Origin of the sequence: Bartonella alsatica, from assembly GCF_013388295.1 — a bacterium.
GTDB classification, from domain to species: Bacteria; Pseudomonadota; Alphaproteobacteria; order Rhizobiales; family Rhizobiaceae; genus Bartonella; species Bartonella alsatica.
Window position 1 is genome coordinate 115,344 of record NZ_CP058235.1, and the last position, 115,343, is coordinate 230,686.

Here is a 115,343-nt window from a genome sequence, read left to right on the forward strand (position 1 = left end):
AAATAGATCAAAACATATCTGATAGAGATTTTATTGGACAATTAAATACAGCTTTTGTTACGGATGGTTGGTTTTTTCACATTCCTGAAAATACAAAATTAAACATTCCCATTGAGTTACAAAATATTCAAATGGGTGGACAATCTCATATTTTTTCAGAGATAAAAATTGATAAAAATAGTCAGGCTACGTTTGTAGAACACCAGATTGGCAATGATAATGATACTTTTACCAGTGCTATATTTTCATTACATATTGCTTCTTATAGTGAGGTAACATGGATTCTTATTCGCAATCGTGGTTTTAATTCTACACAGTTCAGTCAATTTCGTGCTGTTCTTGGTCAAGGAGCAAAATTATCGCTTCATATAATTAACATAGGCAGTCAACTGAACCGTCAGGAAATTGATGTTGAGTTGCAGGGAGAAGAATCTAACTTTAAATTACGAGTCATAAATTTATTATCAGAACAAACGCATAGCGATCTTACGATGTCTGTTCGTCACGTTGAAGAAAAATCAACCTCAACCGAAATTATACGCAATGTAGTTACAGATAAGGCAGTGGGTGTTTTTCAAGGAATAATACATGTTGCTCAAAAAGCTCAAAAAACAGATGCGCGCATGGCCTGTAATAGTCTTATTCTTTCAGATGAAGCAGAATTTAATGCAAAGCCTGAACTAGAAATTTTTGCTGATGATGTCGCGTGTGGTCATGGTGCAACAATTGCCAACATTAATCATGATTATCTTTTTTATCTAATGGCGCGCGGTATCCCTTTTAAAACTGCTCGTGCACTTCTGATTAAAGGGTTTATCTCCGAATTTATTGAAGACATCAAGCAAGATGATATCCAAACTGTTTTGAAAAATATTATTGGCAAATGGTTAGAAAAAAATGTTTAAGGCAAAAAAATGGAAAGCGACGTACCAACATTGAATTATAATGTAGAAGAAATTCGCCGTGATTTTCCTATTTTACAATATAATATTTATGGCAAGCGATTGGCTTATCTTGACAGTGGGGCGTCTGCTCAAAAACCGCAATCGGTACTTGATGCAATGGATAATTTTTATCGATATCGCTATGCAAATGTCCATCGGGGAATACATTTTTTATCGAATGCAGCTACACAATCTTATGAAAATGCCCGTGAAACTGTTCGTATTTTTTTAAATGCCCAAACAGCGAGGGAAATTATTTTTACGAAAAGTGCAACGGAAGCTATTAATACCGTTGCTTATGGTTGGGGAATGTATAAATTGAATCAAGGTGATGAAATTGTTCTCACCATTATGGAGCATCACTCAAATATTATTCCTTGGCATTTTATTCGTGAACAGAAAGGTATTAAGCTTGTCTTTGTGCCGGTTGATGAGAATGGTATTTTACATATTGAAGATTTTCAAAGAGCTTTAAATGATAGAACAAAACTTGTTGCTATTACTCATATGTCTAATGTATTAGGAACTATACCTTCTATTAAAGAAATTATTACACTATCGCATCAAAATGCTATTCCTGTTCTTGTTGATGGTTCTCAAGGAGCAGTCCATTTAACAGTTGATGTACAAAATCTTGATTGTGACTGGTATGTTTTTACAGGTCATAAGCTTTATGGTCCTACAGGTATCGGCGTCCTTTATGGTAAGGAATATAGGCTAGAACAAATGCGTCCTTTTCAAGGGGGAGGGGAAATGATTGAGGATGTAACTGTTGACAATGTTTTTTATAATACTCCCCCCTATCGTTTTGAAGCGGGAACCCCTCCTATAGCTGAAGCTATTGGATTAGCAGCTGCTATTGATTACATGCAAAAAAAAGATAGAAATGCTATTCACGCACATGAAACAGCACTTTTATCCTACGCGCATGAAAGACTTGAAATGATCAAATCACTGCGTATTTACGGCTGTTCTCCTCATAAAGGTGCTATTATATCTTTTGAAATAAAAGGCATTCACGCACATGATATTGCTATGTTTATTGATCGACAAGGTGTTGCTATACGCGCCGGAACGCATTGTGCACAACCTTTATTACAACATTTCGGTTTAACATCCGCTTGTCGTGCATCATTCGCCATGTATAATAATCATGAAGATATTGATCAGTTAGTGGAAGCATTAGAAAAAGCAAGGACATTTTTTAATGGCTAAATCAATTGAGGTATTTAATTCTGCTGAAACTGCTAAAAGAAAAAGCGATAAAGAAAAATCTTGTGTATCAGCAATTCCAGCAGATGAAATCGAACGTATGACGAATGATATCATTGCTGCTCTAAAAACAGTTTATGATCCGGAAATCCCTGCTGATATTTATGAGCTAGGACTGATTTATCGTATTGATATTGAAGATGATCGTTCGGTAAAAATTGAAATGACGCTTACAGCGCCAGGATGTCCTGTTGCGGGTGAAATGCCAGGTTGGGTAGAAAATGCTGTAAGTGCAGTTGAAGGTGTTTTGCATGTTGAAGTGATCATGACATTTGATCCGCCATGGACATCTGATTGCATGTCAGAAGAAGCGCAAATTGCTGTTGGGTGGTACTAATACTGTAAAGGAATTTAGTTTACTCATGAATGAGCTTGATGGGTTATAATAAATAAAAAAATTACAACTTACCTGGACTGGAAAAAAGACGCCAAAAACTTGAGCCCCGGATTTTTATATTGCCAAGGTCTTGAAAAAATCTTATCACACTCTGTGTCAAGTATCTGCTTGCGCTATTTTTGAGATAAACTCTTTTTTGGAGAAAATTTTCTCACATTCAAAGTTCTTAAACAAGAATATAGAATATACAAGTAACAGGCAGTGCATTTTTCAACTCCTAAACCGAAACGATTAGTAGAGCAAATTTTAACTATTCCGTACCAATCTTGGTGTTCTTATACTAGATTGCTGGTTCTAGTACTGCCTATGCTATTGCTCATAAGATGGGACACAAGTGGATTATGATTGAACTTTGTGAACTGTTATACTCACATTATCCCTTGTTTGAAAAAAATGATCGATGGCACTGCATTCCGCTATTACCATCTTGTGTCTTCTCTATTGCAAAAAGATCCATGGGAACAATGAATTATTAGTCATGAATATAAAATTGCCATGCTTTCAGAAGCATGTACAACATAATTAGATACAAGGATTTAACTAAAACAGCTTATATTTATGTAACAATCAACACCATGACACATTAACAGCTACGTGTTATCAGTGATGAAATTGAAACTCATTGTACTTTTCTCATTTGTTGTGTAGCCTTTGTTGCAAAAGCAGAATAATTTTTTGAGAATTTAACACTTAATCAAAATACCCCGTGCTGTATTAGAAAAGTGTCAAAGAAGGAGGGATGAATACAATTTAAATATAGCAAATCTTGAACCAATAATTGTAGTAAAAGAATTTCCAAAAGATAAAGATATTATGCAAGAAAACTTAGGTTATTGAGATAAAGAGTAAAAAGCAGAGTTTTACATGAAATCACTGTTGAAAAAGAGGTTTCTACACTATTAGCGAAAATTGCTAATTACATTTTGTAAAATATATTTATTCATATTCCTTGAAAGCAGAAGCTTTTCTAATTTTATTTACTATTTTTTCAGAGCAATAAAAACTTAACATCAGAAAGTGAAATCTTTTAATTTGATTATCGAGAGTCTCTTACTTACATAGAGAATTGATAAAAACTTTGATTACTAATATATCAGAAATACGCTCTTTAACATTGTGTACAAAAATATCCAATAGGGCTTACTCTTCAATAATACCACAAGCTAAACGCACACCACCTCCACCAAGTGGTAATGGCTTATCTGATTGATTATCTCCTCCTAAATGGATTATTAACGAATGTCCTTGAATATCTGAAAGTTTTTTAATTCGCGGAGCAAGAATGCTCATTGTTGATTGCCCTTTATCATCGACATAAAGTGAAGGTAAATCACCTAAATGACCATTAATATTATAAGGTCCAAGGTGTTTATTAGTGTGGTTAGGATCATAGTGCCCACCTGCAGCACCACCAATTACACCGTCTTTCATATCACATGAAGGCTTTTCATGCACATGAAAACCATGCAAACCTCTTGGTAAAGTGGACAAATTTGGCGCAAAAATCAAACCATATGTGTTTTCTTCAATTCTAATTATACCAATAGGCTTTTTTATATTGTTCTTTTTTAGCTCATAAATCTTTACTTGTATAGATTTTGCGAATGCATTAAAATGGCAAGTAAAGAGCGCGAGAAAAGCTAAGAAGAAGAAAAAAATTTTATTCATAGAGCAGCCTTTTCTAATTGTTATTTTAAGTAATTTTTACTAACTTAAAATCTTAAATATAAAACATAAAAGCAATAATTGATGAAGGAATTTTATATTTTATGAGAAATCTATTTTTTCTTTGTATTTTGTAATATTCTCTTTAAAAATTAAACTTGAAGTAACTTATATACTTCTAAGTTGTTTAAAATGATCTCTCTCGTCTCTCAAAATAATACAGCCTTTATAGAATAACAATTATGTCTCATCTATATTTCTTCAAGAGGTACTTCTTAAAAAAAAAGTTTAAACTTAGCTAGAGTTAGAACTTTATCTATAATATGACACGAATCTTATAAAAATCAGCAAGTTATAATTTGCTGTTTATCTTTGTTTTACAAAAACATTTCGCTTCATGAACAAAGTTAAATGAAGTAAATTTTCTTTTCATTTAAAATTTATAAGAGACATAACTATCTTGGTGTATATAAATCTCCCATAAAAGCATAAAATATAGCGACCAAAATACCTATTATTGATCCTATCATTGCACCAATTACTATTCCGATGAAAAATGCTATACCTATACCCATTGTGATAATTGGTCCAAATCCTGGCAAAGCAATATAACCATAAGTCGCAAGAATCGCTGCAATTGCTCCCGATATCCCCCCATTTAGACCTGCAATAAGTGCTGGCTCTTTAATAAAATGGCAAATTTTTTTCAAAAAATTTCTCTCACCATCATTTGAAGCAATGTTGCTATAAGTTTTAAAATTAATCATACCTTTTTCTTTCATTGTGGATACTAACTGCCCCAGAATAATCGACTGATATGAAAAAATGGCACTCTCTAAATTTTACTAAAGCGCGCCAAATTCCTTTATCATCTAAACGCAATCGTTTAATATCCCTAAAACCATTACGCATGAGAAAATTTTTAATTTGTGAAGCAGTAAATGAGTTTTGCCCAGGTTTAGTAATGTCTTGGGTCAGAGCATATTTGGTATTTTGGCAATAGGGGGGATAGAAAGCTTCACTTATTGAATCAGTAACGATAAATGAGATACAGAGAGTCAGTATAAAAAAAGTAATAGATTTCAAAATCTCATGTAATCTCATTTTGTCACCATTTATTTAAACGATGTTTTTAAATAGTTATCTTGTATGTTAATTAACCTTTATATTGCTTACAGGTTCCAAAGATTATTTGATTTTCAATATTATACTTAATGAAGAAAACTTTTGAAACTTTATCTTGATGATAGGACATGTCTCCTTAACACCCCATACTTTGAATTTTACAAAAGATTTTTACACTCTCCAGTTGTGAAAAGAACTTTTTAGGATTAGTTTCCTTCAATCTGGCCGTATTAAACAGATTTTTGACGTGATTAAATAAATAAACTTTCTTGCAAAAAATGCCTATCTTGTTTTAATTTTATTCTTTTCTTAAAAGAGATAAAAAATGATATAAGAAATGAAACGATGCTTAAGTTTAAATATTTTATAAAAATATGAAAAGCAGAAATGTTTTTCTTACCAGCACTTGATATTTTTGTTGTTCAACGACTTATCCCAATCAGTATAATTTATTTTTCACATATCAATAGAGTTATTTAGGTAATTTGACTGGAAATATTTGCATAATTTCTTTAAAGCCGTAACCAGGATAAATTCCTTCTCGCATAAATAAATTACGTAATGGTAAGCAATGACGTAATAATCCAAAACCAATACTTCGTATAATATGAACAGGCAACATATTAGAAAGTAAAGAAAAGTTAAGCATATGAACAGATCCACTTCGGATCAATATATCAGGTTGGCGGCACTTATTATAACGTGTAATAATTATTTTAGAGTAAGAATCAGATATTTTGTTGGGTAAAATATCAATCAAAGTTTGAACATCACGAAATCCTAAATTCAATCCCTGTGCTCCAATAGGAGGAAAAACATGGGCTGCTTCACCCACTAAAATCGTTCGGTTAGCAGCAAAACGATAAGAAATAAGTCCTGAAAGAGGCCATGCTTGAATTGGCGTTTCTAATGTTAGTGCTCCAAGCATTGACTGCATCTGATCTTCGATTACTTTTGCAATTTCTTTTGCCTCCATATTTAATAATTCCTCCGCACGAGAAGGAGTAACAACCCATACAAGACTAGATCTTTTCCCTGGTAGTGGAACCTGTGTAAATGGTCCATGTTCTGTATGAAATTCAGTTGATGTATTTTGATGAGAAAAATCATGAGAAAAATTGAGAACAAGTGCTTTTTGTGGATAATTCCATTGTTTGGTAGCTATACCCGCTGCCGCTCGTGCTAAAGAATGGCGTCCATCAGCAGCAACAACAAAAGATGTTCGAATAACTCTACCATCTGCAAGAGTAATACATACATGGCTGTTTTTCTGATGAAAAGACTTTGCTAAAGAAATAAATCTTGTAATATTGGGCGTATGCATAATAGAATCGAGTAAAGCGTTATTCAGCTCTACATTAGGGATATTATAACCAAAAGCTTCTTCACCAATTTCAACGGAAGAAAAATTTATAGTAGGAGCACGCACTGTCCTAGAGGTGATATCTATGATTCTAATGTGAGATAAAGCCGCTGCATGTGTCTTAAGAATATCCCAAATTTTAAGTTTTTGAAGCGTATGCACTGCTGGCATCATAAGAGCGGTTGTTCGTAATTCATCTGCATGAACAGATGGACCGATCAGACAAACAGAATAGCCCTTATGCGCAAGACACAGTGCTGCTAACATACCGACTGGGCCAGCACCAATGACAGCAATATTTTTACACTCGTTTTTTTCAAATGTCACAACAACTTGAGCCTTTCACCATTTACTAAATATTTTAACATTTCTAAATCAACAATCTCTTTTTATTGTATAAAGTACTTCTAATATATTATGTAATAAGTAATGGGATATAAAAAAGTAACCTTTTTGTGATTTTTTTTGCGATAAATTCTATCATGGATAAAAAATAGCGTGTTAGTAAACGATGGAAAACTTTAAAGACGAGGATAAGAAAACTTGAAACACAGGCTAACAAAAAAAATCGAAACACATGCTGATCGCTTGCGTCACAAAAAAGTAACGATGCCACAAGCAAAGGCCTTTTCTGTCCATTTACTAACAGCTTCGGGTTCATTTTTGGCATTTCTTTCTCTTATATCAGCTTCCCAAAAAGAATGGACTGCTATGTTTTGTTGGCTTGGGCTTGCACTTCTCGTTGATGGTATAGATGGTCCAATTGCGCGCAAACTTGATGTTAAATACATACTTCCAACATGGTCAGGGGAGCTCTTGGATAACATTATTGATTATGTAACCTATGTCTTAATCCCAGCTTTTGCACTTTATCAAAGTGGTTTAATGAGTTCAGGATTGTCATTTTTATTAAGTGCTATCATTGTCATTTCATCAGCTATTTATTATGCAGATACTGGAATGAAAACTAAAGAAAATTTTTTTAAAGGATTTCCTGTAGTTTGGAATATGATGGTTTTTATGTTTTTTGTAGTAAGACCAGGAGAGTGGATCACTTTTACCATTATTGCTTTGTCGGCAATTATATCTTTTTTACCAATTTATTTCATTCATCCAGTAAGAGTTATCCGTTTGCGTAAGCTTAATTTTTCAATTTTTCTTTTATGGTGTTCCTTTGGTGTTATCGCATTTTTTTATCAACTAGATTCTCCAACTTGGGTTAAGATAGGAATTACAATCACAGGAATTTATATGTATTGTATTGGTGCTATCATGCAACTATTTCCTCAATTAGGGGTAAAAAATCTTAACAAAATAAAAAGATAGATATTTTAGAATGGGGATAAGATGCAAATTGATTTTGGGGCAGGTGATGAAATTTTTTTCACAAAAGAAGGGCGTGCTGGTATTATAAAGCTCACACGCCCTTCAGCATTAAACGCTCTTAATCAACGAATGGTTCTTGCTTTAAAAAAAGCTCTTAGTACATGGGAAAGAGATGATGATGTTTCTTGCGTCTTAGTTGAAGGTGAGGGGCGTGCTTTTTGCGCTGGTGGAGATGTTGTAGAAATTTACCACATGAGAAAAAAGTCCTCGTCTTACCAATATTTTAGAGATGAATACCGCCTAAATACTTATATAAAACGCTTTTCAAAGCCTTACATTTCTTTTTTAAACGGAATTTGGATGGGAGGAGGAGTAGGTATTTCTATATATGGCTCACATCGAATTGTTACAGAAAATACACTCTTTGCTATGCCAGAAAGCGCTATTGGATTTTTTCCAGATGTTGGCGCAAGCTTTTTTTTACCATCACTTCCCAATCACTTTGGCATCTATCTTGCATTGACTGGTGCCCATATAAAATGGGGAGATTGTTTAAACTTAAGGTTAGCCACACATGCTGTTCCTGAAATTGAATTAGAATGCATCAAAAAAGCTATTATTGAACAAGGAAATCCTGAATTAGCTTTAAACGAGCGAGCAATCATACAAGACTATGAAACAAGTCATGAAATACGCTGTATTATCAACACTTGTTTTGGTGTCCATACGCTAGAAGAATGTATTGAATTACTTCATAAAAAAAGCAATGAAGGTATTTTATTCGCCAAAGAATGTTATGATATGTTGCAGACACGTTCTCCAACAAGTTTAAAAGTTATCTGGAAGCAAATGAAACAAAATCAAAATTTAACTTTGGAAGATTGCGTGAAAATTGAAAATCGCATCGCACATCATATGATTAATTCACATGATTTCTACGAAGGTGTACGTGCAATGCTAATTGATAAGGACAAAACGCCGAAATGGCAACCAGACAAACTTTCAAATATAACAGATGAAATGATAGATGCTTACTTTCAACCAATTGCAAAAGAGTTATTATTTTGAAAACCAATCTTCAAAAACAGATTTCAAAAGTCAATTTAATTTATAACTGCTATTTGCGATTTTTAGCACTCATTTGCTTAGGTTTAAGTATTTTCTATTGGATACGTCTTGTTGGTATATTTCCAAACATTTTATGGCGTTTTGATCTTATGCCATGGCATTGGCAGTTTGCATCAGCCACATTGGCTATTATTTATCCTATCGCTTTAATTGGACTTTGGATGTATTCATTGTGGGGAATTGTTTTATGGTGCATCGCAGTACTTACTGAAACATTAATGACGTATTATTCCAATACTATTTCTATTGATCAACCATTTATACCATTATTTCATGGAATATTATTTTTAATCTTTATAATACTACAAATTATAAGGAATTATACAAAAGATTACTAGCTTATGCAACTTAGGTTTTCGGGCCAAAATAATTGGCCCGATTTTTAATTTTAAAGACCATAAATTTCTCTAAGAAAAAGCTACCCACCATAAATCCAAAGAACTATTAGCCTTTGATGAAAATATCCAAATTAATGCTGCTACAGTTCCCCACAACGCTGGTATTAACATATAAATTTACTCCTATACACTTTTACACTAACATTAATAAATTCCACTGTTATTTATAACTTCCAATGTTGAAAGTAGCCAAATTACTGCTGCTATAGTTCCCCAAAATGCTGCTGTCATATCAATTACCCCTTAATATTCATTAAAAGTTCCATAATATATATTATGCGATAATATGATAAAGGTCGTAAGATCGTAACGATATGGATCCTAATTTAGACACATTAATCATATATATGTCGCATATTCCTTTTTTTAAACAAAATTGTGTCAATAATTAGGCAAAACTGTTTTACATCAGCATTACAATGTTTTTACTTCTTACTTTAGAATGCCTCCCACACATAAAGCAGAAAATATTTGGTTCTTAAAATTGTGCATCTGTTTCAAAAATAAGTCCCTGATATGCAGGTTCAACATGTGGTGGAACGTAGTTTATAACCTTATTGTAATCAAGCGATCTGTCCATATGTGTAAGTATGGCTTTTTTGGGCTGCAAATATTTTATCCATTGTAATGCTTGATCAACAGAAAGATGACTTGGATGAGATTCAAATTGAAGAGCCTCAATAATTAAAATCTCCAAATTCATTAATTTGGGTAGTGTTTTTTCAGGAAATTTGCTAACGTCTGTACAGTAAGCAACATTACCAATACGAAAACCTAAAGAATGAATATTACCGTGATATTGTAAATGCGTATTGACGGTTATTGCTCCGCCCTGCCCCTGAACTATAAATTGACTATCTTCATTGATAAGATGGGCTTTTAAAATAGGTGAATAAGATGAACCTTTTGGTGTTTTAAAACAATATCCGAAAGCGTTTTTTAAATGCTTTAGTGTGAATGTATCTGCATAAATATCTATTAAACATTTTTGGGCAAGTGCATAACTACGTAAATCATCAATACCGTGTATATGATCTGCGTGAGAATGCGTATAAAGTGCAGCATCAAGATGGTTTACACAGACATCAATCATTTGTGATCTAAAATCTGGACCAGTATCAATCACGACTGTTGTTTTTTTTCCTGACGTATGAATGCGTTCAATTAACAAAGAACTTCTGTAGCGTTTATTTTTAGGGTTATTGGGATCACAAGCTCCCCAATCACCATTTGGGCGAGGAACCCCCGGAGAAGAACCACAGCCTAATATTGTGAATCGGTATCGATCAAACATACCTTTTGCCTTATTTCATTTTGCTAAATAAACGAAAAGCATTCTGCGTGGTTATTTGAGCTATCTCTTCAATACCTAAGCTAATTGTTTCAGCTAAAATAGCCGCTGTATAACATAAAAAAGATGGCTCATTTGTTTTTCCTCGATGAGGAACAGGAGCTAAAAATGGCGCATCTGTTTCCACCAATAAATACTCATGAGGCACAATTTTTGCTATTTCACGGATTTCAAGCGCATTTTTAAAAGTTAGAATACCTGAAAAAGAAATATAACCACCAAGTTCAATGGCAGCACGAGCGAGTTGCATCCCAGATGAATAACAATGAAGTACAAATGGAAAAGCACCTTCTTTTATTTGTTCACGTAATATTTTTTCCATATCCGAATCAGCATTGCGTGAATGTATGACAAGAGGAATTTGTGTTTCTCGAGAAGCTATGATATGTTCTTGAAAAACTTTTTTTTGCTCTTCTGAAAAAGAAGAATCATAATGATAATCAAGACCCACTTCTCCAAATGCAACAATTTTAGGATTCTTCGAGAGGTGAATAAGTTCTTCAGCTGTAATATTTTGTTCTTCATGTGCATAATTTGGATGCGTCCCAACAGAACAAAATACTTGATCATACATTTGCACAATTGCTAAAAGTTTATCCAACTGACGGACACGGGTTGAAATCGTTATCATACGTTTAACATCAGCATCTAAAGCACGTTGGATAAAACTATCCAAATCTTGTGAAAAATCTTCAAAATCAAGATGGCAATGTGTATCAATCAACATGGTGAGTCTCATCTTTCTTCAAGATATAACGGGGAAAGATTGGTTCTGGTGGCGGAAGATCAAGATCTTCTTGAATTTTTGAATGACTTATATGATATAATGACCGCTTATCTTCAGCAATCGCAAGGCTATTAAGAAGCTTAGCCGCTGACTGTGGTATGAAAGGCAAGAGCATGATTCCTATACGCCGCAAAATTTCTACAGTTATGTAAAGAACTGTAGAAAATCTTTCTGGATTATTGTTTCGTAAACTCCAAGGTTTTTCGCTAGCAAAATAACGATTAGTATCTGTCACGATTGAAAAAATAGCTGAAAGAGCTAAATGCAATCCGTAAGAAGACATGGCTTGGCGCACAAACTTAAGCGTTTGAAGAGATTGTTCCAAAAGCTGTTCATCTTGAACTAAAAAAGTCCCTGGTACAGGAACTTTCGCATTGCAATTTTTGGCAATCATGGACAAAGAGCGCTGTGCTAAATTACCAAGATCATTAGCAAGATCAGCATTAATACGTTTTAAAAAACCATCATGACTATAACTGCCATCTTGTCCAAATGGCACTTCACGAAGTAGAAAATAACGAAATTGATCAAGACCATAGTGATTGACCATTTCAAAAGGATCAACGACATTTCCAATGGATTTTGACATTTTTGCACCGTGATTGAGTAAAAAACCATGAGCAAAAATATGCTTAGGGAGTTCAATTCCAGCAGACATTAAAAATGCTGGCCAATAAACTGCGTGAAAACGAAGAATATCTTTACCAATGATATGAGTATTTGCAGGCCAAAAATCACGTTTTTTTGAATTTTCATCAAAAAAACCAATTGCTGATAAATAATTCGTAAGCGCATCAACCCAAACATACATAACGTGCTTTGGATTATTTGGAACAGTAGCTCCCCAATTAAAACTTGCCCGTGAAATAGAAATATCTTTTAAACCCGATTTGATAAAACTTATAACTTCGTTACATCGTTCACGTGGAGCAACAAAATCAGGGTTTTTCTCATAATGTTTAAGAAGAGCCTTTTCATAATTAGAAAGTCTAAAAAAATAACTTTCCTCCTCATTCCATTCGACTGGAGAGCCTAACTCTTTTTCCCGACGGATGTTATCTTCTCCAATTTCAGTATCTTTCTCTTCATAATATGCTTCCTGACGCACCGAATACCAACCAGTATAACGACCAAGATAAATATCACCATTAGCTTCCATTTTTTTCCAAATTTCCTGACAAGCTTCATAATGGCGCTTTTCTGTTGTACGGATGAAATCATCGTTAGAACAATTTAAGACTGCAAGCATTTTTTGAAACACTGCACTATTACGATCTGCAAGTTGCTTAGGTGTCATACCCAATGCTGCTGCTGTTTGTTGCATCTTTAAGCCGTGCTCATCCGTACCAGAGAGAAAGAATACATTTTTTCCGTCTAATCTTTGGAAACGGGCCAAAACATCGCTTACAATTGCACTATAGGCATGCCCAATATGTGGAGTACCATTAGGATAAAAAATCGGAGTAGTTATGTAATATGTGTCACGCATGTCATACTCATTGTGAAACGCAATAAAAGATACCTTGACATAACGTCTGTTAATCACATTGTCACGGAAAAAGCTCACTCTTGTGAATGATTTTATGAACTTTAAAAAACAAGTTAATAATGAATTGCTTCTTATCAAGATTAAATGCTTGTACTTCTTCTATCTCTTGATAAATGTGTTGCCACGCTTGTGCACATTTTTTTGAAAGAGCTAACTCCCCCCTTTCAACATGCATGATAGTTTTTTTTTGAATTTTATAAAGAAGTTCATCACAAAATTGTTGAAATTGGACAGCTGAAGAAAAAGACGAAAGTGTTTGTGCAAGAGTGTGTACAATAGCAGGATTACAAAAAGATTGCTCCAAAAGATTATCAATGGTTTTAACAATTTCAAAACCGCCATGGCAAATAAGTAAAGCAGCTTTTCGAGGACTTCCTTTGGATCTCTGAATAATCATTTCAATGGTTTTTTCATCAGGTAAATCCCGATTTAAAAAAATATGTGTAATGACTTTTTTCATCTCATCATCACGCAATGGACGCAAAGAAATACGTTGGCATCGTGAGCGAATTGTTGAGAGTAGTTTTCTTGAAGAGTGCGTGATAATAATGAACAAAGTCTTTGCAGGAGGTTCCTCAAGAATTTTAAGAATTGCATTAGCCGCACTTCTATTCATATCTTCCGCGGGATCAATAATAATAATACGCCATCCATTATCTTGCGATGTTTGGTTTAAAAAATGCATAACATCGCGGATGTCATCAATGAGTATACCTGTTTTGAACTTTTGTGTTTTTAAATCAAAGCGGCGTGAAATATGCAGAAGACCAGGATGACAGCCCTGCATAATTTTGCGCCATGTAATAGAATTATGTTCAGGTTGCAGAAAATTGCCCTTTTGAGAGCTTAAAATATTCCAAGCAAGATGAAATGCCAATGTGGCTTTTCCAATTCCATGCTCTCCTTCAAATAATAATGCATGAGGTAAATGCCTTTCCTTACGCATTTGCGTAAAAAAATGGCGAGCTTCCTTATGACCAAAGATCATATTATTTTGTGAAGGTGATAAAACTGTATCGATATCGTCATATTGGCGCAAAATATTTACATCATTCATGCAAACTATCCCAACAATACCTGATCACAAATATTTCTTATTTTTTCTGCAATAACCTCTATTGCATCTGTAGCATCAATCACTCGAAATCTATGAGGTTCCTGTTTTGCTAATTGCAAAAAAGCTCGGCGCCTTTGTTCTTGAATCTCTAAATCATCTTTTTCAAAATAATCAATCGTTTCTGCTTGCTTTCTTCGCATTTCCGCGCGTTTCATACCATATGTTGCTGATATATCTAATAAAAATGTTAGATGAGGCATTATCCCATTGAGAGCAATACATTCTAAAACGGTAAGAATAGAAGAACTCACAGTATCATTGAGTCCTTGATACACTCGAGTAGAATCAATAAAGCGATCACATAAAACGACTTTTCCTTTTTGCAATGCTGGTATAATAACTTCGCTGACGTGATCGGTACGTGCTGCTGTAAGCAAAGATGCTTCAATTAAAGAACCATACCGTTGTGCTTGGCCAGACAATAAAACATGACGGATTGCTTCTGCACCCGCCGTTCCTCCAGGTTCTCGTGTTATAACGATATCGTAACCTTTGCTAGAAAGATACTGAGCGAGCAAAGAAATTTGCGTTGTTTTTCCTGCTCCCTCTCCTCCCTCAAATGTAATAAAATAACCTGACACGTATGAACCTTAACCTTTATTAGCACTCATTAAAAATATTTCCGTAACCATCCAATTGTTATTTCATAGAATGCATTTTTTACTTTTGTAAAGAAGCTCCCTTCCTGAACATTTTTTCCAGCAAAAACCGGTTTTTCGAGAAGAACTTTTTTATCTTCTAAAATTTGAATAACACCAACCGATTGTCCTAAAATGATAGGTGCTTTCAATGGACCATGATATTTAATTTTTGCTTTAATATTCATTTTTTTTTCATTCGAAAGCATAAAGCTTATCGGCTCTTGAACAATAAGCGAAACAGAATTTTGCGTCCCACCATAAACAGAAGCACAACCAACAGTTTCTCCTTTTGTGAAAATCGTTTTAAGATCAAAAGCTGTCATCCCCCATTGAAGAATGTGCTCTACTTCTTTTGCTTTCCTCTTGCCATCTTTCAAACCATTTATCGCTAAAAAAAGACGCCTATGATTTTTATAGACAGACACAACCATTGAAAAACCTTCATCTTCACTGTAACCAAAACCAAATCCCTCTACACCAATTTTTTTAGAAATAAGAGGATTTTTGTTACGTTGAAAAATATTATTCCAAGTAAAATGAGGTTTGCGATAAAGCGTATAATAATCAGGATATTCACGAACAATGTGACGAGCTAATGTGACCATATCACGCAACGTCACCAACTGTCCCTCTTCAGGAAGCCCAGTCGCATTAACAAAATGACTATGTGATAGTCCGAGTATTTTTGCTCTCTGATTCATCAGTTTTGCAAAATCAGCCTCACTTCCCGATACACCTTCAGCAAGAATAATTGCAGCATCATTTCCATTGACAATAATTAAACCATGCAAAAGATCAGAAATACTAATTTCTGAATTTATTTTTGCAAACATAGTGGTTGTACCAGAGGGTGCTCCACCTTTGTGCCAAGCATTTTCACTTACTTTGAATTTTTGTGTACTGCTTAACAAGCCTTCTTTTAATTGATGAAATATAACTTCAGCTGTCATCAATTTTGTTAACGAAGCTGGAAAAAAGGTAATATCACTTTGTTTCTCAAAAAGTATTGTACCTGTATCATTATCTAGTAACAACAACTGTGAAGCAGAACTTTGAAAATTTTGCGCTCTCCCCCACTCATCCAATATTAATATCCAAAATAAAGTAAATAAAACCCTTAACGCCGTACGCATAGCTGCTTCTCCTCTTAAGAAAGAGCATAAAGAATCTTCTTATACAAGAAAAGATTTGTTTTGCTGTAAACTGAGAATCCCATCCCAAAATTAGAAAAGGTTTCTATTTTTTCTCAGTATCAACAAAATAAACCAACATGCTACACTCTCTTTTTAGTTTCACGCGTAAGGTTTATTTCTTAATTTTTTAAATGGAGGAGAGCATCATATTATTTCATAACAATCAATAGTTCCACTTTTTCTTTTAAAATGAAAAGCTTACTAGAATGAACAACTTTTAATCACCCGCAATTTGAAAATTCATTACAAAAAACAAACATTGCTTTCTCTTTAAACAGCTATAATTAGTTGAGTCTTATTTTTTGCTTAGCTTATTTACAAAAGCCACTTGATCAAATAACACTGGCTTACTAATTAAAATTGGACCATTTTCTGGCAATTTTACTGAAAGAATTTTATTGGAGTGTTTTTGGCTATTAGCACTAAATCTCTCTAGTGTGATATTTTCTTTCGGAATCCCCGTAAATGCTAACGAGGACGAAGCATCATTCCCTGATATGTAAGAAGCCATTAAATAAGCAGCATCATAATAGCCAACAGGTGCTTCAGAAACATACTCCACTTTAACATTTGTCACACCTGCATTTGCATAACCAAGTATTTGTGCAGCTTGCTTTGATAAATCAATGATTCTATCCTTCATAAAAGGACCGCGATCATTTACTCTAACAATGATAGAAGATCCATTTTTCAGATTAGTAACACGAGCATAACTAGGTAAAGGCATTGTAGGATGAGCAGCAGTTAAAAGGTTCATGTCATAGACCTCACCGTTTGCTGTTAAACGCCCATGAAAATCTGAACCATACCATGATGCTTCTCCAACACGTTTATAGGTTGGATCATTTTGGGGATAATACCACTTTCCTTTTATTTTGTATGGTTTACCAACAATAGCCCGTCCTTTTCTCTTTTCTTTTGATTGATTTTGCTCTCTTGAATTTTTTTTAGACAAAACAGTAGTCTTTACGTCATCGGCTTTATTATTATGAAAACTTTTTATTACAAAATGTGCTGTTTGGCTCGCACAGCAAGATACCAATAACTGAGCCATAACGACTACAGAAAGAAATTGAAATGTCGAATTAAGAATGGAAATAAACTTTTCTTTGCTATTTAAAAGCATTTATTAGCCCGCTCATTTCTAATTAATATTTATTTCTAATTGAGTATTTACTACAAAACCATATCGTATTTTTTCTAAGCGATAGGGAAGTTCACATTTCCGGATGATTCTCCTCGCGTACTTGTAGTATCTGAAATTTTATCATTTATCAAGAAATTAATATATTATTAATATTTTTTTGTTTTGCAAATGAAATGTAATTTTATAGACATAATAAATGAATTAAAAAAATTAAATAAATCAATATCCTTATAAAGAATATATTTTCATAATGTAAATTGAAACATGTAGAATGATTCTTAATAATAGTGATAAAGCATTTTAATTAATCTAGAAAACTTCCATAACCTAATGAGAAAAGCTAAGTATATACATCTATGCTTATAGGTCTCAGATCGGATTATCTGACCAGTTGATCTCCACACGCTTGATTGCCTCATTGTTGGAAAAACGAAACCGCTTCTCAACGGGGGCATTCTCTCGCAATGGGTTCCATGTCACCCATAACTCTGCCCGCCATCCCTCTCCCTCTTCTCTCAAAGTCGGTATAAGCCTTTGCCAAGCTGTTTCCGTCACTGGCTCTGCCTCATCAACCCAACAAAGCAAAATCCGCCCCATGGATTTGATACTTGCAATATTCCGGTCAAGTCCAGAAAACTGAAAGGCTATACGACCATCTATCGACTTAATCGACGACTCCCCAACCTTGTAATAGTCCTTTAAAAAGTCATGCGCTTCAATGGCGCGTTATTAAGCATATCATAAGCATCATTTTTATCAGGATTTTCAAGAGCTTTAGCATCATTACAAGCATCACTGTAGGAAATATCTTTACACAAAAACCAAATATCTGATTCTACACACTGTGAGACGCATGCAATTCTTTAGCAAATAAATTCTCAATTTCGCGCGTCTCGTAGATGCAATAGATAATGTCTTTGCACATCTCAAACAGTGGTTCTCAAAAAATTATTAGCGAACGTTAGAGGAAATAGATGAACTTTATAGAGGTATATTGGAAAATCTTATTTTCGAACTTTTGTTAACGTTCCCGAATCTTTAAAAAAAATACGGAGAATCAATACGTTATACATGGATAAAATTGAATGGTGATCCCGACAGGATTCGAACCTGTGACCCACGGCTTAGAAGGCCGTTGCTCTATCCAGCTGAGCTACGGGACCAACTGGTTATTCTCTCAATTCAAAATGGCATCCTTAAACTTAATGCGTCCAAGATTGCTGCCTATCACTGCGAAAATTATCAGAATAAGAAACAACACGCCGAATCGATCTATGTATTTTCTCAACACGATAAGGAATAGCATTCTTACATACAAACGCAATTGCCTCTTCTTTACTATTAAATTGGATTTTTATCTGACTATTCATATCAGAAGTCGATGTATATCCCATAAGAGGCTCAAGCATTTTTGCCTGCAACGGCTCATATTCCAAAACCCAAAAACCAGTATTCCTTCTACCTGACTGCATAGCCGTCTTTGCAGGACTATAAATACGAGCGATCATGGTTATTGCCCTTCAAACTATCACAACACTTGAATGATAATTGTTTACCACACACACCAATTTGGCCATTTCAACACATAAAATCAAGCATGGTCGGAGCGATAGGATTCGAACCTACGACCCCCTGATCCCAAATCAGGTGCGCTACCAGGCTGCGCTACGCTCCGCTATTTACAATTATTTATGCACATTCCCTAAAATTTTCACAACGGAAGTGCAAGAGAAAAACACGTTTTTCTAAAAATTTTGTTGTATTTCTTTACAAGAAAGAACTTTTTAAAATTTTTTCTGCTAAGTAACATATATTCATTGACAGAAATAAAAAAATGACATCCATAAAAGAAAGAATCCAATCCACATCAACAAATAACCGGCTTCTCCATAAAAGCTTTATAACTTTCATATTACTTCGGAAAAATTTTCATGATATCAGAAACATTTAACGGCTAAATTCTAATATACTAATTAAGCATCACGAAAAATTCCCAATATATAAAACTACAACATCTTGATTTTGTTCACACGAAACCCAAAACGAATTATAAGCAAAACTGAGTACCTCCTTCTATCACTTTATTTATCTGACCATTTTCTCAATTCTACCCTCTCCTGACAATATCAATTTTCTTAAATCATAAAACTTTCGTTAGAGAAAAAAAGAAAGCTTCTTTCGCCCCTAAACTTATTTTTAATGCTTGATATACTCACACGAACTGTAGAAAAAACGCAATATTATAAATTAGAAATTTTAAAATCATTCTTACAATGTATCAGACATATTTAAAAGAAAATCGCTATTATGTTAAAGAAAAAAATAAAAATACATTGTCTTTTTCATTCCCAACAGATCCATAAAAAATGGAAAGCGTAAATAGAATAGCATTTCGCTCTGTACACTACCATAGCAGTAAAAGAAGAGCACTTTTTTCCATTAAGTAAAATGCAACGTGCTCAGAAACAGTGTTTACTAAATTTTCATATTAAGGACTTCACTAATGACAGAGCGCGTTATTTTGCTCTTTCTTTGTAACGCCAACTGATCAACAGAATCAATAACGTGTCTCAATGAAAATAAAGAACGCTCACAACGGCTTACAAGATAGTAAACAGTATCCGGATGAACAATAATTTGCTTATCAGAAAAAAGTTTGAAAGCAACAGCTGTTAATAACGCATCATCAGGCTGATTAATTGCAACCAACATAACTGAATTAAGGCGACTTTTTAAATCACTTAACTTTAAATTCCACGCTGATGGTACTGCACGGGCAGTTATCAACAAAGTAGCTTGGCATGTATCAAGATTTGCTTGCTTAACACTATTAATTAAGTGAAAAAGCCCCGTCTCACTAATTTCACCAGCATCAATATCTTCAATTAAAAACGGCCTTCCTGAAGCAGCCATTGCAACAGCTTGATCAATTTCATTGCGATGAAAACTCAAAGCATGAGATTTTTGTGCCCACACACTAGAAAAGTGTGTTTTTCCAGATCCTTCTTTTCCAACCAAAACTGCAATAGGTAAGATCCAGTTTGGCCACTGATCAATAAGCTGAAAAGCCATACGATTGCTTTCTGTCACCACTATATCATCTAATTGGAAAACCGAATTATAAGAAAAATTTAAGGACAATTGCGTTTCACACCTACTCATCTAGCAACTCCGAATTTTCACTTCGCGAATACATCTGAGAATTAAGATAAGTATGAAGAGCAAAACGAACCAAAACAGCAACAGCCGCAGCTGCAGGAATAGCAACAAGCATACCAGTAAAACCAAAGAGTGAAGAAAAAGCAAAAAGTGCAAACATCAACCACACTGGATGTAGCCCTACTGATGACCCCACAAGTTTTGGTTGAAGAATGTAGCTTTCAATAAATTGACCAATTAAAAAGAGAATCATAACAAGGATGATACACCCCCAATTATTGGGGTAGAACTGGACCCATGCAACACCAACAGAGAGTACAAAGCCACTTATTGTGCCAATATAAGGAACAAAGCTAATAAGGCCAATAAACATACCAATCAAAAGCCCAAAATTGAGTCCGGTAATAGTCAGACCAATAGCATAATATCCTCCCAATATTAAACAAACTGTTCCTTGTCCACGAACAAAACCAGCAATAGCTCTATCCATTTCATGAAAAATACTGCGAACAGTTTCAAGATGATCGCGCGGTATCAACGAATCAATTGCTGCAACCATACGAGGCCAATCCAATAACATGTAAAATGTTACTACAGGTGCCACGACAAATAGACTGACAATATTAACGATAGATTTCCCTGACTTTAAAAGTGAATTCAAGAGAGATGTAATAAAGTCAGAACTTTTTCCTAAAAGCCCTTTAATATTACTCTGTAATTCATTTGGATCACTTCCAAAATAACGCCTCACCCAATCAAAATCATGCTCAACGAAAAAATTTTGAATACGATTAATATAAATGGGTAAACCATCACTCACAAATTGCTGTATTTGCCAACTAACGATGGGAATCAAAATAATTAAAGCAGCAACAAAAATAACAACAATAAACAAAGTAATAAGGATAGTGCCCAAAACACGACGAATTCCAAATTTTTCAAGCAATTGAACAATAGGATTAAGAAAATAAGCCAATACAATCCCTGCTACAAAAGGAAGTAAAATAGATCCAAAAACAAACATAAAAAGAATGAAAAAAACCAAGGTACCAAGCCAGAAAAAAATTTGTTTCTTCATATCATTTGGTAACGGTACTTGAGTGTAAGCTGGTACATAAGTCTTATAACAATCATGAGATCTATTCTCACGCATTTTTTTCTTCATAAGCTGCCAAGAAGATTGTCCGTGATTATCTGATATCTTGTTCATAAAATACCCTAAAAAACTCTTCAAAAAGATTATAAACTTCTTCAAGATTATAAACTTCTTCAACATAGCTCACAAGTAAAGTTGCTTATTTTTTCAAAATGATAAATACCAATCTCTCTTGCAGAGATAACTCTATCATGGCATTGCATAATATCAAAACTTGATTTACCATAAGAAAGGTTCCAATGAGCAAGCAAAACATCATACATGATAAATCTAAGTGTGGCCTTACCTATGCAAAAGCCGGTGTAAATATCGATACAGGTAACGCTATTGTAAAAAAAATTAAACCCTTCATACGCTCAACAAAACGAGCCGGAGCAGATGCTGAAATTGGTGGATTCGGTGGTCTCTTTGATTTAAAAGCAGCAGGCTTCACAGATCCCATTCTTGTAGCAGCCAATGATGGTGTGGGAACAAAATTAAAAATTGCAATAGAAGTAGGTACCCATAATACTGTGGGGATTGATCTCGTAGCCATGTGTGTTAATGATTTACTCGTACAAGGTGCTGAACCTCTCTTTTTTCTCGATTATTTTGCAACTGGTAAGCTTGATCTTGAACAAGGTGTTGCAATTGTTTCTGGTATTGCAGAAGGATGTAAACAAGCTGGTGCTGCTCTTATTGGAGGAGAAACTGCAGAAATGCCAGGTATGTATGCAGAAGGAGATTATGATTTAGCAGGGTTTGCTGTAGGAGCGTGCGAACGCAGTGCTTTACTCCCTTCAAAAGACCTGACAGAAGGCGACATCATTTTAGGTCTTAGCTCATCTGGCATCCATTCCAACGGCTTTTCTCTTGTAAGACGAATCATTCAACAGAGTAATCTAAAATGGAAAGATCCCGCTCCTTTTAATCCTCAAATGAGTCTTGGCACAGCATTGCTTACACCAACACGTATTTATGTAAAATCACTCCTCCCTGTCATACGAAATTATAAAGAAGTCAAAGCTCTTGCTCATATTACAGGTGGAGGATTTCCTGAAAATATTCCACGAATACTTCCATCTTCTCTCTGCGCTGAAATTAATCTTTCTGTCATTCCTGTTCCTTCTGTCTGTTCATGGATTGCACAACAGGGTAAGATAGAAGAAGAAGAAATGTTACGGACATTTAATTGTGGCATTGGCATGATTGTTATCGTAGCCCAACACGCAGTTGAAAAAATTACACAAATACTTGAAATACAGGGAGAAACAGTTACCTCACTTGGCATTTTAACAAAACACCAAGATAAAAGAATACTCTATAAAGGAGTACTTAACTTATGAAAAAACAAATCGTTGTTTTTATTTCTGGCAATGGCTCCAATATGATCGCTCTTGCCAAAGCCAGCAAACAAAAGGAATACCCTGCTAAAATCGTAGCAGTTATTTGTGATAATCCTCATGCTTCTGGCATTGAAAAAGCACGTAACAATAACCTGCCTATTCATGTTATTGATCGCAAAAATTATCCAACGAAAGAAGCACATGAAGAATCTATTTTAATGGTTTTAGCTCAATATCAACCGGATTTTCTCTGCTTTGCTGGATATATGCGTCTCATTTCACCATTTTTCATAAAACATTATGAAGGACGAATTTTAAATATTCATCCTTCTCTTTTACCTTCATTTAAAGGTTTAAATACGCATGAACGAGTTTTACAAGCAGGCGTTAAAATCACTGGTTGTACTGTTCATCTTGTTACAGAAGATATAGACGCAGGAAAGATTCTCGCTCAAGCAGCCGTTCCAGTCTTTGCAAACGATACTGCTGAAAGCTTAGCACAAAGAGTTCTTAAAGTAGAACATAAACTTTATCCTGAATCTTTAAAGGCCTTTATTGAAGGGAAAAACAAAATAGTAGATACCCACCAAGAACTTTTATCATTTTAAGTATGCTCATCAGAATTTTCTAACATTACACTTAAAATTTTCCTTCAACTCTTGTATTTTGAACTCTACAAAATTTTAATATTATAGAATCTATTATCTTCACGAATATTTTTATACGAAAATAAAACATCTCTTTTAATTTTTAAACGGTAAACTCCCAAATTACTTTTATTTATTTAGTTCATTGATTTTGCACATTATTATGGTTATGTCCATTTTCCAAAATACTCTAAATTTTTGTCTAAAGAATCTTAAAAAATAATTTTTTGTTTTTCTATTGTGCAAGCGTTTCTTTAACTGTTAAAGTTAATTGTTTGAGTGTAAATGGTTTAGATAAAAAACCAAAAACAGCATCTTCTGGTAGATTTTTAGCAAATGCATCTCTTGCGTATCCAGAAACAAAAAGAAATTTGATATCAGGGTAGTTTTTACGTACTTCCTTAAGCAAAGTTGGTCCATCCATTTCTGGCATCACAACATCGGAAACAATAATATCAATATCTCCCTTATTTTTTTCAAGAACAGTAAGTGCTTCTACTCCACTTGCAGCCTCTAAAACAGTATATCCTCTCATTTGAAGCGCTCTTACCCCACCCATTCGAACAGCATCTTCATCTTCAACCAACAAAACAATCGCAGATCCTGTTAAATCTGTATTTTTTTCTTGCTCTTCACCTTTTTCAATCTTCGAGAAAATTTCTCCGTTATTATTATAAGGAATATATCGAGGAAGAAAAATATGGAATGTCGCTCCTTCATTCTCTCTACTTTCACAATAAATATAGCCACCTGTCTGCTTTATAATTCCATAAACCATTGATAAACCAAGCCCGGTTCCTTTTCCAACTTCTTTTGTTGTAAAAAATGGTTCAAACATTTTTTCTTGTATAGCAGATGATATACCAGTTCCTGTATCTGAAATAGTTAATTGCACATACTCACCAATTCCAAAACCCACATGATCAAATTCAGCACTTTGTTGTTTTGTAATATTATTTGTTACAATCGTAACAACACCTCCGTCCGGCATAGCGTCACGTGCATTAATAACCAAATTTATAATCACACGCTGGAAAGATGCTTGATCGACTTCAACGCTCCACAAATCTCTTCCATGAATAATTTTTAATTGAATATTATTGCCTAAAAGGGGTAAAATAAGATTGCGGATATCGGTTAAAAATTCTGTAAAATCAACTTCTTCAGGCCGAAGTGTTTGCTTTCTAGAAAAAGCCAATAATTGCTGTACAAGTGCAGCTGCACGATTAGCATTATTCTTGATATTGATAAGGTCAGCATGTGCAGGGTCAGAACTACGGTGCGTATTTAAAAGAAGATCACACGACATCAAAATTGCCGTTAAAACGTTATTAAAATCATGAGCAATACCACCAGCCAATTGTCCAACGGCCTGCATTTTCTGACTTTGTATCATTTTATCTTCAAGCATTTTTTGTTCTGTTATTTCTATAACAGATATAATGATAACATCATGTAAGAGATCATCATAATAAGACTTTATAGGCATAACATGGAGACGCAAATGACGCTCTTCATTATTTTCTAAAACGGTTTCTATTGGTACTGTGTAATTTTTATTTGTTGTAATTTTCTGAAATGCACGCTCTAACTGTGCATGATCACGATGAGATATAACATCATAAATATTAAAAGTTTTCCCTATACATCCCGTGAGTAACGAAAAGGCCTTATTCATATGAACCCATTGTCCTTTCCGATCCACCACTGCTATTGCAAATGGACTCGCATCAAAATACTCTACTAAAGCACTGGGTAATTTTAATTGACCATTGTTCTCTCGCTGTTGTATTTGCTGTGGGATTATAACAATACGATAAATAGCTTCATCCTCTAAGAGAGAAGAAGCACACATAAAACAATTCAATATTTTCTTAACATCAGTCTCTGAATTTAAATATAACGAAAACCTATAAGGTAAAGGGTAACCTGAACTTTGATATTTGTTATTTTGCAAACAAATATCACTCCATGTGCTATTGGCTTGAATGCTATTAAATAGTCTATCAAAATTATATTGGCCAACAGTAAAGTTTGCTAAGTCGATTGAAAACCAATCAGCAAAAACTGCATTTGCATAAAGAATAGTTCCTTGTGTATTAACAGATAAAAAACCAACAGGAGCTTGATCTAAGTGATTGATAGCTTCTTGAAGATTCAAGAAAAAAACTTCACGATACTTCTGCAAATGCGAAATATCGGTAATACGCCAAAATAAAAGCTTTTTTCCCCGCTTTGTAATCGGTTGAACAGAAAAATTATACCAAACAGTTTTTTTTTGTGTAGAATGAGCAAAAATCGACTCTTCAATTCTTAATTCTTCTTGTGCAGAAAGATGATTACATCCTGCAGCTTTTAAGCGATACGCCAGTGCACCAGCACCTGGAAGATCAGCAATAACCACATAACAAGAAGTCTCAGGCTTATAGGTAAGAATTTTTTGATAATTTTGATTAGAATAATAAACAAAACCGGACAAATCAGAAACTATAATTACATCATCGCTACTATTAAAGATGCTAAGATCAAAATCATCCTGCAACTGCACCGTATTATATCTTAAAATCCCTATCCCTATCAGAACAAGTGCAGCCCCCCCTATAACCGCTAAAGCTAAAAAAGAAACACTCCCAGCCTTTTGCATATAACTCTGCGGATAAAAAAAATTTACAATACCTACAATAAACAGAAAAATAATAATAAAAACAATACTAAAAATCATGGCCCCCCAGTGGACAGAAATAGACGATGTTCTCTCAATATTTTCAAAACCTTTATCCATCTCTCTTTGCCTCAATTATAGCCATCTCTTATACAAAAAATTACCTTCATAATCGTTGTTATGAAGTATACAGCATGATAATATCTAGCCAATGAAAATCACTCAATATTAAAAAAACCATGTTTCACATTATTAAGTGAACCTTTTAAAATATGTTTACAAACTTATAATATAGATGGGAGGAGAACCATGCACGTCTGGTTATCAAGACAAGTAAATACATCTGCGGCAAACATAATTACAAGCCTTGTGCTTTTCATAATAATAATCACAACTATTGCTGTAATTATCATGTTTTTACGCCGTTTAAACACAAGAGGATTCAAAACTAACAGAAAAAAACGTCCACAACGCCTAACCATATGTGATACAATTGCTATCGATCGTACACGACGCCTTCTTCTGATAAGTCGTGATGATACAGAACACCTAATTCTTATTGGTGGATTAACAGATGTTGTTATAGAATCGGATATTAACGGTAAACACATCACACAAAAAAACGCTGTTAAACAAAAGCAAAATACACAGACAATATCCACAATAACAAAGAAGAACTCAAACCCCAATCTTACAGAAAAAATACCTTTTTCCGTAAGCGAAATAGAGCATTCCCAGGATAATATCTCGAAGCCTTTTATGAATCAATATTTGGAGGATTCAGCAATCACTGCTGAAATTGAAGGAAGGCAAGAACCATCCTTATTTATCCCTGTACAAAAAAAATAAAATAACCAACTTTTCAACTCTAATAGTGAGTATTTCATTCGTTTATTACAACAAGCGATTTCAATCATCACGATAAACTTTTTCTCGTCGTTCATGGCGTTCCTGTGCCTCCAACGATAAAACTGCGATTGGTCGAGCCTCAAGACGTTTTATACTAATAGGTTCGCCAGTTTCCTCACAAAAACCGTAAGTTCCATTATCAATGCGCTCCAAAGCAGCATCTATTTTCGAAATGAGTTTTCTTTGACGATCACGAGCACGTAATTCAATTGTACGATCAGTTTCGCAAGATGCTCTATCAGTTAAATCGGGCTGACCAGCATTCTCTTCCTGTAAGTTTTCCAAAGTTTCACGGGCTTCTCTTAATATATCATTTTTCCAAGAAACCAATTTAGCACGAAAATATGCCTTTTGCCGCTCATTCATAAAAGGCTCATCTTCACTAGGGCGATATTGATCATCAATCTTTTCGCTCATGCTATAAAATCTCCACATATGGTATGTGCGGACTATATATTGGGGAACATCAATCAACACAAGTGTAAAATGCTTTTTTATATCTACCTACAAATGTATTTAAAGCTACAGTTTAGAGCTTCACTATTTTTGCGCAGTATGAACTTTCTTGACATAACTACTCGTCAGCCTTCTCCTTTCTCTCTTTTCCAGTGATACCTAGAAACCTATAAAAAGGAAATGCAACTATTCAGTGTCATGTGGAATAATCTTACTCAGTAATTGGACTAAGCCTCAAACGTATCAACAACAAATCATCACAATATACAAAAAGTAAAAATCTCTATAGGGTTAGAGTCTAATATCTACGATTCAAACATATCAAAACGTCTTTTTCTTAATTACGATTGATAGTGATAACTTCACCAAACAAAACACAATGGGTTGCATGTTCATGCTAACAATTCAAACGACAATAAAAAGATACTAAAGCATCTAAAAGACTAGGTGCACCAATCAGAAAAATTCCCCATTGTGCTATTAAAACATTCATTGTGTATAACACCGCAACACCTGAAAAAATGTGTATAACACCGCAACACCTGAAAAAATATCTGCTAATGAACGGCGTTTTCCCACTAAACTATTAACACAAAAATTTCCATTTTCTACAAATAATTGATTCCCAAGATTATGCCGCATGAGACAAACAAGAAGGATTGAGGGAATCATCAGATAAAGAACAACACGCTGAAACTGTCACCCCACGCCTTCCCTTAAGCTCATCGTCGCTACAATATGTACATATTCTATAAAATGACTCATAGCATCTCGGTATTTTTGCGGAGAAACAGTAATATTATGTTGAAGTTTAGATATTAAATACGTTGTATGATTTAACATATCTTTCACTTATACAGCTTTAAAATTTCAAATAAGTTTTCCATAAAAAGATTTATGGCATGTATTTTTCTTTACGTCATAACACAAAAGATATTTTAGTATACAAAACGACGTGATAAAAACAGCCAATCAAGGAGATCTTAATGCCCCATTCTTATCTTATTTCACCTTCTCTTTTGGCTTCTGATGTCTCCAAACTTGGCCAAGAAGTATTGGATGTTATTGATGCCGGTGCAGATTGGCTTCATCTTGATATCATGGATGGCCACTTTGTTCCTAATATCACTTTTGGCCCTGATATCATCAAGGCTCTCCGCCCATTAACCAAAGCAACATTTGACGTTCATTTAATGATCACACCAGTAGATCTCTATCTTGAAGCTTTTGCAAAGGCTGGTTCAGATATTATAACCATTCATGCCGAAGCAAGTCCTCATCTTCATCGTTCACTACAAACAATCAAAGCAATGGGGAAAAAAGCAGGAATTGCACTCAATCCAAGCACACCAGAACATGTACTTGAGTATTTGCTTGATCAATTAGATCTTATCCTTATCATGACGGTCGATCCTGGTTTTGGTGGGCAAAACTTTATTCCAGAAATGAAAGATAAAATCAAACGGGTTAAAAGCATGATTGCGAACAGGCCTATTGATCTTGAAGTTGATGGCGGTATCACTACTAATACAATTGGGATAGCTGCGAAAGCTGGTGCAAATGTATTTGTCGCAGGTTCTGCAATTTATAAAGATGGAAACAAAGAGCTTTACAAAACACGTATGAATGCACTGCGCCAAGCCGCAACTCTCTCATAATAAGGAAAAAATTATGATAACACGTTATTCTCGTTCTGAAATGGTAACAATTTGGTCACCAAAAACGAAATATCGTATTTGGTTTGAAATTGAAGCACATGCCTGTAATGCACTAGCTGAATTGGGGATTATTCCAAAAGAAGCAGCAAAACATATTTGGGAAAAGGGAAAAACAGCCGAATTTGATATCAATCGCATTAATGAAATTGAGGCAATTACCAAACATGACGTTATAGCATTTCTAACACACTTAGCGGAATTTATTGGACCAGAAGCACGTTTTATCCACCAAGGCATGACATCATCAGATGTCCTAGATACAACGCTTAATATTCAATTGATGCGTGCTAGTGATATTTTGCTAAAAGATATAGATCAACTTCTTGAAGCATTAAAAACACGTGCTTTTGAACATAAAGAGACGATCACTATTGGACGAAGTCATGGCATTCATGCTGAACCAACAACATTTGGAGTCAAATTGGCCTTTGCATACGCTGAGTTTTCCCGTTGTCGCAAACGCCTTCTTGCAGCACGCGAGGAAATTTCTACTTGCGCTATTTCAGGTGCCGTAGGCACTTTTGCAAATATCGACCCATATGTTGAAGAATATGTAGCAAAAGCAATGGGGCTGCGTCCTGAGCCGGTTTCTACCCAAGTAATACCACGCGACCGTCACGCTATGTTCTTTGCAACGCTTGGTGTTATTGCTTCATCTATTGAAAGGTTAGCTACAGAAATACGCCATCTACAACGAACAGAAGTCCTTGAAGCAGAAGAACATTTCTCACCTGGGCAAAAAGGCTCGTCCGCCATGCCCCATAAGCGTAATCCAGTTTTAACCGAAAATTTAACTGGGCTAGCGCGTATGGTACGTGCATTCGTAATACCTGCCATGGAAAATGTAGCACTTTGGCATGAACGTGATATTTCTCATTCATCTGTTGAGCGTTATATTGGCCCAGATGCTACCATTACGCTTGATTTTGCTCTTACTCGACTCACATACGTCATTGAAAATTTAATTGTTTATCCAGAAAATATGCAAAAAAATCTCAATAAATTCCGAGGGCTTGTTCATTCACAACGAGTGCTTTTAGCACTCACACAAGCTGGAATAAGTCGTGAAGAGTCTTATCGAATTGTACAACGAAATGCGATGAAAGTTTGGGAACAAGGAAAAGATTTTTTAGAAGAATTGCTCAACGACAAAGATGTTACAAAAACTTTAAGTGAATTGGAACTTCGGGAAAAATTTGATCTCTCTTATCACACCAAACATATAAATACGATTTTTAAACGCGTTTTTGAAAAATGATAAAAATTAACATACATTCATACAAGAGCACAAAGAGATTGTCTTTTGCCTATGAGACAAAACCTTTCATAATGAAGGAAACAATTCATGAAAGCAAATGAACTCGATATTCTTATTGTTCCTGGCTACAAAGGATCTTGCCCTGATCATTGGCAAACACGATGGGAAAAAAAATTGTCTACAGCCCGCCGCGTTCAGCAATCCCATTGGTCAAAACCTGTTTGTGAAGAATGGGTTAATGAGGTTAAAATCGCCATTGCACAAGCTCAAAAACCCGTTGTAATTATTGCCCACTCATTAGGAGTTCCCACAGCTATTCATGCAACGCTACAAAATGCAGAAAAAGTTTGTGGTGCCTTTTTTGTTTCTCCTCCAGATGTAACCAATGAAAAAATACGCCCTAAACATTTAATGACATTTGGCCCCTATCATTGTAAAAAATTATCCTTCCCTTCCGTCGTGATAGCTAGCCGCAATGATGAATTTTGTCAATTTTCAGTAGCAAAAAATCTTGCTAATGATTGGGGAGCACTCTTTGTTGATGCAGGCCAATCTGGTCACATTAATGCAGAATCTGGGCATGGACCTTGGCCTGAAGGACTTATGATTCTTTCTCATTTTCTTGCAAAAATTTAATTCAAGAAAGATAATAATCTGCGCTTTATCTATATCTATATAGTTCCACTCTTTTTGAGTCAGAGCACAAATAACAAAAATTGTAAGAAATATTATAGTAATCATTGAGAAATTTTACCAATTAAGATAGTATTACCTATCAGTGCTATTTAAAACTTCTCAAATCAATAGAGAACCACAATGAATCGTCGCCACCGTATTTATGAAGGCAAGGCTAAAATTTTATATGAAGGTCCTGAACCGGGAACCTATATTCAATTTTTTAAAGACGATACAACTGCTTTTAATGCAAAAAAGCATGAAATCATTGACGGAAAAGGGGTTTTAAATAATCGTATTTCAGAACATATCTTTAGCCTTCTTAGCCGTTTGGGTATCCCAACCCATTTTATCAAGCGCATAAATATGCGTGAACAACTCATTAAAGCCGTTGAGATTATTCCATTGGAGGTTGTTGTTCGTAACGTTGCCGCGGGCTCTCTTTCTAAGCGTTTAGGATTAGAAGAAGGAACTGCCCTTTCCCAGCCTATCATTGAATTTTACTATAAAAATGATTCTCTTGATGACCCAATAGTCACTGAAGAACACATCACTGCCTTTGGATGGGCTGTTCCCCAAGAAATAGAAGACATTATGCAACTTTCGATTCGCATTAATGATTTTCTTTCTGGGCTTTTTGCAGGTGTTAACATCCAACTTATTGATTTCAAAATGGAATTCGGTCGCTTGTGGGAAGATGAAACAATGCGCATTGTTCTTGCGGATGAAATCTCGCCTGATTCTGCCCGATTATGGGATATGCAAACACAAGAAAAAATGGATAAAGATCGCTTTCGGCGTGATATGGGAGGACTTATTAACGCGTATCAGGAAGTTGCTAAACGTCTTGGTATCATCAATGAAAATGAACCCCCACGTCCAAGTGGTCCAGTTTTAGTAAAATAAATAATTAGGTGACGTCATATCACCCTCCTTCATATTGGTCAGTGCACTTCTTCAAAGATAGGGATTCTATTAACAGGAAATAAGAAATGAAAGCACGTGTTACAGTTACTTTAAAAAACAGCGTTCTTGATCCGCAAGGGGAAGCAATTACCGATGCTTTAAAAAATTTAGCTTTCAAAGGTATTCACTCTCTTCGCCAAGGAAAAGTTTTTGATATTGTGCTCGATGATCAATCTTCTGAAACTGCAAAGCAAAAACTTGAACAGATGTGTGAAGAATTACTGGCAAATCCCGTTATTGAAAATTATACTATAGAACTTCTTTAAGTGAGTCTCTTCATGAAAAGTGCTATCATTCAATTACCTGGACTGAATCGCGATCGGGATATGGTTGCAGCACTACATTATATAACAGGAACTGAGCCATTAAAAATTTGGCAAACAGAATCAACAATTCCAGATGTAGATATCATTGTTATTCCTGGTGGTTTTTCTTATGGGGATTACCTAAGATGTGGTGCTATTGGCGCACGAACACCAGTTTTGCAAGCTGTTCGTGAAAAAGCACAAAAAGGTGTTACAGTAATTGGCATATGCAATGGATTTCAAATTTTGTTGGAAGCTGGTTTATTGCCTGGTGCTTTAATGCGTAATGCTTCATTAAAATTTGTTTGTCGTGAAGTAAAGCTTGAAGTAGTAAACACCAATACAAAATTTTCTCGATATTATTACAAAGGACAAATCATTCGTTGTCCTGTAGCACATCACGATGGAAATTACTTTGTCAATAGCGAAACACTAAAACAAATGGAAGACAATGAGCAAATTGTTTTTCGCTACGCAGAAAATACAAACCCTAACGGTTCGATAAATGATATTGCCGGTATCATCAATAAAGCCGGTAATATTCTTGGTATGATGCCTCATCCTGAAAATTTCATTGAACCTGCACATGGTGGTACTGATGGCCGTTTACTTTTCCAAAGCGCTTTAGAATTGGCAAATGGATGATAAGCAAGAAAATTTTATGTTACGTAGTTATTTTTAAAGTTAAAAATTTGTATCTTCCTAAGCTACGAATTTACTAATCAATGTTTTACGGACACAATGGAGTGCACTTTTCTAAACATACAAAGACTTATTCAAAAGGCGTTTATGGTCCTTGAATATACTAAACAAATAAACAGCATTTTAGTTAATGGTTTATGAACTTCTACCTTATCAAACAATGTAACCAATTATGATCTAAGTTGCTAGATTTAAAACAATAAAAATGCTACATCTTGATTAATTTTACGGATAAAGTACTTATGAATCCTTGCAATAACATCGCCATTACACCAGAATTAATTGCTCAACACGGTCTAAAACATGAAGAATATCAACATATCCTAACTTTAATTGGGAGAGAGCCAACATTTACTGAGTTAGGAATTTTTTCTGCAATGTGGAACGAACATTGTTCCTATAAATCATCTAAAAAGTGGCTTAAAACTCTTCCAACAGAAGGAAAATATGTCATTCAAGGACCTGGTGAAAATGCTGGAGTTATTGATATTGGTGAAGGACAATGTGTTGTTTTCAAAATGGAAAGCCATAACCATCCTTCTTATATTGAACCTTATCAAGGTGCAGCAACAGGTGTAGGAGGTATTTTGCGTGATGTCTTCACAATGGGCGCTCGCCCTATTGCAGCTATGAATGCATTGCGATTTGGATCTCCTAATCATCCCCGAACACGCCATCTTGTTTCTGGTGTTGTTTCTGGCATCGGTGGCTATAGTAATGCTTTTGGCGTTCCAACCGTTGGTGGAGAAGTAAATTTTGACGAGCGTTATAATGGCAATATCCTTGTTAACGCGTTTGTTGCTGGTATTGCAAAGATAGATTCTCTTTTTTACTCTAAAGCACAAGGAATAGGTCTTCCTGTTGTTTACCTTGGTGCCAAAACAGGACGTGATGGAGTTGGTGGAGCGACAATGGCTTCCGCAGAATTTGATGATTCAATCAGTGAAAAACGTCCAACTGTTCAAGTGGGTGATCCTTTTACAGAAAAATGCCTTCTTGAAGCTTGCTTAGAACTCATGGAGCTAGGAGCTGTCGTTGCCATTCAAGATATGGGTGCAGCAGGTTTAACGTCTTCTGCAGTTGAAATGGGAGCAAAGGGAGATTTAGGAATAAAGCTTAATCTTGATAAAGTTCCCGTTCGTGAAGAAAACATGACAGCCTATGAAATGATGCTCTCTGAAAGCCAAGAACGCATGCTTATGATACTTAAACCAGAGCTAGAAAAACAAGCAGCGGCTATTTTTCATAAATGGGGACTTCATTTTTCCATTATTGGAAAAACAACTGATGATTTACGTTTCCGTGTATTCCATCAAGAAGAAGAAGTCGTTAACCTTCCCATCAAAGCACTCGGTAATGAATCACCTGTTTATGATCGCCCTTGGATAGCCCCTGTAAAAAAGCCTGCCCTTAAAGTAGAAGAAGTCAAAAAAGTAAAAAATCTCGATGATGCACTCCTTACATTATTGAATTCTGCTGATCAAAGTTCACGACGATGGGTCTACGAACAATATGATACACTTATTCAAGGAAATACTCTTGTACGTCCTGGGAGCGATGCAGGAGTTATTCGTATAAGCAATAATGACAAACGCGCCCTTGCCTTTTCTTCTGATGTAACACCTCGTTATTGTGAAGCTGATCCTTATGAAGGAGGAAAACAAGCCGTCGCAGAATGTTGGCGAAATATCAGCACAACCGGCGCAACACCACTAGCAGCTACAGATAATCTCAATTTTGGTAATCCCGAAAAACCTGAAATTATGGGACAATTGGTATATGCCATTAAAGGTATAGGTGAAGCTTGTAGAGTCCTTGACTTCCCTATCGTTTCAGGCAATGTCTCTCTTTATAATGAAACCAATGGAGAAGCAATTCTCCCTACACCAACAATCGCCGGTGTAGGACTTCTTGACGACTGGTCTAAAATGATAACAATCAGTGGTATGCAAAATGGAGATAGTATTGTTTTAGTTGGCGCTTGTGGTTCTCATTTAGGACAATCAATCTACGCACGTAATATTTTGAATATTCATACAGGTGCACCACCTCATGTAGATTTACAACTTGAAAAAAAGCATGGACAATTTGTTAGAGAAGTTATTCAGCGGGGTTTTGTTAATGCTGCTCATGATATCTCTGACGGGGGATTAGCCATTGCACTTGCAGAAATGGTAATAAAAGCAGGTAAAGGAGTTAAAGCTAAACTAAGCAACAAATTACCACATCATGCAGAGCTTTTTGGAGAAGATCAAGGACGTTATCTTTTAGCCATCAAACCTCAAGCTCTCAATAATCTTAAAGAATTTGCACAAGTAAGTGTAGTTTCTTTAATAGAGATTGGTATAGTTGCAGGTAACGCTCTCAATATAGATGGGATTTTAACACTTTCAGTAGATAAACTTACACATGCCTATGAAAGTTGGTTTCCGCAATTTATGGGTGAAAAATAAAAAATTATTTGTTTCTCTTGAACTATGCAATTCTTAAAAAATAGATAAATAGAGGAGGATAACCATGGCAATGAGTGCTTATGCAATCGAAACACTTATTCGTGAAAGCATTCCCGATGCAACTGTGATAATTCATGATCTCGCTGGTGATGGTGAACACTACGCTGCAGAAGTTACTTCCGAAAGTTTTCGTGGTAAAAACCGTGTCCAGCAACATAAAATGGTCTATGATGCTCTTAAAGGAAATATGGGAAATGCCCTTCATGCTTTAATGTTGCAAACAAATATTCCAAAATAATATAAAATTTCTTCTTGCATTTATTCACTTAATACGATTAGAAAATAGTGCAAATATAATGCACTTATAAAAATCTGCCATATCAAGGAATAAAGATGACAACTGTTCGTGATTTTATTGACAACGAAATTAAAAAAAATGATGTCGTTTTATTCATGAAAGGAACACCCGATGCTCCACAATGCGGATTTTCAGGACAGGTTGTTCAAATCCTTAACTATTTAGGATTAGAGTATAAAGGGATAAATATCTTAACTTCTGATGAATTGCGTCAAGAAATTAAAGACTATTCGAATTGGCCAACAATTCCTCAACTCTATATCAAAGGTGAGTTTATTGGTGGCTGTGATATTGTGAAAGAGATGTTTCAAAACAACGAATTGCAAGAACTTCTAAAAGAGAAAAATATTCCCTGCAATAAATCATAGGTATCTTTCATTTTATTTGGACTCTTATAGAGTTGTGTTCAGTCGAAATTTTTATTTCAAGGATGCCATATGTTATATTCAATCGACGAACAGACGCATAGTGATGTGATAAGAAAGAAAATTGGCTATAAAGAATTTGTTATTCTTATTGGTACACTCATGGCCATCAATTCTATAGCTGTCGACATTATGCTCCCCGCTATGCCAGATATTTTGAACAGCTTACATATAATCAGTGAAAATGATCAGCATTATATCATTTCTGGTTATCTTATGAGCTATGGTATCACACAAATATTTTTTGGTCCAATAAGTGATCGTTATGGACGTCGTAAACTTATTCTCATCGGTCTTGCATTTTATTCATTTGCAGCAATTGGTTGTGCCTTTGTAACCAATTTTTCTCTATTGCTCATTTTACGTATCTTGCAAGGCATAGGAGGTGCTGCTATGCGCGTCCTTACAATTTCTGTTGTACGCGATCTTTATAGTGGTCGAAAAATGGCAGAAGTAATGTCTATCGTCATGATGGTTTTTCTTATTGCACCAATGATTGGACCAGCAACAGGACAGCTCATTTTATTATTTGGAAACTGGCAAATTATTTTTATATTCATGGCTATCATTGGTTTTAGTCTGATGATATGGATTCAACTGCGCTTGCCTGAAACTCTTTATGCACAACGCTCGCTTTCCTTTTCTTCAATTAAACATAACTTACGGATTTTTGTAACTAATCGCATAACACTTTGCTACACACTGGCAACTTCCATTATTTTAGGCTGTATTTTTACCGCCGTTAATACATCACAACAAACATATGAAGGAATTTATAACCTGGGATTCTGGTTTCCAATTGCGTTTGCCATCGGTGCAGCTTTTCAGGCTCTATCATCATACTTTAATTCTCGATTGGTTGGGCGCCTCGGAATGCGACGTATCGCACATACTATGCTTATACTATTTTGCACCACTTCAGGCATCTGGTTTGTTGGTTCCGTCTTAACAGGTGGTATTATCCCTTTTCCTTTTTATATGCTATTGTTTTGTATACTGATGTTTGCCTGTGGCGGAATTATGGCAAATTTTAATACACTTGCGCTTGAATCAGTAGGAAAAATAGCCGGAACAGCCTCTTCTGTATCTGGATTCCTCCAAACATCTGTCGGAACAGGACTTAGTTTTTTTATTGCTCAACAATTTAATGAAACGACTCTCCCCAATTCAACAGGATTTTTCTTTCTTAGCCTTATCGCCATACTTCTTGTCTTATGGGCTGAACGCGGGCACCTTTTTAGACAAAAAAATAGCAATCCACATGAATGAACACTGCTATCAAAAAAATTAATCACAATCTCTTATGATAATAAACCCACACATTTACGCTTTCATAATTTAAAAAATATAATATAAACTAATTGATGAATTTTCCTGATTTTGGAAAGCCTTTTGGGACCAAACATCCACTTCCGGCACGCATTCCTATCCACTCAACAAGTTCGTTAGCTTGACGATTAAAGCAACGTTCAGCTGTATCTTGCCAACTTAAACCTTCTGATAAATTAAAAGTTTTGGCATCAATAACACCTCCCTCCTTGTAACGTTGCAAACGAACACCTTTACCGCGACTCATTTCTGGTATTTGTTCAATAGCAAAAATGAGCATTTTACGGTTTTCACCAACCACTGCAATATGATCACCTTTTACCGGAACACAAAGCTTTACTTTATCAGGAAATTTCACATTCATCACTTGCTTGCCTTTTCGTGTATTAGCGATCACTTCAGCTGCAGATACAATAAAACCATTTCCATAAGACGAAATTAAGAGAAGTTTTTCTTGTGCATTATACACAAAAGCTGTCATAATATCATGCTCATCATCGATATCTACTAAAATACGAATAGGTTCACCATGCCCCCGTCCTCCAGGTAAACTACTTGTAGCAATAGTAAAAAACTTTCCGCCCGTACTTATCAGCACAATTTTATCAGTAGTAAAGGCAGGAAATGCTAATTTCAAACAATCTCCTTCTTTGAAAGAAAGCGTATTGTAATCACTCAAATGTCCCTTCAAAGCACGCACCCACCCCTTTTCAGAAATAACAATCGTAACCGGTTCTTTTTCGATCATTGCTTGATGAATATCATCAATATTATGCTTTGGTGCTTCTTCAAATGTTGTACGCCTTTTCCCTAAAAGAGTATCAGGTCCAAAAGTTTTACGAACTTTTATGATTTCTTCTGAAATTATTTTCCACTGTTTTGTACGAGATGCCAACAAATTCTGCAGTTTTTCTTTTTCAGCTTTCAATGTTTCAAATTCTTTACGAATTTGAAATTCTTCAAGCTTACGCAAAGAACGCAAACGCATATTAAGAATAGCTTCAGCTTGATTTTCTGTTAATTCAAAACACTCAATGAGTTCTTTTTTCGGTTCATCCTCTTCACGAATAATCTGGATAACCTCATCAAGATTCAAATATGAGATAAGATAACCATGAAGTATTTCTAAACGGCAATCAATTTCATTAAGCCGATAATTAGAGCGGCGAAGAAGAACTTCTTGACGATGGTCAAGCCATTGTTGCAAACTTTCGCGCAAAGAAAGAACATTCGGTACTTTTCCTGAAGATAAAACATTAAGATTTAGAGGAAATCTTACTTCAAAATCAGTCAATTTAAAAAGAGACTCCATAAGAATCTTAGAATCAACTGTACGATTTTTAGGAACAAGCACAATACGAATATCTTCTGCTGATTCATCACGAATATCCTCAAGCATTGGTAACCGTCGTGCAAGCAGTAATTCTGCTGTTTTTTCAATAAGGCGTGACTTTTGAACTTGATAAGGAATTTCAGTAACAACAATCACATAAGAACCACGGCTACCAGATTCTTGATGCCAACGTGAACGCAATCGAAAAAATCCACGCCCAACACGATAAGATTCCTCAATACTCTTTTTAGGTTCAACCAAAATACCACCTGTAGGAAAATCCGGCCCAAGTACTAATTGGCTTAATTCTTCATCATTTACATCGGGATGTGCAATCAAATGAAGTGCCGCATCACAAAGTTCAGCAACATTATGAGGGGGAATAGATGTTGCCATACCAACAGCAATACCTGATGAACCATTTGCTAAAAGATTAGGAAAAGCACCCGGTAAAACAACCGGCTCTTCATCTTCCTCATTATAGGTTAAACGAAAATCAATAGCATTTTCATTAATCCCCTCAAGTAGCAACGCAGCCACTTCAGTCATACGCGCTTCTGTATACCGCATAGCAGCAGCATTATCACCATCAATATTCCCAAAATTGCCTTGTCCATCAACCAATGGATAACGAACAGCAAAACTCTGAGCCAAACGCACTAATGCATCATAAATAGATGCATCACCATGCGGATGAAATTTTCCCATGACGTCCCCGACAATCCGCGCGCATTTCGCATAAGAATGCCCTGGATTAAGTTTAAGTAAACGCATAGCATGAATAATACGCCGATGCACAGGTTTCAAGCCATCACGTACATCAGGTAACGCGCGGTGCGTAATAGTAGAAAGTGCATAAGACAAATAACGCTCTTGTAAAGCAGAACGTAATTCTATTGATTCAATATGTTCTTTATCAAAAGGTAAATTCATTTTATCATACATAGCATTAGGATATCAATTCCCCATATAATGAGCAATTATTTCATAAGATTTCTTCGGTATAATCCTTTATAAGTCGACTTATTTTTATTTAAAATCGACTATATAAAAATAAAAGTCGTGATAAAACATGAATAAAAAATTACATCAATTAGAAAAATTTATATACATGCTTTAATCTTCATTTGATCCCTATATAGGAATACTTAATACATTAAACTAAAGTTTTTTTCTGAAAATCTAACAATAAAAAATCTCTCTAACATTATAGCTATTTAATACGCATAAAAATAATATCTAGCTTATTAATGAACTCTATGAAAACTCTCAAAATAATGCAATATTTAACAATACTACATTATTCTTAAAATAATCAGCTACAAGCTCTTTACAGTGTTAAAGAATGTAAATGAAGCATACATCTAAGCTTTTTATAAACAACATATACACTGCTGTAATTTTAAAAGTATTAAAACTTTATTATAAGCAAATTAAAGTGCCCCCCCAAATCAAGTTACTAACTATTTTTTGTAGCAGAAGTAATTCGTATCCCTAAATCACGTAATTGTGTAGAAGAAACCTCAGAGGGGGCACTCATCAAAAGATCAAGTGCTTGCTGATTCATAGGAAATAAAGCAACCTCACGTAAATTTTTGACACCTTGCAAAAGCATAATAATACGGTCAATACCAGCCGCCATACCACCATGCGGTGGAGCTCCATAATGAAATGCACGATAAAGAGCACCAAAACGATCTTCCACCACCTCTTTAGAAAGACCAACAAGATTAAAAACTTTAAGCATCATTTCCGGTGAATGATTACGAATTCCACCTGATGCAATCTCATAACCATTGCAAACCAGGTCATACTGAAACGCTTTAAGAGTGAGAGGATCTTGAAACTCAAGAGCATTTTCGCCCCCCTGAGGCATAGAAAATGGATTATGTGCAAAATCAAGCTTTTTTTCATCTTCATTCCATTCAAAAAATGGAAAATCGACAATCCATGCCAAAGAAAAACACTCCCGATTGACAAGATCTAATTCTTCTCCTACGCGTGTACGCGCTGCTCCAGCAAAAGACGCAAATTTCTTTGGATCTCCTGCTACAAAAAAGCAAGCATCACCACTTCCAAGTCCAAGCTGCGTACGGAGAGCTTCAGTCCTTTTCTCGCCAATATTTTTGGCGATAGGACCAGCACCTTCAAACTTTCCTTTCTCTTCACGCCAGAAAATATAACCGAGTCCTGGTTGTCCCTCACCTTGTGCCCACCCATTCATACGATCACAAAAAGCACGGCTTCCACCCGTTTTAGCTGGAATAGCCCATACTTGTGCATTTTCATCATTCGCTAAAATATGAGCAAAAACTTTAAAACCAGAATCATAAAAATGCTGAGAAACATCTTCGATAATGATCGGATTACGTAAATCAGGCTTATCCGAACCGTATTTTCTTATTGCTTCATCATAAGAAATACGAGGAAAGTTTTGTGTTACAGGCTTTCCATTTGCAAACTCTTCAAAAAGAGAACGTATAATAGGTTCCATTGTTACAAAAACATCTTCCTGTTCAACAAAACTCATTTCAATATCTAATTGATAAAATTCTCCTGGAAGACGATCTGCTCTGGGATCTTCATCTCTAAAACATGGAGCAATTTGAAAATAACGATCAAAGCCTGACATCATCAATAACTGCTTGTATTGCTGAGGCGCTTGTGGCAACGCGTAAAACTTTCCCTGATGAATACGACTTGGAACCAAAAAATCGCGTGCCCCTTCCGGTGACGAAGCAGTCAAAAGTGGTGTTGTAAATTCTGTAAAACCATTATCTTGCATTGACCGTCTGATAGCAGCAATAATTTCGGTACGACGCATTATATTTTTGTGCATAGTTTCGCGACGTAAATCAAGAAAACGATACTTTAAACGAATATCTTCTGGATAATCAGGTTCACCAAAAATGGGTAAAGGAAGTTCCGCAGACTTTGAAAGAATTTCCACTTCTTTCGCAAAAATTTCAATCTCGCCTGTTGGAAGAGATGTATTAATAACTTCTTCAGAACGTGCACAAACCTCCCCATCTACACGAATAACCCATTCAGAACGTACTTTTTCTATAATTTTAAAAGCTGGCGAAGCAGGATCAACAACAATCTGTGTGATTCCAAAATGATCGCGTAAATCCACAAAAAGAATTCCACCATGATCACGAACACGATGAACCCATCCTGAAAGACGAACTTTTATTCCTACATCACATTTACGAAGAGCAGCGCAATTATGACTGCGATAACGGTGCATAGCTTTTGCCTTTGATATAATATTTCACATGCGCTACAAACGCTTTTTAACAACCATTTGTCAAGATATGAGAATAAAGACTCAAAAAAAAAATCAATAAAAGACAAATTTAATTTATCTAGCTATAATAAAATAATGATGAATCTTATTACACAAACAATAGATCTTGAAATCGCACTTGCCACTCTACGTACCTCAGATTTTGTAACAGTTGATACTGAATTTATCCGTGAGACAACTTTTTGGCCGCAGCTGTGCTTAATTCAGCTTGCATCACCAGATGCTACAGTTCTGATTGATCCAATGTCACAAGATATTGATTTGAAATCATTTTTTGATCTCATGGTCGATGAAAAAATTGTCAAAGTTTTTCACGCTGCACGTCAAGACATTGAAATAATTTATCACCTTGGAGGTATTATTCCTACCCCTCTCTTTGATACACAAATAGCAGGATCAATCTGCGGATTTGGTGATTCCATCTCCTATGACCAAATTGTACAACGTTGCACGGGCCATCAACTTGATAAATCATCTCGTTTTACAGACTGGAGCTGCCGCCCTCTTTCTGAAAAACAGCTGCTCTACGCATTGGCAGATGTAACCTATTTAAGAGATGTTTACCTTTTATTAAAAAAACAACTAGAAAAAAACAAACGCATCCACTGGATGGATGATGAAATAGCAATCCTTTTAGCCCCTAAAACCTATGATATGCCAGAAGATGAGGCGTGGAAAAAGGTAAAAGGAAAAGTTAAAAAACTGCGAGAACTTGCTGTATTACAAAAAATAGCAGCTTGGCGTGAACGTAAAGCACGAAAATATAATATTCCACGTCGTCACATCATGAAAGATGAATGCCTTATCGAAATCGCAATCCAACAACCAAAAGATGAATCTGCCCTAAAACGTTTGCGCAGTTTGAACAAAAACTGGGATAAATTCTCAATCGCGCAAACATTAATCAAAGCTATAAACGAGGGCTTAGAAGTTGATCTTGAAACTTTACCACCTTTTCCTAAACATAATCCCTTTAATGAAACAACAACCGCCGTTATCGATCTTCTCAAAGCGTTATTAAAGTTTGTCGCAAAGGAGAACAACATTGCACCTAAAATTATTGCAACTTCCAATGACTTAGAAAAAATCGCAAATGGATGTATAAAGAAAAATATTCCCGCTATGAATGGTTGGCGCTATGAAATATTTGGGCAAAAGGCCGAGCAACTTCTAAAAGGCCAAATAGGATTTTATTTTGACAATGGAAAAATAAGCATCAAACAGTTCTAACTTATAAAAAAGTTTTAATCATTTGCATGCTAAAATTGTCGCAACAAAAATCTTCAAAAAGAGATTATTTGCCTCATTGAGTATAAAAGCGAATAGAAAATCAAAAAAGAAAAATTCTGTAACTCCATCTTGTTAAGTCAATTTTATTGAAAAAAATGTAGGAAAACTCTGGAAATATTTTAAAAATTTTCATTCTGAAAACATCTGCTATATTGTCTATATTTCCTAGATTAATTGGTATGTGTTTTATTGCAAAGACAAATATGCTAAAAAAACATACTACAATTTTAAAACTTAAATTTGATCAATGCTGATTAAAATGAAGACTTAATCTTAGCAGTGCCAATCAAATACGAAACTTCTATATCAAGAGAAATTTAATAACAGAAAACTTAAAATTTAAAAATATAATAGAAAAAATTTTTCTATTAATAATAGTGATTTTATTTGCAAAAATGACAGCTTAGGCGAAAAGAAAAATACGAAAGCATTATAAAAGTATAGTGTCTCACATCACCAAATTATGAAAATGAATGGTGTATCGAAAATGCAATCCAACCATCAAAAGATGAATCTGCACAATAACAAAATCACGCAATAATAGAACAATGAATTCCCTTAATTTAATAGAAAAAATCAGAAAATTTCAAAAGAAAGAGGTTGTTTTATTATTTTTGATAATTTCTTCAACCGATTGAGAGGGCGCTCTCCTAATAAACCAGCGTAACGCTCCGGAATGTACAAGACCACATGATTTGTTTTTTTATGCCAGGATAAATGGGGTAAAATGCCAGCAGTAGAAGCGCTAAAAAGATAAGCAATATGCATAGTTTCACCAAGAATGCGTGCTTTCTCAATTATATTTTTGGTTGCTAATTGAAAAATAGGAAGAGATTCATTATCAATCAGTAAACCTGTATTGCGAAAAAAAACAGCAAGTGCAGCATAAATACGCCCTTCGTGAGAAATTCCAGGATAAGATCCCAGCGCTATTTGATTGGCCGCTTCATTACCTCTATAATCTGGATGTATGCGCCAACCAATATCCGCAAGAAGACAGGCAGCCTTGCGATAACGGCATTCATCTTCAGTTTCTGAAATTCCAAAAACTTCAAAGGCATTGGTCGTAAAATCAATGAGCTCTTCTGCTTGTTTTGGTGAACGTGCCTGTAAAATAGCCACTTCCGTGCATGCAGTAATTAAAGGGTCTGAAACACGAACCGCTTGCGGTAATCGTGAATAAAGAAAGCCTTCACGAATACCAGCTCCAGAAAAAATTATTTTTTCAAAACCCATACACCGAATAAGTCCAATAAGAATGATCGCCCCATAAGACAAAAGTTGACGACGATTTTTTGAAACAGTTATAATTCCTCCTATATTATCAATACAACCACTTACAATAAAACGCAAAAAATCTTCCATTTCAACCGCATCAACTTCATAGCCATGCATAACAGGTAGCCTATAATGTTTGGTGGCCATATGAAGTTTTGCCAAATTACGCCATGTTCCTCCTACTGCATAAAAACAACGTGTCATGCTTTTACGAACAACAGTAGATTTATCAAACTGCTCATGAACAATTCTGGCAGCAACAGTAATATCATTATTGGACATGTACTGTAGGCATAAACTACCTAATGGTAGAGTTACTCCCTCACCCACATCAGAATTATCAATATCAATAAGTTCGAGACTTCCTCCACCAAGATCTCCAGAAATACCCTTTGGTTTATAAAAAGTAGAAATAACCCCATATGCTGAATAAACAGCCTCTTCACTTCCTGAAAGAAGATATATTTTATTTTGCAAAATATTCTCAGCATTCTGAATAAATTCTGATCCATTTTTCGCTTCTCGTGCTGCTGCTGTTGCTAGTGTGTAGATCTCCTCTACTCCAATCTGTCGACAAAGCGCATGAAAACGTTTCAGTGTTTGCAACGCCATATTCATTGATTTTTCTTCTAAAAATCCAGTTTTTGCAACACCTCGACCCAAACCACAGAGAACTTTTTCATTAAATAAAACTGTTGGAGAACGAACAAGGCCTTCATAAATAACAAGCCGAACAGAATTTGAGCCGATATCAATAACAGCAATAGGCTTACACCCTTTTAGCCGACCCTGAGCATTTATATATGTCATCGGATTTCAATCTTTATGCACTTCGGCTTTCTGCTGATATAACGCCACCAAATGCGAAGCAGAAAACTCAAAAGATTTTTTCCACCCCGCAGAACCTGTATTGACCATAAAATACTCTTGCGCATTAAACGGACTCTCACCTTTTTGCGGTATTATACGTCTTGATTTCCCATTATTGAGTATATCAAAGCTTTGTTGATTATCAATAATATTAGCTAACATAATTTGTAAAAGAATCTGTTTACAAACGGTTTTATTAAAAACTGGGACCAATATTTCAATACGGTAATCCAGATTACGAGGCATCATATCAGCAGACCCTAAATAAACAAGTGCATTCTCATTCGGCAAGTATTCACCATTTCCAAAACAAAAAACGCGACTATGTTCAAGAAAACGCCCTACAATTGACTTTACACGAATATTATCTGAAATTCCCGGAATACCAGGACGCAAACAACATATGCCACGCACTACCAAATCGATCTGTACACCTGCTTGACTAGCACGATATAAAGCATCAATAATTTCAGGATCAACCAATGCATTGACTTTCATCCAAATAGCAGCAAACCGTCCCTGTTGCGCATTAGTAATTTCTTCTTCAATATGCTTAAGAATACGACTGCGTAATGTTAAGGGCGAAAAAGCAATCTTCATTGCTTCATTTGGGCGTTTATATTGAGCAATATAATTGAACAATAATGCAACATCACGAGCAATATCATCATCAGTAGTAAAAAAAGAAAGATCAGTATAAACCTTGGCATTAATGGGATGATAATTCCCCGTCCCAAGATGAACGTAAGAGCAAAGACGTTCCTTTTCACGCCTTACAATAAGTGACATCTTAGCATGTGTTTTTAATGCAATAAAACCAAAAAAAACGTGTACACCTGCACGTTCAAGATCACGTGCCCAACGAATATTTGCTTCCTCATCAAAACGTGCTTTAAGTTCTATCAAAGCCGTTACCGTTTTCCCCTGTTGAGCAGCTTTAATCAAAGCACTGACAATTGGACTATCATTCGATGTACGATAAAGAGTTTGTTTGATTTCCACAACATCCGGATCGCTAGCAGCTTGATATAAAAATCGTACTACAACATCAAATGATTCATAAGGATGATGAATCACGATATCATTTTTACGAATAGCCGCAAAGCAATCACCCTTATGCTCACGAATACATTCAGGAAAACGAGGATTATAAGGAATAAATTTTAGGTCATTACGTGGAATAGAAATAATCTCCGATACCATATTAAGCGCCAAAAACCCATCAAGAACGCTGATACAATTATCAGGAACAGAAAGGCCTTTCATTATAAATTGGCGTAAATTTTCCGGCATTTTTGCATCAAATTCAATTCGAATAACTTGCCCGCGACGGCGCCTTTTAAGAGCAGTTTCAAAAAAATGGACAAGATCTTCAGCCTCTTCTTCTACTTCAATATCACTATCACGAATTATCCTAAATATACCAATTCCATCGACCTTAAAACCAGGAAATATATAATTCATGAAAAGGCTAATAACGTCTTCAGATGCAATAAAACGAAAATTATTACCTTCTCTAGGAAGAAGAATAAAACGCCTTAATGCCATTGGAATAGGTAATAACACTATGCTAAAACATTGAGTAGCACACTGGAACAATTGGAGAGCAAATGAAAGGCCTAAATTAGGTATAAACGGAAAAGAATGAGCAAAATCAACAGACAAAGGTTTTAAAACGGGAAGAATCGTATCAAGAAAATATTTTTCGAGCCATGACTTTTCAATTTCTGAAAGCCCATCAGAACAAATAATCTCAATATCATTCTGTTTTAATTGGTAACGTAAAACACTCAATTCTCGTAATTGATTAGCCTGCAAATATGAAATCTCATCTAACACAAAATCAAGTTGCTCCTGCGGTGTACTCCCATCTGCACTACACGTTGTAACCCCAGCACGAATTTGAGCAGCAAGGCCAGCAACACGAACCATAAGAAATTCATCAAGATTAGCTGCTGAAATAGAAAGAAATTGTAACCGTTCTAATAAGGGATGCCTTGGATTAGTAGCTTCCATCAATACACGAGTATTAAATTGTAACCATGAAAATTCTCTATTAATAAATCGCTTCGGATTTTTCATTGTTATATCTGATATAGAAATCTGATTTTCTATCCTTTGTTCCATATACTCTAGTTAAACTTCCTTTATACTTTTTAAGATCCTTATGGATAAATATCTTATAAAACACTTTACGATATATTACCGCTTAATAAACTATTTTTCTCATGTTATTTACATTGAATATTTCAAAACAATTAAAATTACTACTATGCGCAAAACGCTAAAAAACAGAATGGCTAGCCCATTAACATAAAAGATAGTTAGTTTGTCTTAAAAAGCTCCTTGCATTATCATAAGCTTTATTACAAACTAATGCATAAGAAATAAAGAAACCCTACCATATCTGATTAGACAATTTATCCGGAGCTTAACACAATGGCTGATCACAATATCCCCCATTTCCAAAATGACCTTGGATATAAAATAATCGAAATTGGTGTAAAAGAATTCATGTGTATAGGTGCTACACAACCATTCGATCACCCCCATATTTTTATTGACATGGGATCCGCTGACGAAAAAATTTGCCCTTATTGTTCAACACTTTACCGCTATATCTCCTCCCTATCGTACAATCAAACAAACCCACCAGGATGTTTATATCATTCAAACAACTTATTATAATGCGTTTTCTGCTTTTTCAATATGAAGGAACTCATGAACCAATCGCCAATTATTGTTGGAGGTGGGATTGCAGGTTTAAGTACTGCTTTGGCTCTCGCCCATAAAGGAATAGCAAGTACTATTATTGAAAAGTGTAAACAGCTTGATGTTGTAGGCGCTGGTATTCAGCTTACTCCAAATGCAACTTGTATTCTTGCTCGTTGGGGAATTCTTAATAAACTTACCGAAATAGGAACAACACCACGTTTTCTTGAATTAAGAGATGGGGTATCTTTAAAAACGCGACTCCATGTTGATCTTATTAATTTATCGGAAAAAAACTGGAAATTCCCTTATATTACGATTCATCGTGCCGCCTTACAAAAAGTTTTATACAACGCTGTTATTGAAAATCCTTTTATCAAATATAAATCAGGTGAATTTGTATCGTCTACCCAAATGGCATCTCGCAGCATTTATATAAAAACAATAAAAACAGATGCATCAAATAAAATACAACAACATCAGTTTTATTCAACCCCGCTTCTTATCGGATGTGATGGAGTTTGGTCTACATTACGGCAATCAGCTCCTTTTCATGAAAGAGCAGATTTTAGTGGTTTTATTGCTTGGCGTGCAACAATAAAATTTGAAAATTTTCCTAAAGGTTTTTGTTGCTTATTACAAAATGGAAAGACAATCACAGCATGGATGGGGCCTCAAAATCATCTTGTTGTCTATCCTATTCAATCATCAGCAAAAGTATTTAATTTTGTAGCCATCACTCGCAAAGAAAAAGCACAAGAAGCGTGGAGACACAAAGGAAATAAAGAAAATTTAAAATCTCTTTTTAAAGATTGGAACACGCAAATTCTCAAAATTTTTGACTATATCGATGAGTGGAACTATTGGCCACTCTTTTATATGAAACAGAATCGTTTTTTAGGCTTAGAAAGACAAGTATTTGTTGGTGATAGTGCACACGCCTCCCTCCCTTTTGCAGCACAAGGTGCTGCTATGGCAATAGAAGATGCCGCCACATTGGCAGAAACGCTCTCTCGTCAAGACTTTTCATTAACAAAAGCTCTTTCGCTTTATGAAAAAATACGCACTCCCCGAATTAGAGCAGTAAAAAAACGTGGAGATTTTAATAGAATAGTTTATCATGCAACTGGTCCTATAGCAACTGCACGGAATCTCATCATGAAAACTCGTACACCAGAGAATATCATATCCAGCCTTAATTGGCTTTATATATATGATGCTATGAACCTCATAAAAAATATACGATAAAAGCTTATTAAATTTTCCTCAATGACTTTGGATACGTAATAGATGTTTTATTGAATTTATAACGTTACGAATCTGGCATAATTTAATATAACTAAAAGCAAGAACTCTCAAAATTTACAATCCAACCCAAAGCAAAATCTTACTATCAATAAAGTAAAAACATGACAGGCCGTCGCTTTACAATTCTTAATTTAAGTCAATTCCACATCGATAACTCCCTGAATTGATTTCATAGCACTCGCTACACGTGAATTAACTTTATATCGCTTTGGAAGCGCAATTTCTACCTCTCGTAAATTATCCTCTTGAATAAGAATAAGTCCTACTTCCCCATTCCCATTCGGAACTAAATTTTCCTCAATTTGCGGAAGCATATCAACTGTCTTTATAAATAAGCGCATCATTTTATGATTCTGTAACGCCTCTTTTTCCAAAGATTGAAGCGTTTCAAGTCGTAAACTAATCCCCTCAGAGCGATTTTCAGCATTAACTGTAATGATAAAAGACTTTCCAAGTTCTAGCTTCTCTTCATAATTCGAAAGCGCCTCAGAAAAGAGAACTGTCTCATATTGCCCACTTGTATCAGAAAAATGAATAATCCCCATTTTTTTACCAGATTTTGTTTTGCGTACTTGTTTTGCCACAACAGTTCCAGCAAGCCTAGCAGCAGTTGCTCCTCCTTTAACGGCATAGGCAAAATTAACCCAAGTTTGTACACGTTTTTTAGCAAGAATAGCTTGATACTCATCTAAAGGATGCGCAGAAAAGTAAAAACCTATTGCTTGAAATTCTCGATAAAGTTTTTCATCAGGTAACCAAGACGAAGTTTGCGATAAAATCAAAGGTTCTTTTACTCCCCCAGTCATCGAAAATATATCAATCTGTCCACTAGAATTGTTTTCGAGAATACGAAGGGCACGCGCATGAAGAGTTCCAAGATTCGCCAATAAAACCTCACGTGCAATATTAAAACAATCAAAGGCCCCAGCACAAATCAAACTTTCCATCGCACGCTTATTAACAATACGGGGATCAATACGCGCGCAAAAATCTTCAATATCCTTAAAAAGTTTATTTCCACGACAAGCAACAATATGATCAACAACCGCTTCCCCTACACCTTTAATGGCAGCAAGAGAATAATAAATACAGTTATCACCAACCTCAAAAACACGATGTGATGTCTGCACACAAGGAGCAATAACTTTAATACTTAACCTTAATGCTTCACGCCGAAAATCGTTTAACTTATCCGTATTTGTCATATCATACGTCATTGAAGCGGCTAGAAATTCAACTGGATGATGTGCTTTCATATAAGCTGTTTGGTAAGAAACAATTGCATAAGCAGCAGCGTGTGATTTATTAAAGCCATAATCTGCAAATTTTGCTAAAAGATCAAAAATAATATCAGCTTGATCTTTATCAACACCGCCAGCAACGGCTCCATTCACAAAACGCGTACGCTGTTCTTGCATTTCTTTGTGAATCTTTTTCCCCATAGCACGACGTAATAAATCTGCTTCCCCAAGCGAATAACCAGCAAGCACCTGAGCAATCTGCATCACTTGCTCCTGATAAACAATAACACCTTGTGTTTCTTTAATCAGATGATCTATTTTAGGATGAATAGAGGCAATTTCCTCTTCCCCGTGTTTTCGTGCGTTATAGGTTGGAATATTTTCCATTGGTCCAGGGCGATAAAGTGCAACAAGAGCAATAATATCTTCAATACGATCAGGCCTCATTCCAATCAATGCCTTACGCATGCCAGAACTTTCAACTTGAAACACACCAACCGTTTCACCACGTGCCATCATAGCATAGGTCGCTTCATCATTTAGAGGAATATTCGATAAATCTATTTTGATCCCCTTTCGTGCAACGAAATCTACGGCCATTTTTAAAACAGTAAGCGTTTTTAACCCAAGAAAATCAAATTTTACTAGCCCAGCCTGTTCAACATATTTCATGTTAAATTGTGTAACAGGCATATCGGAACGAGGATCACGATACATCGGAACGAGTTCTGAAAGCGGCCGATCACCGATAACAATCCCTGCTGCATGGGTTGATGCATGACGATACAGCCCTTCCAACTGCAGTGCTATATCTAATGTGCGTCCAACGACAGGATCTTTTTTCTTTTCTTCTTCAAATTTAGGTTCTTCTTTGATAGCATCAGCCAGTTCAACCTGACTCCCAGGTGTAGCAGGAACTAATTTTGTAAGATAATCCACCTGCCGATAAGGCACTTCTAAAACACGCCCAACATCACGTAACACCGCACGTGCTTGTAATTTACCAAACGTAATAATTTGAGCTACTTGATCACGGCCATATTTTTTCTGAACATAATGAATAACTTCTTCACGTCGCTCTTGACAAAAATCAATATCAAAATCCGGCATAGAAACACGATCTGGATTAAGAAAACGTTCAAAGAGAAGAGAAAAACGCAATGGATCAACATCGGTAATAGTCAATGCATAAGCAACGAGCGAACCAGCCCCAGAACCACGCCCTGGTCCAACAGGAATATCATTAGATTTCGCCCATTTTATAAAATCTGAAACGATAAGAAAATAGCCAGAAAATTGCATGCGCGTAATAACGGAAATCTCATAATCAAGCCGTTGTTCATAATCTGCAACTGTATATCCTTCAGCCACTCCAATTGTTTCAAGCCGCATTTTTAAACCAGCTTTAGCTTGATTTAATAATTCACTATCTTCTACTTCTAGAGTAAAGTTTGAAGCAACAGATTGCTCTATAAAACGAGGCAAAATTGGTTTTCGAATCGGTGTAGCAGCGTGACAACGCAATGCAATTTCAACACTGTTTTCCAGAGCTTCTGGAAGATCAGAAAATAGTGCAACCATTTCATCTTGTGACTTCAAATAATGATCTGGTGTCACACGTTTACGCTCTGGATTAGAAACAATTTGTCCTTCCGCAACCGCCATCAATGCATCATGAGCTTCATACCCTTCCCTATTTAGAAAAAAAGCTTCATTGGTTGCAACCAGAGGTATTTCATGTGCATACGCCAACTCAATAAGCGCAGCTTCTACTTTCTGATCAAAAGAACCATGCCGTTGTAATTCCACATATAGACGATCACCAAAAATTTTTTTTAAATAAATTAAACGTTCAACAGAACGTTTTTTTTTTCCTTCTGCCAAAGAAAAATTAATAGGACCTCCCTTACCGCCCGTTAAAGCGATTATTCCTTCACTGTGTGACAACAACCAATCGACTTTGATATGGGGAGGATCAGTATCACACTTATCAAGATAAGCACGACTCACAAGACGAACCAAATGAGCATAACCGATCTCGCTAGCAGCTAACAAAACAAGAGAGCAGAAATCAGAAGAGTAGCGCCACTTAGCAAAATGCGGATTATCATTTTCATCACCAAAATCAACCGTGAGCTGACAACCAATAATAGGCTGTATCCCATGAGAAAAACAATATTGCGAAAATTCTAAAGCACCAAATAAATTATTTGTATCCGTAATAGCAATCGCTGGAGTACGATCTGAAACCGCATATTGAATAATTTGCGGGATTTTCAAAGCCCCTTCTAAAAGTGAGTAAGCAGAGTGTACCCTCAGGTGAATAAAGCGAGGAAGAGAATTTTTCTCATCTCGTATTTTATTTTTATCTTCTGCCACTCTTACAATTTCCTACTACAAAATAAATATAAAATCGCAACCTTTATCCGTCTTCTAATACTCACTTATCTCACTCTTAGATCTATAAATTTACCATCTCAGCATATTAACAAGACATTTCGATTTTATTGCTATTTATAAAAGACTTTCATCAAGAAAATATCTCTATTCACAGCAAATAGACACACAAAAACAAAAAGGAGAAAATCATATTGCTAGTATTACCACTCTTTCTTACACTATTTTTTTATGCATTCTTCAAATATTGACCTTTCTACTTAAAACTCAACATTAAATAAAACAGCTTCCTTTTATATGATTTATCCCCCAAAAGCTTTTTGAAAGCACTAGAAAAAACAATAAGATCAGGCTAAATTTCCTTATGCTTTTAAACCTTATTCATCCTCTTTTTGCCTCTGTTCGCACTCTCCAAGGAATAAGCCCCCCAATATGTGCCTTACTAGCCAAAGTCTTAAACATTAATCCCACGCAACGTGAACCAACTCTTATCGACCTTCTTCAATTAATGCCCCATTCCGTGATAGATCGTAGAATATGTCCAAGCATTGCTTTTGCTCAAGAAGGTATCACTAATACTCTTGAAATTATCATCGATCAGCACCAGCCACCGCCAATTGGTCGGAGTCGATCACCTTATCGAGTTATTGCTCATGATCAAACAGGAAAAATAAATTTAGTCTTTTTCCATGCTCATTGTTCTTGGCTAAAAAAACAACTACCAGAAGGAAGAAAAGTTGTTGTATCAGGAAAAGTTGAGCGATTTAATGGACAACTTTCAATGGTACATCCTGATCATATCGTATCAATAGAGCAATCAAAACAGATACCCCTAATCGAACCTGTCTATCCCTCTACTGCTGGACTATCAGCAAAAATGCTAAGATGTGCAATACAAAACGCCCTTGAATATATTCCTCTCTTGCCAGAATGGATTGAGGAAAATGTTAAAAAACAGCAAAACTTTCCTTCTTTTTCTACTGCTTTGCGCCGCATCCATACACCCATAAATCCCAATGATCTAAACTTAAAGAGTGCTGCACGCAAACGTCTTGCCTATGATGAATTGCTCGCTTGTCAATTAGCTCTTGGTCTGGTGCGTTTGAAAACCAAATCTCTTTCTGGAACCTCTCGCCCGACAACAGGAACGTATACTAAAAAATTACTAAAAGCTTTACCTTTTCAACTTACAAGTGGACAAACAAAAGCAATACAAGATATTGCCAATGATCTCGCTTCACCTGAACCCATGTTAAGGCTGCTTCAAGGTGATGTAGGAGCAGGAAAAACCATTGTTGCACTTATGGCAATGATGCAGATTGCTGAAAATTCAGGACAATCCGCTTTAATGGCGCCAACGGAAGTTCTTGCCCGACAACATTTTGCAACAATTGCACCTCTTGCTGAAAAGATCGGATTACAAACAGCTCTTTTAACGGGACGAGAAAAAGGAAAATTACGTACAAATATCTTGAATGATATTTCATCAGGACAAGTTACTATTATCATCGGAACTCACGCTCTCATACAAGAGAATGTAGCTTATAATAATCTTGCTTTAGCCATTATCGATGAACAACATCGTTTTGGTGTGCACCAGCGTCTTGCTCTTACAACAAAAGGTCATAAACCTGATATGCTGGTAATGACTGCCACTCCGATTCCACGCACATTAGTCTTAACAGCTTTTGGTGACATGGATGTTTCCCAAATTACTGAAAAACCAATTGGACGACAACCTATTACAACAGCAACACTTCCTTTGAAACGAATGAATGAACTTATAGAACGAATTGCGATTGCTTTAAAAAAAGGAGAAAAACTCTATTGGATTTGCCCTTTAGTGGAAGAATCGACAGCTCTTGAACTCACTTCAATTGAAAATCGCTTTGCTATTCTCCATGAAAGATTTGGAACGCATGTTGGCATGATACACGGAAAAATGTCTACAGCTGAAAAAGAAGCAGCCATGGCATCTTTTAAATGTGGGAATATAAGTATTTTAGTTGCAACCACAGTTATCGAAGTCGGAGTAGATGTTCCAGATGCTTCGATCATTGTCATCGAACATGCGGAACATTTTGGTCTTTCACAACTGCACCAATTGCGTGGACGCGTTGGGCGGGGAAATAAGAAATCCTCCTGTATTTTACTATATAAAGATCCATTGACACATATGGCAGAAAAACGTCTTAATATTATACGCAGTACAGAAGACGGCTTTAAAATTGCTGAAGAAGACTGGCGTTTACGAGGAGAAGGAGAGCTTTTAGGAACGAGACAATCTGGTATGCCTGAGTTCCACATAGCAAACCTTGCAGTCCATAGTGATCTTTTATCTATGGCAAGGAGAGATGCACGTTTATTTTTGCAACGAGATGCTGATTTTTCTTCAGAACAAGGACAAGCTTTACGCTTACTACTTGTTCTTTTCGGACGCGAAGAGGCTACTCGCCTATTACGAGCGGGCTAAAATGGTAAAAAAGTAAAAGCGCCACCTATCTGTTTCAAATGCTTTTTTTATAGTTTACATTCTCGGCATCACCGGACTAATGGAAAATCCTTTTGCACATCCATTCTTATACCCATAAAGTAACACAAACCAATATCATTATTATATTGCCTTATCCACAAATGTTAAGCTGCTTTTGCATTAAAACAGTTCATCATATACAAGAGCACTTTCTCATTTTCTCCTTCTGTTTCAGAATCAGAGAAACATTCGTTTTCCTTGTCAAAAACGAGAACGAATGTGTGGATAGAAAACCGTTTTAAGAATGGCAAAAACGTTCTTATGAACCTATTCAACATGAAAAATAATAAGCTATTACTACAAATTAATTTTTTGTACACTTAATATTTTTCAAAACCTCTAAAGATACAAAATTCACTTTTATTCAACAGTAACTGATTTTGCTAAATTACGGGGTTGATCAACATCTGTTCCTAATAAAACAGCTGTATAATAAGCAATTAACTGAATAGGCAAAGCATAAATAATAGGCGCAACAAATTCTGGAATATCGGGCAAAACAATAGTTGATAAAGTATCAAGACAAGTAACTTTTTCACCTCTTTTATCTGTTATCAAAATAACACGACCATTTCGTGCTGCCACTTCTTGCATGTTAGAAAAAGTCTTTTCAAACCACCTATCATAAGGTGCTACAACAATAACTGGGATTGTCTCATCCACCAGCGCAATTGGCCCATGTTTCAATTCTCCTGCCGCATAACCTTCAGCATGAATATAAGAAAGCTCCTTCAGTTTAAGCGCACCCTCTAGAGCAATCGGATAAGAAGTCCCACGTCCAAGATAAAGAACACCTTTTGCGTTCATTAAATAACGAGAAATACACTCAATTTTCCTCTCTAGCTTTAGAACCTCGCTTAAAATCCTTGGAATTTCTGCCAATTGCCTAATAAACTGATTCTCTTCTTTCTCTGAAAGAATCCCACGTTGCTTAGCAGCATCAAGAGCCATTGCAGCAAGTGTTGCTAATTGACAAGTGAAGGCTTTTGTTGAAGCAACACCAATTTCTGGACCAGCAAGTGTTGGTAGAATAAAATCAGCTTCTCTGGCCATTGACGATTGTTCAACATTCACAATTGTTGCTGTTTTCACACCATGCTCGCGACAATAACGTAAAGATGCTAACGTATCAGCTGTTTCACCAGATTGAGAGACGAACACCGGCAACATATCAGTAGTTATTGGTGGTTCACGATAACGAAATTCTGAAGCTACATCATTATCAACACTTAAATCAGCCAAACTCTCAAACCAATAACGCGCTACTAAGGTTGAATAATAAGCGGTTCCACAACTCGCAAAAAGTACGCGGTTGATATTTTTCCAATCAATGAAATTTTCAAGTGGGCGAAGCTTATAATTTCCAAGATCAAAGTAATGCGCCAAATTATGAGAGATAACTTCAGGTTGTTCAAATATTTCTTTATGCATAAAATGGCGATGATTACCTTTAGATACCAATAAAGTCCCATCAAATAATGTTACAATAGAGCGTTTTACCAATTGGTTATTTGCATCGTAAATTGTTACGCCCTCCCGTGTGAGAACAGCCCAATCCCCATCTTCCATATAGCTAATACGATCTACAAATGGTGCCAAAGCAATTGCATCTGATCCAATATAAAATTCATCTTTTCCGTAACCAATTGCTAATGGTGGCCCAGAGCGAGCAGCAATCATAAGATTATCTTCGCCTTGAAAAATAAGAGCAATAGCAAAAGCTCCTCTCAATCTTTTCCAACTCGTGCTTATTGCTTCTTGCGGAGAAAGACCACTTTTTAACGCGCGTGTAATTAAATGCGCAATAACTTCTGTATCCGTCTCTGTTTCAAAGCTATAACCATCCTCAATAAGTTCCTTTTGCAATTCTAAAAAATTTTCAATAATACCATTATGAACAATCGCAAGCCGTTCAGTTAAATGAGGATGAGCATTCCTCTCCACAGCAACACCATGAGTAGCCCATCGCGTATGACCAATTCCTAAACTTCCTTCCAAAGGTGTTTTTTTTAATTTTTCTTCTAAATTAATGAGCTTCCCCTCAGCGCGCATTCGATAAAGCCGCCCATTATGCACAGTTGCTACACCAGATGAATCATATCCTCTGTATTCAAGACGCTTTAAACCATCAACCAAAGAGGATGTGACGCACTTATTTCCAAGGATTCCGATAATTCCGCACATGTAAAAGTTCCAACTCACATCCAAGATTTAATAATTTATATAAAAATTCAGCTACTTTTATTAAAAACCTTAAGTAACCAGATAAGAAAATGTAATATGATAATGCTTAAGAACAAGCCTCTTATACAATTATTAAACTATATATAAAATAAAGAAAAAGACAAAAGACGATTACTTTTTCTGCTTATTTTCCAATAAACGTGCACGCAACTTTGTTGCATAATTCTCTTTTATCACTTGTCGCGTACGTCCCAAAGCCATACTATTCACAGGAACATTTTCAGTAATAACACTTCCTGAAGCAATATAAGAACCGTTTCCTATAATCAATGGCGAAACAAGTGCTGAATTAGATCCAATAAAAGCATTATCACCAATCGTAGTTTTATATTTATGAAATCCATCATAATTACAAGTAATAGTACCAGCTCCTATATTAGTATATGCACCAATTTCTGCATCACCAATATAGCTTAAATGATTAATTTTAGAAGATTCTCCTATCTTAGCCTTTTTAACCTCACAAAAATTTCCAATCTTTACAGATCGCGCTAACTCTGTTCCAGGACGCAAACGCGCATAAGGACCAATCTGTGCACCCATACCAACTACCGCACCTTCTAGGTAACTAAATGCATGAATAACTGCTCCAGATTGTACTTTGACTCCCAACCCAAAATAAACATTTGGTTCAATTACCACCCCTGGATCAATCTCTGTATCATAAGAAAAATAAACACTTTCTGGTTGAAGTATTGTAACACCAGATAACATTAAACTCCGTGCTTTACGCTTTTGCCACAAAGCATCAATCTCAGAAAGTTCAAAACAGTTGTTAATCCCTATAATATTTTCAAAAGGCACTTCAACGATACGAACATCTAATCCATCATGTGCTGCAATAGACACAATATCTGTTAGGTAATATTCTTGCTTCGCATTGTTATTACCAATCTTCTCTAAAAGAGAAAGTGCATGCTTACCGTTAAGAGCAAGTATGCCACCATTACAAAAAGAAATTTTTTTTTCTTCATCACTAGCATCTTTTTCTTCCACAATCGAGATAAGTTTACCCTTTTCCTGAAGAAGACGCCCATAACCCGTTGGATTTGGAGCATGAAAACCAGCAACAACGACATCTGCTCCACTAGTAAGTTGTGCACGAATTTGTAACAACGAATCTCGCTCAATTAAAGGAGTGTCCCCAAAAATAATGAGCACATCATCAATATCTTCCTGCAAAGCTAAGCGAGCTGAAAGAGCAGCATGTGCAGTTCCCAAGCGCTCTTTTTGTTCAAAAATCACCGCATTTTTGGCAAATGATTGAATAGTTTCAGTAACATCTTTAGCACCCAATCCTACAACAACTGCTAATTGTGAAGCGCCTGCTAATTCTATTTGTTTTATAACGTGGCATATAAGAGGTAATCCAGCAATTTTATGCAGTACTTTAGGAAGGGATGACTTCATACGCGTTCCCTCACCTGCTGCAAGAACAATAAAAAGACAATTTCTAACCATAAAAATACATAAAACTAACGAAAAGAACCAAAAAAATTCACAATATCATACCAATGAATAGCTTCAACATTACTCAAAGAAGGATAATGTTCCAAAAGCCAAAAAGAAAAATCCTGCATAGAGCCTGTTAAAAACAAAATACCAGTAACAACTAAAAAAATACCAATAATTTTCTCAACTTTTCCTAAATGAATACGAAAAATTCCTAAGAATCTCATAAAACTGCTGGAAAATAAAGCTGCTAATATGAAAGGCACACCAAGGCCTAACGCATAAACCCCCAAAAGGAGTGCTCCTTCACCTACAGTTTCTTTTGTTCCGGCAAGAGTTATGACAGGCCCTAAAATTGGTCCAATACATGGTGTCCAACCAAATGCAAAAGCTAAACCAATAACATAAGCCCCTAAAGGACCAGCTGGTGTTTTGTGCGTTTGAAAACGTGCTTCACGAAATAAAAAAGCAATCTTGAAAAGGCCCAAAAAGTTCAAACCAAAAATGATAATGATAATCCCAGCAGCAAGTGCAAACCAATCACGATAATAACCGATAAACTTACCAACAGTGCTTGCACTGGCACCTAAAACAATAAAAACGGTTGTAAAACCGAGCACAAAAGCAACAACAGAAGAAAGCATTCCCCACCGTATAAATGCTCTTCCATTACGCTTTTCTGAACGAAAATCATCAATACCAATACCTGCCATAAAACACAAATAAGGAGGAACTAATGGCAAAACGCACGGTGATAAAAAAGATAATGCACCAGCAAAAAATACACCAATTGTTGAAATTTCTATCACAAAAACCCTCTACCCGTTTCTTATCACGCTTTATGCCATGAATCGCTTTAATCTATTCCCTCATCGATTCGTTGCATATTTTGTGCATTTGCTACCACACTTATATCTTCATCATGGCCAGAGACAACAGAAAAAACTTTCTGGTAAATTTTATATTTATTTTTAGCAATTGCAATATACTCACCCTCAGCTAATACGAGAGAAACATAAGCGCCAACTGTTTCGTAAACGATATCACCAGAATCATTAGTAATAGACCAACTTGTATCTGCAAGTGCTTCCCCACCTTCTTGCCGTACCAATTTTAAGACAATTTGAGCTGCCTGATGTTCAAGAGTTACTTCTGTAATTTTACCTGCATCTACTTGGATATCGGAACGAACAATAGCGTTAACAGACCCATAATGAGAAGCAAGATGATAGCGTCCAGTTTTCAAACGCACAATTGATTGAGGTTTAATATTTGATAAGATCACACCAGTGTCGTCATTTTCTTTTTCATCTTCATAAATAGTGAACCGCAATTCCTTTTCATTAATTATACCATTTAAGAGTGTAGCATTTAAAATAACACCACCAGCTTCAAGATTGAAATTCTTCACAAGACTTTGCCCACTTTCTAAACTTACATGGTGTACCGCACTCGCATGACCAAATGAAACATGAACAAGATAACTCCCTGGTTCTAAGTCAAAACGCGCACTACCACCTTCATAAGTTGCAATTAATGGTAATTTATTATCAATCCCCAAGATAGGTGCATAAATTCGCCATACGAGCCCCTTCACAATATCTTCACTATTGTTTTTTAATCGAGCATGTAAAATAAGTTTGGTGTGAGAAACTAAATTTTCTTTTTCACGATCTTGAGATTTTAAAATGAAATTCGTTGATTGTTTTTGTTGATAATTTTGGTTTCGGTCCTCTTCAGAAAAAACAGAATCACTCCAAACCAATAAGGTAAGCGCCCCACACAAACACAACAACCGACGCAATATTTTTGTAAGAATACCCATTTTTACATTGTTGACCAAAGTGATAATTTTTTCAAGAAACAATATTACTAAAGTCATCATTCTAAATTGAAAAACTAACACCACAACCACATGACGACACAGCATTGGGATTATGAATTTGAAAAGACTGCCCCATAAGGTCATCAACAAAATCGATTTCAGCCCCTTCCATGAAAGGAAGTGATAATGAATCAATAAAGACAATTGCTCCACCTTTTTTAAGAACGAGATCGTCTTCATGTTTTTCAGAAACCAAATTGTACTTATAAGAGAAACCGGAACACCCTCCGCCCTCAACGGAAATACGTAACCCTATTTTATCAGGTGAACTCAAAAGTATCTGTGCAATCCGCTTGGCAGCAATATCTGAAATAATCACACTCATTTTCATATATCCTTGCATTAAACTATCAAGAAAGAGTATCCCCAATGAAAGAAAATTTTATAAATAAAATGAACCTTAATTTTAAAATGAAAATGAACAGCTTGCAATGGATATAAGCAATATCAATTACCAATCCCGAGCGGTCTATAGTGCCAACCCACAAACAAGTCGTGGTAGACTATTCCATGAGATCATAAATACCATGCGATCACCTTTTCAACGAGATAGAGATCGCATTATTCATTCCAATGCATTTCGGCGCCTTAAACACAAAACGCAAGTGTTTATTGCTGATGAAAGCGATTATTATCGTACGCGGTTGACACATTCAATAGAGGTTTCTCAAATTGCACGAACATTAGCTCGTGCACTCAGCCTTGATGAAGATCTTGCTGAAGCTATTGCTCTCGTTCACGACTTTGGGCATACGCCTTTCGGCCACGCAGGAGAAGATGCTCTTAATGAAGCAATGGCACCTTATGGTGGCTTTAACCATAATGCACAAGCATTACGCATTGTTACAAAACTAGAACAGCGCTATGCAAATTTTGATGGACTTAACCTTACTTGGGAAACACTCGAAGGACTTGTGAAACATAACGGCCCCCTTTTAGGCCCTTATGCAAACAATAAAAATGTTCCTATCGACATTCTAGAATACAATGCAAAACAAAATCTAGAGCTCAACTGCTTTGCTGGATTAGAAGCACAATGTGCTGCTATTGCTGATGATATTGCTTACAATGCACATGATATCGATGATGGGTTGCGTTCGCAGTTTTTAACACTTGAACAGTTTGAACAGATTTCACTGACAGCAGCATTATTAAAAGATATAACAGATGAACATCCACAGCTCGATCAAACTCGACGCGGTTACACACTTGTACGAAGACAAATAACGACTATGGTTGAAGATGTTATCAAACAATCACAAAAAAATTTAGCACAAATCAAACCAACAAGCATAAATGATGTTCACCAAGCAAAACAAACTATTGTTACCTTTTCGCCCACAATGACCGTTTACGAAAAAGAATTAAAAGGATTTCTGTTTAAAAACCTTTATCACCATGATCAAGTTCTTAGTCGTCGCAATGCAGCAAAACGCATTGTACAAAAATTATTCGATTGTTATTATCAAAACCCAGATACAATGCCTGAAAGTTGGTATAGAAAAACAGTTCACTTAACAAATTATGAGTTAGCACGTCTCATTGCTGACTTTCTGTCAGGTATGACTGATCACTACGCTCTACGTGAATATCACCGTTTAGTTGACCACACAGATAATTTCATTTAATTGCTTTTGAATATCACGATGGAAGTTGAATATGAATGTCTTTAAAAACTTCGAAGAAAAAATTAAAAAATCAATAGAATTATCTAATATAAAAGGAAAAAATGGAGAAGATATAGATTTATCAAAAATCACCGTTGACCCGCCACGTGATTCTTCACATGGCCATTTATCAACAAACGCTGCTATGGTGCTTGCAAATTCTATTGGATTAAATCCTCGCACACTTGCAGAAAAGATCATAAATCTTCTTAAAAATGAACCCTCTATCGAAAATATTGATGTTGCTGGTCCTGGTTTTATCAATATAAAACTTACAAAATTATTTTGGCAAGATGTAATAAAATTTATACTTGAAACAGGTACATCTTACGGCCGTATTCCAATGGGACAAGGAAAACGGATCAATGTTGAGTATGTATCAGCAAATCCTACAGGACCAATGCATGTGGGGCATTGTCGAGGCGCTGTTGTTGGAGATGTTCTCTCCAATTTGCTGCAATTTGTTGGCTATGACATTACAAAAGAATATTACATCAATGATGCTGGTAAACAAATAGAAGTACTCGCCCACTCTGTCCTGTTGCGTTATCGCGAAGCTCTTGGACAAAAAATTAATGAAATTCCAGAAGGCCTCTATCCTGGTGAATATTTGATACCGTTAGGTCAAGCCCTTGCTCAAGAATTTGGTGACCAATTACTCACTATGGATAAAAATGAAGCTTTATCTATCGTGAAGGAACGTGCAATTCACGCAATGATGACAATGATTCGCAAAGATTTAGCTGCCCTTAATATCTATCATGATATCTTTTTCTCTGAACGGATGCTTTATGCAAATAATGCGCGCGCTATTCGTAGCACGATTAATGACCTCACTTTAAATGGTTATATCTACAAAGGCAAACTTCCACCACCAAAAGGGAAAAACAGAGAAGATTGGGAGCCAAGCGAGCAAACTTTATTTCGTTCAACAGATGTTGGAGATGACCAAGACCGTGTCTTAATTAAATCTGACGGTTCTTACACTTATTTTGCTGCTGATATTGCTTATTTTCATGATAAATTCAATCGTCATTTTGATGAAATGATTTATATTTTAGGGGCAGATCATGCTGGTTATGTAAAACGACTAGAAGCAATGGCAAAAGCAATTTCTGGTGATAAAGCCAAATTGAGCGTTTTCTTATGCCAATTAGTAAAACTCTTTCGCAACGGTCAACCTGTACGCATGTCAAAAAGAGCAGGATCATTTGTTACTTTGCGTGATGTTGTAGAAGAAGTTGGTCGTGATCCAGTGCGTTTTATGATGCTGTTTCGTAAGTGTGAAGCACCCCTCGATTTTGATTTTGCAAAAGTGACAGAGCAATCAAAAGATAACCCCATCTTTTACGTACAATATGCCAGTGCACGCTGTCACTCAGTCTTTCGTCAAGCACAAGAAACACTTCATATTAAAAATTTTTCAAATGATATAATAATTGCGCATCTTAACCGATTAACAAACGATAATGAAATATCCTTAATACGTAAAATTTCTGAATATCCACGTATCATTGAGCAATCCGTAATTCATAAAGAACCACATCGATTAGCGTTTTATCTCTATGACCTTGCTTCCAGCTTTCATGCCCATTGGAATAAAGGGAATGATAATCTCGATTTACGCTTTATTCAGCCTGATGATAAAGAACTATCACTTGCCAGATTGGGATTAATACAAGCTGTCATGAATATTCTATCATCAGGACTTACAATTGTAGGAATCGAAGCAGCAACAGAAATGCGTTGAAAAAGTTCTATAAATACATAAAATAGATACTTTATTGATAAACTTTTTCGTATATCTCTGTCGTAGGAGGGGGGAAATTTATAAATAAAAATAATAAATCAAAATTAACCATTTATTGCACACCGATGCAGATCATCATGTGAGAAAAGCTATGAGCGATAACGATCGCAAAAATCCGTACGAAATGAAGCAAGATCATAAACACCATGATCCTTTAGAAAGACTTACGCGAATTTTTAATCCGCACAAACAAAGGGAACATCAAAATGATCAATCGATATCTCCTGTCCCTAAAACTTCATCCTATGATGATGTTGATTTGTCCTTTCTAGAAGCAGAACTTAAAAGCAATTTAACAAATGATTTGCCTTTTGAAGATAAAAAGAAGCAATGGAATTTACATGCAACTTCCGAACAATCAACCTCAAATATTGCACCAACTTCTTCTTTGAACCATTTAGAAAAAAATAATTCTTTATCTAAAGATGCAAATTCTTCACCTATTAGTCATGATGAAGAACAAATTTTAGACGCGCTCTCTCCATTACCTATCCAAAAGAAACAATCACCTCAAAATATAACGACATTAATCAATACTGATTCTTTTTTTGAAAAAAGCGATTTCAGTGAACAATCAGATAATCTCTTCTTTGATGAAACTAATAAACACGCAAACAAAAAAGACAGAACAGAATCCATCAACCAAAGTCGCAGTTCTTTATTAACAACTTCGCTAGAAGAAGATATTGTAAATATACAGCAAAATCATGATGACAATCAAAACTTCAATGATACTTCCGTAAACCATCCCTATAAAGTCTTAGCTGATCAAGAAAATCAAGCTAAAGAGTATTATACTGATGTCTTTCTTCCCTCTACGGACATGTTTCCCTCTTCTTCTGATCTTATTCCAGAAAAAGAAGACATTGGAAGAAATGAAACAATAAGAGACTTACCATTACCTTCGGATTCAACACAAATAGGCAATCAGTCTGATTTAAAAGGCTTTCCGCAAGAACGCCATCCGATCGATTATCCTCAGTTTTATGAAGAAAAATCCTTACAACAAGAAACTTATACTGAAAAAACTCCGAAATATCGTGATGCTCAAGCCCAATACATTAACAACACTGAAAATATCTCTGAGCAAAATGATAAAAAAGAAGTGCCTCATATCCAAAATAATTTAAATAATATACGCTCTTCATCGGAAACCCTTACTACAAAACAAGCGAATAGTTTTTTTGCTCATAACTATCCGCGCAAGAACACTCCCCCTCCAAATGTCGATACTTATAAATTTGCAGAGGAAATCGTAGAAAAAACTGGTCCCATTATGGTTCCTGAAGTTCCATATGAAGCTCCAGAATATGATGTACCAACTGATGATTTGAAAGAAGAATTTGCTGATGTACTCAATGTCGGAAATGTTTCAGAAGAAAATTTTTTGCGGCAACAACAACAAAATGAAATCTTCAATGAAATCTTTCATCAAACTATGCAAACTCCAAAAGATGATGCATATACAAATTCTCAAGCTCAACAAGCCAACTATTTTTCCACTGATAATAGAGACTATTATTCTTCCTCTTTTACCGAGAATTCATTATATAAAGATGCAGATCAAATCTCCACTCATCCACCATCTACTCCTCCTTTAAAAAGTTTTATTGTTGGTAAAACTCTTGCAAAAAGCGCTATTTTTCTTACCTTAATAGCAATTGGTTTTGTTGGTTATTCTCATTTTTTTATGCAATCACAAAAAAATGAAAGTGCACCGATTATCTACGCTGACCATACGCCTTTCAAATTTAAACAAGAAACAGCTGAAACGAAGAATGATGTTGCACATAATTTAGATATTTATAAACAAAAAACCGAGCAAAATGAAAAACAAGAAAATACACAGCAATTTCTTATCGATAATTCTGAACAACCTGAAGACTTAGAAGAAGTAAACCAACGAGAAGCCACAAGTCTTTCATCCCCTTCCCTTGATGAATCGGATATTGAAGATGCCGTAACTGAAGCTATCAATCACACTATTCCAATGCGTGAAGTGCAAACTGTTATTGTAAACCAAGACGGCACAATTGTATTAACGCCAAAGCAACACACAGAAAGAAAAACAATTGATGAACAAAAAGAACGTATTGATCAGGCTGATGTAGATCAATTGCAAGATTTTTCCACTGTTTCTTCACACGAATTCGATATAAATAACAAAAAAACAGAAGATAATCTCACGAGTGATATTGATAAAATAATAGCAGAAAGTGCCTCTACTTCTAATATTGAAGAAAAAATTATACCAATTCCTTCGCATGCAGAAAGAAATTCAGAGAAGCAAATACATACTGCCTCTCGCGTAACACAACCAAGCCCAATAATCACACAAAATTCAGAAAGTTATTACGTACAACTTGCCTCCCAACCAACCCATGCACTGGCTAGGGATTCTTTGAAAAAAATGAAATTCAGGTTTGGATCTCTTATTGGCGTTCGTCCTTTAAATATTCAGTCTGCTCTCATACCAGGAAAAGGAACCTATTATCGTGTTCGTATTCAAACAGAAAATCGGAATGATGCCATAACCCTCTGTGAAAGCATTAAAAATTCTGGAGGAGATTGCTTCATCACGCGCTAACAAATAATGCAGAGGCTTTAATAACCGCTGCATTATTGATTTTGGTAGTAATTTATTGATTAATTTCAGAGTGCAAATTCATACTATTAAATTTTTCTTCTCTATACATTTGAAATGATTTTACTTCTTAATCCGTGTCGAATTGTTTTCCTCTGAGGGATTTTGTTCATGAAATAAAGGTAATCTCTGGCTTTTATAGGTATAAGGTACAGCAGATGTTGGATTTAAATTTTTTTTCGTACTTGTTATCGTTTGGCTTGATTCTGTCGTATTATAGTGAGATATACGTTCAGGAGATTTTTCAAAAAAAGATCCTAAAAAGCCGAAAATGAACCAGATAATAAAAAGCGCAAGAAAAATGGCAAGGATACCTTTACCAATCGAATTACGCTGTTCACGTTCTTTCTTTTCTGCAGCCATACGTTCTTCGTATGTGGAGTAATTTCTATCAATCATAGTAAATTCCTTTTCTCAACTCCCCTATCTTTAAGTAGTAATAGGATATGCATATACAAATTTATTCAAATACTTATTTGAGAAACAATAAATATGTAGAAAGGTTCCTGATTATTTGATAAAATCTAGAAGGAGGAGCATGAAAAAACCAATAAAATATCCTTAATAGTCTTTTCTTTCAATTCTACAATAAGCCATTGACACAAATAATTTGCTAATAATAAAGTCCTAAGGAAAGCACTTCATTATTTTTTATAATAAAAAACACCTAGAAATAAAGCGTATCCCAAAAGGTTTTACTTATGAAAACTCCTACATCATCGATTCCGTTTAAAATAGAAAAACACCCATCACCTCTTTCAGACAAGAATCGTGAAGCAATTCTTAAAAGTCCTGGTTTTGGGCAATTTTTTACAGATCACATGTGTACCATCCAGTGGACTGAAGCCAAAGGTTGGCATAATGCTGTTATCTCTCAATACAAACCTTTACAGATTAATCCAGCAAGTACTGTTTTGCATTATGGGCAAGAAATTTTTGAAGGTTTAAAAGCCTATCGCGCAAAAGATGGACGTATTTTGTTATTCCGCCCTGATGCCAATGCGCAACGTTTTATAGAGTCAGCAAAACGTTTAGCTATGCCAGAATTGCCCAAAGATATCTTTTTAGATGCAATTAGTAAATTAGTAAAAATTGATCAAAAATGGGTTTCTGATCTTCCAAATGCTAGTCTTTACATACGCCCATTCATGTTTGGCAATGAAAACTTTTTAAAAGTTCGCCCTTCTCAAGAATATCTTTTTTGTATCATAGCATCTCCAGTAGAATCATATTTTAAAGGGTCAGAAAAGTCTGTTAGTGTATGGATCGAAACAGCTTACAGTCGAGCCGGTCCAGGTGGCACAGGTGCTGCCAAATGTGGTGGAAACTATGCAGCGGGCTTACTTGCACAAAACAGTGCGACACAAAATGATTGTAGCCAAGTGCTTTTCCTTGATATGGTCGAACATAAGTGGATCGAAGAACTTGGCGGCATGAATGTTTGCTTTATTATGGCAAATAATACACTTGTAACACCTGCACTTAATGGCACTATCCTTCCAGGAATAACACGTCATTCAATTTTACAGTTGGCTCAACAAATGGGGTTAACAATAGAAGAGCGTCCTTATTCTTTTGAATCACTCAAAGAGGATGCCCGAAGTGGTCATCTTAAAGAAGTCTTTGCTTGTGGCACAGCAGCTGTTATCACATCAATCGGCCGTTTCAAATACAAAGGTGGTGAGCTCGTTATTGGAGATGAAATGATTGGTGAAACCACGAAACAACTTCGCACACAACTGATTGATCTTCAAAAAGGCAATAGAGAAGATAAAAACGGCTGGATACATTCTGTCCAGCTTTCATAACAATAAAAGATATCTCCGAATACATCAGTAAATGCTTCTATAAACGTATCTATTAAAGCTTTTATGAAAATTCGCTCTCTAAAAACAATGTTTTTTACTTTTTAATAACTACAGCGAAAGAGAGAACATTAATTAAATTTTGAATGGTCTTTATGTTGTGCTTTAATATTACGGATTGTCCCGGTACGTGAACGCATCACAAGAGTTTCCGTTTGAATATAACGAGGCGTGAATTTAACACCGGAAAGCATATTGCCATCCGTTACACCTGTTGCAGAAAACAATACATCACCTTTTGCCATTTCTTCCATTGCATAAACTTTATTGGGGTTATCAATTCCCATTCTGGCCGCACGCGCAATTTTTTCATCTGTATCAAGCTGCAAACGTCCTTGCATCTGCCCACCAATACAGCGCAAGGCTGCAGCCGCTAACACACCCTCTGGTGCTCCACCAATCCCTATATAGATATCAATACCGGTTTCATCTGGATCAGTTGTATCAATAACAGCGGCAACATCTCCATCTCCAATTAAACGAATTGACGCTCCCGTTGCTCGCACTTCATCAATCAGTTTTGTATGACGAGGCCGATCCATAATACAAACAGTAATCTGGTTAACATCCACTCCTTTAGCTTTCGCAAGAGCGTGAATATTATCGGCAGGATCAGCATCTATATCAACAATCCCCTTGGGATATCCAGGACCAATAGCAATTTTTTTCATATAAACATCAGGAGCATAAAGTAAATTACCCTTTTCTGCAATTGCAACCACAGCTAAAGAGTTAGCAAGATTTCTAGCACAAATCGTAGTTCCTTCAAGTGGATCAAGTGCGATATCAATTGCCAATCCAGTTTGAAGGCCTACTTTCTCTCCAATATAAAGCATAGGAGCTTCATCGCGTTCACCCTCTCCAATTACTACTGTTCCATCAACAGGTAACCGATTCAGTTCTTGACGCATTGCATCTACAGCAGCTTGATCAGCAGCCTTTTCATCACCACGCCCGCGCCAACGTGCAGCTGCAACAGCAGCACGTTCAGTTACACGCACCAATTCAAGCGTTAAAATACGATCAAGTCCATTTAAAGTATTCCGAATTGTGGACATATGAAAAATCCTATTAAAAGAGCAATAGCAAAAAATATTAGCATTTATTGCTAAATATAAAGAAGAAAGCTTTTGGAAAATATGAGAATTTTCCACAGAGAAAAAGCTTTCGAGCTTTTTTGCTATTAAAACAAATTATTAATTCTATGCCATAGGTTCGATACGAATGAATTGGGATTTTGTAATAAGATGACCATCTTTTTCAATTGCTGAAAGCGCTTGTCGTACATTCACTTCCGTTGTTTCATGGGTTATTAAAATAATTGTTTTCACAATCTGGCTTTCTCCAAAAGGCCTTTGAACAATCGACTCTAATGAAATGTAATTATCAGCCATATGCCTTGCAACCGCTGCAAAAACACCAGCGCGATCATGAACATTCAAACGAATAAAATAACCACCTGCATGATGAGAAATACGTGCTTTTTTGTGAGGAGAAAGCCTCAATGCCGGACTTCCTAAAACAGGAGCATACTGAAAACCAGGACGTGCTTTTGCTATATCAGCCAAATCACCAATCACCGCTGATGCTGTTGCCTCTCCCCCAGCACCAGGGCCAGAAAACAATAATTCACCCAATAAATCACTTTGAATAGAAAGAGCATTCGTCACACCGTGAATCTGAGCAATCATTGATGATGTTGGTACCATTGTTGGATGAACACGTTGTTCGATTCCAGTATCGGTTTTTAATGCAACCCCTAAAAGCTTAATCCGATAACCCAATTCATCAGCTGCACGGATATCAATCTGCGAAATATTGCTAATTCCTTCAACATAAACATCGTCTAATGAAACCGCTGTTCCAAACGCCAAACTTGTTAACAAAGCCAATTTATGAGCAGTATCATTTCCGCCAATATCGAAAGTGGGATCAGCTTCAGCATAACCAAGTCTCTGCGCATCTGCCAAACAATCTTTAAATGAAAGACCTTCAGTAAACATACGTGTTAATATATAATTGCATGTTCCATTGAGAATACCATAAACTCGCGATATATGATTACCTAAAAGTGATTCTCTCATCGCTTTAATGACAGGAATTCCTCCTGCAATGGCAGCTTCAAAATGAAGAAAGACGCCTTTCTTTTCTGCACTTATAGCAAGTGCCACCCCATGCCGCGCGAGAAGTGCTTTATTGGCAGTAACAACATGATGACCTACCTCAAGTGCTTTTTTAACAGCTGCATACACGACATCTAATTCACCACCAATTAACTCAACAAAAACATCAATTTCATCAGAAGCAGCCATTTCAACAGGTGAATCAAACCATTTTACATTACTCAAATCAATTCCACGATTACGACCTTTATCACGCGCACTAACAGCAACAATTCTGATTGAACGTCCACATTGGCAAGCCAAACTATTGGCTTTTTCACGTAGAATCCGAATAACTGAAGTACCAACCGTACCGAGACCCGCAACGCCAACTTTTAAAGCTTCTGCCATTATCTAACTACTATCCTTAAATCTTTCTCTGAAAAATATTCCAATGATGTGCGAATCAATGCAATGATGCCTATAACCAATAAAATCTAAAGCCCTTTTGTTCTATCTAAGCCAATTTTCCCTTGGTCCAATAATACCGCTCGTTCAATCCAAATCCCTAAAAAAAATAAATAAATATTTACTCTTTCAAAGATTAGAAACCTCTATAAAAATGGCTGATTCAGATATTGAAAATTGCAGGGAGTATATGAAAAATTTTCAATTACAAAAACCACTTCTCTTTACTCTATAAACATAACATAGAAGAAAAAATTTCAAAGAACAACTGACTAAAAAATTGATAAAGTATAGGTAAAAATAACTCATCCAATTCAACAACTATTGAATAAACAACATTCTTTCATATGATGAATTAAGAGAATAGATATGGTAAAATATAATAGAAGATAATACCACATATTTTGCTACCGTTGCATAGCTTGAACTATCAAAATATTTGTTCCTTAATCCAAACGTCCTTAATACCCGTATAAATTTAAATGAATCCTTACATAAAAATAAAAACCATTAAGGCTAACTCATATATAATGGAATTCTGAAATATTAATGAATTACAGCTACCTACACCTAAATTAACTCTTCTCATACTATAGTAACTTTCAGATAAAAATTGTTTGAGTATATGAAAAAGTCAGTGGTAAACTTTAATTTTCTTCCTAAAATCTCTTAATTCAGCCATATAGAGATAAACATAGAGAAAAGTAGTTATTTATTTAGGCTCTTCAAAAAGACATAGTTTAAAATTATTCAATAAAATACGTTTTTTTCAAAAAAATTATGTAGAGGACTTGCGAAGTGGAAAGATCCTCTCTATAAGCCTCATCATTGGTTCGCGCCCATCGTCTAGCGGTTAGGACGCCGCCCTTTCACGGCGGAAACAGGGGTTCGATTCCCCTTGGGCGTACCATAGTCTCTTTTCTATTATAGATAATAATTTGATTTAATTCTTTTTTTTAATGTATTAAATATAAACAAAGAGATAATAGCAGTTACGAAAGAAGATTTTCAAAACTTTCTCGGCACTCAGAAAGTTAATCAATTTTCTCTGCATACAGAAAGTTATCAAAGTTGTTGTATGATTGGTTTTTCTTTCCAAGAAGAATGTTTTATCATATGCATTGGTAATAAAATGCGGATTGGTTTAAATAGTACCTTTTTATAGTGTTATTCCGTTATGAATTAGAATTAAGTCATGTTAATGCGTATATTATTCGTTTTTTAGTCAAACATAACTTTATCCTTTATGAGTTTTTTGAGCCCAAAAAAACTTTAAGAATTTTAAAAGCTTTCCAGAAGGTTAACCCAAAACTTAGCCTAATAGAAAGGCTTCTTGATTACAATTTCTTGTTTATCATATACGTTTTTAGCTAAACAACCAGTCTACATTCTTAAAACTGGAATAGTAACATAAAGCCTTATGGCCTTGTTAATTAATTTACGCATTAATTACAAGATCTCAAAAAAACGCACCTAATAATCTAATATGAATAATATAAATTCATCAAATATTAAATAAAACATCTTACACAAAGATAAATACCTGCTATACTCTCGACAAACTTGTTGTTCCTTCTCTTGCATAGGCTTTTCATCAACTGTACAATAGTTATACATAAGCGAACATATTATTTTTGAGTCAATTTCTTAACAAAATAAGATCCTATTAGCGTTTTCTGTTGGTATCATATTTGAATATCCATATCATTCTTATTTTTACTTTTCATCACACACCTGAAAGTGCTATAAAATAATATTACTAAAATAAAAAAGGACTTCTAATGGTAAAGATAAAAGTGGTAAACCCCGTTGTTGAAATCGATGGGGACGAAATGACCCGTATCATCTGGAAATATATCAAAGACAAACTTATACATCCTTATCTTGACATTGATCTCAAATATTATGATCTTTCTATCGAAAATCGAGATGCAACCGATGATCAAGTAACAATCGATTCTGCCAATGCTATCAGAAAATATGGAGTTGGCATAAAGTGTGCGACCATCACACCTGATGAATCACGTGTCAAGGAATTCAGCTTAAAAAAAATGTGGAAATCACCCAATGGGACAATCCGCAATATTTTAGGGGGAGTTATTTTTCGCGAACCTATTATCTGCAAAAATGTTCCACGCCTCGTTCCTAACTGGACAAAACCAATTATTATCGGACGTCATGCTTTTGGTGACCAGTACAAAGCAACTGATTTTAAATTTCCTGGCAAGGGAAAGTTAAGTATTAAATTTGTCGGTGTTGACAATCAAGTTATCGAACATGATATTTTTGACGCCCCAAGCGCAGGAGTTGCCATGGCTATGTATAATCTTGATGAATCAATTCGTGACTTTGCCCGAGCATCTTTTAATTATGGACTACAGCGAAATGTTCCAGTTTATCTTTCAACAAAAAACACTATATTGAAAACTTACGATGGTCGTTTTAAAGATATCTTTCAAGAAGTATTTGACGCAGAATTTAAAGCTGAATTTGAGAATCGCAAATTATATTACGAACATCGTCTAATTGACGACATGGTTGCTTCCACACTTAAATGGTCAGGTGGCTACGTGTGGGCATGTAAAAATTATGATGGTGATGTTCAATCAGATATCGTTGCTCAAGGCTTTGGTTCTCTTGGCCTCATGACTTCAGTTCTCATGACCCCAGACGGTAAAATTGTTGAAGCAGAAGCAGCCCATGGCACAGTAACACGTCATTATCGTCAGCATCAAAAAAATGAAGAAACATCAACAAATTCTATTGCTTCTATTTTCGCATGGACACGTGGTCTAGCGCACCGTGCCAAACTAGATAACAATGAAAAATTAAAAAACTTTGCCACAATATTGGAAAAAGTTTGCATTAAAACTGTTGAAGAAGGTTTTATGACAAAGGATCTTGCACTTCTAATTGGTCCTAAACAAAAATGGCTTTCTACAACAGGATTTCTCGATAAAATTGATGAAAATCTCAAAAAAACAATAGTTAGTTAAGCCGTTATTTAAATTTCAAAGCTCTAGAAAAGAAGGGCTTTGAATCTTCTCTTGGCAAATTCAGATAACTGTCTTATAAATACAATAAAGTCATTTTTTACTAAATAGAAAAAACAGTGAAACAACAAAGCTGGTCTACGCTTTTATTGGGTAAAAACGGTATTTATTCTTTAACGTTTACAGGCGGTGTTGCATTACATGCCATCAACGTTTACATCGTTATAACTATTTTGCCTTCTCTTATAAATGAGATTGGTGATAATTTATATTATTCTTGGGTGGCTACTGTTTTTATTATAACCTCACTTCTTGGGACTTCACTTGCAACAAAAATATTAGGGAAAATAGGTCCTCGCAAATCTTACGTTTTTGCTGGACTCATCTTTACCATTGGTACTTTCATATGCAGCATTGCTTCAACTATGCCGTTATTTTTAGTAGGACGCTTTGTTCAAGGATTTGGAAGTGGTGCTTTATTATCCCTATCTTATTCGATGATACGCATTGTTTTCAACCCATCTTTATGGCCTCATGCATTAAGTATTATTTCCCTAATATGGGGAATATCAACCTTTTTAGGACCAACTATCGGCGGTATCTCTATACAATATGGCATATGGAGAGCGTCTTTTTGGATCGTCGGTTTATTAGCAATAATTTTCTCTCTCATAGCCCTTAAAATTTTACCAAAAGAAAATGAAAATTATATTCCCCAATCTCAGCTACCTTTCCCTCAACTCCTCACACTTATTTTATTGATTTTCATTATTTCTGTTGGGGGAACTATGAATACTACAGTTGCACAAATCTGCGGGTTAGTTATCGGATTTAGTCTTCTCTTTGTTTTAGCAAAGATCGAAACATCTACGCATCATCCTATGTTGCCATGTAAAACCTTTTCGCTCTCTTCTGAATTTTTTCCTCTTTACTCACTGATACTCATTATCACAACAGCAGTGTATGGCACGGAGCTTTATTTTCCACTATTTCTTCAAAAGCTTCATGGACACGATCCGCTTATTGCCGGCTATATGGCAGCATTAATAAGCATTGGTTGGACATGTGGCTCTGTATCAAGTGCTTGTGCATCTACAAAAAAAATTCCTAGCCTTATTTTGTATTCCCCCATATTCAGCCTTATAGGCATGAGTATCCTTTTATGGGTTATTCCAACAGAAACTCCTAAACCAGAATATACCTTTATCATTTGCTTAGCTTTATTTGCTATCGGGGTTAGTGCCGGTATAGCATGGCCGCACCTGTTAACCAGAATACTACAATGTGCTAGCAATAGAGATGCTCTGCGTGCCAGTGAGTCTCTTACCTCCGTACAGCTATTTTCAATAGCTTTTAGTGCAACACTAGCAGGAACAATTACTAACCTGGCCGGTCTTTCTAATTCTGAAATAACAGGAATGATTTTCGCAGCAAAAGCTCTCCTTGCGACATTCATTAGTATTTTATTCTGTCTTGGCATTCCATTTGCCTTGCGCGTTTCCTCCAACATACTAAAAACTAACCAACCAATTAAATGACTAAATACTTTTTCTTTTCAAGAAGCATCTATAACTAAGAAAGATGTTGATCATGTTTTTCCACGTACCATGAAAAGCAGAAAATCAATAATCCTCCCAGAGTTAAAATACCCCCCAAAATAGCAGTATATTCATAACTATAGCCCAAATTTAAAATCCACGCTCCAGACTCTGCTCCAAGAGCGTTAGCAATATTAAAAGCAGATTGCATTAAAGCACCTGCTAAAATCTGTCCATGAAGAGCAACATCCATAATTTTGGTTTGTATAGAAGGCATAGCTGCAAAAGAAGTACCAACAAGAAAGCATCCTAACGCTGCTGTTAATGGAGTATAAGATAAAAAGAAAAAAAGAAAAAAAACAAATGCGCTCCAAAGCATAGCAAAAAATATCAGTGGCGAAGTACCAACTTTAACTGCTAATTCAGGACCCAAAAGATTGCCTACAACCATTCCCAATCCAACCAACGGCATAATAAACGGTACCCAATCAATCGAAACATTGGAAATATGCATTAATGTTGACTTAATATAAGTAAAAACAGAAAATAACCCTGACGCACCAACCGAAACCATTGCTAAGAGAAACCAAACCTGCTTTTGCTTTAATACATCCAATTCAGATAGAAGACTTGTGTTTGAAATATTCAAACCAGAAGGCAAAAACTTCCAAATAAGAAAACAACATAATAAAGCAATAGAACCTACAAGCATAAAAGCAACCTGCCAACAAATAATCTGGCCAAGCCAAGTTGCACTTGGCGCTCCCAAAATTGTAGCAATTGTCAAGCCAAGCATAACATACCCAACAGCTTTTGAACGCTCATTCATTTCTGCCATTGAAGACGCTACCAGAGTCGCAAGTCCGAAATAGATCCCATGCGGAAGACCACTGATAAAACGCAATACCACTAACATACTAAAATCAGAAAAAAAAGCGCTAGTAATATTTGCCAATGCATAAAAAAACATCAAACCTATCAAAACAGCCTTGCGTGATAACTTAGCGGTCGCAACAGCTAAAAGAGGTGCGCCAATCACAACACCAAATGCATAAGCAGAAATATATTGGCCAGCTTTAGGAATATCAACATATGAACTGCGCGCCATCTCAGGCTGTAATCCCATCGCAACAAATTCAGCAGTGCCAATAGCAAAACTTCCAATCGCAAGAGCGAAAATTACCAAACACCGTGTTCTAGAATCAATCCCTGAAGAAAAAATGTTTTTTCTATGAAAATTTTTCATTGTCATCATTTCTGTATCGTGACACTTCAATCATAAATATCTGTAATATGTACAAATAAGCTGAGAATCTTCTTACATTTATGCGTAAAATTTTCAACGTATTATTAAAACATCCTTCATACCGAAATAAACAACATTTTTAGTTTTCTTTCATAATGGCATATTAAGTTGCACATTTGTAAACAGAATTTGTTTTTTTTACATGACAACTGCAAAAATAAAATTTCAGTTGCTAAAATGTTGTTACCAAAAAACAAGCCTAGAACTTTAAAATTAGCCGTTTGCATCTTAAGTTTCAATTCAAACCAAATCACCTTCCCTTTCCTAAAAGAAATAGCTTTTTTAAAACTTCGTTTTTTAAGGAAAAAAATACAATTTTTATACTTCTTTAAGAGAGTGCTAACTCCTCATTAACATTGTTCCTCTAAACAATTATCAGAAACAGTAACAAACTGTTCTTCTCCGGATCAGGTAGTGCGTACCGGAGCAACAGTTTCTGTTTACTGTTATAGGTGCAGATAAGGATGTAGCTTAATAAAACTGCACATAGATTTTTAAGTCAGTACAACTTTATCCGGTTAATAAAATATCTCTAACTTCACTTTTAGAAGAAATTTTTGACACAAAATAAATTGGATAATATAAAAAACAGACGCGATGCATTACGGTTAATACCTTAGCGTCCTTGTGTCCATAAAGCACGAGTTTCAGCACAAAAATCAGCATAACATCCTTCTTCGATGGCATCACGAATTTCTTGCATAAGCTGCTGATAATAAAAAAGATTATTCCAAGTTAATAACATTCCACCAAGAGACTCGCCAGATTTAATTAAATGATGCAAATAAGCACAACTATAATCATAGGCTGCAGGACAAAGCGACTGTGGATCAAGAGGATGTCGATCCTCTGCATAACGTGCATTGCGCAAATTAACTCTACCAAAGCGTGTAAAAGCTAAACCATGGCGTCCTGCACGTGTCGGCATAACACAATCAAACATATCAATACCGCGAGCAACACTTTTTAAAATATCATCAGGGGTTCCTACACCCATGAGATAACGTGGCTTATCCTCTGGTAACATAGGACAAGTAGCATCCAATACGGCTATCATAACACTCTGTGGTTCACCAACAGCAAGGCCTCCAATAGCATAGCCTTTCAAATCCATCTCTTTTAATGCTTGGGCAGAACGTTCACGCAGTTTCATATTATCACCACCCTGAACAATACCAAACAATGCTTTGTCTGGCTGTTTACCAAAAGCTGTTTTACAACGCTGCGCCCACCGCAATGATAGTTCCATAGCAGATTCTATTTCTTTTTCACTTGCTGGCAATGCAATACATTGATCCAGTTGCATTTGGATATCAGAATTCAAAAGCCCTTGAATTTCGATAGAACGCTCTGGACTCATTTCATAATACGTTCCATTAATGTAAGAACGAAAAATCACGCCCTGTTCCGTAATTTTACGGATTCCCGCAAGTGACATAACCTGAAATCCACCAGAATCTGTTAAAATAGGTCCAGGCCAGCGTGAAAATTCATGTAAGCCTCCTAAACGTGCAACACGCTCAGCCCCTGGACGCAACATTAAATGATATGTATTGCCCAAAATGATGTCTGCCCCAAGAGCACGAAGCTGATCCATATACATAGCTTTAACAGTTCCGGCCGTCCCAACTGGCATAAATGCCGGAGTACGAATACACCCACGCCCCGTTATAATTTCACCCCGACGAGCATATCCATCTTGAGCAATCTTTCTATAATGAAATGTTTTTATCATTATTCTCGTCTTTTTTCTTCCATAAACTCATATCGCCATAAAAAGAAACGTATATCTTTCTTGATAGCTTCGTCATAAGCTTTACAGATCGATTTTCGATTCGCTAAATACTGTAACCAGCATAAAAAATTAAATAAGACAAATGAAGTTTTGTCATTAAGCAATCACAATAACAAAAATGATAATCTCGTTTTATAAAAATACTGAGAATACCTGACAATATAATATTCCAAGATATCGGCGCTTAACGATCACAGCCTTAAATACTCGCAGAGCTGTTATTGTAATAACAATAATCTTAATTCTACACACTCTTACCACCAATAATAGCTAGCTGACTTAAGATAGAAAAACTTCTGAATACATGTAGCAAAGAAAATAGCTATCACCTCACTACTTCTAAAAGCGTTAAAACTTCACATAAAGAAAAAGCATCCAGATGCCAAAATCTTGTAGAGTTCAAAAGCATAATAACCGACCTCGAGCGTGCTCAAGACAACACTAGACGGAAATATCTTTATTTGACGATCTTACTGCTGAAATCAACACAATTTATACTATCTCGTATCCGCAGCGACTGTGGCTTTAATAATTGCATCTGGATCTACAACAGGTTCACCACGCTTAATTTTATCGACATTTTCCATGCCTTCAAGTACCTGCCCCCATATGGAATATTGACGATCAAGCCAAGGAGCATCCGTAAAGCAGATAAAAAACTGAGAATTAGCCGAATTTGGACTCTGACTGCGTGCCATAGAAACCGTACCACGTTTATGAGAAAGATTTGAAAACTCTGCTGTTAAATTGGGTTTCGCTGAACCACCCATACCTGCACGTGATAAATTAAATTTTTCACCGTCCTTCTTTCCAAATTGCACATCACCAGTTTGAGCCATAAAACCATCAATAACACGATGAAAAACAACATTATCATAAGCACCGTCACGGGTGAGTTCTTTAATACGTGCAACATGACAAGGAGCTAAATCAGCAAAAAGCTCAATAATCACTCTGCCCTTCGTGGTTTCAAGAATTAAGGTGTTCTCCAGATCTTTAATTTTGTCCATACGGACCTACTCCTTTGCTTCACTGATTAGCTGTAAAGTGGCAGCATAAATAATATCAGGATCTATTACAGACCCATTATTACTTGTGGTACCTTTTTTGATTTGATCAACAACATCCATTCCCTTTATAACCTCTCCGATAACAGTATACTGACCATTTAAAAAAGCAGCATCATTAAAACAAATAAAGAACTGAGAATTAGCTGAATGAGGATCTTGTGAACGTGCCATACCAACAGTGCCACGCTTAAATGGTTGCTCTGAAAACTCTGCTGGTATATTGGGATAATTTGAACCACCCGTACCAACACGTTTAAGATCAAAGTCTACACTGCCCTTTTTTCCAAACTTTACATCACCAGTCTGTGCCATAAAGCCTGGAATAACACGGTGAAATACAACGTTGTTGTAGGCACCTTCTTTTGTTAATCTCTTGATTTGTGCAACATGTTTTGGCGCTAAATCAGAACGAAAACGAATAACGACATCACCATTCTTGAGAGATAAAACAAGAACGTTAGAATCACTTGCTACAGCACTCAATGAGAAAAAGCAAAAAATACACGTTAAAATAGCAAAAACTCTAAAATACACAATCATTCTCTCTTAAAGATTGAAATTTCAAGCGTAAAGCTTGTGCAACATTTGGAGGAACAAAGGGTGCTACATTACCTCCCATAGAGGCAATTTGACGTACCAATGTTGAAGTTATCGTACGTCCAGATACACTCGCGGGCAAAAAAACAGTTTGCAATTCAGGAGCCATGATACCATTCATCCCTGCCATTTGCATTTCATAATCAAGATCAGAGCCATCACGCAATCCACGAATAAGAAATGAGGCACCAATTTCACGAGCCTTCTCAATTAAAAGTGTATCAAACGAAACAACCTGCAATTGATCAGGTCCTATTCTTAACAAATCTTTTCCCACTTGTGTAATTAAATCAACACGCTCTTCAAAATTAAAAAGTGTTTTTTTTCCAGCATGTTTACCTATAGCCACGACCACTTTGTCGGCCAAAACTAAACTGCTTCGTAAAACATCAAGATGACCGTTTGTAAGAGGATCAAAGGAACCCGCATAAAGAGCAATTTTCATCATTTTACATAGCTAACTTTAGAATTATTTCTCTTCACTCATATCAACCATTACAGAATGCTTTCTAGCTTCATCATTCAATCGGTTAGCATCATCCTCAGATTCAGAAATACGCTCAACCGATACGACTTTTTCTCCCTCAGCTGTATTGAAAATTGTTACCCCTTTAGTTGAGCGACCTGCTATACGAATACCATCAACAGGAACACGAATAAGCTGCCCCCCATCTGATACCAACATAATTTGGTCTTGCACCTTCACTGGAAAAGCCGCTACTAATTTGCCAATTTCAGACGTCTTAGATGGATCTGTTGCACGAATGCCTTTTCCACCACGTCCCGAAATTCGAAATTCGTATGAGGAAGATCGTTTTCCATAACCAAATTCACTAACTGTTAAAAGCATTTGCTCACAGGCACTAAGTTCTGCATAACGTTCATCTGTTAACTCTGTTTCCGTTCCCTCGTCATCTTCATCAAGAGTTAAGATATCTTCAGCATCTGCACCAGCAGCTCGCCGTTCATGAATCACACGTCTAATATAGGCAGAACGCTCAACAGATGTCGCCACGACATGCTCTAAAATAGTCATCGAAATGACTTTATCACCATTAGCTAAATTGATACCACGTACTCCTACCGAATTACGCCCTGCAAAAACACGAACATCAACGACTGGAAAACGAATACATTGTCCATTAGCTGTTGTTAAAACGACATCATCATGTTCTGTACAAGTTTCTACAGAAAGAATTTCATCTTCTTCATCAAGTTTCATTGCAATTTTGCCATTGCGATTAACTTGAACGAAATCTGATAATTTATTACGACGCACAGTCCCGCGTGTCGTTGCGAACATCACATCTAATGCACTCCAACTCGCTTCATCTTCTGGCAAGGGCATAATGGTCGTTATACGCTCACCTTTCTGCAAGGGAAGCATATTAATCAGAGCGCGCCCACGCGATTGCGGCGTACCAAGTGGCAAACGCCAAACTTTTTCCTTATACACAATTCCGCGAGACGAAAAGAAAAGAACCGGTGTATGCGTATTAGCCACAAATAATCGCGTTACAAAATCCTCATCTTTCGTAGACATACCAGAACGCCCTTTACCACCGCGCCGTTGCGCCCGGTATGTATTGAGAGGTACACGCTTAATATAACCACTATGACTAACTGTTACCACCATATCTTCCGACGCAATGAGATCTTCACTATCCATCTCAGCGCTACCAAAACCAAATACTGTACGTCGAGGAGTTGCAAATTCTTCGCGAAGAGCATTTAGTTCATCCTTAACAATTTGCATGATGCGCGAACGCGATGCCAAAATATGAAGATAATCAGCAATATCCACACCAATTTTATTCAATTCATCAGCAATTTCATCACGCCCAAGCGCCGTCAATCTTTGCAAGCGCAATTCCAAAATAGCACGCGCTTGTTCTTCAGATAAATTATAAGTATTATCCTGATGAATAATATGACGGGGATCATCAATAAGTTTAATCAAAGACGCTACATCAGCCGCTGGCCAGCGCCGTTCCATTAATTGGGCACGCGCACTCTGTGGATCAGGAGCTTTACGAATAAGCGCTATAATCTCATCAATATTGGCAACAGCAAGCGCGAGACCGACTAAAACATGTGCACGCTCTCGTGCTTTACGCAAAAGATATTTTGTTCGCCGACTTACAACCTCTTCACGGAAAGAAACAAATGCACGAAGCATATCAAGCAACGTCATCTGTTCAGGTTTTCCCCCGTTCAACGCCACCATATTACAACCAAAAGAAGTTTGCAACGGCGTATAACGATACAATTGGTTCAAAACAATTTCTGCAACAACATCTTTCTTCAATTCAATAACGACGCGATATCCATCTCGGTCAGATTCATCACGCAAATCAGCAATTCCTTCGATGCGTTTATCGCGCACCAACTCGGCCATTTTTTCAATCATTGTTGCTTTATTAACTTGATAAGGGATTTCACTCACAATAATTGCTTGTCGACCGCTGCGAATTTCCTCAACATCAACTTTAGCACGCATAATAATTGAACCACGCCCTGTTTCATAAGCCGAACGAACACCAGAATGGCCAAGGATAATACCACCAGTAGGAAAATCAGGACCTGGAATAATTTCAATGATTTTATCAAGTGTGATATTGGGATCATCAATCAAAGCAATACAACCATCAACGACTTCACCCAGATTATGGGGAGGAATATTGGTTGCCATTCCTACAGCAATACCACCTGCGCCATTGATCAAAAGATTAGGGAAACGCGCTGGCAACACTACCGGTTCACGCTCACGCCCATCATAATTATCCTGAAAATCAACCGTCTCCTTATCAATATCAGCTAACAGTTCTTCCGAAACTTTTTCTAAACGACATTCTGTATAACGCATCGCTGCAGGGGGATCACCATCAACAGAACCAAAATTTCCTTGACCATCTATCAACGGATTTCTCAAAGAGAAATCCTGTGCCATACGCACCAAAGCATCATAAATTGAAGCATCACCATGGGGATGGAACTTCCCCATAACTTCACCCACTACCCCTGCAGATTTACGATAAGACTTATTATAAGAAAGCCCCATTTCATTCATTGCATGAAGAATACGCCGATGAACAGGTTTAAGACCATCACGTACATCCGGAAGTGCACGTGAAACAATCACACTCATCGCATAATCGAGATAAGAGCGTTGCATTTCATCAACAATATTAATTGGTTCAATACCGGTCAGCACATCACGTTCTGGGGGAGGAGTAAAATCGGTCACGGCTTCAAGACTTTCAAAAAAGAATCACTTTACTTTGTTTATATCGAAAAACGCAAAAAAATACCAATTTCTCTCACACGAGAAAAAAGAAATTTAACAATAATTTTCAACATGTTACTTAATTTATATTTAAAATCATAGATAAAATGAACCTGCTTAACCTTGCTAAATTTTAAAAACCTAAAATAAACAATTCTAAAAAGGATAATAATATCGCACCTTAGACTATTAAATTAGACTATTAAAAAGGTACGTCATCATCTAATTTGTTTGAAAAACTTTCTTCCAATTGACTACTGTTTTGACCAAAAGCATTTCTTTGATTTGAGCTATTATCACTAAAATCACCACTAGCATAATTGCTGCCCACTTGATTTTCTCCGTGCATTTGCACCCCTCCAGGAGCCCCACGCCCTTCAAGCATTTGTAATTCACCACGGTATTTTTGCAGAACAATCTCTGTTGTATAACGGTCATTACCATTTTGATCTTGCCATTTCCGTGTTTGTAACTGACCTTCAATGTAAATTTTGCTACCTTTTTTTAAATATTGCTCTGCAACTTTAACTAGGTTTTCGTTAAAAATAACGATATTATGCCACTCTGTCCGCTCTTTTCGCTCATTTGTATTACGATCACGCCAACTTTCTGAAGTAGCAATACGTAAATTTGCTACTTGATCACCAGAATTCAAACGGCGGATTTCAGGATCCGCACCAAGATTACCAATCAAAATAACTTTATTAAGGCTACCAGCCATTGCATAAACTCCAAAATTTTAATTCACAAATAATCCTTGTTGTATAGTCGTCATTACCATCTTGATCTTGTCACTTAGTATATCTGCAATTGACCTTCAATTGTGGATTTTGTTACCCTTTTTAAAATGTCATACTGCGTAATTGTAACAAAATATGCTAACAACGTATAGCTCATTCCTTTATTAGAAAATAAAAAGCTGTTCTCTACGTTTTTCTTTCCACAAAACTCCTGTTCTTTATCCTTGTTAAAACAGTTAAACACGTTGTAATTCTAAAAAATAGTTTTATTCTATTTTAGACGCTCAATTTTTGTCACATATGCCAAGGATAAAATATGGCTCATCAAAAATACATCTCTATCCGCGGGGCTCGTGAGCATAACCTTAAAAATATTGATCTCGATCTCCCTCGTGACAAACTGATCGTTATCACAGGACTTTCTGGATCAGGTAAATCATCTTTAGCCTTTGATACACTTTACGCTGAAGGACAACGCCGTTATGTTGAAAGTCTTTCTGCTTACGCACGCCAATTTCTCGAAGTAATGCAAAAACCAGATGTTGATCGAATAGATGGTCTTTCTCCGGCCATTTCTATTGAACAAAAAACAACCAGCCGCAACCCTCGTTCAACGGTAGGAACCATCACTGAAATCCACGACTATATGCGGCTTCTCTTTGCACGTATCGGTGTTCCTCATTCGCCTACCACAGGAATTCCTATTGAGAGCCAGACAGTAAGCCAAATGGTTGATCAAATTATGGCCTTACCAGAAGGGACACGGATTTTTATTATGGCCCCCTTAGTACGAGGACGAAAAGGAGAATATAAAAAAGAGCTAACCGAGCTTTTAAAAAAAGGATTTCAACGCGCTAAAGTTGATGGAAAATTCTATGAAATTCCTGACATTCCTCCCCTTGATAAAAAGTACAAACATGACATAGATATCGTAGTAGACCGCATTGTAGTAAACGATGGCATTACTTCTCGCTTAGCCGATAGTATAGAAACCTGTTTACAACTAGCAAATGGGCTTGCAGTTGCTGAAATGGCAGATCAACCTTTGACACCGAAAGAAACCACAAAGGAGTCCGCTTATAAATCAAAAAATGAAACGCATAAACGATTTCTTTTTTCAGAAAGATTTGCTTGCCCCATATCTGGATTTTCTATTCCTGAAATTGAACCACGCCTCTTTTCATTCAATAATCCTTTTGGCGCTTGTTCTCTTTGCGATGGACTTGGCATCAAAAAGACAATAGACCCGATAAAAATTGTACCAAATAAAAATCTTACCTTAAAGAATGGAGCAATTGCACCTTGGTCTAAATCATCTTCACTATACTACAGTCACACCTTAGAAGCATTGGGTAAAGTTTATGGTTTTAAACTTACGGACAAATGGTGTGTACTCTCAAATGAAGCACAACATGCTATTCTTTATGGTACAAAAGAGAAAGAAATCTCTTGTACTTACAGAAATGATTCAAGTTCGCATAAAACAACTCAATATTTTGAAGGGATCATCCCTAATATGGAGCGACGATGGAAAGAAACGGATTCCACTTGGTCACGTGAAGAAATCGAGCGTTATATGTCTGCTTCTATCTGCCCAGCTTGTCATGGTTACCGTTTAAAACCAGAGGCATTAGCTGTCAAAATCCATGGAATGCATATTGGGCAAATATCAGAGCTTTCTATCCTAAAGGCAGATGACTGGTTCGCCAATATTCACCGACATCTCACTGAAAAACAACATAATATTGCAATACGTATTTTAAAAGAAATTCGTGAACGCTTAGCTTTCTTAAATTATGTGGGGCTTGAATATCTCACCCTATCTCGAAGTTCAAGCACCCTTTCAGGAGGAGAAAGTCAACGCATTCGGTTAGCTTCCCAAATAGGATCTGGTCTTACAGGTGTCCTCTATATTTTAGATGAACCCTCTATCGGATTACATCAACGCGATAATGAACGCCTTCTAAAAATGCTGCACCATCTGCGTGATCTTGGCAACACAGTTATTGTTGTTGAACATGATGAAGATGCCATTCTTGCTGCTGACCATGTAGTTGACATGGGACCTGCAGCAGGGATTCATGGTGGAGAAATCACAGCACAAGGTACTCCACAAGAAATTATAAAAAATCCCTCCTCTCTCACAGGCCAATACCTTTCAGGGAAAATGACTGTTAAAGTCCCTACTCAACGACGCAAAATATCAAAATCGAAAACACTTAAAATTATTGGGGCTCGTGGAAATAACCTTAAAAATATCAGTACTAAGATCCCCCTTGGAACTTTCACGTGTGTAACTGGCGTTTCAGGTGGAGGAAAATCAACATTTCTCATTGAAACTCTTTTCAAAGCTGCATCATATCACATCATGGGCAGTCATTACAGTCCTGCAATCTATGACAAAATTGAAGGATTAGAATTTCTCGATAAGGTTATTGATATCAACCAAGCACCTATTGGACGCACCCCACGCTCTAATCCCGCAACCTATACGGGTGTATTTACCCCAATCCGTGAGTGGTTTGCTGAACTTCCAGAATCAAAAGCTCGCGGTTATCAAGCAGGACGTTTTTCATTTAATATTAAGGGAGGACGCTGTGAAGCGTGTCAAGGTGATGGGGTTATCAAAATTGAAATGCATTTTTTACCCGATGTTTATGTCACTTGCGATGTCTGCCAAGGAAAACGCTATAATCGAGAAACATTGGAAGTAAAATTTAAAGGGCAATCCATCGCTGATATTTTGGATATGACAATCGCAAAGGCAGAGGAGTTTTTTCAAACCGTTCCCACCATTCACAACAAAATGCAGACCCTCATTAAAGTCGGTCTTGGCTATATCAAAGTAGGACAACAAGCCACAACGCTTTCTGGTGGTGAAGCCCAACGTGTAAAACTCGCTAAAGAACTTTCACGCAAAACAACGGGACGTACACTCTACATTTTGGACGAACCAACAACAGGCTTACATTTTCATGATATTTCTAAACTCCTTGAAGTGCTGCATGAACTCGTCGAGCAAGGAAACACAGTCTTAGTTATTGAACATAATCTTGAAGTTATAAAGACAGCTGACTGGATTATTGATTTAGGACCAGAAGGTGGAGATCGTGGCGGTGAAATTGTTGCAGTTGGACGTCCTGAAGATATTATTCATGTTCCTGCTTCCTATACAGGAAAATTTTTGAAAGAAATTCTATTACGCCGACCTTTATATAATTCCAATTTTTAAAGCGATTCCTATCATAAAACACAGTATAATAATAATTAAGAAAAAGAAAACCAAACATCTCGTAGTTGTATCATTTTTATTCTTTACAAGCCCTGTAGATTTTTTCTCAAAAGAGCAACAGCACTCCATTTATGCAATAAGAAAAATTTTCTCCAAAGAATATTCCAGTAACATAATTTTTGACTTTTTGTGTAAAAAGTATCTATTAAACATCTCTCAGTTGTCAATGTGAAGTAAAACAGTTTAAAAAGACGAAATAATGTTAGAGATAAGTTTAGCATGAAAAAAATTGAAGCCATCATAAAGCCTTCCAAACTTGACGAAGTAAAAGAAGCGCTTCAAAAAATTGGTTTACATGACATGATAGTGACAGAAGCAAAAGAAGTTGGACGTCAAAAAGAACATACAGAACTGTATCGCGATGCTAAATATGTTGTTGATTTTCTATCTAAAGTAAAGCTTGAAATTGTTGTTACCGATAAAAAGCTGGAACAAACCGTTAATACAATACGTAAAGCGGCTCAAACAAAACATATCGGAGATGAAAAGATATTTATTTTTTCCCTGGATGATGCCATTCGTATAAGCAATGACGAATCTGATACAGATGCCCTTTAACAAATAATGAAATTTACCCTTTTTATCCACCTCAATCCCAAATAAGGAAATTGAATATGACAACCGCATCAGATATTATCAAACAGATTGCGAACAACGAAATCCGTTTTGTTGATTTTCGTTTTACCGATCCGTGTGGAAAGTTGCATCACATCACAATGGATAGTTCAGAAATCAGAGAAGATACATTTAGTGATGGCGTTATGTTTGATGGTTCTTCGATCTCCGGATGGAAAACAATCAACGAATCTGACATGGTTTTGTTGCCCGATCCAGAAACAGCACATATTGATCCTTTTTTTGCTCAATCGAGTTTAGTCATATTCTGTGACGTGCTCGATCCTGTTTCTAGAGAATTTTATCGTAGAGATCCTCGTTCTATCGCCAAGAGAGCTGAAGTTTATATGAAATCTTTAGGAATCGGAGACACAATCAATATAGGACCAGAAGCAGAATTCTTTATCTTTGATGATGTACGCTATAAAACTGATCCTTACAACACAGGATTTAAACTTGATTCAAGTGAACTTCCATCCAATAATGATATGGAATATGAAATAGGCAATCTTGGCCATCGTCCACGAATGAAAGGCGGTTACCTTCCCGTTCCCCCGATCGATTCCTGCCAAGATATGCGTTCTGAAATGCTTACTGCACTCAAAGATATGGGGGTTCATGTCGAGAAGCATCATCACGAAGTGGCAGCAGGACAGCATGAATTGGGTATTCGCTTTGATACACTTGTCCGCGAAGCTGATAAAATGCAAATTTTTAAATATGTCGTGCACCAAATAGCAAATAACTACGGAAAAACAGCAACTTTCATGCCAAAACCAGTTTTTGGCGATAATGGCTCAGGCATGCATGTTCACATGTCTATTTGGAAAGATGGAAAACCAATCTTTGCGGGCAATGAATATGCTGGACTATCAGAAATCTGCTTATTTTTTATCGGTGGTATCATTAAGCACGCTAAAGCAATTAATGCTTTCACCAATCCATCCACAAACTCTTATAAACGTTTAGTGCCTGGTTATGAAGCGCCTGTCCTTCTTGCTTATTCCGTACGCAATCGTTCTGCATCTTGCCGTATTCCAATAAGCCCTTCACCAAATTCAAAACGCATAGAAGTGCGTTTCCCAGATCCAACAGCAAATCCCTATTTAGGATTTGCAGCACTCTTAATGGCTGGTCTTGATGGAATCAAAAATAAAATTCACCCTGGACACGCTATGGATAAAGATCTTTATGATCTTCCTTTAAAAGAGCTTAAAGAAATCCCTACAGTCTCAGGAAGTCTACGCGAAGCACTTGAAGCACTTGATAAAGATCGTAGCTTTCTTAAAGCAGGAGATGTTTTTGATGATGATCAAATTAATTCTTTCATTCAAATAAAAATGCAAGAAGTTTTACGCTATGAAACAACACCCCATCCTGTCGAATTTGATATGTACTATTCTGTTTAAAGAATAATAAGTTATTCCTTTTGATTTTAAAATGGAGATTTTAATCTCCATTTTTGTGGATATTTTTCTCATTAAAGAGCATAAGTGGCTTTTTGCCAATATGCTTTTCCTTTATAATTTTAATGGAATCCATTCAAATCAATTAACAAGGTTTCTAATGCTGCGAATTCATCCCCTATTTCCCATTCTTTTATGCATTGCCTTCATTATATCAACAACTCAAGCTTATACAATTACAAATCAAAAACTTATAGCCCTTGAAAAAGCTGCATTTGCTTACAGCAAAGCAATTCAAAATGCAGATGCCAATGCTATCTTAAACGCTATTCCTCCCCAAATCATCAACAGTTTAACTGCCAAAAAAAAATTTAGTAAGTCACAATTCCAAAAAATCATGAAAAGCCAAATAGAACGGTTGGCGGAAAATTATAAAATTGAGAGTATTCACATCGACCAAAAACAAAAACGTGAAGGCAAGCTTGATAATGGTATTCCTTATTTCGTTATACCTGTAGAGTTTGTAACCACAACAAATGTTGGAAAATGCTCTATTCAAACTGAGGTTATTGCCCTTTTTGACAATAACAAGTGGTATTTTATCCGTGGAAATGATGAGGCAATCTTAAACATCACCAATGAAACATTCCCTGGACTTGAAAAAATAAAAGTCAATCCCCAGAAAATCACAAAATACTATGATTGAGAAAAAAGCATGTGTAACTAAAAAATTGTTCTTACAAACAAGCTGTAATGACTGCTGCTGCAGCATTAAATTCAACTTTCTTATAAGCACGGCGCGTCATTGCTTCTTCATCACCCCCCCATTGTTCTATCACCCAATCTTCATCTAAATGGGCGATAACCCAAGCATGATCGGCATCAATTTTCTTTGCAGCAACAGCGAGAGCAATAAGAGCTGATCCTGTTAAGGTTGTCATCGTATGAATTGCAGCAAGCACATATGGAGACTCAATTTTACGTAGATAATTGCTTACTGCTTGAATAGCTTCCCTTGATTGTTTAACATGCATAAGCCCTTCTGTTAAATAAAAACGAGCACCAAGTGTTCCTTCGGCCCAATCCAATAAAGAATCCCACTGTTCACACTGTCGCTGTACTAACTCTTTTGGTGTTTGAACACGATAAAAGATCATATCGCATGCAACAAAACGTAATACATCTTCAAAAACAGCCTGCATATCATCAGCTATGCCATCAATAACGGTATTAACAAGACACGTAATTGGCATTTTTGCTGGATTAATGACCTCTTTTTGGCTCTCAAATTCCTGTGCTACTAAAGTAGCAAACACTTCTGTTGGTACAAGGAAATGGCGCTTTGCCGGCGTCTTAACTGGATATTCATCTAACAAGAGAGAAAATCCCTTTTCTTCACACAAAATTTTTACTTCCTTATAAAATCGTTTTGATAATGTCTGACTCGAAAGATTTTGAATCCTCTGAACGGAATTATTTTTATTTAATGGTATATCAAAATGACCCAAAATTTCACGCATACCGTTTTACCTCTATTATTTTCAAAAAATAGACCGGTTTTTCAAAGTCTTCTATCCTTTTAATAAAGTTTGAATTTACCTTCCTCCTTTTCCTACAAAAGGAAAGAGATCTTACCAGCATCAATTTGATTTAAAACTATATTCCATGTCTATTTTACACACAAGACAATGGTGATGCCTTGTTTATATATTCAGCAACAGTTGTTAGAATATTTTTTAAAGTATTTATCTTGATTTAAAAACTGAATATGTCAAATTTGATGGTGAAGGTAACCACGTTCACTAGAGTGCAAATTTTTCCCTTACGATAGTGAAATCTACACCCATTAACGACTTTAAAAATGCTTCTAACATAATGTTAAAGAAGAAATCACTCATCACTTAAAAAACTATGGAATAATGCACTTTATTCCACCAACCTACCTTATTTAACAGCAGCAAAGGCTTTCTGATCATTCGCCAACACGTCCTCTCCTCCCCAATACCTTATGCGTAAAGTTTTACTTGTCTTATACCTCCCACCCTAAACGACGGTGTTTTTGGGTTTCATAGGATAACGATCACTTATCAATAGCTCTCTTTATAACAAGTGGTATATACAATATTTTATAAAATTTACACAAATCAAAGAGAACAAACTAACAAAATTCTTCTCTTATAACGTCTCACCATCGTTCTCATTAAAAGCTAAAAGATTAAAACTTTGTATCATATGAGGTGGTAAAGGCGCGACGATATCCAATAGACCTCCTGAAGGATGAGGAATACGAATACGACGTGCATGAAGGTGAAGGCGATTTTGAATTCCTCCTGGTAACTTCCAATTATTATCAGAAAAAAAATATTTTGAATCACCAATAATAGGATGATCCACATGAGCAGCATGTACACGTAGTTGATGTGTTCTACCAGTATAAGGTTCCATTTCAAGCCACGAAAGTGTGCGCCCTCGCGTATCTAAAACGCGATAATAGGAAATAGCATGATAAGAATCTGGCTCCCCATGTTCACAAACCCGCATTTTATCGCCCTGCGGAACCATTTCCTTAACCATCCATGTTGAAATTTTATCCTGCTTTTTTTTAGGTACACCCCTAACCAATGCCCAATAAATCTTTTTCGTTTCCCTCGCTCTAAAAGCAGCTGTCAAAGCCTGTGCAGCCCCCCTTGATCGCGCAACAATGAGCACACCTGATGTTTCACGATCAAGGCGATGAACCAAACGCGGTTTTTCACCTTTTTTATTGCGCCATACTTCAAGCATACTATCAACATGACGTGTCAAGCCAGAACCTCCTTGTACAGCTAAACCAGCTGGTTTGTTAAAAACGAAAACCTTTGGATCCTCGTAGAGCAGCATTTTTTTCAAAATGGTTCCATCATCCTGTTCCCGAAGTGTTTTATCTGTTATAGGAAGGCTTTTCTTGTGATCAACAGACAAAGGCGGTACACGGACAACTTGCCCCACAAGAAGACGTGTATCAGCTTTAACACGCCCTCCATCAATTCGTATCTGACCAGAACGCAGCAATTTTTGTAAATGTCCAAATCCAAGTCCTGGATAATGCACTTTAAACCAACGATCTAAGCGCATTCCACTCTCGTCTACTTCAACCTTTTTTATTTCTACACCTGCCACGAAAGCTCCTTTGTCAAATAATTTTATTGACCTGTTTTTGCATCCTATCTTTATATCGTATTTTACCGAACTGACTTTATCACACCATATTACAATCAGTATTCAAAATTGCATTTTCTTATCGTTCAAATTTTATTAGCTCAAATATGAGCGATTATAAGAATCAACAACCTTTGTCTTGTAGAGATAATCACCTGTGTCCTTATTCAAAACCTATGCTCGTGTCCTCGCTTATTTAAACAGAGAAAAAAATGCATCTTTCTTGATCTGTAGTGCTAATGTTGTGTTGGCTATTATCACCATTGCGGAATCTATTTTATTTGGGCATGTCATTGACTCTATTGCAGAAAAATCAGGCATTGTTCTTACCCTCACAATTTGGGTATGTTTTGGTCTTTCTCATATTATTGCTTATGTCCTTGTTGCTCGCAGTGCTGACCGCTTGGTACATAAATGCCGCTTATCTTGTTTTAACTGAATCTTTCGAACGTATTATCGCCATGCCTTTAACCTGGCATCAACAGCGCGGAACTTCTAACACTCTTCATACCCTCTTACGTGCTGTAGACTCTATGTCAACCATATGGCTTGATTTTATGCGCCAACATCTCTCGACTTTTGTCGCATTATTCATTCTTATCCCAATAGCCTTTAACATGAATTGGCGTCTTTCAACAGTCTTGGTTGTGCTCGCCATTATTTATGTATTGATTGCACATTTAGTAATGCGAAAAACAAAAGACGGACAAGCTGCTGTAGAGTGCTACCATCATAACCTTTTTAAACATATCAGTGATTCACTCTCTAATGTTTCCGTTGTACAAAGCTACAACCGAATAAAGGAAGAAACTTTCATATTGCATCAACATACTAACGATCTTCTTAAAGTACAAAATCCTGTTCTCAATTGGTGGGCTCTTGCAAGTGGCTTAAACCGTATGGCCTCAACCATTTCAATAGTTTGTGTCCTTCTTCTTGGAGCTTTTTTTGTAACAAAAGGCCAATTACGTGTAGGTGAAGTCGTTGCTTTTGTAGGATTTGCACAATTAATGATTAATCGTCTTGATCAAATGAGTAATTTCATTAATTTAACCGTATCTTCACAAACAAAACTACAAGAATTTTTTACAATGGAGGACTCAACTTTTCATATCAATGAACCTAAAAATCTCCCTTTTCTCCAAAATGTTAAGGGTGCAATACAATTCCACCATGTTACCTATAAATTTCCAAATTCTTCCCAAGGTGTTTTTGACATTTCATTCGAGGTTAAGGCAGGGCAAACTGTTGCGATTGTGGGACCAACAGGGGCTGGCAAAACACCATTAATCAATTTATTGCAACGTGTATACGACCCTACATTTGGACATATCTTTACTGACGGAATAGATATATGCTCCATTAACCGTGAATCCTTAGGTAATTCTCTAGCAACAGTGTTTCAAGCTGCTGGTCTTTTCAACCGTAGTATATACGACAATATCGCGATAGGAAAAGCAACTACAACGGACGAAGAACTTTATGAAGCAGCAAAAATAGCTTCCGCCCATGATTTTATTCTGAAAAAATCAATCTTTACGATACAATGGTTGGCGAGCGAGGCATTCAATTGTCAGGCGGAGAGAAACAGCGATTAGCAATTGCACGTGCTGTTTTTAAAAATGCACCCATTCTCATTCTAGATGAAGCAACCAGTGCTCTTGATGTTGAAACAGAGGCACGCGTTAAAGATGCTCTTGAGAGCATAAGCCACAACCACACCACTTTTATTATAGCACATCGCCTTTCAACAATACGCAATGCTGATGTTGTGTTATTTTTAGAACATGGTCACTTAATTGAAAAAGGAAGCTTTCAAGAATTGATTGATAAAGGTGGATGTTTTTATAAACTCTTAAAAGTCAGCGGTTTGACAATCAATAAACCGATAGAAAGAAAAGATAAAAACGTGATCTCCTTACATGAAGCCATGGCTTCATAAAAAAACCTCTCCACCTTTAAGCAAGAAATATGCCTAAAATACAAACTGCTTCCTCTTAAAAAAAAGAGAAAGGCTAAGCAATACAAATAACCAAGCAGAAATTAACCTTCAAGAGCAGCTTTTAATGCTGCGAGTGCTTCACCAGCCTTACTTCCTTCAGGACCACCAGCCTGCGCCATATCAGGACGACCACCACCGCCTTGACCGCCAAGAACACCTGAAACAATACGCACCAAATCAACAGCATGCAGCCTATTAGTTAAGTCATCAGTAACACCAACAACAACACTACCCTTGCCATTCTCTGAAATACTGATAAAAGCAACTATCCCAGATCCAATCTGTTTCTTGCCAGAATCCACTAATGCTTTAAGATCCCGAGAAGAAATATTGCTCACAATACGTCCCATAAAAGAAATGCCATTGATGATGATAATATCTTTTTGATCACTTTGTGTTGTTTCTCCACTTAATACCATTTTCTTTCGTACATTATTCAACTCTTTCTCAAGTTTACAGCGATAATCAAGTAAAGACCGAACGCGTTCTTCTATATCAAAAGAAGAAGTTTTTAAAAGGTCAGCAATTTCACGTATACGCTCATCTTGGCGACTAAGATAAAGGCGTGCTGCTGTGCCTGTTAAAGCCTCAATGCGACGCACTCCAGCCGCTACAGAACTTTCAGAAATAATACGAATCAAACCAATATCCCCTGTTCTCTCGACGTGTGTTCCCCCACAAAGTTCAATTGACCAGTGCTTTTTTAATCCTTCTTGTTCAAGCTGATTCCCCATAGCAACAACACGCACTTCATCACCATATTTTTCACCAAATAATGCTATCGCTCCTTCAGAAATTGCATCATCCACGAACATGAGGCGTGTTATTACCCTAGTATTTTGCAAAACAATGTCATTAGCTAAATCTTCTATTTTTTTCAATTCTTTTGAAGAAACTGATTTTGAATGAGAAAAATCAAAACGTAAACGATCTGGCAACACAAGAGAACCCTTTTGAGTAACATGAGGCCCTAATGTTTGACGTAAAGCTTCGTGTAATAAATGAGTAGCAGAATGATTTGCACGAATTTTTTTACGACGAACAACATCAACCGTCAATTCTACACAATCAGACGTCTTTGCCTGACCAGATTTAACTTCACCAATATGGATAAAAACACCATTAGCCTTTTTCTGGGTATCATACACTTCAAAAACAAAATTTTCACCTGAAATGATACCACTATCACCAATCTGCCCACCAGATTCACCATAAAAAGGTGTCTGATTCAAAATAAGAATAGCTTTCTGTCCTGAAGAAATATGATGAACAATTTTACCATCATACACAAGAGCTGTAAGAATCCCTTTAGCTTTTTCCGTTTCATAACCCAAAAATTCTGTAGCCCCTACCTGATCATAAACAGAAAACCAAATTGCCTCTGTTATAGCTTCACCAGAACCAGACCAATTGGCACGTGCTTCTTCTTTCTGACGCTCCATCGCTTTATAAAAGGTATCAACATCCACAGATATACCACGACGTCGAAGAACATCTTCTGTCAAATCAAGCGGAAAACCATAGGTATCATAAAGTTTAAAAGCAACTTCACCATTAAAATGGTCTCCTTGTTTAAGAGTACTGCTTGCTTCATTCAATAAACCAAGTCCCCGTTCAAGAGTTTTACGAAAACGTATTTCTTCTAATTTTAAAATTTCTGAAATCAAAGATTCAGCCCGCACTAATTCAGGATAAGCTTGTCCCATTTCACAAATTAAAGCAGGTAAAAGACGCCACATTAAAGGTTCTTTAGCACCAAGAAGATGCGCATGACGCATAGCGCGACGCATAATACGACGCAAAACATATCCTCTTCCTTCATTGGAAGGAAGAACACCATCAGCAATCAAAAATGCCGACGAGCGGAGATGATCAGCAATAACACGATGGCTCACAACAAAATCACCTATTGCCTTAACCCCTGTTATTTCTTGCGATGCACTAATTAATGCCCGAAAAAGATCAATATCATAATTATCATGAACACCCTGTAAAACAGCAGCAATGCGCTCTAACCCCATACCAGTGTCAATAGAAGGATGAGGCAATTCAACACGTTCTTCCTTACTCAGCTGTTCATACTGCATGAAGACAAGATTCCAAATCTCAATAAAGCGATCTCCATCTTCATCAGCACTTCCAGGAGGCCCTCCCCGAATTCCATCACCATGATCATAAAAAATTTCGGAACAAGGACCACAAGGTCCGGTATCTCCCATCGCCCAAAAATTATCAGCTGTCGCAATACGGATAATTTTTTCATCTGGAAGACCTGAAATTTTACGCCATAATTCAGCAGCCACATCATCATTATGATAAACTGTTACCAATAATTTATCCTTTGAAAGACAAAATTCCTTTGTTAAAAGATTCCATGATAAAAAAATGGATTCTTCTTTAAAATAATCACCAAAAGAGAAATTACCCAGCATTTCAAAAAATGTATGATGGCGTGCTGTATAGCCAACATTGTCAAGATCATTATGCTTTCCACCCGCACGAACACATTTTTGTGCAGTTGTTGCCTGTGTATAAGAACGCTGTTCAAGTCCAGTAAAAACATTTTTAAACTGTACCATTCCTGCATTTGTAAACATGAGTGTAGGATCATTACGCGGAACAAGTGGGCTAGAAGAAAGAACTTTATGCCCATTAAGATGGAAATAATCTAAAAAAGTTGACCGTATGCTATTAACGCTGACCATATTGACACCTGAAGAGGATAGCATAAGACTATCCCACTACCTTCATTAAATATTCTCTTTGCCATGCTTAAAGCTGATTTAATCAAAAAGTGGCCTGTTTATTCAAAAAATAAAAGACCTTATGCCTAAAAGCTCAAACAAGTAAAAACAGAAAAATTCTAAATGAAGGAATTATCCTTTAAACAAAGATTCCATCAAATTACTTCATCGCTTTCTGTATTGTCTGTCCCTGCATTTTCTAACAGTTCAATAGCAATCAAACCAGCATTTTGGCGCAAAGCTGTCTCAATTTCTGTAGCTATTTCTGCATGTTCACGTAAAAATTGCTTAGCATTTTCTCGCCCCTGTCCTAATCGTTGAGAATTATAAGAAAACCACGCACCTGATTTTTCCACAATACCAACCTTGACACCTAAATCAATCAATTCACCTAATTTAGAAATGCCTTCACCATAAATAATGTCAAACTCAACTTGCTTAAACGGAGGAGCCAATTTATTTTTAACCACTTTAACACGTGTCTGATTACCAACGATCATATCCCGATCTTTAATAGATCCAATGCGACGAATATCCAATCGAACAGAAGCATAAAATTTCAAAGCATTCCCACCCGTTGTCGTTTCAGGAGAACCAAACATGACACCAATTTTCATACGAATTTGATTAATAAAAATCACCATACAGTTAGAACGAAAAATGGAAGCTGTTAATTTTCGCAAAGCTTTACTCATCAATCGCGCCTGTAATCCAGGCAAAGCATCACCCATTTCACCATCAATTTCCGCACGCGGTGTCAAAGCAGCTACTGAATCAACAACAAGCACATCAACCGCACCAGAACGAACAAGCGTCTCTGTAATTTCCAATGCTTGTTCACCAGTATCTGGTTGAGAAATAAACAAATTTTCCAAATCAACACCAAGCTTACGCGCATAAATAGGATCAAGCGCATGCTCCGCATCAATAAAAGCACAAACCCCACCATTCTTCTGTGCCTCAGCAATAGCATGAAGAGCTAATGTTGTCTTTCCAGAACTCTCTGGTCCATAAATCTCAACAATACGCCCCTTTGGCAATCCACCAACACCCAAAGCAATATCCAAAGATAATGAACCTGTTGGAATTGTTTCAATTTCAACAACTTGCTCTTTTTGCCCAAGACGCATAATTGAGCCTTTACCGAAAGAACGTTCAATTTGTAAGAGAGCAGCATCGAGAGCTTTTGTTTTATCCACGATTATATCCTTGATCGATTCACAATAATCCAGAGTCTAGTGTACACTGTTATTTTAGCGTAACTAAAGTCTTGAATTGAGATTTTCACAGACTATTTCCATTTCTATTCCGACATTGTGTCCACAACATATCAATTACCATAATAAAAAGAGTAGTATTCCTTGTTTCATGACACAAAACACGCCCCAACAAAACTCTTTCCTATAAAAGAGAGAAGCTTGATACATTTATATCTCTCCTCTAAAAAAGAAACAATGTAAATCTCAATATGGTATTTTATACATGGCTCTTCTTATATCTCTGTTATAAGTACTTAAGAGATAAAAGTTATAAGTACTTAAGAGATAAAACCTCTTAACTTCATTCCCACTATTAATAACCTGAAAATTCATCCCACCCAAAACCGCAGTAAACCATTTATAATTGAAATCACAAAACAACTCAATGTATTAAAATTCAACGAAGATTTCTTAAATTTGATTTTTAAGCGTATATGAATCTTCATAGACAAAAAGAAAAACTTTTTATTCTATGAGATAAATAAGCATTTAAGACATGATCTAAACCATTATAGAATTATCATTCCCTTAACTGATGTAAAACAAGTTTCAAGACTAATAAAAAAAATTTGTCTCAGCTAAAATTTCATTTTTGATTGGCTCGTTTTTTACGTAATTGCTTCCACCACTCAAGACGCTTCGCAATCTCACGCTCAAAACCACGTTCTCGTGGTTGATAAAAATTTTGGCGTCCAAGTTTTTCAGGAAAATATTCCTGTCCTGAAAAAGCATCTGGTTCATCATGGTCATAACGGTAACCATGCCCATATCCTTCTTCCTTCATAAATTTTGTAGGTGCATTAAGAATATGCTTAGGAGGAGGCAAGGAGCCATTTTTGTGCGCGCAATGCATAGCTGCCTTATATGCAAGATATATCGCGTTTGATTTTGGTGCAGTTGCAATATAAAGACATGCTTGTGCCAAAGCCAACTCTCCTTCTGGTGATCCTAAATAATCATACGCTTCCCTCGCAGCATTACAAATGACCAGAGCTTGCGGATCTGCCAAACCTATATCTTCAACAGCCATACGAACTAACCTTCGCCCAATATAGGAAGGATCTTCACCGGCATCAAACATACGCGCTAAATAATAAAGTGCAGCATCAGGATCAGATCCACGAACTGATTTATGCAAAGCTGAAATGAGATTATAGTGGCCATCTCCCCTTTTATCATAAATCGGAGCACGACGTTGTATGATTTTTTGCAAAGTGACAGTATCAAATATTTCGCCTGTTTGTGCAGCAGTACACCAAATTTCCTCTGCCAATGTCAACGCTACCCTTGCATCTCCGTCAGACATCTCTATCAAAGCATCTCTGGCATCATCATCCAAAGGAAGAAGCATTCCTTCTACTTCTTCAGCACGCTTCAAAAGCATACCTAAACTTTCATTATCATGTGGAAAAAATGTCAAAACACGTGCACGAGAAAGAAGAGCAGCATTAAGCTCAAATGAAGGATTCTCCGTTGTTGCTCCTATAAGAATAACAGTACCATCTTCCATAACCGGAAGAAAACTATCCTGCTGAGCGCGATTAAATCGATGAATTTCATCGACAAATAAAACTGTTTGCTGTCCAGACATAAAATGAGTCCGAGCCTTTTCAAAAATCTTTTTAAGCTCAGAAACTCCGGTAAAAATAGCAGAAACTTGCTCAAAAACAAATTTTTTTTCAAGCGCTAATAAGCGTGCTACCGTTGTTTTTCCCGTTCCTGGAGGCCCCCAAAAAATCATCGAACTCACTGAACTAGTCGCCAGCATACGTGAGAGTACTCCCTTCTCCCCAACCAAGTGTTTTTGTCCCATTACAGCATTGAGAGAACGAGGACGCATTCTTTCTGCAAGTGGCCGATTTTTATGAACTTGGAAATCAAAACTTGAAGTAAAAAAATCTTTATTCAAAAAAAACCTCAGCGAATAAACTGGCGAATATACATACCATCACGTTCATATTCCAATTGCCATACACGTGGACGACCTTGCATAAGAATCTTTTTCAACTGATTAACTGTTTGAATTTTATGACCATTCACAACACGTAAAATATCTCCTGGACGAAAAATCCCTGCAGCATTGCTCATCTCATCAAGATTGGTAATCACAACACCTCTTGCAGATATAGGTAGATGAAAACGTCGACTATTTTGCGGTGTCAAATCTAATACTTCAGCACCAGAAAGAGGACCTTCATCAGTAATCTTTTCAGCATTTGAAAATGCAGATTCCGGTATCGATGAAACGGTTATATGCGTGTTTAAAATTTTTCCACCTCGAAAATATTCTAAAACAAGGCTGTGCCCAATACCAGATGTCATCAAACGATATCCAAGACCATCTGGACTATCAACGCGCACTCCTTGCACACTCAAAATAACATCGCCCACTTTCAAACCAGCTTTTGCAGCAGGACTATTTTTGACAACGTCGATAACAAGAGCTCCATAGGGACGTTCTAAACCTAAACCACCCGCAATATCAGGTGTAACATTTTGAAAAGACGCACCAATGTAAGGCGGTACAAAATATTTTCCACCACGTCTAACAGTATCAAGCATCACTTTTACAAGATTCGCTGGAATGGCAAAACCAATCCCTACAGAACCACCTGAACGCGAATAAATAGCCGTATTAATCCCAATTAATTGTCCTTTCATATCAATCAAAGCTCCACCAGAATTCCCTGGATTAATGGCAGCATCTGTTTGAATAAAAAAATCAAAATCAGAAATACCAACACGTGTACGCGCTTGCGCTGAAACAATACCACTTGTGACCGTTTGACCAACACCAAAAGGATTACCAATTGCTAAGACAAGATCACCAACTTCAACTGCATCAGAATCCCCCAATGCAAGAGCGGGGAATTGCACACTTTTTGCATCAATTTCAAGTACAGCAATATCCGTTGCCTCATCTTTTAGCATAATCCTACTTTCAAATTCCCGCCCATCAGAAAGAGCAACTTTAATTTCGTTTGCATCCTTAATTACATGGTAATTAGTAACGACCAAACCACGCGTATCAACAATCACTCCAGACCCTAATGAAGATTGCTTACGTACAGGCAAATTATTTTGAAAACGACCAAAAAATTGTTCAAAAAATGGATCCCCTTCAAAAGGTGAACGTGCTCTGATTTGCCGAGCTGCATAAATATTTACAACAGATGGAATAGTCTTTTTAACTAAAGGAGCAAACGAAAGAGTAATTTCTTTTTGTGTTTGCGGTATTTGAGCATATGCACAATGAAACGATATATGGGACATAATAGCAAAAAAGAGCCACGCCAAAAAAGAATACTTCATTAATCACTCCTCAAAATAATCCACTCTTTATATTAACAGGATAAGAAATCTTCTCATCATCCATAAGCTCAAGGTTTCCATTAATATTTATAATGAAGAAAAAAACAACTATTTGAACAATAAATATTATAAAAATCAAATAACTCAATATTTTTCAACTTTCTCTCATGTTTATCTATAACACAAAACTGACTCTGAAGTGCCCATTAAAAAAACCGCCCGTAAAAGGCGGTTTCCTAAAATTTAACAGAAAAAATACTTTATTTTTACGAAGAAACTTCTTTTTGATTTGCAGCATCCTCCGTACGCACACGGTCTACAGCACCCTTCGCATCAATATCACGATCAACAAACTCTATAACAGCCATGGGAGCATTATCGCCAGTACGAAACCCTGCTTTCATAATACGCAAATATCCACCATTGCGCGACGCATAACGTGGTGCAAGCGTATCAAATAATTTTGCCACCTTTCCCCCATCACGAAGTGCTGCAATTGCTTGTCGACGCGCGTGTAAACCTCCACGCTTACCAAGCGTTACTAACTTTTCAACAATAGGGCGAATTTCTTTAGCCTTTGGAAGAGTTGTCAAAATCTGCTCATGTTCGATCAGCGAAATTGCCATATTAGCAAACATCGCTTTACGATGACTGGCAGTCCGATTTAACTTGCGGCCTGACTTGCTATGTCGCATGAGCCTTCTCCTTAAATTCTAGTTTTAATACTGATCTTCATAGCGTTTTGCAAGATCATCAATGTTTTCAGGTGGCCATGCAGGAACTTCCATACCAAGATGCAATCCCATACATGCTAAAACTTCTTTAATCTCATTTAACGACTTGCGTCCAAAGTTCGGTGTACGAAGCATTTCAGCTTCTGTCTTCTGAATAAGATCACCAATATAGACAATATTATCATTCTTAAGACAATTCGCCGAACGAACTGAAAGTTCTAACTCATCCACTTTCTTGAGAAGCGCAGGATTAAAAGCAAGCTCTGAATCAGATTCTTCAACAATTTCCTTTTGAGGCTCCTCAAAATTAACAAACAACGATAATTGATCTTGAAGAATACGCGCTGCAAAAGCAACAGCATCTTCTCCATTAACAGCACCATTTGTTTCAATGGTGAGCGTTAATTTATCGTAGTCCAGAACTTGACCTTCACGTGTATTTTCTACTTTATAGGATACTTTACGAATTGGTGAATAAAGACTGTCAACTGGGATAAGACCTATTCGTCCATCATCAGCACAATTGCGATCAGATGGAACATACCCCTTCCCTGTATTGACAATAAACTCCATACGAATTTCAGCACCCTCATCAAGAGTGCAGATAACATGCTCTGGATTCAGAATTTCCATATCTCCAACAGTACTGATATCCCCAGCTCTTACAACACCAGGACCCTCTTTATAAATAACAACCCGTTTAGGCCCCTCTTCTTCCATACGAAGCGCAATTTCCTTTATATTAAGAATAATATCTGTAACATCTTCACGAACACCCGGAATTGATGAAAATTCGTGTAACACACCATCAATCTGCACAGCAGTAATTGCAGCACCACGAAGCGACGATAATAATACACGACGAAGCGCATTCCCTAATGTTAAGCCAAAACCACGCTCAAGAGGTTCAGCAATTACGCTCAAAATATTTGGATTATCATGCGTACAAAATTCAACCTTATTGGGTTTAATCAGTTCTTGCCAGTTTTTCTGGATCATATCTTTATTCCCGTTCTTTACTTCCGCTACCATTCACTCGTAACGGCTAATGTGAACATCAGAAGAGCTTCTGATAACAAAAAACAATACCCAATTAAACGCGCCGCCTTTTTCGTGGACGACATCCATTATGAGGAATTGGTGTGACATCACGAATGGAAGTAATGACAAAACCAACAGATTGCAACGCACGCAAAGCGGACTCACGACCTGACCCAGGACCACAAACCTCAACCTCCAACGAACGCATACCATGCTCCTGCGCTTTTCTAGCACAATCTTCTGCAGCAACCTGAGCCGCAAAAGGTGTAGATTTCCGAGAGCCTTTAAACCCCTGAGCCCCAGCAGATGACCAAGCAATTGTATTTCCTTGAGCATCAGTAATGGTAATCATTGTATTGTTAAATGTTGAATTGATATGTACAACACCTGATGAAATATTTTTGCGCTCGCGACGACGAACACGTGTGGCTTCCTTGGCCATATGCTTCCTTTCAACGATCTCCTCACTGCCGTAACACCAACAGCTCCACCCTTTTTGTTCTTGTTAAAAAATTTAACAATAAAGAGAATATAAAAACAAGATTCTTTTTCTAAAAAAGAATTTACTTTTTCTTACCAGCAATTGCTTTAGCTGGCCCCTTACGCGTACGTGCATTTGTATGTGTACGTTGCCCTCGAACAGGCAAGGAACGACGGTGACGCAAACCACGATAACAACCAAGATCCATCAAACGCTTAACATTCATGGCAACCTCACGGCGAAGATCTCCCTCAACTTGATAACCTTGATCTATCGCTTCACGAATTTGCAATACTTCCGCATCTGAAAGTTCATGCACACGACATCCCACGGGAATACCAACCTTTTTAATAATTTCTTGAGCAAATTTTGGTCCAATCCCGTGGATATATTGAAGCGCAACAATTACACGCTTATTTGTCGGGATATTGACGCCAGCAATACGAGCCACGCCTACTCTCCTTGATCATGTTGACAATTAAACATAAAATACCCAATGCACCTTATAGAAAAAACGTCCCAGCATAAATATACTGCGAATCCAATTATTTTACTGAATAAATAAAATCACTTCTGATAGATTTTAGTGAAAAAGTCAATACTTTTCATTTATTCCTAAAAAATTCCTTATTGCAAAAAACTTCTAATCACATGTGATACCTCAGTAACATCCATCATTCCATCAACCACTTTCAATAATCCTCTTTCTGAATAAAATTTCGATAGAGGAATTGTTTTTTCACGATATTCTACTAATCGCTTCGCAAAAGCAACAGAATTATCATCTGAACGAACCTGATCACCAGTAGCTATTGCTTCTTTAACGCGTTTTTTCATCCGCTCAATCAACACATCTTCATCAACACTCAATTCGATAACAGCATCAAGCTGCATATTCTTTGAGTACAAAATCTGTTGCAATGCTTCTGCCTGTCCTACAGTCCGTGGATATCCATCTAAGATAAAACCGTTTACACAATCATTTTGGTCAATTCGATCCGATACAATTTGATTGACAATATCATCAGAAACCAAAGCCCCAGAACTCATAATAGCTTTAGCTTTTTTACCAATTTCGGTCTCTTTAGAAATAACTTCACGCAACATATCACCTGTTGATAACTGAGGAATATTATACACCTTCGTCAACATTTTAGCTTGTGTACCTTTTCCAGCTCCAGGAGGACCTAAAAGAATAACCTTCATCGATTCCTTTTACCTCCACGAAGTTTTGACTTTTTAATCAACCCTTCATATTGGTGCGCAATAAGATATCCTTGAATTTGAGCAACTGTATCAAGCGTAACAGTAACAACAATTAACAAAGATGTCCCCCCAAGATAAAAAGGAACCTGTAGTGCAGATATCATAAATTCAGGTAACAAACAAACCAAAATAATATAAACTGCCCCCACGACAGTAATACGTGTCAAAACATAATCAATGTATTCAGCCGTACGTTCACCAGGACGGATGCCTGGGATAAAACCAGAATGCTTTTTTAACTGATCTGCTGTATCACTTGGATTAAACACAATAGCCGTATAAAAAAAGCAAAAAAACGCCATTAAAAGCGCATAAACAATCATATAAAGTGGCTGCCCATGATTAAGAGAATAAGAAACAGCCTGAATCCATTGTGGCATTTTATCAGAAAAATTATTAATAGTTGCAGGCAATAATAACAAAGATGAAGCAAAAATTGGCGGAATAACACCGGCAGTATTCAGTTTTAAAGGGAGATGTGACATATCTCCTTGAAAAATTTGATTACCAACTTGACGTTTAGGATATTGTATAAGGATTCGCCGCTGCGCACGTTCTACAAAAACAATAATTCCTATAACAGAAATAACAATAAAAAAGATTCCTATTAACAAAAAAGTCGATAAATCAGCCTGACTATGAGCAGTTAAAAGTTGAGCAAAGGTGGAAGGGAGATTAGCCACGATACCTGTAAAAATAATAAGAGAAACTCCATTACCAACACCACGAGATGTAATTTGCTCACCAAGCCACATTAAAAACATCGTTCCACCAACAAGTGTAATAACGGAAGAAATACGAAACATAACCCCTGGTTCTATAACAATTTGAAGCCCTGTACCTATACCTGTTTCAAGTGCAACCGCGATACCAAATGCTTGTAAAATCGCTAACACTACTGTTACATACCGAGTATACTGATTAATAATCTTACGACCAACTTCTCCCTCTTTTTTAAGAGTTTCCAACGAAGGAATAACTGAGGTTAGCAATTGCACAATAATTGATGCCGATATATAAGGCATAATTCCCAATGCAAAAATTGCCATCCGTCCAACAGCACCTCCAGCAAACATATTAAACAATCCCAAAACACCAGATGCATGATGTTCAAATGTCTGCCGTAAAGAATCAATATTAATACCAGGAAGAGAAATATAAGTACCAAAACGATAGACAAGAAGCGCAGCTAGAGTAAACCAAATGCGTTTTTTTAATTCGGTTGCACGTGAAAAAGTACCAAAGTTTATATTGGAAGCAAATTGCTCTGCTGCTGATGCCATAAAACGTCTCCAGTCTACACCCCAGTTCTTAAACTCACAGAAGTATAACTTTAAAAATTCATACTGTCATACACACATAAATGCAAAATTTAAATACCTCTCCATAAAAGATACCTTGAAATGAAATCTCTTCACAACTTTATTTATATGAAAAGAATTCATTGAACAGGCTCAGGAAAAATAACCTGACCACCTACTTTCTCAATCTTAATACGAGCAGCTTGAGAAGCACCAGAAACATGAAATACAATCTTAGCTTTTAATTCACCATCAGAAAGAAGACGCACTCCATTCTTCACACGACGAATAATACCAGCTTCTTTTAGTGCAATAATATCAACAGGCTTTTCAATATTTAATTTACCTGCATCAACCGCCAACTGAACACGTCCCAGCGAAACTTCGTTATAAGTTTTGGAAAAAAAATTTCTAAATCCACGCTTTGGCAAACGACGATAGATAGGCATTTGCCCACCTTCAAAACCATTAAGTGAAACACCAGAACGTGATCTTTGCCCTTTTACACCACGACCACCAGTTTTACCAGTACCAGAACCAATACCACGGCCAACACGTTTACGATCTTTTGCTGCGCCTTTACGATCACGTAGTTCATTGAGTTTCATATCTTATACTCCCGCAACCTTTAATCTTCATCTATAATGCGAACAAGATGACGAACTTTAGCAATCATACCCCGCACACAAAGCGTATCTTTTAAAATACGCCGCCTCCGCATTTTATTTAATCCAAGCCCTTTTAAGGTTGAGCGTTGAACCCGTGAATTCCGAATGGGACTTCCAATTTGTTCTATCGTCACAGTTTTATCACTCTGAGATTTCTTCTGAACCATTTCTTAATTCCTTTTCTGACAATCTCAGAAACTAACTTTCTGCATCAACTAAATGCCGACGACGCGCCTGTAAAGTCGAATATTTTATTCCACGTTGAGCCGCAATATCCCTAGGATGCATTTGATGTTTTAATGCTTCAAATGTCGCCCGTACCATATTATAAGGATTAGATGAACCTAGTGATTTTGCAACAACATCTTGTATACCAAGAGTTTCAAAAATAGCACGCATGGGTCCACCAGCAATAATACCGGTACCAGCAGAAGCCGAACGTAACAAAACACGACCAGCTCCGTGCCGTCCTTCAAGATCATGATGCAATGTTCGCCCAGACCGGAGCGGAACATAAATCATCCCACGCTTTGCAGCTTCTGTAGCTTTACGAACTGCTTCTGGTACTTCACGAGCTTTACCATGGCCAAAACCTACACGCCCTTTTTGATCTCCAACAACAACAAGAGCAGCAAAACCAAAACGCCGACCACCCTTCACAACTTTAGCAACACGATTAATATGAACAAGCCTATCGACAAATTCACCATCACGTTCATCTCGCTCACCACGCTCTTTCTGTGCCATTCCTCATTCCTTTTTCTTTTCCGGAAGCACGCTAACAAAGTCCCATCACTAAATCAGAGGAACTTACACGAAACACCCTAAAATTTTCTTACTCAAATTTCCAAATAAAATAATTTAGAAACTCAAACCACCCTCACGAGCAGCTTCAGCCAAAGCTTTTACTCTACCATGGTAAACATATGCTCCACGGTCAAAAACTACCTCATTAACACCAGCTTGCTTTGCACGTTCAGCAATCAATTTACCAACAGCAAAAGCTGCTTCTTTATCAGCTCCACTTTTTAACACTTTTTTCAAATCACCTTCAAGAGTAGACGCCGAAACAAGAGTACACCCATGCAAATCATCGATAATTTGAGCATAGATATTCTGATTTGAACGGTAAACACTAAGACGTGGACGACCACTAGAAACCATTTTAATTCGACGACGAACACGCCGCGCACGACGCTGGATAATGTCTTTAGATGAAGTCATAATACAAAATCCTTACTTCTTTTTACCTTCTTTACGGAAGATGTGCTCATCAGCATGCTTAACACCTTTACCCTTGTAAGGCTCAGGTCTACGATATTCACGAATTTCTGCTGCGACTTGCCCAACTTGCTGCTTATTAATTCCAGAAATAACAATTTCTGTAGGCTTAGGAACTGTTACAGTAACACCCGAAGGCACTTTATAAATCACATCGTGTGAAAAACCTAATGATAACTGAATATCCCTACCCTGCAAAGCAGCACGATAACCAACCCCGTTGATCTCTAACCTCTTTTCAAAACCATCCTTCACACCACAAAAAATATTTTCAATCATTGAGCGCGACATACCCCATTTAGAGCGAGCATCTTTTGATTGATCCCGTGGAGAAACCGATATAGCATTATCCTCAAATTTCACTATGACTTCATCATTCACGACATAACTCAGCTCACCTTTTGGACCTTTTGCTTTAACAAGCTGACCTTCAACAGTTGCTGTAACCCCAGAAGGAATTGAAATGGGCTTTTTACCAATACGAGACATTGCTTTAACCTACTTTTCTTCTGTTTTCTTACAATAACTTAGAAAACACGACAAAGGAGTTCTCCACCGACATTTTGTTCACGCGCCTCATGATCAGCTATAACTCCTTTAGGAGTTGATAAAATAGAAATACCAAGTCCATTTGCCACTTGAGGAAGCGATTTAGCAGAAACATACACACGACGCCCTGGCTTTGAAACACGTGAAATATCACGAATAGCAGCTAATCCTTCAAAATATTTTAACTCTATTTCAATTTCAGACTTCCCATCACCTAAATGGATCTGATTATATCCGCGAATGTAACCTTCTGACTGAAGAACATCAAGAACGCGCGCACGAAGTTTGGAAGAAGGCGTAACCACTTTGCTTTTTTTACGACTAAGTGCATTACGAATACGTGCCAACATATCACCAAGAGGATCAGACATAGACATTGATAATCTCCTCTCACCAACTAGACTTAACAATGCCCGGAATATGTCCGATAGAACCAAGTTCACGCAATGCAATCCGCGACATTTTTAATTTACGATAATAAGCCCGAGGACGCCCTGAAACTTCACAGCGATTACGAACACGAACTTTTGCAGAATTACGTGGCAACTCTGCCAATTGAACAGAGGCCCTAAAACGTTCTTCCAGAGAAATCTTCTGATCCATAACAATCTCTTTTAAACGCGCACGACGCGCAGCATAACGCTTTACCATCATTTCACGACGCTTATTTTTTTCAACGGCACTTACTTTAGCCATAATTTACCTCACTACATTTGCCGTTACGAACGAAAAGGAAAATTAAAAGCACGCAACAATTCACGTGCCTCATCATCCGTTTTTGCTGTCGTGCAAACGATAATATCCATGCCCCAAATTTGATCAACTTTATCATAGTTAATTTCTGGAAACACAATGTGCTCTTTAATACCCATAGCAAAATTACCACGACCATCAAAGCTTTTTGGATTCAAACCACGAAAATCACGAACGCGTGGAAGCGCAATCGTAATAAGACGATCTAAAAACTCAAACATACGATCTTTACGCAATGTAACCTTAGCCCCAAGCGGCATTCCTTCACGAACCTTAAAGGTCGCAATAGAATTACGTGCACGAGTAACAACAGCCTTCTGACCTGTTATTAATCCTAAATCCTCAGCAGCAAAAGAAGGTTTTTTGGAATCAGCATTTGCCTCCCCAATCCCCATATTAATCACAATTTTATCAACCCGCGGAATTTGCATTACATTCTTATAATGAAATTTTTCTTGAAGGATTTTACGAACAACCTCAAAATAATGCGTCTTCATGCGTGGTGTTTGTTTTTCTTCAGCCATTAATCAATTCTCCTGAACGCTTGGCAAAACGAACTTTATTACCTTCTGCATTCATACGAAAACCTACACGTGTAGGCTTACCATCTTTAGGATCAGCAATCGCCAAATTAGATAAATGAATAGGAGCCTCTTTAGAGATAATTCCTGCTTCTTGCTTTTGTGTCTGACGTTGATGGCGTTTAATCATATTAACACCACGAACAAAAGCCTTATTCTCCTTTGGATTCAGTTTAATTACCTCACCACTACTTCCTTTATCCTTACCGGATAAAACAACAACTTTATCACCTTTTCGAATCTTCTGCATAACATTTACTCCTTATAACACTTCAGGAGCGAGCGAGATGATCTTCATATGGTTTCTACCACGAAGCTCGCGAGGAACTGGTCCAAAGATACGTGTACCGATCGGCTCTTTTTTATTATCCACCAAAACAGCAGCATTACTATCAAAACGAATAACACTACCATCTGTGCGACGAATATCTTTAGCAGTACGAACAACTACAGCTTTCATCACATCACCTTTTTTAACACGACCGCGAGGAATAGCATCTTTGACCGAAACAACAATAATGTCACCGACTGAAGCATATTTCCGCTTTGAACCGCCCAATACTTTGATGCACATGACACGACGGGCACCAGAATTATCGGCAACATCGAGGTTTGTTTGCATCTGAATCATAACTGGCCACCTTCTCTTAACGCTTACATCCGGTCGTGTCTTTGACACATCCGGATTTGTCTGCCAAATAACGATAAAGCTATTGTTCTCAAATCTACCAATAGAAACAAAATCATTATTAAACTTTAAAACAATAAACTTACTTAACTATGTTACACTGCCTTTAACAACAATCCAACGTTTATCTTTCGAAATTGGTCTAGATTCCTGAATAGAAATTTGATCCCCAATCTTAAACTGATTATTCTCGTCATGCGCTTTATACTTTTTAGACTGCCGAACGGTTTTCTTGAGAAGTGGATGAGAATAACGACGCTCCACTTTAACAACCACAGTCTTATCACTTTTGTCGCTAACGACAACACCCTGCAAAATGCGTTTAGGCATCTCTGATTTCCTTAAACTTACTTTCATTTATCTTCTGACGAAGAAAAGTTTTAACACGCGCAATATCACGGCGAACCTGCTTAACACGTGCAGTCTTTTCTAATTGGCCTGTTGCCTTTTGAAAGCGCAAATTAAACTGCTCTTTCTTTAACTTAGCCAATTCATCTTTCATTTGATCGAGCGTTTGCGCCCGTAATTCTGTGGCTCTCATCACTTAACCTTTTTATTCAGCGATACGCTGGATGAAACGTGTTTTCACAGGCAACTTTGCAGCACCCAACCTCAATGCTTCACGTGCTACATCTTCAGGAACTCCATCAAGCTCAAACATGATACGCCCAGGAGCAACACGAGCAGCCCAATAATCTACACTTCCCTTACCCTTACCCATACGAACCTCCGTCGGCTTAGATGTAACCGGAAGATCTGGAAAAATACGAATCCACACACGACCAGACCGTTTCATATAGCGCGTAATCGCACGACGCGCCGCTTCAATTTGGCGAGCAGTAATCCGCTCTGGCTCGACAGCCTTCAAACCGTAAGCACCGAAGTTTAAGTCTACCCCCCCCTTCGAAACACCACGAATACGGCCCTTGAACTGTTTACGGAACTTTGTGCGCTTTGGCTGCAACATTGCTCTCTACTCCAAACTTTAACCTAATCATAAAAACTAAGCGCTTTCACGGCGACGCCCTGACGAAGAACCGGAATGATCAGCTTCCGTAGCGCGACGTTCCGAAGCCATCGGATCATGTTCGAGAATCTCACCCTTAAAAACCCAAACCTTAACACCACAAATACCATAAGCAGTCTTAGCTTCCGCTGTACCGTAATCAACATCAGAACGCAACGTATGAAGTGGAACACGACCTTCACGATACCATTCCATACGAGCAATTTCAGCACCACCAAGACGACCAGAACAGTTAATACGAATTCCCTCTGCCCCAAGACGCATAGCAGATTGAACTGCTCGCTTCATCGCACGCCGAAAAGCAACACGGCGCTCTAACTGCTGTGCAATTGACTGCGCAATAATTGTAGCATCAATTTCCGGCTTACGAATCTCCACAATATTCAGTGAAGTCTCAGCATTTGTCATTTCCGAAAGTTTACGACGCAACTTCTCGATATCAGCACCTTTTTTACCAATAATCAAACCGGGACGCGCTGAATGAATCGTTATACGACACTTCTTATGGGGACGCTCAATGACAACCTTTGAAATAGCTGCTTGCTTCAACTCTTCAAGAACATACAAACGAATTCTTAAATCCTCATGAAGAAGACGCCCATATTCACCACTATCAGCATACCAACGGGAATCCCAGGTCCGATTAACTCCAAGACGAAGTCCTATTGGATTGATCTTCTGACCCATTATGCGGCCTCCACTTTCTCGGTAACTTCACGAACAATAATAGTAAGATGCGAAAACGGACGTTCAATCCGACTTGCACGTCCACGACCGCGAACATGAAAACGTTTCATCACTATCGACTTACCGACATAAGCTTCTGCAACAATGAGCGAATCAATATCAAGATCATGGTTATTTTCTGCATTTGCAATCGCTGATTCAAGAGTCTTTTTCACAGTCCCAGCAATACGTTTACGTGAAAAATTTAAATCAGCTAATGCCACATTAACTTTCTTACCACGAATCATCGCAGCTACCAAATTAAGTTTCTGTGGACTAACACGAATCGTCCGCGCAACAGCTTTCGCCTCATTATCTTTAAGCTGGCGCGGAACTTTAGCTTTTCCCATTCCTATTTCCTCTTCGCTTTCTTATCTGCACCATGCCCATAATAAGTCCGGGTGGGAGCAAACTCACCAAACTTATGCCCAACCATCTCTTCAGAAACAGAAACAGGAATATGCTTATTGCCGTTGTAAACACCAAAAGTCAAACCAACAAATTGTGGTAAAATAGTAGAGCGACGACTCCATATTTTTATAACTTCATTGCGCCCACTCGCACGGACCTTCTCTGCTTTTTCAAGAAGATAGCCGTCAACAAACGGACCTTTCCACACTGAACGAACCACTTCAGACTACCTTTCTCATTTCTTGCGCTGATGACGCGTACGCATAATAAACTTATCGGTGGCTTTATTGGAGCGCGTACGCTTACCCTTCGTAGGTTTACCCCAAGGAGACACTGGATGACGCCCCCCCGATGTACGTCCCTCACCA

The 115,343-nt window shown here is 36.6% G+C and carries 101 protein-coding genes, 3 tRNA genes and 2 pseudogenes (2 of these 106 cut by a window edge); 37 read left to right on the forward strand and 69 right to left on the reverse strand.

The window, feature by feature from the left end; genetic code table 11:
* The 3 genes in view from sufD to HWV54_RS00515 are tightly spaced (at most 9 nt apart) and all read left to right on the forward strand, a layout consistent with a single transcriptional unit that may run on beyond the window.
* A protein-coding gene (sufD, locus tag HWV54_RS00505) for a Fe-S cluster assembly protein SufD (RefSeq protein WP_005865259.1) crosses the window boundary here: on the forward strand, positions 1-905 show its 3' portion. The gene continues 361 nt to the left of window position 1, outside the view; 905 of the gene's 1,266 nt are visible here — the last part of the coding sequence; its start codon lies off the left edge, out of view; it ends in the stop codon at positions 903-905.
* A gap of 9 nt (positions 906-914) precedes the next feature.
* Positions 915-2,159 (forward strand): cysteine desulfurase, encoded by a 1,245-nt coding sequence (locus HWV54_RS00510; RefSeq protein WP_005865257.1) that lies wholly within the window; start codon positions 915-917, stop codon positions 2,157-2,159.
* Positions 2,152-2,553, forward strand: coding sequence for an SUF system Fe-S cluster assembly protein (locus HWV54_RS00515; protein WP_005865255.1), 402 nt, complete (start codon positions 2,152-2,154; stop codon positions 2,551-2,553). Before HWV54_RS00510 ends, HWV54_RS00515 begins: the two co-directional genes overlap by 8 nt.
* 1,200 nt (positions 2,554-3,753) lie before the next feature.
* Here HWV54_RS00515 and sodC read toward each other — a convergent pair.
* From sodC to HWV54_RS00535, 4 genes are all read right to left on the reverse strand, one after another.
* Positions 3,754-4,281: a superoxide dismutase family protein gene (sodC, locus tag HWV54_RS00520; RefSeq protein WP_005865253.1), complete on the reverse strand. Its 528-nt coding sequence runs from the start codon at positions 4,279-4,281 to the stop codon at positions 3,754-3,756.
* A gap of 452 nt (positions 4,282-4,733) precedes the next feature.
* A complete protein-coding gene (locus HWV54_RS00525) occupies positions 4,734-5,060 on the reverse strand; it encodes a hypothetical protein (RefSeq protein ID WP_005865251.1) in 327 nt (108 codons plus the stop codon).
* Positions 5,038-5,382, reverse strand: a complete 345-nt coding sequence (locus tag HWV54_RS00530; protein ID WP_005865249.1) for a hypothetical protein — start codon at positions 5,380-5,382, stop codon at positions 5,038-5,040. The genes HWV54_RS00525 and HWV54_RS00530 overlap by 23 nt, the downstream gene beginning before the upstream one ends.
* A 493-nt stretch (positions 5,383-5,875) precedes the next feature.
* Entirely contained in the window at positions 5,876-7,093 is a 1,218-nt protein-coding gene (locus tag HWV54_RS00535; RefSeq protein WP_005865247.1) for a UbiH/UbiF family hydroxylase, read from the reverse strand.
* A gap of 216 nt (positions 7,094-7,309) precedes the next feature.
* Between HWV54_RS00535 and pcsA the strand changes: the two genes are divergently transcribed.
* The 3 genes from pcsA to HWV54_RS00550 are packed head-to-tail and all read left to right on the forward strand — an operon-like array spanning position 7,310 to position 9,558.
* Positions 7,310-8,092: a phosphatidylcholine synthase gene (gene pcsA / locus HWV54_RS00540; RefSeq protein ID WP_005865245.1), complete on the forward strand. Its 783-nt coding sequence runs from the start codon at positions 7,310-7,312 to the stop codon at positions 8,090-8,092.
* Positions 8,093-8,113: 21 nt separating this feature from the next.
* Positions 8,114-9,160 carry an enoyl-CoA hydratase/isomerase family protein gene (locus HWV54_RS00545; protein ID WP_005865243.1) on the forward strand — a complete coding sequence of 349 codons (1,047 nt, stop codon included), beginning with the start codon at positions 8,114-8,116 and terminating at the stop codon, positions 9,158-9,160.
* Positions 9,157-9,558, forward strand: coding sequence for a DUF6163 family protein (locus HWV54_RS00550; protein ID WP_005865241.1), 402 nt, complete (start codon positions 9,157-9,159; stop codon positions 9,556-9,558). Before HWV54_RS00545 ends, HWV54_RS00550 begins: the two co-directional genes overlap by 4 nt.
* 538 nt (positions 9,559-10,096) lie before the next feature.
* Here HWV54_RS00550 and HWV54_RS00555 read toward each other — a convergent pair.
* From HWV54_RS00555 to HWV54_RS00615, 13 genes and pseudogenes are all read right to left on the reverse strand, one after another.
* Positions 10,097-10,912, reverse strand: coding sequence for an MBL fold metallo-hydrolase (locus HWV54_RS00555; RefSeq protein ID WP_005865237.1), 816 nt, complete (start codon positions 10,910-10,912; stop codon positions 10,097-10,099).
* 10 nt (positions 10,913-10,922) lie between these two features.
* On the reverse strand, positions 10,923-11,696 hold the full coding sequence (locus tag HWV54_RS00560; RefSeq protein ID WP_005865235.1) for a TatD family hydrolase: 774 nt from the start codon (positions 11,694-11,696) through the stop codon (positions 10,923-10,925).
* On the reverse strand, positions 11,686-13,245 hold the full coding sequence (metG, locus tag HWV54_RS00565; RefSeq protein WP_005865233.1) for a methionine--tRNA ligase: 1,560 nt from the start codon (positions 13,243-13,245) through the stop codon (positions 11,686-11,688). The genes HWV54_RS00560 and metG overlap by 11 nt, the downstream gene beginning before the upstream one ends.
* 61 nt (positions 13,246-13,306) lie before the next feature.
* A complete protein-coding gene (locus tag HWV54_RS00570; protein WP_005865231.1) occupies positions 13,307-14,362 on the reverse strand; it encodes a DNA polymerase III subunit delta' in 1,056 nt (351 codons plus the stop codon).
* A gap of 5 nt (positions 14,363-14,367) precedes the next feature.
* On the reverse strand, positions 14,368-15,003 hold the full coding sequence (gene tmk / locus HWV54_RS00575) for a dTMP kinase (RefSeq protein ID WP_005865229.1): 636 nt from the start codon (positions 15,001-15,003) through the stop codon (positions 14,368-14,370).
* A gap of 29 nt (positions 15,004-15,032) precedes the next feature.
* Positions 15,033-16,196 carry a D-alanyl-D-alanine carboxypeptidase family protein gene (locus HWV54_RS00580; protein WP_005865227.1) on the reverse strand — a complete coding sequence of 388 codons (1,164 nt, stop codon included), beginning with the start codon at positions 16,194-16,196 and terminating at the stop codon, positions 15,033-15,035.
* A gap of 355 nt (positions 16,197-16,551) precedes the next feature.
* Entirely contained in the window at positions 16,552-17,382 is an 831-nt protein-coding gene (locus HWV54_RS00585; protein WP_005865225.1) for a septal ring lytic transglycosylase RlpA family protein, read from the reverse strand.
* Positions 17,383-17,778: 396 nt separating this feature from the next.
* Positions 17,779-18,129: pseudogene (locus tag HWV54_RS00590) on the reverse strand (phage terminase large subunit); the annotation flags it as partial.
* A 360-nt stretch (positions 18,130-18,489) separates the two neighbouring features.
* Positions 18,490-18,566 (reverse strand) — tRNA-Arg (locus HWV54_RS00595).
* A gap of 39 nt (positions 18,567-18,605) precedes the next feature.
* Positions 18,606-18,911 carry an ETC complex I subunit gene (locus HWV54_RS00600; protein ID WP_005865221.1) on the reverse strand — a complete coding sequence of 102 codons (306 nt, stop codon included), beginning with the start codon at positions 18,909-18,911 and terminating at the stop codon, positions 18,606-18,608.
* 90 nt (positions 18,912-19,001) lie between these two features.
* Positions 19,002-19,078, reverse strand: a tRNA-Pro gene (locus HWV54_RS00605).
* 800 nt (positions 19,079-19,878) lie between these two features.
* Positions 19,879-20,565: a DnaA regulatory inactivator HdaA gene (gene hdaA, locus HWV54_RS00610; protein WP_005865219.1), complete on the reverse strand. Its 687-nt coding sequence runs from the start codon at positions 20,563-20,565 to the stop codon at positions 19,879-19,881.
* Complete coding sequence (locus tag HWV54_RS00615) at positions 20,558-21,772, reverse strand: AI-2E family transporter (RefSeq protein WP_005865217.1); 1,215 nt, start codon at positions 21,770-21,772, stop codon at positions 20,558-20,560. Before HWV54_RS00615 ends, hdaA begins: the two co-directional genes overlap by 8 nt.
* A 185-nt stretch (positions 21,773-21,957) precedes the next feature.
* On the opposite strand from HWV54_RS00615, the gene purM reads away from it, so the two are divergent.
* On the forward strand, positions 21,958-23,043 hold the full coding sequence (gene purM, locus HWV54_RS00620; RefSeq protein WP_005865216.1) for a phosphoribosylformylglycinamidine cyclo-ligase: 1,086 nt from the start codon (positions 21,958-21,960) through the stop codon (positions 23,041-23,043).
* Positions 23,040-23,651 carry a phosphoribosylglycinamide formyltransferase gene (gene purN / locus HWV54_RS00625; protein WP_005865214.1) on the forward strand — a complete coding sequence of 204 codons (612 nt, stop codon included), beginning with the start codon at positions 23,040-23,042 and terminating at the stop codon, positions 23,649-23,651. The genes purM and purN overlap by 4 nt, the downstream gene beginning before the upstream one ends.
* A gap of 274 nt (positions 23,652-23,925) precedes the next feature.
* On the opposite strand, the gene HWV54_RS00630 is transcribed toward purN, so the two are convergent.
* On the reverse strand, positions 23,926-26,472 hold the full coding sequence (locus HWV54_RS00630; RefSeq protein WP_005865212.1) for a response regulator: 2,547 nt from the start codon (positions 26,470-26,472) through the stop codon (positions 23,926-23,928).
* A 189-nt stretch (positions 26,473-26,661) separates the two neighbouring features.
* Here HWV54_RS00630 and HWV54_RS00635 point away from each other — a divergent pair, with 189 nt between their 5' ends.
* Positions 26,662-27,201: a flagellar biosynthetic protein FliO gene (locus HWV54_RS00635; RefSeq protein WP_005865211.1), complete on the forward strand. Its 540-nt coding sequence runs from the start codon at positions 26,662-26,664 to the stop codon at positions 27,199-27,201.
* Between the two features lie 60 nt (positions 27,202-27,261).
* Here the strand turns inward: HWV54_RS00635 and dksA are convergent, their stop codons facing one another.
* Entirely contained in the window at positions 27,262-27,678 is a 417-nt protein-coding gene (gene dksA, locus HWV54_RS00640) for an RNA polymerase-binding protein DksA (RefSeq protein ID WP_005865209.1), read from the reverse strand.
* 376 nt (positions 27,679-28,054) lie between these two features.
* Positions 28,055-28,560, reverse strand: a pseudogene (locus tag HWV54_RS07220) (flavin reductase family protein).
* Positions 28,561-28,703: 143 nt separating this feature from the next.
* Here HWV54_RS07220 and rpe point away from each other — a divergent pair.
* The 10 genes from rpe (at position 28,704) to HWV54_RS00690 (ending at position 37,846) form a co-directional block, all read left to right on the forward strand.
* Positions 28,704-29,375 (forward strand): ribulose-phosphate 3-epimerase, encoded by a 672-nt coding sequence (rpe, locus tag HWV54_RS00645; protein WP_005865205.1) that lies wholly within the window; start codon positions 28,704-28,706, stop codon positions 29,373-29,375.
* A gap of 13 nt (positions 29,376-29,388) precedes the next feature.
* Positions 29,389-30,693, forward strand: a complete 1,305-nt coding sequence (gene purB / locus HWV54_RS00650; RefSeq protein WP_005865203.1) for an adenylosuccinate lyase — start codon at positions 29,389-29,391, stop codon at positions 30,691-30,693.
* Between the two features lie 87 nt (positions 30,694-30,780).
* Positions 30,781-31,329 (forward strand): RBBP9/YdeN family alpha/beta hydrolase, encoded by a 549-nt coding sequence (locus HWV54_RS00655; RefSeq protein ID WP_005865201.1) that lies wholly within the window; start codon positions 30,781-30,783, stop codon positions 31,327-31,329.
* Positions 31,330-31,509: 180 nt separating this feature from the next.
* Positions 31,510-32,274, forward strand: a complete 765-nt coding sequence (purC, locus tag HWV54_RS00660) for a phosphoribosylaminoimidazolesuccinocarboxamide synthase (RefSeq protein WP_005865199.1) — start codon at positions 31,510-31,512, stop codon at positions 32,272-32,274.
* 86 nt (positions 32,275-32,360) lie between these two features.
* Complete coding sequence (gene purS, locus HWV54_RS00665; protein ID WP_005865198.1) at positions 32,361-32,600, forward strand: phosphoribosylformylglycinamidine synthase subunit PurS; 240 nt, start codon at positions 32,361-32,363, stop codon at positions 32,598-32,600.
* Positions 32,601-32,612: 12 nt separating this feature from the next.
* Positions 32,613-33,284, forward strand: a complete 672-nt coding sequence (purQ, locus tag HWV54_RS00670) for a phosphoribosylformylglycinamidine synthase subunit PurQ (protein WP_005865196.1) — start codon at positions 32,613-32,615, stop codon at positions 33,282-33,284.
* 299 nt (positions 33,285-33,583) lie between these two features.
* Positions 33,584-35,794, forward strand: a complete 2,211-nt coding sequence (gene purL / locus HWV54_RS00675) for a phosphoribosylformylglycinamidine synthase subunit PurL (RefSeq protein WP_005865194.1) — start codon at positions 33,584-33,586, stop codon at positions 35,792-35,794.
* 64 nt (positions 35,795-35,858) lie between these two features.
* Entirely contained in the window at positions 35,859-36,092 is a 234-nt protein-coding gene (locus tag HWV54_RS00680) for a BolA/IbaG family iron-sulfur metabolism protein (protein ID WP_005865192.1), read from the forward strand.
* Positions 36,093-36,187: 95 nt separating this feature from the next.
* Entirely contained in the window at positions 36,188-36,520 is a 333-nt protein-coding gene (gene grxD / locus HWV54_RS00685; RefSeq protein WP_005865190.1) for a Grx4 family monothiol glutaredoxin, read from the forward strand.
* A 69-nt stretch (positions 36,521-36,589) separates the two neighbouring features.
* Positions 36,590-37,846, forward strand: coding sequence for a multidrug effflux MFS transporter (locus tag HWV54_RS00690; protein ID WP_005865188.1), 1,257 nt, complete (start codon positions 36,590-36,592; stop codon positions 37,844-37,846).
* An 88-nt stretch (positions 37,847-37,934) separates the two neighbouring features.
* On the opposite strand, the gene parC is transcribed toward HWV54_RS00690, so the two are convergent.
* Positions 37,935-40,184 carry a DNA topoisomerase IV subunit A gene (parC, locus tag HWV54_RS00695; RefSeq protein WP_005865186.1) on the reverse strand — a complete coding sequence of 750 codons (2,250 nt, stop codon included), beginning with the start codon at positions 40,182-40,184 and terminating at the stop codon, positions 37,935-37,937.
* Positions 40,185-40,698: 514 nt separating this feature from the next.
* Positions 40,699-42,489 (reverse strand): aspartate--tRNA ligase, encoded by a 1,791-nt coding sequence (aspS, locus tag HWV54_RS00700; protein ID WP_005865184.1) that lies wholly within the window; start codon positions 42,487-42,489, stop codon positions 40,699-40,701.
* Positions 42,490-42,624: 135 nt separating this feature from the next.
* Here aspS and rnd point away from each other — a divergent pair, with 135 nt between their 5' ends.
* Entirely contained in the window at positions 42,625-43,779 is a 1,155-nt protein-coding gene (rnd, locus tag HWV54_RS00705; protein WP_005865182.1) for a ribonuclease D, read from the forward strand.
* A 636-nt stretch (positions 43,780-44,415) separates the two neighbouring features.
* On the opposite strand, the gene HWV54_RS00710 is transcribed toward rnd, so the two are convergent.
* The gene (locus HWV54_RS00710) at positions 44,416-45,927 is read right to left on the reverse strand and encodes a Ppx/GppA family phosphatase (RefSeq protein WP_176953545.1); all 1,512 of its coding nucleotides are present in this window, start codon (positions 45,925-45,927) and stop codon (positions 44,416-44,418) included.
* Positions 45,928-45,933: 6 nt separating this feature from the next.
* Positions 45,934-48,114, reverse strand: a complete 2,181-nt coding sequence (locus tag HWV54_RS00715) for an RNA degradosome polyphosphate kinase (protein WP_005865176.1) — start codon at positions 48,112-48,114, stop codon at positions 45,934-45,936.
* Between the two features lie 312 nt (positions 48,115-48,426).
* On the opposite strand from HWV54_RS00715, the gene HWV54_RS00720 reads away from it, so the two are divergent.
* The gene (locus HWV54_RS00720) at positions 48,427-48,675 is read left to right on the forward strand and encodes a zinc-finger domain-containing protein (RefSeq protein WP_005865174.1); all 249 of its coding nucleotides are present in this window, start codon (positions 48,427-48,429) and stop codon (positions 48,673-48,675) included.
* A gap of 33 nt (positions 48,676-48,708) precedes the next feature.
* Positions 48,709-49,947: an FAD-binding protein gene (locus tag HWV54_RS00725; RefSeq protein ID WP_005865172.1), complete on the forward strand. Its 1,239-nt coding sequence runs from the start codon at positions 48,709-48,711 to the stop codon at positions 49,945-49,947.
* A gap of 191 nt (positions 49,948-50,138) precedes the next feature.
* Here the strand turns inward: HWV54_RS00725 and dnaE are convergent, their stop codons facing one another.
* Positions 50,139-53,627, reverse strand: a complete 3,489-nt coding sequence (gene dnaE, locus HWV54_RS00730) for a DNA polymerase III subunit alpha (protein ID WP_005865170.1) — start codon at positions 53,625-53,627, stop codon at positions 50,139-50,141.
* A gap of 382 nt (positions 53,628-54,009) precedes the next feature.
* On the opposite strand from dnaE, the gene recG reads away from it, so the two are divergent.
* Positions 54,010-56,118 (forward strand): ATP-dependent DNA helicase RecG, encoded by a 2,109-nt coding sequence (recG, locus tag HWV54_RS00735; protein ID WP_005865169.1) that lies wholly within the window; start codon positions 54,010-54,012, stop codon positions 56,116-56,118.
* 420 nt (positions 56,119-56,538) lie between these two features.
* Here the strand turns inward: recG and glmS are convergent, their stop codons facing one another.
* From glmS to HWV54_RS00760, 5 genes are all read right to left on the reverse strand, one after another.
* Positions 56,539-58,362: a glutamine--fructose-6-phosphate transaminase (isomerizing) gene (glmS, locus tag HWV54_RS00740; protein WP_005865167.1), complete on the reverse strand. Its 1,824-nt coding sequence runs from the start codon at positions 58,360-58,362 to the stop codon at positions 56,539-56,541.
* A gap of 171 nt (positions 58,363-58,533) precedes the next feature.
* Complete coding sequence (glmU, locus tag HWV54_RS00745) at positions 58,534-59,883, reverse strand: bifunctional UDP-N-acetylglucosamine diphosphorylase/glucosamine-1-phosphate N-acetyltransferase GlmU (RefSeq protein WP_005865165.1); 1,350 nt, start codon at positions 59,881-59,883, stop codon at positions 58,534-58,536.
* A gap of 14 nt (positions 59,884-59,897) precedes the next feature.
* Complete coding sequence (locus tag HWV54_RS00750) at positions 59,898-60,683, reverse strand: cytochrome c biogenesis CcdA family protein (protein ID WP_005865164.1); 786 nt, start codon at positions 60,681-60,683, stop codon at positions 59,898-59,900.
* Positions 60,684-60,730: 47 nt separating this feature from the next.
* Positions 60,731-61,759 (reverse strand): hypothetical protein, encoded by a 1,029-nt coding sequence (locus tag HWV54_RS00755; RefSeq protein ID WP_040296376.1) that lies wholly within the window; start codon positions 61,757-61,759, stop codon positions 60,731-60,733.
* Between the two features lies 1 nt (position 61,760).
* A complete protein-coding gene (locus HWV54_RS00760; protein ID WP_005865162.1) occupies positions 61,761-62,084 on the reverse strand; it encodes a HesB/IscA family protein in 324 nt (107 codons plus the stop codon).
* 106 nt (positions 62,085-62,190) lie between these two features.
* Between HWV54_RS00760 and HWV54_RS00765 the strand changes: the two genes are divergently transcribed.
* The 3 genes from HWV54_RS00765 to HWV54_RS00775 all read left to right on the forward strand — a co-directional run bounded on the left by HWV54_RS00765 (position 62,191) and on the right by HWV54_RS00775 (position 67,823).
* The gene (locus HWV54_RS00765; protein WP_040296375.1) at positions 62,191-63,387 is read left to right on the forward strand and encodes a deoxyguanosinetriphosphate triphosphohydrolase; all 1,197 of its coding nucleotides are present in this window, start codon (positions 62,191-62,193) and stop codon (positions 63,385-63,387) included.
* Between the two features lie 31 nt (positions 63,388-63,418).
* On the forward strand, positions 63,419-65,176 hold the full coding sequence (argS, locus tag HWV54_RS00770) for an arginine--tRNA ligase (protein ID WP_005865159.1): 1,758 nt from the start codon (positions 63,419-63,421) through the stop codon (positions 65,174-65,176).
* Between the two features lie 151 nt (positions 65,177-65,327).
* Positions 65,328-67,823, forward strand: coding sequence for an SPOR domain-containing protein (locus HWV54_RS00775; protein ID WP_005865157.1), 2,496 nt, complete (start codon positions 65,328-65,330; stop codon positions 67,821-67,823).
* 120 nt (positions 67,824-67,943) lie between these two features.
* On the opposite strand, the gene HWV54_RS00780 is transcribed toward HWV54_RS00775, so the two are convergent.
* A complete protein-coding gene (locus HWV54_RS00780; RefSeq protein WP_005865155.1) occupies positions 67,944-68,279 on the reverse strand; it encodes a hypothetical protein in 336 nt (111 codons plus the stop codon).
* Positions 68,280-68,581: 302 nt separating this feature from the next.
* Here HWV54_RS00780 and HWV54_RS00785 point away from each other — a divergent pair, with 302 nt between their 5' ends.
* A complete protein-coding gene (locus HWV54_RS00785; protein ID WP_005865153.1) occupies positions 68,582-69,688 on the forward strand; it encodes a branched-chain amino acid aminotransferase in 1,107 nt (368 codons plus the stop codon).
* Between the two features lie 128 nt (positions 69,689-69,816).
* Here HWV54_RS00785 and glpX read toward each other — a convergent pair whose 3' ends face one another.
* Both glpX and HWV54_RS00795 read right to left on the reverse strand, forming a co-directional pair.
* Positions 69,817-70,803, reverse strand: a complete 987-nt coding sequence (gene glpX / locus HWV54_RS00790) for a class II fructose-bisphosphatase (RefSeq protein ID WP_005865151.1) — start codon at positions 70,801-70,803, stop codon at positions 69,817-69,819.
* A gap of 144 nt (positions 70,804-70,947) precedes the next feature.
* Positions 70,948-72,258, reverse strand: coding sequence for a homoserine dehydrogenase (locus tag HWV54_RS00795; RefSeq protein WP_005865149.1), 1,311 nt, complete (start codon positions 72,256-72,258; stop codon positions 70,948-70,950).
* Positions 72,259-73,150: 892 nt separating this feature from the next.
* Here HWV54_RS00795 and HWV54_RS00800 point away from each other — a divergent pair.
* From HWV54_RS00800 to HWV54_RS00810, 3 genes are all read left to right on the forward strand, one after another.
* Positions 73,151-73,225 (forward strand) — tRNA-Glu (locus tag HWV54_RS00800).
* Between the two features lie 871 nt (positions 73,226-74,096).
* Complete coding sequence (locus HWV54_RS00805) at positions 74,097-75,311, forward strand: NADP-dependent isocitrate dehydrogenase (RefSeq protein ID WP_005865147.1); 1,215 nt, start codon at positions 74,097-74,099, stop codon at positions 75,309-75,311.
* A gap of 116 nt (positions 75,312-75,427) precedes the next feature.
* Positions 75,428-76,846 (forward strand): MFS transporter, encoded by a 1,419-nt coding sequence (locus HWV54_RS00810; protein ID WP_005865145.1) that lies wholly within the window; start codon positions 75,428-75,430, stop codon positions 76,844-76,846.
* A 34-nt stretch (positions 76,847-76,880) separates the two neighbouring features.
* Here HWV54_RS00810 and HWV54_RS00815 read toward each other — a convergent pair whose 3' ends face one another.
* The 7 genes from HWV54_RS00815 to ssb form a co-directional block, all read right to left on the reverse strand.
* Positions 76,881-78,101 carry an MFS transporter gene (locus HWV54_RS00815; protein WP_005865143.1) on the reverse strand — a complete coding sequence of 407 codons (1,221 nt, stop codon included), beginning with the start codon at positions 78,099-78,101 and terminating at the stop codon, positions 76,881-76,883.
* A gap of 667 nt (positions 78,102-78,768) precedes the next feature.
* A complete protein-coding gene (gene tgt / locus HWV54_RS00820; RefSeq protein ID WP_005865141.1) occupies positions 78,769-79,887 on the reverse strand; it encodes a tRNA guanosine(34) transglycosylase Tgt in 1,119 nt (372 codons plus the stop codon).
* 557 nt (positions 79,888-80,444) lie between these two features.
* A complete protein-coding gene (locus tag HWV54_RS00825) occupies positions 80,445-80,957 on the reverse strand; it encodes a peptidylprolyl isomerase (RefSeq protein WP_005865139.1) in 513 nt (170 codons plus the stop codon).
* Positions 80,958-80,963: 6 nt separating this feature from the next.
* Positions 80,964-81,557, reverse strand: coding sequence for a peptidylprolyl isomerase (locus tag HWV54_RS00830; RefSeq protein WP_040296374.1), 594 nt, complete (start codon positions 81,555-81,557; stop codon positions 80,964-80,966).
* On the reverse strand, positions 81,541-82,059 hold the full coding sequence (coaD, locus tag HWV54_RS00835) for a pantetheine-phosphate adenylyltransferase (protein WP_040296373.1): 519 nt from the start codon (positions 82,057-82,059) through the stop codon (positions 81,541-81,543). Before coaD ends, HWV54_RS00830 begins: the two co-directional genes overlap by 17 nt.
* Positions 82,060-82,083: 24 nt before the next feature.
* Positions 82,084-84,861, reverse strand: coding sequence for a DNA gyrase subunit A (gene gyrA / locus HWV54_RS00840; protein ID WP_005865132.1), 2,778 nt, complete (start codon positions 84,859-84,861; stop codon positions 82,084-82,086).
* A gap of 241 nt (positions 84,862-85,102) precedes the next feature.
* A complete protein-coding gene (gene ssb, locus HWV54_RS00845; protein ID WP_005865130.1) occupies positions 85,103-85,621 on the reverse strand; it encodes a single-stranded DNA-binding protein in 519 nt (172 codons plus the stop codon).
* Positions 85,622-85,956: 335 nt separating this feature from the next.
* Here ssb and uvrA point away from each other — a divergent pair, with 335 nt between their 5' ends.
* The 4 genes from uvrA (at position 85,957) to HWV54_RS00865 (ending at position 91,659) form a co-directional block, all read left to right on the forward strand.
* Positions 85,957-88,872 (forward strand): excinuclease ABC subunit UvrA, encoded by a 2,916-nt coding sequence (uvrA, locus tag HWV54_RS00850; RefSeq protein ID WP_005865128.1) that lies wholly within the window; start codon positions 85,957-85,959, stop codon positions 88,870-88,872.
* A gap of 279 nt (positions 88,873-89,151) precedes the next feature.
* Positions 89,152-89,490, forward strand: a complete 339-nt coding sequence (locus tag HWV54_RS00855) for a P-II family nitrogen regulator (RefSeq protein ID WP_005865126.1) — start codon at positions 89,152-89,154, stop codon at positions 89,488-89,490.
* 56 nt (positions 89,491-89,546) lie between these two features.
* Positions 89,547-90,956 (forward strand): type I glutamate--ammonia ligase, encoded by a 1,410-nt coding sequence (glnA, locus tag HWV54_RS00860; RefSeq protein WP_005865124.1) that lies wholly within the window; start codon positions 89,547-89,549, stop codon positions 90,954-90,956.
* A gap of 157 nt (positions 90,957-91,113) precedes the next feature.
* Positions 91,114-91,659 carry a hypothetical protein gene (locus HWV54_RS00865; RefSeq protein WP_040296444.1) on the forward strand — a complete coding sequence of 182 codons (546 nt, stop codon included), beginning with the start codon at positions 91,114-91,116 and terminating at the stop codon, positions 91,657-91,659.
* 31 nt (positions 91,660-91,690) lie between these two features.
* On the opposite strand, the gene HWV54_RS00870 is transcribed toward HWV54_RS00865, so the two are convergent.
* Both HWV54_RS00870 and HWV54_RS00875 read right to left on the reverse strand, forming a co-directional pair.
* Complete coding sequence (locus tag HWV54_RS00870; RefSeq protein ID WP_005865119.1) at positions 91,691-92,473, reverse strand: ATP12 family chaperone protein; 783 nt, start codon at positions 92,471-92,473, stop codon at positions 91,691-91,693.
* Positions 92,474-93,128: 655 nt separating this feature from the next.
* Complete coding sequence (locus HWV54_RS00875; protein ID WP_005865118.1) at positions 93,129-94,112, reverse strand: RluA family pseudouridine synthase; 984 nt, start codon at positions 94,110-94,112, stop codon at positions 93,129-93,131.
* A 196-nt stretch (positions 94,113-94,308) separates the two neighbouring features.
* Here HWV54_RS00875 and HWV54_RS06850 point away from each other — a divergent pair, with 196 nt between their 5' ends.
* From HWV54_RS06850 to HWV54_RS07125, 3 genes are read left to right on the forward strand one after another with little or no spacing between them, the layout of a single operon-like run.
* Positions 94,309-94,590: a hypothetical protein gene (locus HWV54_RS06850; protein ID WP_005865116.1), complete on the forward strand. Its 282-nt coding sequence runs from the start codon at positions 94,309-94,311 to the stop codon at positions 94,588-94,590.
* Positions 94,544-95,749, forward strand: a complete 1,206-nt coding sequence (locus tag HWV54_RS00880) for a glucan export ABC transporter ATP-binding protein (protein WP_005865114.1) — start codon at positions 94,544-94,546, stop codon at positions 95,747-95,749. Before HWV54_RS06850 ends, HWV54_RS00880 begins: the two co-directional genes overlap by 47 nt.
* Positions 95,698-96,093, forward strand: a complete 396-nt coding sequence (locus HWV54_RS07125; protein WP_005865111.1) for an ATP-binding cassette domain-containing protein — start codon at positions 95,698-95,700, stop codon at positions 96,091-96,093. Before HWV54_RS00880 ends, HWV54_RS07125 begins: the two co-directional genes overlap by 52 nt.
* A 101-nt stretch (positions 96,094-96,194) precedes the next feature.
* Here HWV54_RS07125 and alaS read toward each other — a convergent pair whose 3' ends face one another.
* The 27 genes from alaS to rplB all read right to left on the reverse strand — a co-directional run.
* Positions 96,195-98,858, reverse strand: coding sequence for an alanine--tRNA ligase (gene alaS / locus HWV54_RS00885; protein WP_040296443.1), 2,664 nt, complete (start codon positions 98,856-98,858; stop codon positions 96,195-96,197).
* 194 nt (positions 98,859-99,052) lie between these two features.
* Entirely contained in the window at positions 99,053-100,096 is a 1,044-nt protein-coding gene (gene recA / locus HWV54_RS00890; protein WP_005865107.1) for a recombinase RecA, read from the reverse strand.
* 646 nt (positions 100,097-100,742) lie between these two features.
* On the reverse strand, positions 100,743-102,065 hold the full coding sequence (locus HWV54_RS00895) for a replication-associated recombination protein A (protein WP_005865105.1): 1,323 nt from the start codon (positions 102,063-102,065) through the stop codon (positions 100,743-100,745).
* Positions 102,066-102,073: 8 nt separating this feature from the next.
* Complete coding sequence (locus HWV54_RS00900; protein ID WP_005865103.1) at positions 102,074-103,468, reverse strand: DegQ family serine endoprotease; 1,395 nt, start codon at positions 103,466-103,468, stop codon at positions 102,074-102,076.
* A 266-nt stretch (positions 103,469-103,734) separates the two neighbouring features.
* Complete coding sequence (gene rplQ / locus HWV54_RS00905) at positions 103,735-104,163, reverse strand: 50S ribosomal protein L17 (protein ID WP_005865101.1); 429 nt, start codon at positions 104,161-104,163, stop codon at positions 103,735-103,737.
* A 24-nt stretch (positions 104,164-104,187) separates the two neighbouring features.
* Positions 104,188-105,201, reverse strand: a complete 1,014-nt coding sequence (locus HWV54_RS00910) for a DNA-directed RNA polymerase subunit alpha (RefSeq protein WP_005865099.1) — start codon at positions 105,199-105,201, stop codon at positions 104,188-104,190.
* A 94-nt stretch (positions 105,202-105,295) separates the two neighbouring features.
* Positions 105,296-105,685 carry a 30S ribosomal protein S11 gene (rpsK, locus tag HWV54_RS00915; RefSeq protein WP_005865097.1) on the reverse strand — a complete coding sequence of 130 codons (390 nt, stop codon included), beginning with the start codon at positions 105,683-105,685 and terminating at the stop codon, positions 105,296-105,298.
* A 121-nt stretch (positions 105,686-105,806) separates the two neighbouring features.
* A complete protein-coding gene (gene rpsM, locus HWV54_RS00920) occupies positions 105,807-106,175 on the reverse strand; it encodes a 30S ribosomal protein S13 (RefSeq protein WP_005865095.1) in 369 nt (122 codons plus the stop codon).
* A gap of 176 nt (positions 106,176-106,351) precedes the next feature.
* Entirely contained in the window at positions 106,352-106,930 is a 579-nt protein-coding gene (locus HWV54_RS00925) for an adenylate kinase (protein ID WP_005865093.1), read from the reverse strand.
* Positions 106,927-108,273: a preprotein translocase subunit SecY gene (gene secY / locus HWV54_RS00930; protein ID WP_005865091.1), complete on the reverse strand. Its 1,347-nt coding sequence runs from the start codon at positions 108,271-108,273 to the stop codon at positions 106,927-106,929. The genes HWV54_RS00925 and secY overlap by 4 nt, the downstream gene beginning before the upstream one ends.
* Before the next feature lie 158 nt (positions 108,274-108,431).
* Complete coding sequence (gene rplO / locus HWV54_RS00935; protein ID WP_005865089.1) at positions 108,432-108,899, reverse strand: 50S ribosomal protein L15; 468 nt, start codon at positions 108,897-108,899, stop codon at positions 108,432-108,434.
* Positions 108,900-108,919: 20 nt separating this feature from the next.
* Positions 108,920-109,126: a 50S ribosomal protein L30 gene (gene rpmD / locus HWV54_RS00940; RefSeq protein ID WP_005865088.1), complete on the reverse strand. Its 207-nt coding sequence runs from the start codon at positions 109,124-109,126 to the stop codon at positions 108,920-108,922.
* Between the two features lie 31 nt (positions 109,127-109,157).
* A complete protein-coding gene (gene rpsE / locus HWV54_RS00945; protein ID WP_005865086.1) occupies positions 109,158-109,706 on the reverse strand; it encodes a 30S ribosomal protein S5 in 549 nt (182 codons plus the stop codon).
* A 114-nt stretch (positions 109,707-109,820) separates the two neighbouring features.
* Positions 109,821-110,183 (reverse strand): 50S ribosomal protein L18, encoded by a 363-nt coding sequence (gene rplR / locus HWV54_RS00950; protein ID WP_005865084.1) that lies wholly within the window; start codon positions 110,181-110,183, stop codon positions 109,821-109,823.
* 12 nt (positions 110,184-110,195) lie between these two features.
* Complete coding sequence (gene rplF / locus HWV54_RS00955; RefSeq protein WP_005865082.1) at positions 110,196-110,729, reverse strand: 50S ribosomal protein L6; 534 nt, start codon at positions 110,727-110,729, stop codon at positions 110,196-110,198.
* 38 nt (positions 110,730-110,767) lie between these two features.
* A complete protein-coding gene (gene rpsH, locus HWV54_RS00960) occupies positions 110,768-111,166 on the reverse strand; it encodes a 30S ribosomal protein S8 (RefSeq protein WP_005865080.1) in 399 nt (132 codons plus the stop codon).
* 13 nt (positions 111,167-111,179) lie between these two features.
* On the reverse strand, positions 111,180-111,485 hold the full coding sequence (gene rpsN / locus HWV54_RS00965; protein WP_005865078.1) for a 30S ribosomal protein S14: 306 nt from the start codon (positions 111,483-111,485) through the stop codon (positions 111,180-111,182).
* A gap of 23 nt (positions 111,486-111,508) precedes the next feature.
* Positions 111,509-112,066 carry a 50S ribosomal protein L5 gene (gene rplE, locus HWV54_RS00970; protein ID WP_005865077.1) on the reverse strand — a complete coding sequence of 186 codons (558 nt, stop codon included), beginning with the start codon at positions 112,064-112,066 and terminating at the stop codon, positions 111,509-111,511.
* On the reverse strand, positions 112,059-112,373 hold the full coding sequence (rplX, locus tag HWV54_RS00975; protein WP_005865075.1) for a 50S ribosomal protein L24: 315 nt from the start codon (positions 112,371-112,373) through the stop codon (positions 112,059-112,061). Before rplX ends, rplE begins: the two co-directional genes overlap by 8 nt.
* 12 nt (positions 112,374-112,385) lie before the next feature.
* Complete coding sequence (rplN, locus tag HWV54_RS00980) at positions 112,386-112,754, reverse strand: 50S ribosomal protein L14 (protein ID WP_005865073.1); 369 nt, start codon at positions 112,752-112,754, stop codon at positions 112,386-112,388.
* A 147-nt stretch (positions 112,755-112,901) separates the two neighbouring features.
* Positions 112,902-113,141, reverse strand: a complete 240-nt coding sequence (gene rpsQ / locus HWV54_RS00985) for a 30S ribosomal protein S17 (RefSeq protein ID WP_005865071.1) — start codon at positions 113,139-113,141, stop codon at positions 112,902-112,904.
* Complete coding sequence (rpmC, locus tag HWV54_RS00990; protein ID WP_005865069.1) at positions 113,134-113,352, reverse strand: 50S ribosomal protein L29; 219 nt, start codon at positions 113,350-113,352, stop codon at positions 113,134-113,136. The genes rpsQ and rpmC overlap by 8 nt, the downstream gene beginning before the upstream one ends.
* A 12-nt stretch (positions 113,353-113,364) precedes the next feature.
* On the reverse strand, positions 113,365-113,778 hold the full coding sequence (gene rplP / locus HWV54_RS00995) for a 50S ribosomal protein L16 (protein WP_005865067.1): 414 nt from the start codon (positions 113,776-113,778) through the stop codon (positions 113,365-113,367).
* Positions 113,779-113,814: 36 nt separating this feature from the next.
* On the reverse strand, positions 113,815-114,525 hold the full coding sequence (rpsC, locus tag HWV54_RS01000) for a 30S ribosomal protein S3 (RefSeq protein WP_005865065.1): 711 nt from the start codon (positions 114,523-114,525) through the stop codon (positions 113,815-113,817).
* On the reverse strand, positions 114,525-114,914 hold the full coding sequence (rplV, locus tag HWV54_RS01005) for a 50S ribosomal protein L22 (protein ID WP_005865063.1): 390 nt from the start codon (positions 114,912-114,914) through the stop codon (positions 114,525-114,527). Before rplV ends, rpsC begins: the two co-directional genes overlap by 1 nt.
* A 2-nt stretch (positions 114,915-114,916) precedes the next feature.
* Entirely contained in the window at positions 114,917-115,195 is a 279-nt protein-coding gene (gene rpsS / locus HWV54_RS01010; protein ID WP_005865061.1) for a 30S ribosomal protein S19, read from the reverse strand.
* A gap of 15 nt (positions 115,196-115,210) precedes the next feature.
* On the reverse strand, positions 115,211-115,343 hold the 3' portion of the coding sequence (rplB, locus tag HWV54_RS01015) for a 50S ribosomal protein L2 (RefSeq protein WP_005865059.1). Its footprint extends 701 nt past the window's final position; 133 of the gene's 834 nt are visible here — the last part of the coding sequence; its start codon lies off the right edge, out of view; it ends in the stop codon at positions 115,211-115,213.

What these genes read in the sequence shown, in the direction of transcription:
- sodC (WP_005865253.1), bottom strand. Translation starts at nt 4,281, where the DNA reads ATGAATAAAATTTTTTTCTTCTTCTTAGCTTTTCTCGCGCTCTTTACT.
- purQ (WP_005865196.1), top strand. Translation starts at nt 32,613, where the DNA reads ATGAAAAGTGCTATCATTCAATTACCTGGACTGAATCGCGATCGGGAT.
- HWV54_RS07125 (WP_005865111.1), top strand. Translation starts at nt 95,698, where the DNA reads ATGGTTGGCGAGCGAGGCATTCAATTGTCAGGCGGAGAGAAACAGCGA.
- rplN (WP_005865073.1), bottom strand. Translation starts at nt 112,754, where the DNA reads ATGATTCAGATGCAAACAAACCTCGATGTTGCCGATAATTCTGGTGCC.
- rpsE (WP_005865086.1), bottom strand. Translation starts at nt 109,706, where the DNA reads ATGGCACAGAAAGAGCGTGGTGAGCGAGATGAACGTGATGGTGAATTT.
- rpsH (WP_005865080.1), bottom strand. Translation starts at nt 111,166, where the DNA reads ATGTCTATGTCTGATCCTCTTGGTGATATGTTGGCACGTATTCGTAAT.
- HWV54_RS00585 (WP_005865225.1), bottom strand. Translation starts at nt 17,382, where the DNA reads ATGCTTTTAAATAGCAAAGAAAAGTTTATTTCCATTCTTAATTCGACA.
- glpX (WP_005865151.1), bottom strand. Translation starts at nt 70,803, where the DNA reads ATGTCCACAATTCGGAATACTTTAAATGGACTTGATCGTATTTTAACG.
- HWV54_RS00765 (WP_040296375.1), top strand. Translation starts at nt 62,191, where the DNA reads ATGGATATAAGCAATATCAATTACCAATCCCGAGCGGTCTATAGTGCC.
- rpsC (WP_005865065.1), bottom strand. Translation starts at nt 114,525, where the DNA reads ATGGGTCAGAAGATCAATCCAATAGGACTTCGTCTTGGAGTTAATCGG.
- glnA (WP_005865124.1), top strand. Translation starts at nt 89,547, where the DNA reads ATGACAACCGCATCAGATATTATCAAACAGATTGCGAACAACGAAATC.
- rpsQ (WP_005865071.1), bottom strand. Translation starts at nt 113,141, where the DNA reads ATGCCTAAACGCATTTTGCAGGGTGTTGTCGTTAGCGACAAAAGTGAT.
- recG (WP_005865169.1), top strand. Translation starts at nt 54,010, where the DNA reads ATGCTTTTAAACCTTATTCATCCTCTTTTTGCCTCTGTTCGCACTCTC.
- glmU (WP_005865165.1), bottom strand. Translation starts at nt 59,883, where the DNA reads ATGGTTAGAAATTGTCTTTTTATTGTTCTTGCAGCAGGTGAGGGAACG.
- HWV54_RS00815 (WP_005865143.1), bottom strand. Translation starts at nt 78,101, where the DNA reads ATGATGACAATGAAAAATTTTCATAGAAAAAACATTTTTTCTTCAGGG.
- HWV54_RS00785 (WP_005865153.1), top strand. Translation starts at nt 68,582, where the DNA reads ATGAAAACTCCTACATCATCGATTCCGTTTAAAATAGAAAAACACCCA.
- rplR (WP_005865084.1), bottom strand. Translation starts at nt 110,183, where the DNA reads ATGACTTCATCTAAAGACATTATCCAGCGTCGTGCGCGGCGTGTTCGT.
- HWV54_RS00775 (WP_005865157.1), top strand. Translation starts at nt 65,328, where the DNA reads ATGAGCGATAACGATCGCAAAAATCCGTACGAAATGAAGCAAGATCAT.
- HWV54_RS00680 (WP_005865192.1), top strand. Translation starts at nt 35,859, where the DNA reads ATGGCAATGAGTGCTTATGCAATCGAAACACTTATTCGTGAAAGCATT.
- rpsN (WP_005865078.1), bottom strand. Translation starts at nt 111,485, where the DNA reads ATGGCTAAAGTAAGTGCCGTTGAAAAAAATAAGCGTCGTGAAATGATG.
- HWV54_RS00555 (WP_005865237.1), bottom strand. Translation starts at nt 10,912, where the DNA reads ATGTTTGATCGATACCGATTCACAATATTAGGCTGTGGTTCTTCTCCG.
- HWV54_RS00635 (WP_005865211.1), top strand. Translation starts at nt 26,662, where the DNA reads ATGCACGTCTGGTTATCAAGACAAGTAAATACATCTGCGGCAAACATA.
- HWV54_RS00510 (WP_005865257.1), top strand. Translation starts at nt 915, where the DNA reads ATGGAAAGCGACGTACCAACATTGAATTATAATGTAGAAGAAATTCGC.
- HWV54_RS00900 (WP_005865103.1), bottom strand. Translation starts at nt 103,468, where the DNA reads ATGAAGTATTCTTTTTTGGCGTGGCTCTTTTTTGCTATTATGTCCCAT.
- uvrA (WP_005865128.1), top strand. Translation starts at nt 85,957, where the DNA reads ATGGCTCATCAAAAATACATCTCTATCCGCGGGGCTCGTGAGCATAAC.
- rpmC (WP_005865069.1), bottom strand. Translation starts at nt 113,352, where the DNA reads ATGAGAGCCACAGAATTACGGGCGCAAACGCTCGATCAAATGAAAGAT.
- rplE (WP_005865077.1), bottom strand. Translation starts at nt 112,066, where the DNA reads ATGGCTGAAGAAAAACAAACACCACGCATGAAGACGCATTATTTTGAG.
- aspS (WP_005865184.1), bottom strand. Translation starts at nt 42,489, where the DNA reads ATGCACCGTTATCGCAGTCATAATTGCGCTGCTCTTCGTAAATGTGAT.
- argS (WP_005865159.1), top strand. Translation starts at nt 63,419, where the DNA reads ATGAATGTCTTTAAAAACTTCGAAGAAAAAATTAAAAAATCAATAGAA.
- purC (WP_005865199.1), top strand. Translation starts at nt 31,510, where the DNA reads ATGAATCGTCGCCACCGTATTTATGAAGGCAAGGCTAAAATTTTATAT.
- HWV54_RS00655 (WP_005865201.1), top strand. Translation starts at nt 30,781, where the DNA reads ATGAAAGCAAATGAACTCGATATTCTTATTGTTCCTGGCTACAAAGGA.
- HWV54_RS00515 (WP_005865255.1), top strand. Translation starts at nt 2,152, where the DNA reads ATGGCTAAATCAATTGAGGTATTTAATTCTGCTGAAACTGCTAAAAGA.
- HWV54_RS00910 (WP_005865099.1), bottom strand. Translation starts at nt 105,201, where the DNA reads ATGATCCAGAAAAACTGGCAAGAACTGATTAAACCCAATAAGGTTGAA.
- HWV54_RS00710 (WP_176953545.1), bottom strand. Translation starts at nt 45,927, where the DNA reads ATGACATATATAAATGCTCAGGGTCGGCTAAAAGGGTGTAAGCCTATT.
- HWV54_RS00720 (WP_005865174.1), top strand. Translation starts at nt 48,427, where the DNA reads ATGGCTGATCACAATATCCCCCATTTCCAAAATGACCTTGGATATAAA.
- HWV54_RS00690 (WP_005865188.1), top strand. Translation starts at nt 36,590, where the DNA reads ATGTTATATTCAATCGACGAACAGACGCATAGTGATGTGATAAGAAAG.
- HWV54_RS00925 (WP_005865093.1), bottom strand. Translation starts at nt 106,930, where the DNA reads ATGAAGGTTATTCTTTTAGGTCCTCCTGGAGCTGGAAAAGGTACACAA.
- purB (WP_005865203.1), top strand. Translation starts at nt 29,389, where the DNA reads ATGATAACACGTTATTCTCGTTCTGAAATGGTAACAATTTGGTCACCA.
- HWV54_RS00545 (WP_005865243.1), top strand. Translation starts at nt 8,114, where the DNA reads ATGCAAATTGATTTTGGGGCAGGTGATGAAATTTTTTTCACAAAAGAA.
- purS (WP_005865198.1), top strand. Translation starts at nt 32,361, where the DNA reads ATGAAAGCACGTGTTACAGTTACTTTAAAAAACAGCGTTCTTGATCCG.
- HWV54_RS00525 (WP_005865251.1), bottom strand. Translation starts at nt 5,060, where the DNA reads ATGAAAGAAAAAGGTATGATTAATTTTAAAACTTATAGCAACATTGCT.
- hdaA (WP_005865219.1), bottom strand. Translation starts at nt 20,565, where the DNA reads ATGAGTAGGTGTGAAACGCAATTGTCCTTAAATTTTTCTTATAATTCG.
- coaD (WP_040296373.1), bottom strand. Translation starts at nt 82,059, where the DNA reads ATGAAAATTGCTCTTTATGCGGGTTCCTTTGATCCTCTTACAAACGGT.
- rplO (WP_005865089.1), bottom strand. Translation starts at nt 108,899, where the DNA reads ATGAAACTCAATGAACTACGTGATCGTAAAGGCGCAGCAAAAGATCGT.
- purM (WP_005865216.1), top strand. Translation starts at nt 21,958, where the DNA reads ATGAGCAAGCAAAACATCATACATGATAAATCTAAGTGTGGCCTTACC.
- HWV54_RS00870 (WP_005865119.1), bottom strand. Translation starts at nt 92,473, where the DNA reads ATGCGTGAAATTTTGGGTCATTTTGATATACCATTAAATAAAAATAAT.
- HWV54_RS00755 (WP_040296376.1), bottom strand. Translation starts at nt 61,759, where the DNA reads ATGATGACTTTAGTAATATTGTTTCTTGAAAAAATTATCACTTTGGTC.
- rplF (WP_005865082.1), bottom strand. Translation starts at nt 110,729, where the DNA reads ATGTCTCGTATTGGTAAAAAGCCCATTTCAATTCCTTCTGGGGTTACA.
- rplX (WP_005865075.1), bottom strand. Translation starts at nt 112,373, where the DNA reads ATGCAGAAGATTCGAAAAGGTGATAAAGTTGTTGTTTTATCCGGTAAG.
- rnd (WP_005865182.1), top strand. Translation starts at nt 42,625, where the DNA reads ATGATGAATCTTATTACACAAACAATAGATCTTGAAATCGCACTTGCC.
- rplP (WP_005865067.1), bottom strand. Translation starts at nt 113,778, where the DNA reads ATGTTGCAGCCAAAGCGCACAAAGTTCCGTAAACAGTTCAAGGGCCGT.
- rplV (WP_005865063.1), bottom strand. Translation starts at nt 114,914, where the DNA reads ATGGGAAAAGCTAAAGTTCCGCGCCAGCTTAAAGATAATGAGGCGAAA.
- secY (WP_005865091.1), bottom strand. Translation starts at nt 108,273, where the DNA reads ATGGCATCAGCAGCAGAGCAATTTGCTTCCAATATAAACTTTGGTACT.
- grxD (WP_005865190.1), top strand. Translation starts at nt 36,188, where the DNA reads ATGACAACTGTTCGTGATTTTATTGACAACGAAATTAAAAAAAATGAT.
- HWV54_RS00715 (WP_005865176.1), bottom strand. Translation starts at nt 48,114, where the DNA reads ATGGAACAAAGGATAGAAAATCAGATTTCTATATCAGATATAACAATG.
- HWV54_RS00630 (WP_005865212.1), bottom strand. Translation starts at nt 26,472, where the DNA reads ATGGATAAAGGTTTTGAAAATATTGAGAGAACATCGTCTATTTCTGTC.
- HWV54_RS00570 (WP_005865231.1), bottom strand. Translation starts at nt 14,362, where the DNA reads ATGAATGATGTAAATATTTTGCGCCAATATGACGATATCGATACAGTT.
- rpmD (WP_005865088.1), bottom strand. Translation starts at nt 109,126, where the DNA reads ATGGTTCAGAAGAAATCTCAGAGTGATAAAACTGTGACGATAGAACAA.
- HWV54_RS00760 (WP_005865162.1), bottom strand. Translation starts at nt 62,084, where the DNA reads ATGAGTGTGATTATTTCAGATATTGCTGCCAAGCGGATTGCACAGATA.
- HWV54_RS00780 (WP_005865155.1), bottom strand. Translation starts at nt 68,279, where the DNA reads ATGATTGATAGAAATTACTCCACATACGAAGAACGTATGGCTGCAGAA.
- rplQ (WP_005865101.1), bottom strand. Translation starts at nt 104,163, where the DNA reads ATGCGACATAGCAAGTCAGGCCGCAAGTTAAATCGGACTGCCAGTCAT.
- parC (WP_005865186.1), bottom strand. Translation starts at nt 40,184, where the DNA reads ATGTATGATAAAATGAATTTACCTTTTGATAAAGAACATATTGAATCA.
- HWV54_RS00865 (WP_040296444.1), top strand. Translation starts at nt 91,114, where the DNA reads ATGCTGCGAATTCATCCCCTATTTCCCATTCTTTTATGCATTGCCTTC.
- alaS (WP_040296443.1), bottom strand. Translation starts at nt 98,858, where the DNA reads ATGGTCAGCGTTAATAGCATACGGTCAACTTTTTTAGATTATTTCCAT.
- HWV54_RS00615 (WP_005865217.1), bottom strand. Translation starts at nt 21,772, where the DNA reads ATGAACAAGATATCAGATAATCACGGACAATCTTCTTGGCAGCTTATG.
- HWV54_RS00580 (WP_005865227.1), bottom strand. Translation starts at nt 16,196, where the DNA reads ATGCGTACGGCGTTAAGGGTTTTATTTACTTTATTTTGGATATTAATA.
- HWV54_RS00805 (WP_005865147.1), top strand. Translation starts at nt 74,097, where the DNA reads ATGGTAAAGATAAAAGTGGTAAACCCCGTTGTTGAAATCGATGGGGAC.
- HWV54_RS00560 (WP_005865235.1), bottom strand. Translation starts at nt 11,696, where the DNA reads ATGTTGATTGATACACATTGCCATCTTGATTTTGAAGATTTTTCACAA.
- dksA (WP_005865209.1), bottom strand. Translation starts at nt 27,678, where the DNA reads ATGAGCGAAAAGATTGATGATCAATATCGCCCTAGTGAAGATGAGCCT.
- rpe (WP_005865205.1), top strand. Translation starts at nt 28,704, where the DNA reads ATGCCCCATTCTTATCTTATTTCACCTTCTCTTTTGGCTTCTGATGTC.
- HWV54_RS00825 (WP_005865139.1), bottom strand. Translation starts at nt 80,957, where the DNA reads ATGGACAAAATTAAAGATCTGGAGAACACCTTAATTCTTGAAACCACG.
- ssb (WP_005865130.1), bottom strand. Translation starts at nt 85,621, where the DNA reads ATGGCTGGTAGCCTTAATAAAGTTATTTTGATTGGTAATCTTGGTGCG.
- HWV54_RS00530 (WP_005865249.1), bottom strand. Translation starts at nt 5,382, where the DNA reads ATGAGATTACATGAGATTTTGAAATCTATTACTTTTTTTATACTGACT.
- HWV54_RS00855 (WP_005865126.1), top strand. Translation starts at nt 89,152, where the DNA reads ATGAAAAAAATTGAAGCCATCATAAAGCCTTCCAAACTTGACGAAGTA.
- tgt (WP_005865141.1), bottom strand. Translation starts at nt 79,887, where the DNA reads ATGATAAAAACATTTCATTATAGAAAGATTGCTCAAGATGGATATGCT.
- purL (WP_005865194.1), top strand. Translation starts at nt 33,584, where the DNA reads ATGAATCCTTGCAATAACATCGCCATTACACCAGAATTAATTGCTCAA.
- rpsK (WP_005865097.1), bottom strand. Translation starts at nt 105,685, where the DNA reads ATGGCCAAGGAAGCCACACGTGTTCGTCGTCGCGAGCGCAAAAATATT.
- HWV54_RS00725 (WP_005865172.1), top strand. Translation starts at nt 48,709, where the DNA reads ATGAACCAATCGCCAATTATTGTTGGAGGTGGGATTGCAGGTTTAAGT.
- HWV54_RS00795 (WP_005865149.1), bottom strand. Translation starts at nt 72,258, where the DNA reads ATGGCAGAAGCTTTAAAAGTTGGCGTTGCGGGTCTCGGTACGGTTGGT.
- glmS (WP_005865167.1), bottom strand. Translation starts at nt 58,362, where the DNA reads ATGTGCGGAATTATCGGAATCCTTGGAAATAAGTGCGTCACATCCTCT.
- purN (WP_005865214.1), top strand. Translation starts at nt 23,040, where the DNA reads ATGAAAAAACAAATCGTTGTTTTTATTTCTGGCAATGGCTCCAATATG.
- HWV54_RS00830 (WP_040296374.1), bottom strand. Translation starts at nt 81,557, where the DNA reads ATGATTGTGTATTTTAGAGTTTTTGCTATTTTAACGTGTATTTTTTGC.
- HWV54_RS00600 (WP_005865221.1), bottom strand. Translation starts at nt 18,911, where the DNA reads ATGATCGCTCGTATTTATAGTCCTGCAAAGACGGCTATGCAGTCAGGT.
- metG (WP_005865233.1), bottom strand. Translation starts at nt 13,245, where the DNA reads ATGCGTGACACATATTACATAACTACTCCGATTTTTTATCCTAATGGT.